82 protein-coding genes, 2 tRNA genes and 1 pseudogene are annotated in these 89,894 nt (G+C 69.1%); 53 read left to right on the top strand and 32 right to left on the bottom strand.

Translation table 11 applies throughout. The features are described 5' to 3' along the window. The coding region (locus QM591_RS06155; protein WP_415130651.1) for an ATP-binding cassette domain-containing protein at positions 1 to 304 on the bottom strand (304 nt) is incomplete at its 3' end. Between the two features lie 269 nt (positions 305 to 573). Here QM591_RS06155 and QM591_RS06150 point away from each other — a divergent pair. Continuing rightward, positions 574 to 1,581 carry a thioredoxin domain-containing protein gene (locus QM591_RS06150; protein ID WP_415130649.1) on the top strand — a complete coding sequence of 336 codons (1,008 nt, stop codon included), beginning with the start codon at positions 574 to 576 and terminating at the stop codon, positions 1,579 to 1,581. A gap of 33 nt (positions 1,582 to 1,614) precedes the next feature. Beyond that, positions 1,615 to 1,687: transfer RNA gene (locus tag QM591_RS06145), tRNA-Thr, on the top strand. 249 nt (positions 1,688 to 1,936) lie between these two features. On the opposite strand, the gene QM591_RS06140 is transcribed toward QM591_RS06145, so the two are convergent. Both QM591_RS06140 and QM591_RS06135 read right to left on the bottom strand, forming a co-directional pair. After that, positions 1,937 to 2,167: a hypothetical protein gene (locus QM591_RS06140; protein WP_415130647.1), complete on the bottom strand. Its 231-nt coding sequence runs from the start codon at positions 2,165 to 2,167 to the stop codon at positions 1,937 to 1,939. A gap of 140 nt (positions 2,168 to 2,307) precedes the next feature. Next, positions 2,308 to 3,516 (bottom strand): CHAP domain-containing protein, encoded by a 1,209-nt coding sequence (locus QM591_RS06135; RefSeq protein WP_415130655.1) that lies wholly within the window; start codon positions 3,514 to 3,516, stop codon positions 2,308 to 2,310. Positions 3,517 to 3,714: 198 nt separating this feature from the next. On the opposite strand from QM591_RS06135, the gene QM591_RS06130 reads away from it, so the two are divergent. The 6 genes from QM591_RS06130 to QM591_RS06105 all read left to right on the top strand — a co-directional run bounded on the left by QM591_RS06130 (position 3,715) and on the right by QM591_RS06105 (position 10,066). Then, complete coding sequence (locus QM591_RS06130) at positions 3,715 to 4,152, top strand: hypothetical protein (RefSeq protein WP_415130645.1); 438 nt, start codon at positions 3,715 to 3,717, stop codon at positions 4,150 to 4,152. A 49-nt stretch (positions 4,153 to 4,201) separates the two neighbouring features. Further along, the gene (locus QM591_RS06125) at positions 4,202 to 4,354 is read left to right on the top strand and encodes a hypothetical protein (RefSeq protein WP_415130643.1); all 153 of its coding nucleotides are present in this window, start codon (positions 4,202 to 4,204) and stop codon (positions 4,352 to 4,354) included. 132 nt (positions 4,355 to 4,486) lie between these two features. After that, entirely contained in the window at positions 4,487 to 8,467 is a 3,981-nt protein-coding gene (locus tag QM591_RS06120) for a cutinase family protein (RefSeq protein WP_415130641.1), read from the top strand. Between the two features lie 360 nt (positions 8,468 to 8,827). Next, positions 8,828 to 9,073: a hypothetical protein gene (locus QM591_RS06115; protein ID WP_415130639.1), complete on the top strand. Its 246-nt coding sequence runs from the start codon at positions 8,828 to 8,830 to the stop codon at positions 9,071 to 9,073. Beyond that, positions 9,070 to 9,699 (top strand): Clp protease N-terminal domain-containing protein, encoded by a 630-nt coding sequence (locus tag QM591_RS06110; RefSeq protein WP_415130637.1) that lies wholly within the window; start codon positions 9,070 to 9,072, stop codon positions 9,697 to 9,699. The genes QM591_RS06115 and QM591_RS06110 overlap by 4 nt, the downstream gene beginning before the upstream one ends. Continuing rightward, entirely contained in the window at positions 9,587 to 10,066 is a 480-nt protein-coding gene (locus QM591_RS06105) for an SRPBCC family protein (RefSeq protein ID WP_415130635.1), read from the top strand. Before QM591_RS06110 ends, QM591_RS06105 begins: the two co-directional genes overlap by 113 nt. Positions 10,067 to 10,088: 22 nt before the next feature. On the opposite strand, the gene QM591_RS06100 is transcribed toward QM591_RS06105, so the two are convergent. Further along, complete coding sequence (locus QM591_RS06100) at positions 10,089 to 10,790, bottom strand: TetR/AcrR family transcriptional regulator (protein WP_415130633.1); 702 nt, start codon at positions 10,788 to 10,790, stop codon at positions 10,089 to 10,091. A gap of 112 nt (positions 10,791 to 10,902) precedes the next feature. Here QM591_RS06100 and QM591_RS06095 point away from each other — a divergent pair, with 112 nt between their 5' ends. From QM591_RS06095 to QM591_RS06080, 4 genes are all read left to right on the top strand, one after another. Further along, positions 10,903 to 11,238 carry a nuclear transport factor 2 family protein gene (locus QM591_RS06095; protein WP_415130631.1) on the top strand — a complete coding sequence of 112 codons (336 nt, stop codon included), beginning with the start codon at positions 10,903 to 10,905 and terminating at the stop codon, positions 11,236 to 11,238. A gap of 51 nt (positions 11,239 to 11,289) precedes the next feature. Further along, a complete protein-coding gene (locus QM591_RS06090) occupies positions 11,290 to 12,417 on the top strand; it encodes a low temperature requirement protein A (protein ID WP_415130629.1) in 1,128 nt (375 codons plus the stop codon). A 79-nt stretch (positions 12,418 to 12,496) separates the two neighbouring features. Next, on the top strand, positions 12,497 to 13,180 hold the full coding sequence (locus tag QM591_RS06085; protein ID WP_415130628.1) for a transketolase: 684 nt from the start codon (positions 12,497 to 12,499) through the stop codon (positions 13,178 to 13,180). Further along, on the top strand, positions 13,180 to 14,049 hold the full coding sequence (locus QM591_RS06080; RefSeq protein WP_415130626.1) for a transketolase family protein: 870 nt from the start codon (positions 13,180 to 13,182) through the stop codon (positions 14,047 to 14,049). Before QM591_RS06085 ends, QM591_RS06080 begins: the two co-directional genes overlap by 1 nt. On the opposite strand, the gene soxR is transcribed toward QM591_RS06080, so the two are convergent. Continuing rightward, positions 14,044 to 14,529: a redox-sensitive transcriptional activator SoxR gene (soxR, locus tag QM591_RS06075; RefSeq protein ID WP_415130624.1), complete on the bottom strand. Its 486-nt coding sequence runs from the start codon at positions 14,527 to 14,529 to the stop codon at positions 14,044 to 14,046. The genes QM591_RS06080 and soxR overlap by 6 nt on opposite strands. 101 nt (positions 14,530 to 14,630) lie before the next feature. Between soxR and QM591_RS06070 the strand changes: the two genes are divergently transcribed. The 5 genes from QM591_RS06070 to QM591_RS06050 are packed head-to-tail and all read left to right on the top strand — an operon-like array spanning position 14,631 to position 20,312. Then, a complete protein-coding gene (locus QM591_RS06070) occupies positions 14,631 to 16,199 on the top strand; it encodes a carboxyl transferase domain-containing protein (RefSeq protein WP_415130622.1) in 1,569 nt (522 codons plus the stop codon). Between the two features lie 5 nt (positions 16,200 to 16,204). Then, the gene (locus QM591_RS06065) at positions 16,205 to 18,193 is read left to right on the top strand and encodes a biotin carboxylase N-terminal domain-containing protein (RefSeq protein WP_415130620.1); all 1,989 of its coding nucleotides are present in this window, start codon (positions 16,205 to 16,207) and stop codon (positions 18,191 to 18,193) included. Continuing rightward, entirely contained in the window at positions 18,186 to 18,704 is a 519-nt protein-coding gene (locus QM591_RS06060) for a MaoC family dehydratase (RefSeq protein ID WP_415130618.1), read from the top strand. The genes QM591_RS06065 and QM591_RS06060 overlap by 8 nt, the downstream gene beginning before the upstream one ends. Then, positions 18,701 to 19,297, top strand: coding sequence for a TetR/AcrR family transcriptional regulator (locus QM591_RS06055; RefSeq protein ID WP_415130616.1), 597 nt, complete (start codon positions 18,701 to 18,703; stop codon positions 19,295 to 19,297). Before QM591_RS06060 ends, QM591_RS06055 begins: the two co-directional genes overlap by 4 nt. 52 nt (positions 19,298 to 19,349) lie before the next feature. Further along, complete coding sequence (locus QM591_RS06050; protein WP_415130614.1) at positions 19,350 to 20,312, top strand: DMT family transporter; 963 nt, start codon at positions 19,350 to 19,352, stop codon at positions 20,310 to 20,312. A gap of 237 nt (positions 20,313 to 20,549) precedes the next feature. On the opposite strand, the pseudogene QM591_RS06045 reads toward QM591_RS06050, so the two are convergent. Together QM591_RS06045 and msrB are read right to left on the bottom strand one after the other, a co-directional pair. Further along, positions 20,550 to 21,113: pseudogene (locus QM591_RS06045) on the bottom strand (nitroreductase family protein); the annotation flags it as partial. Continuing rightward, positions 21,110 to 21,511, bottom strand: a complete 402-nt coding sequence (msrB, locus tag QM591_RS06040; RefSeq protein ID WP_067161946.1) for a peptide-methionine (R)-S-oxide reductase MsrB — start codon at positions 21,509 to 21,511, stop codon at positions 21,110 to 21,112. The gene msrB and the pseudogene QM591_RS06045, both read right to left, overlap by 4 nt. A 103-nt stretch (positions 21,512 to 21,614) precedes the next feature. Here msrB and QM591_RS06035 point away from each other — a divergent pair, with 103 nt between their 5' ends. The 5 genes from QM591_RS06035 to groL all read left to right on the top strand — a co-directional run bounded on the left by QM591_RS06035 (position 21,615) and on the right by groL (position 25,626). Continuing rightward, positions 21,615 to 21,866, top strand: coding sequence for a DUF3263 domain-containing protein (locus tag QM591_RS06035; protein WP_415130611.1), 252 nt, complete (start codon positions 21,615 to 21,617; stop codon positions 21,864 to 21,866). A gap of 9 nt (positions 21,867 to 21,875) precedes the next feature. Continuing rightward, positions 21,876 to 22,451 carry a LytR C-terminal domain-containing protein gene (locus tag QM591_RS06030; RefSeq protein ID WP_415130609.1) on the top strand — a complete coding sequence of 192 codons (576 nt, stop codon included), beginning with the start codon at positions 21,876 to 21,878 and terminating at the stop codon, positions 22,449 to 22,451. A 135-nt stretch (positions 22,452 to 22,586) separates the two neighbouring features. Next, complete coding sequence (locus QM591_RS06025) at positions 22,587 to 22,793, top strand: cold-shock protein (protein WP_415130607.1); 207 nt, start codon at positions 22,587 to 22,589, stop codon at positions 22,791 to 22,793. Between the two features lie 28 nt (positions 22,794 to 22,821). Beyond that, complete coding sequence (locus QM591_RS06020; protein ID WP_415130605.1) at positions 22,822 to 23,865, top strand: DUF3048 domain-containing protein; 1,044 nt, start codon at positions 22,822 to 22,824, stop codon at positions 23,863 to 23,865. Between the two features lie 141 nt (positions 23,866 to 24,006). Continuing rightward, positions 24,007 to 25,626 (top strand): chaperonin GroEL, encoded by a 1,620-nt coding sequence (gene groL, locus QM591_RS06015; protein ID WP_415130603.1) that lies wholly within the window; start codon positions 24,007 to 24,009, stop codon positions 25,624 to 25,626. An 87-nt stretch (positions 25,627 to 25,713) separates the two neighbouring features. Here the strand turns inward: groL and QM591_RS06010 are convergent, their stop codons facing one another. The 6 genes from QM591_RS06010 to QM591_RS05985 all read right to left on the bottom strand — a co-directional run bounded on the left by QM591_RS06010 (position 25,714) and on the right by QM591_RS05985 (position 32,361). After that, positions 25,714 to 26,001, bottom strand: coding sequence for a WXG100 family type VII secretion target (locus QM591_RS06010; RefSeq protein WP_415130601.1), 288 nt, complete (start codon positions 25,999 to 26,001; stop codon positions 25,714 to 25,716). Positions 26,002 to 26,122: 121 nt separating this feature from the next. Further along, the gene (locus tag QM591_RS06005) at positions 26,123 to 27,721 is read right to left on the bottom strand and encodes a sensor histidine kinase (protein WP_415130599.1); all 1,599 of its coding nucleotides are present in this window, start codon (positions 27,719 to 27,721) and stop codon (positions 26,123 to 26,125) included. A gap of 156 nt (positions 27,722 to 27,877) precedes the next feature. Beyond that, the gene (locus QM591_RS06000) at positions 27,878 to 28,570 is read right to left on the bottom strand and encodes a response regulator transcription factor (protein WP_415130597.1); all 693 of its coding nucleotides are present in this window, start codon (positions 28,568 to 28,570) and stop codon (positions 27,878 to 27,880) included. A 76-nt stretch (positions 28,571 to 28,646) separates the two neighbouring features. Further along, positions 28,647 to 30,290 (bottom strand): DNA repair helicase XPB, encoded by a 1,644-nt coding sequence (locus QM591_RS05995; RefSeq protein ID WP_415130595.1) that lies wholly within the window; start codon positions 30,288 to 30,290, stop codon positions 28,647 to 28,649. A 66-nt stretch (positions 30,291 to 30,356) separates the two neighbouring features. Next, complete coding sequence (locus QM591_RS05990) at positions 30,357 to 32,078, bottom strand: helicase-associated domain-containing protein (protein ID WP_415130593.1); 1,722 nt, start codon at positions 32,076 to 32,078, stop codon at positions 30,357 to 30,359. 1 nt (position 32,079) lies between these two features. Then, positions 32,080 to 32,361 carry a multidrug ABC transporter ATPase gene (locus QM591_RS05985; RefSeq protein WP_415130591.1) on the bottom strand — a complete coding sequence of 94 codons (282 nt, stop codon included), beginning with the start codon at positions 32,359 to 32,361 and terminating at the stop codon, positions 32,080 to 32,082. Between the two features lie 121 nt (positions 32,362 to 32,482). On the opposite strand from QM591_RS05985, the gene QM591_RS05980 reads away from it, so the two are divergent. Further along, positions 32,483 to 32,866: a cold-shock protein gene (locus QM591_RS05980; RefSeq protein WP_067161903.1), complete on the top strand. Its 384-nt coding sequence runs from the start codon at positions 32,483 to 32,485 to the stop codon at positions 32,864 to 32,866. After that, a complete protein-coding gene (locus tag QM591_RS05975; RefSeq protein WP_415130588.1) occupies positions 32,850 to 33,485 on the top strand; it encodes a DUF3027 domain-containing protein in 636 nt (211 codons plus the stop codon). The genes QM591_RS05980 and QM591_RS05975 overlap by 17 nt, the downstream gene beginning before the upstream one ends. Before the next feature lie 78 nt (positions 33,486 to 33,563). On the opposite strand, the gene QM591_RS05970 is transcribed toward QM591_RS05975, so the two are convergent. The 6 genes from QM591_RS05970 to QM591_RS05945 all read right to left on the bottom strand — a co-directional run bounded on the left by QM591_RS05970 (position 33,564) and on the right by QM591_RS05945 (position 41,415). Beyond that, a complete protein-coding gene (locus QM591_RS05970) occupies positions 33,564 to 35,855 on the bottom strand; it encodes a glycoside hydrolase family 3 N-terminal domain-containing protein (protein ID WP_415130586.1) in 2,292 nt (763 codons plus the stop codon). Then, a complete protein-coding gene (locus QM591_RS05965) occupies positions 35,852 to 36,865 on the bottom strand; it encodes an ABC transporter permease (protein WP_415130584.1) in 1,014 nt (337 codons plus the stop codon). The genes QM591_RS05970 and QM591_RS05965 overlap by 4 nt, the downstream gene beginning before the upstream one ends. 3 nt (positions 36,866 to 36,868) lie before the next feature. Beyond that, complete coding sequence (locus QM591_RS05960) at positions 36,869 to 37,963, bottom strand: ABC transporter permease (protein ID WP_415130582.1); 1,095 nt, start codon at positions 37,961 to 37,963, stop codon at positions 36,869 to 36,871. Then, a complete protein-coding gene (locus QM591_RS05955) occupies positions 37,960 to 38,787 on the bottom strand; it encodes an ABC transporter ATP-binding protein (RefSeq protein WP_415130580.1) in 828 nt (275 codons plus the stop codon). The genes QM591_RS05960 and QM591_RS05955 overlap by 4 nt, the downstream gene beginning before the upstream one ends. Continuing rightward, the gene (locus QM591_RS05950; protein WP_415130578.1) at positions 38,784 to 39,608 is read right to left on the bottom strand and encodes an ABC transporter ATP-binding protein; all 825 of its coding nucleotides are present in this window, start codon (positions 39,606 to 39,608) and stop codon (positions 38,784 to 38,786) included. Before QM591_RS05950 ends, QM591_RS05955 begins: the two co-directional genes overlap by 4 nt. Before the next feature lie 142 nt (positions 39,609 to 39,750). Continuing rightward, on the bottom strand, positions 39,751 to 41,415 hold the full coding sequence (locus QM591_RS05945; RefSeq protein ID WP_415130576.1) for an ABC transporter substrate-binding protein: 1,665 nt from the start codon (positions 41,413 to 41,415) through the stop codon (positions 39,751 to 39,753). A gap of 185 nt (positions 41,416 to 41,600) precedes the next feature. Between QM591_RS05945 and QM591_RS05940 the strand changes: the two genes are divergently transcribed. Further along, positions 41,601 to 42,233, top strand: a complete 633-nt coding sequence (locus QM591_RS05940) for a TetR/AcrR family transcriptional regulator (RefSeq protein ID WP_415130574.1) — start codon at positions 41,601 to 41,603, stop codon at positions 42,231 to 42,233. A gap of 169 nt (positions 42,234 to 42,402) precedes the next feature. Here QM591_RS05940 and serC read toward each other — a convergent pair whose 3' ends face one another. Then, positions 42,403 to 43,521 (bottom strand): phosphoserine transaminase, encoded by a 1,119-nt coding sequence (gene serC, locus QM591_RS05935; protein ID WP_415130572.1) that lies wholly within the window; start codon positions 43,519 to 43,521, stop codon positions 42,403 to 42,405. Between the two features lie 99 nt (positions 43,522 to 43,620). Here serC and QM591_RS05930 point away from each other — a divergent pair, with 99 nt between their 5' ends. The 6 genes from QM591_RS05930 (at position 43,621) to QM591_RS05905 (ending at position 52,318) form a co-directional block, all read left to right on the top strand. Then, positions 43,621 to 44,328, top strand: coding sequence for a metal-dependent transcriptional regulator (locus tag QM591_RS05930; RefSeq protein ID WP_415130570.1), 708 nt, complete (start codon positions 43,621 to 43,623; stop codon positions 44,326 to 44,328). A 451-nt stretch (positions 44,329 to 44,779) separates the two neighbouring features. Then, positions 44,780 to 45,496, top strand: a complete 717-nt coding sequence (locus QM591_RS05925; RefSeq protein WP_415130568.1) for a M23 family metallopeptidase — start codon at positions 44,780 to 44,782, stop codon at positions 45,494 to 45,496. 440 nt (positions 45,497 to 45,936) lie between these two features. Further along, positions 45,937 to 46,434 (top strand): HNH endonuclease, encoded by a 498-nt coding sequence (locus QM591_RS05920; protein ID WP_415130566.1) that lies wholly within the window; start codon positions 45,937 to 45,939, stop codon positions 46,432 to 46,434. A 135-nt stretch (positions 46,435 to 46,569) separates the two neighbouring features. Next, entirely contained in the window at positions 46,570 to 47,274 is a 705-nt protein-coding gene (locus QM591_RS05915; protein ID WP_415130564.1) for a hypothetical protein, read from the top strand. 1 nt (position 47,275) lies between these two features. Continuing rightward, positions 47,276 to 48,880: a DNA polymerase Y family protein gene (locus tag QM591_RS05910; RefSeq protein ID WP_415130562.1), complete on the top strand. Its 1,605-nt coding sequence runs from the start codon at positions 47,276 to 47,278 to the stop codon at positions 48,878 to 48,880. Positions 48,881 to 48,913: 33 nt separating this feature from the next. Further along, on the top strand, positions 48,914 to 52,318 hold the full coding sequence (locus tag QM591_RS05905; RefSeq protein ID WP_415130560.1) for an error-prone DNA polymerase: 3,405 nt from the start codon (positions 48,914 to 48,916) through the stop codon (positions 52,316 to 52,318). Positions 52,319 to 52,419: 101 nt separating this feature from the next. Here the strand turns inward: QM591_RS05905 and QM591_RS05900 are convergent, their stop codons facing one another. After that, positions 52,420 to 52,701: a HesB/IscA family protein gene (locus QM591_RS05900; RefSeq protein WP_415130558.1), complete on the bottom strand. Its 282-nt coding sequence runs from the start codon at positions 52,699 to 52,701 to the stop codon at positions 52,420 to 52,422. Between the two features lie 165 nt (positions 52,702 to 52,866). Between QM591_RS05900 and poxB the strand changes: the two genes are divergently transcribed. Further along, positions 52,867 to 54,597 (top strand): ubiquinone-dependent pyruvate dehydrogenase, encoded by a 1,731-nt coding sequence (poxB, locus tag QM591_RS05895; protein ID WP_415130556.1) that lies wholly within the window; start codon positions 52,867 to 52,869, stop codon positions 54,595 to 54,597. A gap of 181 nt (positions 54,598 to 54,778) precedes the next feature. Next, positions 54,779 to 55,336 (top strand): hypothetical protein, encoded by a 558-nt coding sequence (locus QM591_RS05890; protein WP_415130554.1) that lies wholly within the window; start codon positions 54,779 to 54,781, stop codon positions 55,334 to 55,336. An 88-nt stretch (positions 55,337 to 55,424) separates the two neighbouring features. Here the strand turns inward: QM591_RS05890 and QM591_RS05885 are convergent, their stop codons facing one another. Both QM591_RS05885 and QM591_RS05880 read right to left on the bottom strand, forming a co-directional pair. Continuing rightward, on the bottom strand, positions 55,425 to 56,306 hold the full coding sequence (locus tag QM591_RS05885) for an endo alpha-1,4 polygalactosaminidase (RefSeq protein ID WP_415130552.1): 882 nt from the start codon (positions 56,304 to 56,306) through the stop codon (positions 55,425 to 55,427). Continuing rightward, entirely contained in the window at positions 56,303 to 56,821 is a 519-nt protein-coding gene (locus QM591_RS05880; protein WP_415130550.1) for a DUF2087 domain-containing protein, read from the bottom strand. Before QM591_RS05880 ends, QM591_RS05885 begins: the two co-directional genes overlap by 4 nt. A 162-nt stretch (positions 56,822 to 56,983) precedes the next feature. Here QM591_RS05880 and QM591_RS05875 point away from each other — a divergent pair, with 162 nt between their 5' ends. From QM591_RS05875 to QM591_RS05865, 3 genes are all read left to right on the top strand, one after another. After that, on the top strand, positions 56,984 to 57,838 hold the full coding sequence (locus QM591_RS05875; RefSeq protein ID WP_415130548.1) for a hypothetical protein: 855 nt from the start codon (positions 56,984 to 56,986) through the stop codon (positions 57,836 to 57,838). A 23-nt stretch (positions 57,839 to 57,861) separates the two neighbouring features. Continuing rightward, positions 57,862 to 57,936 (top strand) — tRNA-Arg (locus QM591_RS05870). A 145-nt stretch (positions 57,937 to 58,081) separates the two neighbouring features. After that, positions 58,082 to 59,008: a DUF1990 family protein gene (locus QM591_RS05865; protein WP_415130546.1), complete on the top strand. Its 927-nt coding sequence runs from the start codon at positions 58,082 to 58,084 to the stop codon at positions 59,006 to 59,008. 227 nt (positions 59,009 to 59,235) lie between these two features. Here the strand turns inward: QM591_RS05865 and QM591_RS05860 are convergent, their stop codons facing one another. The 4 genes from QM591_RS05860 to QM591_RS05845 form a co-directional block, all read right to left on the bottom strand. Then, positions 59,236 to 60,648: an aldehyde dehydrogenase family protein gene (locus QM591_RS05860; protein ID WP_415130544.1), complete on the bottom strand. Its 1,413-nt coding sequence runs from the start codon at positions 60,646 to 60,648 to the stop codon at positions 59,236 to 59,238. After that, positions 60,645 to 61,523 (bottom strand): SDR family NAD(P)-dependent oxidoreductase, encoded by an 879-nt coding sequence (locus tag QM591_RS05855; RefSeq protein ID WP_415130542.1) that lies wholly within the window; start codon positions 61,521 to 61,523, stop codon positions 60,645 to 60,647. Before QM591_RS05855 ends, QM591_RS05860 begins: the two co-directional genes overlap by 4 nt. After that, positions 61,520 to 62,908, bottom strand: a complete 1,389-nt coding sequence (locus tag QM591_RS05850; RefSeq protein WP_415130540.1) for a flavin-containing monooxygenase — start codon at positions 62,906 to 62,908, stop codon at positions 61,520 to 61,522. The genes QM591_RS05855 and QM591_RS05850 overlap by 4 nt, the downstream gene beginning before the upstream one ends. Before the next feature lie 137 nt (positions 62,909 to 63,045). Further along, positions 63,046 to 64,077 (bottom strand): AraC family transcriptional regulator ligand-binding domain-containing protein, encoded by a 1,032-nt coding sequence (locus tag QM591_RS05845; protein ID WP_415130538.1) that lies wholly within the window; start codon positions 64,075 to 64,077, stop codon positions 63,046 to 63,048. A 148-nt stretch (positions 64,078 to 64,225) separates the two neighbouring features. On the opposite strand from QM591_RS05845, the gene QM591_RS05840 reads away from it, so the two are divergent. The 3 genes from QM591_RS05840 to QM591_RS05830 all read left to right on the top strand — a co-directional run bounded on the left by QM591_RS05840 (position 64,226) and on the right by QM591_RS05830 (position 66,554). Beyond that, positions 64,226 to 65,278: an alpha/beta hydrolase gene (locus QM591_RS05840; protein WP_415130536.1), complete on the top strand. Its 1,053-nt coding sequence runs from the start codon at positions 64,226 to 64,228 to the stop codon at positions 65,276 to 65,278. Between the two features lie 166 nt (positions 65,279 to 65,444). Then, the gene (locus QM591_RS05835) at positions 65,445 to 65,735 is read left to right on the top strand and encodes a DUF6412 domain-containing protein (protein WP_415130534.1); all 291 of its coding nucleotides are present in this window, start codon (positions 65,445 to 65,447) and stop codon (positions 65,733 to 65,735) included. Positions 65,736 to 65,810: 75 nt separating this feature from the next. After that, positions 65,811 to 66,554 carry a YidC/Oxa1 family membrane protein insertase gene (locus QM591_RS05830; RefSeq protein WP_415130653.1) on the top strand — a complete coding sequence of 248 codons (744 nt, stop codon included), beginning with the start codon at positions 65,811 to 65,813 and terminating at the stop codon, positions 66,552 to 66,554. An 18-nt stretch (positions 66,555 to 66,572) separates the two neighbouring features. Here the strand turns inward: QM591_RS05830 and QM591_RS05825 are convergent, their stop codons facing one another. Continuing rightward, positions 66,573 to 67,469: a LysR family transcriptional regulator gene (locus QM591_RS05825; RefSeq protein WP_415130532.1), complete on the bottom strand. Its 897-nt coding sequence runs from the start codon at positions 67,467 to 67,469 to the stop codon at positions 66,573 to 66,575. Positions 67,470 to 67,578: 109 nt separating this feature from the next. Here QM591_RS05825 and QM591_RS05820 point away from each other — a divergent pair, with 109 nt between their 5' ends. From QM591_RS05820 to QM591_RS05795, 6 genes are all read left to right on the top strand, one after another. Then, positions 67,579 to 69,180 (top strand): ABC transporter substrate-binding protein, encoded by a 1,602-nt coding sequence (locus tag QM591_RS05820; RefSeq protein ID WP_415130530.1) that lies wholly within the window; start codon positions 67,579 to 67,581, stop codon positions 69,178 to 69,180. Positions 69,181 to 69,253: 73 nt separating this feature from the next. Then, complete coding sequence (locus tag QM591_RS05815; protein WP_415130528.1) at positions 69,254 to 70,324, top strand: ABC transporter permease; 1,071 nt, start codon at positions 69,254 to 69,256, stop codon at positions 70,322 to 70,324. Beyond that, complete coding sequence (locus QM591_RS05810) at positions 70,321 to 71,226, top strand: ABC transporter permease (protein ID WP_415130526.1); 906 nt, start codon at positions 70,321 to 70,323, stop codon at positions 71,224 to 71,226. Before QM591_RS05815 ends, QM591_RS05810 begins: the two co-directional genes overlap by 4 nt. Further along, positions 71,223 to 72,227, top strand: coding sequence for an ABC transporter ATP-binding protein (locus tag QM591_RS05805; RefSeq protein ID WP_415130524.1), 1,005 nt, complete (start codon positions 71,223 to 71,225; stop codon positions 72,225 to 72,227). Before QM591_RS05810 ends, QM591_RS05805 begins: the two co-directional genes overlap by 4 nt. Then, positions 72,224 to 73,060: an ABC transporter ATP-binding protein gene (locus QM591_RS05800; protein WP_415130522.1), complete on the top strand. Its 837-nt coding sequence runs from the start codon at positions 72,224 to 72,226 to the stop codon at positions 73,058 to 73,060. Before QM591_RS05805 ends, QM591_RS05800 begins: the two co-directional genes overlap by 4 nt. Beyond that, positions 73,057 to 74,250 carry a serine hydrolase domain-containing protein gene (locus QM591_RS05795; RefSeq protein WP_415130520.1) on the top strand — a complete coding sequence of 398 codons (1,194 nt, stop codon included), beginning with the start codon at positions 73,057 to 73,059 and terminating at the stop codon, positions 74,248 to 74,250. Before QM591_RS05800 ends, QM591_RS05795 begins: the two co-directional genes overlap by 4 nt. Before the next feature lie 82 nt (positions 74,251 to 74,332). On the opposite strand, the gene QM591_RS05790 is transcribed toward QM591_RS05795, so the two are convergent. After that, entirely contained in the window at positions 74,333 to 76,234 is a 1,902-nt protein-coding gene (locus QM591_RS05790) for a hypothetical protein (protein ID WP_415130518.1), read from the bottom strand. Positions 76,235 to 76,333: 99 nt separating this feature from the next. Next, positions 76,334 to 76,939 carry a flavodoxin family protein gene (locus QM591_RS05785; RefSeq protein WP_415130516.1) on the bottom strand — a complete coding sequence of 202 codons (606 nt, stop codon included), beginning with the start codon at positions 76,937 to 76,939 and terminating at the stop codon, positions 76,334 to 76,336. Positions 76,940 to 77,150: 211 nt separating this feature from the next. Between QM591_RS05785 and QM591_RS05780 the strand changes: the two genes are divergently transcribed. From QM591_RS05780 to QM591_RS05770, 3 genes are all read left to right on the top strand, one after another. Then, positions 77,151 to 78,473 (top strand): ABC transporter substrate-binding protein, encoded by a 1,323-nt coding sequence (locus tag QM591_RS05780; protein ID WP_415130514.1) that lies wholly within the window; start codon positions 77,151 to 77,153, stop codon positions 78,471 to 78,473. A 73-nt stretch (positions 78,474 to 78,546) separates the two neighbouring features. Then, positions 78,547 to 79,461 carry a carbohydrate ABC transporter permease gene (locus tag QM591_RS05775; RefSeq protein ID WP_415130512.1) on the top strand — a complete coding sequence of 305 codons (915 nt, stop codon included), beginning with the start codon at positions 78,547 to 78,549 and terminating at the stop codon, positions 79,459 to 79,461. Beyond that, entirely contained in the window at positions 79,455 to 80,342 is an 888-nt protein-coding gene (locus QM591_RS05770; protein WP_415130510.1) for a carbohydrate ABC transporter permease, read from the top strand. Before QM591_RS05775 ends, QM591_RS05770 begins: the two co-directional genes overlap by 7 nt. A 10-nt stretch (positions 80,343 to 80,352) precedes the next feature. Here QM591_RS05770 and QM591_RS05765 read toward each other — a convergent pair whose 3' ends face one another. Continuing rightward, positions 80,353 to 81,216 (bottom strand): helix-turn-helix domain-containing protein, encoded by an 864-nt coding sequence (locus QM591_RS05765; protein ID WP_415130508.1) that lies wholly within the window; start codon positions 81,214 to 81,216, stop codon positions 80,353 to 80,355. A gap of 95 nt (positions 81,217 to 81,311) precedes the next feature. Between QM591_RS05765 and QM591_RS05760 the strand changes: the two genes are divergently transcribed. The 3 genes from QM591_RS05760 to QM591_RS05750 are packed head-to-tail and all read left to right on the top strand — an operon-like array spanning position 81,312 to position 86,807. After that, positions 81,312 to 84,581, top strand: coding sequence for a DUF5107 domain-containing protein (locus QM591_RS05760; RefSeq protein ID WP_415130506.1), 3,270 nt, complete (start codon positions 81,312 to 81,314; stop codon positions 84,579 to 84,581). Continuing rightward, a complete protein-coding gene (locus QM591_RS05755) occupies positions 84,574 to 85,899 on the top strand; it encodes a cellulase-like family protein (protein WP_415130504.1) in 1,326 nt (441 codons plus the stop codon). Before QM591_RS05760 ends, QM591_RS05755 begins: the two co-directional genes overlap by 8 nt. Positions 85,900 to 85,937: 38 nt before the next feature. Next, positions 85,938 to 86,807 carry a hypothetical protein gene (locus QM591_RS05750; RefSeq protein WP_415130502.1) on the top strand — a complete coding sequence of 290 codons (870 nt, stop codon included), beginning with the start codon at positions 85,938 to 85,940 and terminating at the stop codon, positions 86,805 to 86,807. 7 nt (positions 86,808 to 86,814) lie between these two features. Here the strand turns inward: QM591_RS05750 and QM591_RS05745 are convergent, their stop codons facing one another. Then, positions 86,815 to 87,666: a LuxR C-terminal-related transcriptional regulator gene (locus QM591_RS05745; protein WP_415130500.1), complete on the bottom strand. Its 852-nt coding sequence runs from the start codon at positions 87,664 to 87,666 to the stop codon at positions 86,815 to 86,817. A gap of 131 nt (positions 87,667 to 87,797) precedes the next feature. Between QM591_RS05745 and QM591_RS05740 the strand changes: the two genes are divergently transcribed. Continuing rightward, the gene (locus tag QM591_RS05740; protein ID WP_415130498.1) at positions 87,798 to 88,148 is read left to right on the top strand and encodes a DUF485 domain-containing protein; all 351 of its coding nucleotides are present in this window, start codon (positions 87,798 to 87,800) and stop codon (positions 88,146 to 88,148) included. Next, entirely contained in the window at positions 88,145 to 89,782 is a 1,638-nt protein-coding gene (locus tag QM591_RS05735) for a cation acetate symporter (RefSeq protein ID WP_415130496.1), read from the top strand. The genes QM591_RS05740 and QM591_RS05735 overlap by 4 nt, the downstream gene beginning before the upstream one ends. Positions 89,783 to 89,894 lie beyond the last annotated feature (112 nt).

Genomic DNA, 89,894 nt, shown 5'->3' with positions numbered 1-89,894 from the left:
GGGCGAAGCCCATGTTCTCGGCGACCGTCATGTGCGGGTACAGCGCGTAGTTCTGGAACACCATCGCGATGTCGCGGTCCTTCGGCGGGATGTCGGTGACATCGCGGTCGCCGATGAGGATGCGGCCCGAGTTGACCTCTTCGAGGCCGGCCAGCATGCGCAGCGAGGTGGACTTACCGCAACCGGAGGGTCCGACGAGAACCAGGAACTCGCCGTCGGCGATCTCGAGGTTCAGCTTGTCGACCGCGGGGCGGGTTCCGCCGGGGTAGAGGCGGGTTGCGTTGTCAAAGGTGACGGACGCCATTTGTTCTTCTCCTTCACCGGCAGGTACGTGCCGGACGATCCGTAGTGAATGGAATGAGCGGGGGCTTGGCCCGCGCGTCCCGGGAGGACGCTCGACCAGTATGGCACGCCGGGGCCTCGCCGCGGAGGTCCCAGACCAGGGAAATCATGGTCCCGGTCCGGTTCCGTGTCTGGGCTTTTCCCAGGGTGTCTGACTACCATCGATCTGTTCGCAAACCCGTGCGGGCAGCCGGAGGCCGATCCGGCACATTCGTTTTCGCAAGAGGTTCCATGTCCATCGACGGCCCCACCCCCGAACCGTCCGCGAGCGACCGTCGCGAAGCGGTGCGCGAGAAGGCCCAGCAGGTTCGCGTGCAGCAGTCGCGTGCCCGTCTGGTGCGCCGCGCGGCGCTCGTCGCCGGAGCTGTCTTCGCGGGCGCTGCCGTGACGGTCGTCGTCGCGTGGGCCGTTGCCGCCACCGCGAGCCGGCCGCAGCTGGAGCCGCGCAACGCGTCGGCCGACGGGTTCGCCATCTCGTCGATCACCGGTGTCGTCGGGGGCGAAACCAACGCAGAGGTCGCCGCCACCCCGAGCGCCACCGCGCAGGCCGACGCCAAGACGCCGACACCTTCGCCGACCGTGAGCGAGAGCGTCGCGGCCTCTGCTGCACCCCCGGTCGAGATCCGCGTCTACGTCGACTACCTCTCGCCCGGCGCCAGGGAGTGGCAGCTGGCGAACCTGCAGCAGCTGACCTCTTGGGTCAACCAGGGAGCGGCGACGCTCACGTATCACCCGGTGTCGATGCTGGCCGCCAAGTCCAACGGCACGAAGTACTCGCTGCGCGCAGCCGGAGCCGCTGCCTGCATGGCGACGTACTCTCCCGACGACTTCTTCAACTTCAACAACGAGCTGCTGTCGCGTCAGCCCGCGGTCGACTCCGACGGCTACTCCGACGATGAGCTTGCCAACCTGGCGATCGCCTCCGGTGCCGACGACCCCAAAGAGGTGCGCACCTGCATCGAGACGGGCGCCTTCTCCTCTTGGGTGAAGGAAGCGACCGAGCGTGCCGTGGCCGAGATCCCCGACACCGACGGCCTCGCGCTCACGAGCATTCCGATGGTCGTCGTCAATGGACAGGCGTACGTGGGGGCGCTCGGCGACCCCGCGGAGTTCTCGCAGTTCGTCATGACCAGCGCCAGCGACGCGTTCTACAAGTCGCAGGAGACGGCGACGCCCACCCCCACGCCGACCTCCTCGCCGTCGCCCAAGGCATCGAAGGCGCCGAAGGACAAGCCGTAGGTGGCTCTGGCGCCCGGCTAGACTGGGCGTTCTGCCGGCTTGGCGCAATTGGTAGCGCACCGTACTTGTAATACGGGGGTTGCAGGTTCAAGTCCTGTAGCCGGCACTGTCTCGTGGGGGTGTGCGGGCGAGAGCGCAGCCAATGCAGGCTGGCGCTCTCCTACGCGGCCGCGCGGATCGGTCAGCCGTCTGCGGCCGAGCAGCGACCGACCCGGTGCCCCGCTGCGCCTTCGCGATCTCCGCCCGAGACGGGCGCGCTGGCGCACCCTCGACCCGCTCAGAAACACGCCGCGGCATGCGACACAGTCGTGATGGCCAGTGGCGTCGCAGTCCCGCGCGTCGGTGCGCGTTAAACTCATCCGCTGATCGTGATGTCCCGGCGGTCTTGTTTGATCTCGTCGCGAATCTTCTGAGCGATCTGGCTCGCTTCGACGCTCGAAGAGTCGACGTCACTCGCCCTCTTGATGAGGTCGGCCTGCGTTCGAATATCCGTCGCGGTGACAACAGCGGCTGCTCCGGCGGCGAAGATGAGGGTTTGGGCTGCGAGAGCGATCTTCTCTTTCAAGGTGGCCATGTTGGTTCCCATCGGGTCGAGTGTCGGAGGGGAGGGTGACATCAGTCGCCGCCGAGGAAAGGGTTGACTACTTGCAACACCAGAGCCTTTGATCGGCAGCGCGGTAGGTTGCGATTTTCGGGCGCTCCAACAATCGGTGTTCGCCGCTCGGATCATTTGGCGTGGAGCCAGTTGATTGCGCCGGCGATCTTCCAGTTGGACACGCTGTAGAGCGACTTTCCGAGCTTTCCGCCGCTCCGATCCGAGTTTTGCTCTAGTACTTCAACGTTGCCGTTGCCGTTACCGTCGATGGAGACGCTATACACGATTCCGACGTGACCGGCGGCAGCTGAAGTGTTGAAGCTCATCACGTCACCTTTGGCGGGCCGATTCGTCTTGGCATTGCTGTATTTGACGAACTTCGCGGGGAACGCCGCCGCGTAGGAGTTGACGACGTCGCGGCCGTTGCCCCCGGTGTAGTTGCCCGCGGAGTTCGCGAGCTTTGCTCCGTGGACATACCAGAGCCAGCGTGCGGAGAGTTCGGTGCACTGGTAGCCATCCAGGTCGTTTACGTTTGGCGTGCCGCCGTAAGGGTTGACGCCCCGGCCGGTCAGACCCACTGAACCTCCGTCGAAGTTCGGCCTTGGCCCGCACACTGCGATCTTCCAGTTGTTGAGTGTGTAGGAGCCCAGAACCTTCCCCGCGCCGACACTCTTGATGTAGTTGCTGCCGCTCTTGGCGTAGTCGCAGGAGCCGCTCCCCACGTTCTTGACGGTGCTGACTGCTTTCGTGGTGGCGACCACGTACGCCGACCACTTCGTGCCCTTGTTGTTGGACGCACCGACTTGGAAGGTGTACTTCGTCGATCCAGCGAGTGAGCCGATGGTGATGCTGGTGGTGTTCGCCCCGGAGCTCGGTCCTGCCTTCCAGGTCTTGCCGCCGTTCGTGGAGTACTGCGTCTTGAACGATGTCTCGTTGTTCGACTTGTCCAGCCAGAAGAGTTTCACAGTCGAAGACGTCACCGAACCGGCGGCAGGGCTGCCGGGTTCAGATGGCATCGAACAGTAGGTGAGCCCCAGCGCTGTGGCAGCTTTGGAAGTGTAAAGGTCGGAGTCGCTGACATACCCGGTTTTTCCTGAGTATGTGGTCTTGTAGTAGTAGGGGTTCGCTGACGCGACCGCGCCCCAAGCCTTCTCTCCGACAGCCAGGCACTGCAAAGTCAGGTTGGTGTTCGCGGGAACCCATGCCAGCGGCGCGACGCCCGTGATCTTCGCCTGCGGCTGCAGCCGAGTCCGAACTGCGGACTTCCCGGTAGCCGTCGCGGCGACAGCGGCTTGCTCGGCTCCCGCGAACATCGTGCCGGCCATCAGCACAATGATCATGCCCACGGTCACTCGTTTGATACGCATTCTGACCCCCATCATTAGCGATGGCTCATCGTAGCGTCGCCCTTCCCATCAGCGCACGAGAAATACCTTATGGACCGTACGTCCTTGAGCACATCGGCGCTGTTCCCGCGCCGCCCTTCGGCACGGAGCGAGCGTCAACTGCAGGGAGCCCGACGGGCTATCGTCGGAATCATGACCCCTGAGCCGCCCACGCCATACATTCCCCCGAGGCGCCGCCGCACGAGTCTCTGGGTCTCTCTGGTCCTTGCTGCTGCGCTCGTGTTCGGCTTCGGCGGCTATGCGGCGCTGGACTACCTCTGGGGAAGGCCCACCTGGGAGGTCCAGGGGCTCGGCGTGATCGTCAAGGGCTGGGCCCCCGAGGTCGAGAGCGTCGAGGATACCGAGGCTCTGTGTGCCACCTTGTTCTGCGAGGAGGGATGGCGTACCAACGTCGGCAACTACCTGCTCTTCGGCACTGAGGCTGAAGCGGAGTACGCGCAGATGATCGTGGGCGGCGACTCGGTGAGAAATGGCCGCCTGATTCTCGACCGGAACGGAGTCGATAACGATGAGAAGCTCCGTCGGCTCAGCGTCGAGATCCTGGCTCCGTCGCAAGACTGGTGGGGTTGATAGTGGGTGCTTGCCGCGCGAGGCGATCAAGAGGGTGTGAGGGCAACGTATGAAAACTCTCGACCGCCGGGATCGAGCCACTGGTCTGCCACGCTCGGCCAAGCTCACTCTGTGGATGGTGGCGTCGGTCGTCCTTCTCGCTGCAGCCGCTTTCGCGTGGTGGTGGTTCACGACCGGTTCCGCCACTCTGTCCGTGAACTGAAGAGGGGGACGCAGCCTCTGATTGCAGGTCCGACGGGCGCTCCAGTATGGTGCGATAGGGGCGTCGTGGGGAGCCCCATCGACTTCTGCTCGCTCAGCTTCTGGGGGCGTGCCGGATCTGGGGAGGTCCGTCGTGTCTCATGTGATTGACGTGGCGCCGTCGCGACGCACTGCGCGGTTGCGTCTGGTCGCCCTCGCGGTCGCTGCGGCGATCATGCTGACAGCTTTCATCGTCTCGCCAGCGGAGGCAGCGGGGAAGGCGTTTCGCGCGGCACCCAAGCCCACCGTCTCGGGGACGGCAATGGTCGGCCACAGCCTCTCCGTGAAGCCGGGCACGTGGTCGCCCAAGGCGGATCTTCGCTATCAGTGGCTGCGCAACGGCAAACCCATCTCCGGCGCCAAATCGAAGTCGTACAAAATCGTCGCAGCGGATGCCGGCAAGAATGTCGCGGTGACCGTCACGGGCAGTCGATCCGGATACGTCAAGACGTCTCGGACCAGTTCCGCGAAGACCGTCAAGAAAGCGGCGTTCTCGTCGGCCCCCACGCCCGTGATCTCTGGCCAGCCCGTTTTCGGGGCGCGGCTGACGGCACAGCCGGGAGTGTGGTCTCCGAAACCGAGCTTTTCTTACCAGTGGAAGCGCAACGGAAAGGCGATCCCGGGGGCGAAATCCAGCACGTACACGGTGGTGTCGGCGGACGTGGGTGACCACATCGCGGTCACCGTCACGGGCTCTCGGGCGGGTTACGTGACGACCTCGAAGACCAGCGGCTCGAAGCTCGGCGGGAGCGCCGCTTTCACCACCGTGCCGACGCCGAAAGTGACAGGTTCACCCGTCATGGGTGCCGTGCTCTCTGCTGACCCGGGAGCTTGGGCACCAGCGGCGGCCTTTTCGTACCAGTGGAAACGTAATGGAGCGGCCATCCTCGGAGCGGTGCAGCGCACATACGCGCTCGCGGTGGCCGACGTGGGCAAGAGCATCTCCGTCACCGTGGCGGGGTCGCGCGCCGGATACGCCACCACGTCGAGGACCAGCGCAACCCAGATCGTGAAGGCCGCGGCCTTCCGCACGGCCCCCACGCCCACGATCACCGGAACCGCCGCCGTCGGCGACGCGCTCAGCGTGGACGCGGGCGCGTGGTCGCCGACCGCGACGCTGACCTACCAGTGGAGACGGAACGGCATCGATATCCCGGGGGCGACGGCTGCGCGGCTCACACTTGGCCCCTCGGATTCCGATGCGCTCATCTCGGTCGCTGTGACCGGCACCAGGGAGGGCTATGCCCCGGCGGCCCGCGTGAGCCCTGCGGTTCGCGTGGCGAAGATGCCGGAGAGCCCGGTCACGACGGTGACCCGTGTCTCGGGAGAGATCACCCAGAACACGTCATGGACACCCACGGTGCCCACGACGTACATCCTCGACGGTGACGTGACCGTCGTCAGTGGCGCCACACTCGACATCGGGCCCCACGCCACGATCGCCTCCCTCGGTGGCAGCTTGAGAGTGGAAGGCGCGCTGACCGCGATCGGCACGGCGCAGGACGCCGTCACGTTCACCTCGACGTTCGACCCACGAGCCGGAGTGCTCCCGACCGGGCGCACCGCGCCACCGGCGGCCGGTGACTGGGCCGGTCTCCGGGTCGCCCCCGGTGGCTCCTTCACCGCCTCCCACGTGGACGTGCGTTTTGCCACGACGGGAATCAAAGCAGAGCAGCCCCGGGTGCTCGACCTCTCGGACGCGAACGTGGCGGACGTGAGCGGATCGGGGGTGGACCTCGCTCCGCACACCGAACCCGGAAAGACCACAGCAGTGCGCATCGAGGGCGTGAGCGTCGACCGCTGCGGCGACGCCGGGATCTGGCTCCACGCCTACGGCGAGTACTACGAGCAGGACCCCACCTACTCGCCTGTGGTGCGAGACAACAGCGTCGTCGGCTGTGAGAACGAGGCGATCGTCGTCGCCAACGACGAGCTGCGAGGCGGCGACCTCACCGGGAACACGGGGCACGGCAATGGGCTGGATCTCATCGCCCTGTCTGGCACCCTGGTCAGCGACACCGTCTTTCCGCTGGGCCCACTCCCGGTAGGGGTGTACGCCAAGGGCGTCGAGTCCGCCGGACTCGGTGTGGATCGTGGCGTGACACTGGACATCACGCCGGGAACGACGGTGCGGGCGCTGAACGCGCAGATTTCTGTCGACGGTGAGTTGTGGGCGGTAGCGCCTCCGGATCGACCGATCACGTTCACCTCCCTTCGAGATGGCGCATCCGTCCCGGGCGAAGCGGACGTGGCGCCCGGGGCTTCGGACTGGTGGGGTGTGACGGCGGCGGATGGAGCGGTCCTCGTGATGGATGGGGTCCGGGTGCGCTTCGCGCGTATGGGGATCGCGTCGGGGTGGGCGGAGCGCTTCGACGTGCGTCGTTCCTCGATATCCGATGCACAGTGGACGGGCATCGCCGTCGATTCCGCCGCATACAACGAGGACGCGACCATCGTTATCGAGGACAACGTCGTCCAGCGAGTCGGCGGCGTGGGCATCGCCGTGGGCAATCTGTACGACGAGGCCGGCGGGCCGTCCGCGGACTACACGACTCCGACCGTCCGTGGAAACCGCGTCACCGACTCCTTCCGCGCCATGCAGATCTTCGGGTACAACCTGGACGGCGCGAAGCTCGTCGACAACGTCGGGACGAACAACGAGATCAACCTCATGTCCATCGCGGGACGCCTCGAGGGCGACACGACGTTCCCGTTGGGCCCGCTCGATGTGAGCCTCGGCGCAATCCCCGATCACGGCCGGAGCCTGGAGGTAAGGCCAGGCGTCACGCTGACCATCCGCGAGGGCACGGTGATCCCGTCGATCAACGGAGGTTTGGCGGTACAAGGCACCCTCCTCATCGAGGGCACTTCCGACGAACCGGTGTTCTTCACGTCTCTGTACGACCAGGATGCGGGCCATTACGTCGATACCGAAGGAAACTGGCGCGATCCCGCGGCCGGCGACTGGAACGGGATCGGCGTGGATCGAGGCGGGGTGCTGGAGGCGTCGCATCTGAAGATGAAGTACGCCGCTTTGGGAGCGACGGAGCCGCAGTGGTTCCAGGTCTCCGACTCTCGGATCGAGCTCGACGCCGCGCGTTGTGTACGGGTGGAGGACGCTCCGGCCGACGCCTTCTTCTCGGGGGCCGTGACGGGGTGCGACATCGGCGTCGAGTCGATCCGCACGCGGACGTCGGGCACGTTTGATGCCAGGGGAGTCCAGTGGGGTGGCAATCTGCCACCGGGCGTGCGCGGCAATCCTCGCGTCGTGGGCGATGTCGATTACTTGCCGTGGGTAGGGACACGCTACGAGCCGGGTGTCGAGGGGAGCGATGTGCGTCCGGTGCCGGCGCCCGGAAGTTGCGCCGATTACGTGTTCATCGGAGTGCGCGGATCGGGTGAGCCAGCGGGCCTCGGCCTGATCCAGCACGTCGTCTTGGGCTTCGCGGAGAGACTTGCAACGGCAGAGCCAACCAGCACGATCGATGTGATCGCGCTGAGCTACCCAGCCCATCCCGTGCCGTTCAACAATCCTGATGCCGACAGCGTCGGGGACGTGGCCGTCGACATCCTGCGGTATGTGCCCGGGGCCGAGGTGGGCGTGACGGTGCTCAACGCACAGATCGGCAGGGTGCTCGATGAATGCGGCGCGGATCAGAAGATCGTGGTGGCCGGCTACTCGCAGGGGGCATGGGTGATCCACGCCACCCTCTCCGTCCTCACCGTGCTCTCCTCGACCGCTGTCGACAACATTCGCGGAGTGGCTTACCTCGCCGACCCGCTTCGCAGGGCCGACCTCGACATCCCCGACGTCCTCGCGGACCAAGAGGGGAACGGTGTCGCCGCGACCGTCATCGGACAGGAGTTGCTGGAAGACAGCATCATGGCGAACTGGTCGCTGTCTTCCGGATTGATCGACCGGTCGGTTCAGCACTGCGCCTTCGGGGATCTAGTCTGCGCGCCGCAGTTGTCCGTCCATCCCTGGGGAGAGGCAGCCGCGATACACACAGGGTATCCGATCGGAGACCGACGCCTCCTCGGCCGGGAACTCGCCGAGGTCGTGGTTTCTCACTGATTCGTCGTCTCGCGCGACGCGGAATCGAGCGACGTCGGCGGCATGGCATCCGGTGATCGACGTGCCGACCACACGGTCCGCACAGGCGCGGTCGCCGTGGGAGCAGTTCGCCTCTTCGCGAGCTGATCGGCCTGTGAGGCTTCGGCGTCAGTCGCGCCAGGAATCGAGGTCCTGCCCCAGGCGCAGCACTTCCTCCTTCGGGCCGTATTGGTTGAGCTTTCGTCGGCGGATCGCGGCAGCGGGATCATCCGGAGACATGGTGCGCATGGTAACGACACGTATTCCTCTCCTGTGTCCGTCCCTCACAGGGGTGAGCAACCTGAGTTGACAGACGCTCGGGGAGCAACGTAGGTTGACAGCATGGAGTTTTCACGAGTGGCAGCCGTGGCTGCCGACACGAGTGACCCGAAGGCGGGGCTGCGCGCCGTGGCGTCGTTGCGCGTCCTGGCGGACGCGTGGGAGCTCCGACAGGTCGAGGCGGCTTTGCGGTCGGGAATGACCTGGCAGGAGATCGCCGACGCCCTCGGAGTGACCCGGCAAGCCGCTCACAAGAAGCACGCCAAACGCGTCGACCCCACGATCCTCAACCCCAGGAGAACCACATGAGCAAGTTCGTTCGCGCGGCCCAGACCAGTCAGTCCTTGTCGCTGGTGGCCATGGAGGAAGCTTCCCGCCTGGGAGTGCGCGAGGCCGACATCGAGCACCTCTTGCTCGCGCTGGTCCTGAATGATCAGAACGCCGGACGGGCGCTTCGGAGCCTGGGTGTCGACATCGAGGCCGCGCGGCAGGCGGTGGCCGAGCAGCACGACACGCACCTCGCGTCGCTCGGCATCGACGCCGAGTTCCCCGCCCCGGGGCGCATCGTGTTCCACGAGACCGACGGCTATCAGTGGCGCAAGCGTGCATCAGATCTGCTCGCGCGCTCAGCCGGCAAGGGCCGTGATGGCGACGCGGGTGCAGTGCTGCGAGAGCTCCTCATCGAGCCCAGTGGACTCATCGTCGACATTCTGGAGCGGCTCGGCGTGACACCCCAGCGGGTTCGCGAAGAGCTCGACCGTCGACCGTCTCGACGCGTCTCCGGCGGCCGGCGGAGCGCGCGAGGAGGTCGGCCGGGGGAGGGTGTCGGGGTCGACGGAGACGTTCGTGCCGGCGCCGGTCGCCGCGGTGTGGGAGTTCCTCACCGATGTCACCCGCGTTCCGGAGTGGGAGGTGAGTGTGGGGTCGATCGATGACGTTGACGGCGAGGGACGTCCCGGCCGTGTCTGGGAGGGCAGGGCACCCGAGAAGCGCCCGGATGGCCGGCCGCTCACGCTCAAGCCGCAGTACCGCCGTCGCGTCGTGGAGCTCATGGAGGCCGAGGAGCCAGGCCGCGTCACCTGGCGGTCCAGCTATCCCGACGTCGCCCACCGCGGCCCGACGCAGACGACGTTCGTCCTGGCCCCCACGACCGGCGGAACTCAGATCACGGTCACGACGTCGTGGGCCCGGTCTCGCGGATGGAGGCGCATCGTCGGATTGCCATTCCGCCCGCTCGTGAAGTTCATCGTCTGGCTCTCCCTGTTCCAGACCGGCGGCGCCATCAGTCGCGCGTTCCGCTGATCGCGGCCTCGGTCGCGCGCGGCTACTGCCCTGGCTCGGCGGCCGACGTCAGCCGCTGGAGCCAGGTCGACAACAGCGCCGTCTCGGCTGTGCCCAGGACGTCTGGATGCGCAGTGGCGTACTCGAGGGCGCGGTGGATGTGATCACCGGTCGAGCGCGCGGCGGCGGCGCTGCCCGTGATGGCCGCGATGGCACCTTCCCGCACGGCGATCGAGAGAGCGCGGTCCTCGCTGGCGAGGATGATCTGCCGCAGCGTGACGCCGATGTTGGTCACGAGGATATGTGCCGCCGCCTGCGCGGGATCCACGGCGAGGCGCCCCTGGGCGGCGGCGCGCCGGGTAAGGCCCCGGAGCAGCTCGCTCGGGCGGGCCTGCGGTGCAGGGGAGTGTCCCGGTTGCACCGCGCCGTACATCAGCGTGTAGAAGCCGGGGTTCGCGAGACCGAACGCGACGTGGGCATCCCATCCCGCGCGTATGTCCTGAATGGGATCGCCGGTGCTCTCGACCGACGACTTCTCCGCCAAGTAGAGGTCGAACCCGCGTTCGATGACGGCGTCGATCAGTCCCTGCTTGTTGCCGAAGAAATGGTACAGCGTGGGCATCTTCACCCCGACGGCGGCGCAGATCGCCCGGAGCGAGACGTCCTCGCCCGGTGCCGCCGCGATCATGTCGGCGGCCGCTTCCAGGAGGCGGGCGCGGGTATCGCCTCGCGCCTCGTCTGTCATATCGCTATATTAATCCGTATCGCCGATATGTGCCGGCATACTGCTGGCATACGCGGGCACGCGTCGGCCAGGATGGATCCACCACGCGGGGGCGTGGGGAGGGGGGCAGGGCATGAGTGAACTCGTCGATGTACCGGCGCCGGTCACGGCGTTCGTTGAGGCCATCAACGCCGCCGACACGGAAGCGTTCGTCCGGGTGTTCGCGCCCGAGGGCTTCGTAAACGACTGGGGTACGCAGTATGCCGGTCACGAGGGGGTGCGTCGCTGGGCCGGCTCCGACGCGATCGGGGCGGGAGCCCGCATGACTCTTCTCTCTGCCAGCACCGACGGAGACACCACGACGGTGCGCTTCGACTGGAGGAGCCGAGTGTTCAACGGAGAGTCCACCGGGATCTTCGTCTCCCGGGACGGACGCCTCGCGAGCTTCACCATCCCGCCCGAGCACTGACCCGTGGCCATGCATTCTGCGCCTGCCCCTGTCTCCCGCGCCATTCGGCGCATGACCGGACGCGACCCGCACGAGAGCGGTCGCGCCGCCAGTCCGCTCGAGCTCTTCTTCGACCTCGTCTTCGTCGTCGCGGTCTCCTTCTCGTCGGTGCAGTTGCATCACATGGAAGCCGACGGGCACCTCGGCGCCGGCGTTCTCGGATACCTCATGGTGTTCTTCGCGGTCTGGTGGTCGTGGATGAACTTCACGTGGTTCGCGACCTCGTTCGACACCGACGACGTTCCCTATCGCCTGCTCACGTTCGTACAGATGGCCGGGGTGCTGGTCGTCGCCTCCGGCGCCGCCGACGCGATGGAGCACCACGACTTCACCGTCATCACTATCGGCTACGTCATCATGCGGCTCGCCATGGTCACCCAGTGGCTGCGCGTCGCCGTCACCACGCCGCGATTCCGGGTGACCGCGCTGCGCTACGCCGGCGGGATCCTGGTCGTCCAGATCGCGTGGGTCCTCCGGCTCTTTCTCCCCGAGACGATCGGGTTCATCGGTTTCTTCGTCCTCGTCGCCGCCGAGATCGCCGTTCCGGTCTGGGCGGAGTCGCACACATCGACGCCGTGGAACCCGCACCACATCACCGAGCGATACGGCCTGTTCACCCTCATCCTGCTCGGGGAGTCGATCCTCGCATCGGCGAACGCCGTGGTCGAGGCACTCAAGGCCGGAGAGGCGGTGTCCGAACTGCTCACGATCTCGGCCGCCGGACTCGTCATCGCCGCAGGAATGTGGTGGATCTACTTCTCCCGCGAACACCACCACCACATCACATCGCTGCGATCATCCCTCGTCTACGGGTACTCCCATTACTTCATCTTCGCGGCTGCCGGAGCCTTTTCCGCCGGGATCGAGGTGATCATCGACATCAGCACGCACCACGCTGAGACGGCGCCCCTGACGGCGGGGGCGACGCTGACCATTCCCGTCGCGATCTTCATCCTCGGCATCTGGGCGCTGACCATCCGGCGCACCCTCACGCCGGCCGGGAACGCGGGCGTCCTGATTGCTGTCGTCGTCATCGTCGCGGCGACGTTCCTGCCGGGAGTGTGGGTCGTGGTCGCTGCCGCTGCCGGAACCGTGATCGCGGTGGTCGCGAGTCGGCGCCCCGTTTCCGAACTCCCCTGACGGCGCACGAGCGAGCCGGCACGGGGCCGTCACCGGTCGATTTGACCTCAACTTCAGTTGAGGTTTTAGCGTCGGGAGCATGCCTTCGACACTCCTGACATCACGTGATCCACGACTTCCCGATGCACTCCTGGAGAGACTCCGCCGCGTCACGGGCGACGAGAAGCACGACTCCGCCGCGCACTCGACCCTCGACGTCCTGTGGGTGCTGCACGACCGCGTCCTCGACTCTCCGGGCGGCGACCGCTTCCTCCTCTCCAAGGGGCACGGCCCGGCCTCCTACTACGCGGTGCTGGCCACCCTCGGCCTCATCCCCGATGCCTGGCTCGACGACCTCGGCGGCGTCGACTCGCCGCTCGGACATCACCCTGACCGCCTCCTGATCCCGCCGGTGGAGATATCGAGCGGTTCCCTCGGCCACGGCCTGCCGATCGCCGTCGGGCTGGCGCGGGGGCTCGAGATCGCCGGTGAAACGGGCCGGATCTTCGTGCTCGTCGGCGACGCCGAACTCGACGAGGGCAGCAATCACGAGGCGATCGCCGTCGCAGCGCGGTGGTCGCTGGGGCGGCTGCACTGCATCGTCGTCGACAACGCGTCTGCCTCCTTGGGATGGGCGGGTGGCATCGCCTCCCGCTTCGCCGTCGAAGGATGGGTCACGGCCGACGTCGACACCGCCGATCACGACGGGCTCGCGGCGGCGCTCTCGGCGCGAGGCCCCGAGCCGCGCGTCACGGTCGTCCACACCGCAGCCAAGGGGGCCTGATGCGCACCCGGTTCTACGACGTCATGTCCGATCTGCTCGTCTATGATCCTCAGGCCGCTCTCGTGCTCGCCGATATCGGCCCGACTCGGCTCCTCGCCGGCACGTCGGCGGGTGACCGCGTGGTGAACGTCGGGATCCGCGAGCAGGCGATGATCGGAGTGGCGGCAGGCCTCGCCCTCGCCGGGCTCCGCCCCGTCGTCCACAGTTACGCCCCTTTCCTCGTGGAGCGTCCGTTCGAGCAGGTCAAGCTCGACCTGTCGCACCAGGACCTCGGCGCCGTCCTGGTTTCCATCGGCGCCAGCTATGACGCCTCCGTCGAGGGAAGGACGCATCAGAGTCCGGGAGATGTCGCCCTGCTGTCCACGCTGCCCGACTGGCGTGTGCACACCCCCGGTCACCCCGACGAGGTCGAGGCGGTCACCCGTCGTGCCGTCGCCGCCCGCGACCGGCAGTACATCCGCCTGTCCACCCAGCAGAATCCGGATCCGTTCCCCGCCGACGGGTCGGTGCACGCCGTGCGGCAGGGCAAGGGAACCCTCCTGCTCGCGGTCGGTCCGATGCTCGCTCCGGCGCTGGCGGCCACAAGCGACCTCGATGTCGGCGTCGCCTACACCTCCACCCCGCTTCCGCTCGACGGTGCCGCGCTTCGCCGCCTCGCCGACGGGTACGATCGCCTCCTCGTCCTCGAGCCGTTCCTGGAGGGAACGCTGGCCTACGCGGTGTCGACGGCGCTCCGGGGTCGCCCCGTCCGGATCGAGCACCTGGGGGTCGGGCATGCCGAGCGGCGCCATTACGGTACGCCGGCCGATCACGCCCGATTGCACGGCCTCGACGCCGCGGGCATCAGGCGGCGCCTGCGCTCCTCATGAGGGTTCGGCCTGCGCCGGGTCGTGCTCCGTCTCCACGACGGCTTGGATACGGCGCGGGCCGCTGCCCTCGGCGGCCAGTGCGTCGCCGGGGTTGAGCAGGTCGCAGGAGCGCATCGACAGGCAGCCGCACCCGATGCACCCCACCAGTTCCCGTTCGAGCGCTTCGATGGCCGCGCGGCGCTCCTCCAGCCGGATCTTCCACACGCGTGACACGCGCCGCCAGTCGTTGCGGGTGGGCTCGGCCTCCGCGGGCAACGCACGAAAGACCTCTGCGACCTCGCTGAGGGGGATGCCGAGCCGCTTCGCGACCAGGATCAACGAGATCCGGCGCAGCATGTGTCGGGTGAAGCGTCGTTGATTGCTCGCCGTCCGGGTGGAGGAGATCAGCCCTTCGCGCTCGTAGAAGTGCAGCGCCGAGACGGCGACTCCCGTGCGTGCGCTCACTTCACCCACGGTCAGGAGGTCGTCGGAGCGTGGCACGCAGCCACTCTAGGTGGTCTGGTGACAGCGTGATGGACAACCCGGTGAGCGGTCGGTAACGTGAGTTCGGTTACCGAACGATAACCCGATGGAGAGTTGTCATGCCTGTTGTCGAGCGAGCGCAGAGATACCGGGAGCTCGTCGATGAGCTGCGTGAACGGCGCGGCCGCATCGCCCGGGGTGGCCCCGCGGCGGCGCGCGAACGCCATACGGCGCGGGGCAAGCTCCTCGCCCGCGATCGGATCGACACCCTCCTCGACCGGGGGAGCCCCTTCCTGGAGATCGCTCCGCTCGCCGGCTACGACCTCTACGGCGGGGAGTGCCCGTCGGGCGGTGTCGTCGCCGGCATCGGGCTGGTGCACGGCAGGCACGTGCTCGTGGTCGCCAACGACGCCACGGTCAAGGGCGGGAGCTACTACCCGATCACGGTGAAGAAGCACCTGCGCGCACAGGAGATCGCGGCCGAGAATCGCCTTCCGTGCATCTACCTGGTCGACTCGGGAGGGGCGTTCCTGCCGATGCAGGACGAGGTCTTCCCCGACAGAGACCACTTCGGCCGCATCTTCTACAACCAGGCACGGATGTCGCGCGACGGCATCCCGCAGATCGCCGCCGTCCTCGGGTCCTCGACGGCCGGCGGTGCCTACGTCCCGGCGATGAGCGACGAGACGGTGATCGTCCGCAATCAGGGCACGATCTTCCTCGGGGGCCCGCCCCTCGTGAAGGCGGCCACGGGCGAGGAGGTCTCCGCAGAGGACCTCGGCGGCGGACTCGTCCATACCCGCGTCTCGGGCGTGGCCGACCATCTCGCCGACGACGACGAGCACGCCCTCGAGATCGTGCGGGAGATCGTGGCGACTCTTCCGCCTCCGGCGCACCCCGCACGGGACGCGCCCACCGTCGACCCGGAGCTGCCGTCCGACGACCTCCTCGACATCGTGCCGGTCGAACTCACGGTGCCGTACGACGTGCGCGAGGTGATCCGGCGGATCGTGGATGCCGAGAGCCTCCACGAGTTCAAGGCGGAGTACGGCTCGACACTCGTCACCGCGTTCGCCCGCCTCGATGGGCACCGTGTCGGGATCGTCGCGAACAATGGCGTGCTCTTCGGCGAATCGGCGCTCAAGGGCGCCCACTTCGTGCAGCTGTGCGACCAGCGCGGCATCCCCCTCGTGTTCCTGCAGAACATCACCGGCTTCATGGTCGGGCGCGAGTACGAGGCGGGAGGCATTGCGAAACACGGCGCCAAGATGGTCAACGCCGTGGCCTGCGCCTCGGTGCCCAAGCTCACTGTCGTCATCGGCGGCTCGTTCGGCGCCGGCACGTACTCGATGTGCGGGCGGGCCTACTCGCCCCGGTTCCTCTGGCTCTGGCCCGGGGCGCGCGTGTCAGTGATGGGCGGGCCTCAGGCGGCCGCCGTCCTCTCGACGGTGCGCCGCGACCAGCTGGAAGGGTCCGGGGCGTCGTGGAGCGCCGAGGAACAGGAGGCCTTCGAAGCCCCGATCCGGGCGGTCTACGAAGAGCAGGGCAACCCCTATTACTCGACGGCGCGCTTGTGGGACGACGGGATCATCGAGCCCGGACAGACTCGCGATGTCCTCGCCCTCGCCCTCGACGTCGTCCTGCGCCGTCCCGACGAGACGCCCGGCTACGGCGTCTTCCGGATGTGACGGCGATGTTCGACACGATCCTGATCGCCAATCGGGGCGAGATCGCCTGCCGGATCATCCGCACGCTCGGCGCGATGGGCATCCGCTCCGTCGCCGTCTACAGCGATGCCGACGCCGGGGCGCGCCACGTTGGTCTCGCAGACGTGGCCGTGCGGATCGGTCCGGCACCGGCCGCTCAGAGCTACCTCGACATCGATGCCGTGATCCGCGCCGCGCAGCAGACAGGCGCCGCCGCGATCCACCCCGGCTACGGATTTCTCTCCGAGAACGCGGCCTTCGCCCGGGCGTGTGCGGAGGCGGGCATCGTGTTCATCGGTCCCGGGGTCGAGGCGCTGGAGACGATGGGCGACAAGATCACCGCCAAGGCTGCCGTCGCCGAGCGCGGCGTCCCCACGGTTCCCGGAGTCGCCGCACGCGGGTTGACCGACGCCGACCTCGTCGCGGCAGCCCCGGAGGTGGGATACCCGCTGCTCATCAAGCCGTCGGCGGGGGGTGGAGGAAAGGGCATGCACGTCGTCGAGGAGCCCGCGGAGCTTCCCGCTGCGCTGGCCGCTGCACGTCGCGAGGCGGCAGCGAGCTTCGGCGACGACACGCTGTTCCTCGAGCGGTATCTGCGCACCCCGCGTCACATCGAGGTGCAGGTCCTCGCCGACGACCACGGCGCGGTGATCCACCTGGGCGAGCGCGAGTGCTCCTTGCAGCGGCGTCATCAGAAGGTCATCGAGGAGGCGCCGTCGCCGCTCCTCGACGACGCGACACGCGAGCGGATCGGGCGTGCTGCCTGTGAGACGGCCCGGACCGTGGGGTATCGCGGTGCGGGCACGGTGGAGTTCATCGTGTCGGCCGAGGCGCCGGGCGAGTTCTTCTTCATGGAGATGAACACGCGGCTGCAGGTCGAGCACCCCGTCACGGAAGAGGTCACCGGCATCGATCTCGTCGAGCAGCAGGTGCGGATCGCCGCGGGGGAGCCGCTGGCTGTCACGCAGGACGACGTCGTGATCCGGGGACACAGCATCGAGGCGCGCGTGTATGCCGAGGATCCGGCCACGGGGTTTCTTCCCACGGGCGGACGCGTCCTGGCCGTACGGCATCCGTCGGGGCCGGGGATCCGGGTCGACACCGCTTTGGAGGACGGGCTCGAGGTCTCGGTCGACTACGACCCGATGCTCGCGAAAGTGATCGCCCGGGGAGCTGATCGCGCCGAAGCGCGCTCGCGTCTGGTCGCCGCGCTGGCCGAGACGGCGGTGTTCGGATTCGCGACGAACGTCGAGTTCCTGCGGCTGCTTCTGGAGCGCCCCGATGTGGTGGCGGGAGACCTCGACACGGGGCTGATCGCTCGCGCGCTCCCGAACCTCTCCTTCGCATCGCCGGACGATCGGGTCTTCGCGGAGGCGGCGCTCCTGCTCGATGCGCATCGCGCGCGAGGCGACGGCAGTCCCTGGCAGCGCGCCGATGGTTGGAGGCTAGGCGCATTCGCGCCACGGCGCTATTCCCTCCGTGCCGGTGACCTGCGCCGGGTGGTCTCGCTCTCCGGACCGGACGACGACCTGCGGGTGGACGCGGCTCCTGGCCGCGTTCGGCCCCGGCCAGGCCCCGACGGATCGTTCGCGGTCGAGATCGACGGGTCTGCGCGCGCGCTCGCGGCGCGCGTCGATCCGCACGGCGTCTGGATCGCCGTCGAGGGCTCCGTCGTCCGGGTGGATCTCGCTCCCCGCGAGCGTGCTGCGCAGGGCGAGGATGCCGCCGACCCGCTCCTCGTGTCGCCCATGCCGGGCACGATCGTGCTGCTCCCCGTCGAAGCGGGCAGCCGCGTGAAGGCCGGGGACCCCGTCGTCGTGGTCGAAGCCATGAAGATGGAACACGTCGTCCGTGCAGGCACCGCCGGCATCGTCTCCCTGGAGGTGGCGGTGGGCGATGTCGTCTCCCGCGGCCAGACCCTTGCCCGCGTGCGGCCCGACGACGGCGACACCCCCCGAGGAGAGTGGAATGAGTGACCAAGACGGCGGCAACGGCCCGCGTATCGTGCAGCGCGGCCTGTATTTCGAGGAGCTGATCGACGGTGCGGTCTACGTGCACGCCCCCGGGCGCACGGTGACGGAAGCCGACAACGTGCTGTTCACGACGCTGACGATGAACACCCAGTCGCTGCACCTGGATGCCGCGTGGGCAGCGGAGACCGAGTTCGGGGAGCGCCTCGTGAACAGCATGTTCACCCTCTCGACGCTCGTCGGCCTCTCGGTGGCGCAGCTGACGCAGGGCACGATCGTGGCCAACCTCGGTTTTCGCGAGGTGCGTTTTCCCGCCCCCGTGCGGGTGGGCGACACGCTCCGCGCCGAGACGCGCGTCGCGAGCAAGCGCCTGTCGAAATCACGGCCGGACCAGGGCATCGTCGAGTTCGCACACACCATGCGCAACCAGTCCGGAGCCGTGGTCGCCGAGGCGATCCGGTCGGTGCTCATGCAACGGGAGCCGGGCGCCGGCCGGGACTCGGAGCGTCCGCGGTGATCGCGCCGGCCGGGCGTGCGCAGCAGAAGGCGAGCACGCGGCAATCGCTCATGCGGGCGGCCGCGCGGCTGTTCGCAGATCGGGGCTACGCCGCCGTCACGACGGTCGAGCTGGGCGATGCCGCCGGAGTGAGCGGCCCGGCGCTCTACAAGCACTTCTCCAGCAAGGAGGCCCTGCTGGTCGCCGTGCTCCTCGACGCCAGTGAGCGCCTCCTCGACGGTGGTCGCCTCATCGTCCGACAGGTCATGGCTCCGCCGGACATGCTGCGGCAGTTGATCGCCTTCCATCTGGACTTCGCCACGAGCGAGCCCGACGTCATCCGTCTGCAGGATCGCGAACTTGCCCTCCTCCCCGCCGACGCGCGTCACACGGTGCGGCGTCTGCAACGGGAGTACGTGCAGGAGTGGGATCGGGTGCTCACCGCCCTGCGACCCGAGATGAGCGAGGCCGAACGGCAGACGCGCCTGCTCGCCACCTTCGGACTCCTCAACTCCACCCCGCACAGCGCGGTGCCCACGGGGGATCGGGCCGGCGTGATCCTCGCCGAGATGGCCGAGCACGCCCTGCTCGGGGTGGCGCCTGCCACGGCGTGAACCCGGCGCCGGTCTCGGCGCCACGGGAGCGGCGAGGTCCTAGGCTCGACGGGTGAGCTCTGCGTCCCCCTCGCCCCGTCTTCCCGCAGCCGTCGCGCTGTCCGGAGCCGTGCTGGTGGGGATGATGACGGCGATCCAGGCGCGGATCAACGGCGAACTCGGACTCCGCCTCGATGACGGACTCGTCGCCGCCGCCATCTCGTTCGGCTCGGGCCTCCTGCTCCTGATCGTGCTCTCTGGCGTCCTCCCCGCCGGGCGCCGGGGATTTCGCGCCCTGGTCTCGGGGGTGCGGCAGCGCACGATCCCGTGGTGGATGCTCGCGGGAGGTGCCGCAGGTGCTCTCACGGTCGCGACGCAGGGGCTCGCGGTCGCCGTCATCGGCGTCTCACTGTTCACCGTCGGGGTCGTCGCCGGCCAGACCGTCAACGGCCTCGTGCTCGACCGTGCCGGGTACGGGCCGGCGGGGGTCGTGGCCGTGACCGTGCCGCGGCTGATCGGAGGCGCGCTCGCGCTCGTCGCCGTCGGAGTGTCCCTCCAGGGCGATGTGCTCCAGCGGATCCCGCTGTGGATGCTCCTGCTGCCGCTCGTGGCCGGTGTCGGCATCGCGTGGCAACAGGCGACCAACGGACGTCTGCGTCAGCGCGTGGGCACCCCGCTCACCGCGACGCTCGTCAACTTCATCGGGGGAACGGTCCTCCTGCTCGCCGCCGCCGTCGTCAGCGTTCTGTGGCGGGGAGCGCCGGACGCCGTCCCCGCGGAGCCCTGGCTCTACGTCGGCGGGGCGATCGGCGTGTTCTACATCTTCCTGTCGGCCGCGCTCGTCGTCCACACGGGTGTGCTGCTCCTGGGGCTCGGAACGGTCGCCGGTCAGCTGTTGACGGCGCTGGTGATCGACGTCGTCTGGCCGGCCAGCTCCGGCCCGGGATGGGCCGTGGAACTCCTGATGGTCACCGTCGCCCTCGCCTCGGTGGTGGTCGCCGCAGCGCCGTGGCGGGCGCGCCGAGGCCGCGACTGAGCGGAGGCGTCACCCCGTCGGCGATGCGCCGGCGCCCTTCCCGCGGGTCTTCTTCGCCTTCTTGGCGTTCTTCGCCTTCTTCTTTCCGGCGGACTTCTTCGCCTTCTTGTCCTTCGTCTTCTTGTCCTTCGACGTCTTGCCCTTCGACGTCTTGCCCTTCGACGTCTTGCCCTTCGACGTCTTCGTGGCGTTCGAGGCGCCGGGGTCGGCGGAGTCGTCGAGCGGGGAAGGCCGGTCGGGCATGCGGGTGAGGAGGGCTCGGGCATCGACGGGCTTCCGCCGCCCGGGGCGTGCGTTCGCAGGCTTGCCGCCGACGTACAGCCATCCCAGGAGCTCTTCCTCCGAAGACAGCCCGTGGGCCTCGGCGACGGCGCGGTCGCGCGTGTAGTGGCCGGTGCGCCAGATGACCCCCCAGCCGGCCTCGTCGAGGAGGAGACTCAGCACGTGTGCGACGCCGGACGCCACGGCCTCCTGCTCCCAGCGCGGCACCTTCTCGCTCGGGCGATAGCTGGCCACCACCGCGATCAGCAGGGGAGCGCGCAGCGGCTTGGTGGAGGGGCGGTCGTCTCCCTGGGCGGCCGCGATCGCGGCACCGAGTCGATCCCGGTCGGCGCCACGAAGCTCGATGAGCCGCCATGGGCGCAGCGACGAGTGGTCGGCGACACGACCGGCGGCCGACACGAGCGAGACGAGCTCCGTCCGGGTCGGCGCGGCATCGGTCACCTTCGACCACGAGCGGCGCGCGCGAACCGCGGACAGCGCGCCGCGCTCGGTCGTCTCTGCCAACGAGCCGGCCGTCATGACTCGGGGCTGAACGACAGCGACAGCGAGTTCATGCAGTAGCGGTCGCCGGTGGGTGTTCCGAATCCGTCCGGGAAGACATGCCCGAGGTGCGAGCCGCAGGCGGCGCAACGCACTTCGGTGCGCACCATGCCGTGGCTGCGGTCTTCGATCAGCTCGACGGCGTCGGGGCGGATCGACTCGTAGAAGCTCGGCCATCCGCAGTGCGAGTCGAACTTCGTTCCGCTCTTGAAGAGCTCGGCTCCGCAGGCGGCACAGGTGTAGAGGCCCGCGCGGCTCTCGTCGAGGAGCTCGCCGGTCCACGCCCGCTCGGTGCCGGCCTGCCGCAGGACGGCGTACTGCTCGGGGGTCAGCTCCTCGCGCCACTGCTCGTCGGTCTTGGTCACGCGATAGTTCATGTCGACTCCTTAGGTCCACTCCATTCAACCTGACCAGGCCCCGACATGTTCCTGCCCGGGTGTGGCTCCGCGCACGGCGCCGCGCGACGCTTAGCCTGAAGGCATGGCGTTGTCCGACCGTGATCGATCGATCCTCGACTTCGAGGCGCGATGGCCGCGTCATTCGGCGTCCAAGGAAGAGGCGATCCGGTTGGAGCTCACGATGGCTCCCGCCCGCTACTACCAACTGCTGGGTCGGCTCGTCGACGATCGCGACGCCCTCGCCCACGATCCGCTTCTCCTGCACCGCTTGCGTCGCCAACGCGACGGTCGCGTTCGGACGACTGCGGCGGAGGCGCTCAGCGCCGGCCGATAGCATTCTCTCGTGCAGACTCATCCGACCGACCGATTCGACGAGCTGCCTCCCGCTTCTTCTCGCGACGCCCGTCGTGTGGGTGCGCATCGGGCGGAGCAGCCGCGCATCCGCCGGGGACGCGTGTGGCTGTGGGCGGCGATCGCCACGGTGGTACTCGTCGCCGTCGGCATCGCGGGCACGCTGTGGGCCGGGGGAACATTCGGCCCGGGGCCGGCGGCGTCCACGGCAGCGGCGCCGCGGGAGACGGCCGAGCCGACCCTCGACACGTCGTACACCGTCCTCATCCTCAACGCCACTCCTCAGGAGGGATTGGGGAGCACGCTCAGCGCCGACGTGGTCGCCGCGGGGTGGAAGGCCGCCGATGTGAGCGTGGGCGACGCGGGCGAGCACGACTTCGCCAAGACCACCGTGTTCTACGCCCGCGAAGACGACGAAGGCCCCGCCCGGGGGCTGGCGGAGGCCATCGGCAATGCCGAGGTGGAGTTCAGTCAGGCCTATCAGGACGGCGACGATACGACCCTGCGACAGCTGGTCATCGTGATCGGCATGGACCGGGCCGACGGCACGGAGAGCTCCACTCCCTGAGGCCGCGGACGCACTCGTGTTTCGCGCGTGTGAAGACTTCGATGCGCCGGTGTCAACAGTTGCCGGAACGGCCTGATCGGGCGTTGGGGCGTCGTTAGCATTGCGACGTCCCACCGCAGCATCAGGAGCAAGATCATGACCCAGGGAACCGTCAAGTGGTTCAATGCCGAGAAGGGCTTCGGCTTCATCACCGTCGCCGGAGACCAGGACGTCTTCGTCCACTATTCGAACATCGAGATGTCCGGATTCCGCGTGCTGGAGGAGGGGCAGACCGTCGAGTTCACCGTCGGCACCGGGCAGAAGGGTCCGCAGGCCGAGTCCGTCCGCGTGGTCACGGGCTGATCGGCACGCCCTCGGCTATCCTGCCCAGGTGAGCCTTCCCCTGCGCGCCGTCTCAGCGCTGACCGTCCTGGCCGTCTCCTCGGCACTGTTGGTCGGATGCGGTCCCGAACCCGAGACGGTCGCATCCCCGACCGCCGCGCCGAGCACGGCGTCGGCCACTCCGACACCGACTCCGACGCCGACACCCACCACCGGGGTGTCGCCGCTGCGGGGAACGATCGTTCCGCTCGATGAGATCAAGGGTCCGGCACTCGCCGCCAAGATCGACAACCACTGGGACGCGCGCCCACAGTGGGGCCTGGAGCGCACGGACATCGTCTTCGAAGAGCTCGTCGAAGGCGGCATCACCCGTTACGTGGCGGTGTGGTTCTCCGACGTGCCGAAGGAGATCGGTCCGATCCGCAGCATCCGGCCCATGGATCCCGAGATCATCGGTCCGTTCAAGGGGATCATCGCCTTCTCCGGCGGCAAGCGGCCCTTCATCGAGATGATCTGGGCCACCGACGTCCACGCCGCGATCCACGGGGGCAAGGACGGCGTGCACATGTTCCGCTCCAGCCAGAAGCGGGCCCCGCACAACGTCGTCGTCAAGGCGCAGGAGCTGCGCAAGGCCTACAAGAAGCTCGCCCCTCCCGCTCAGCAGTTCGACTACGCCACCGCCGCGGCGCAGGCCTCGGCCGCAGCAGACGGTGCCAGCGCCAAGGGACTCGATCTGGTGTTCTCGAGCGAGTCGCATCGAGCGTGGCGCTGGAGCGAGAAGGCGGGCGCCTACCTGCGGTCGCAGAGCGGCCGCAAGGACGTCGATTCCCACGGCACACAGCTGCGGGCGACCAACGTCGTCACCCTGACCGTCAAGGTCGAGTACGGCACGGTGCCGCGTACGCGTCTGGTGGGCAAGGGATCGGGAACGGTCTCGACCGGCGGGAAGACGCTGAAGGTGAAGTGGTCGAAGAAGGACCGCGATTCCCGCATCGTCCTCACCGACTCCGACGGCGAGCCCGTCACGCTGGCCGCCGGCAACACATGGGTCGAGCTCGTCCCCGAGCGCGGATCGGTCACGATCGTCAAGTGACCTCCTGACGCCGCGTCGCTTCGTCCGCGGCACGCCTCCCACGCGGCTTGCACTCGGCATGGTCGAGTGCCAGAATGATTTAGCACTCGCTATCAGTGAGTGCTAAAGACATCGCCTACGTCCGGGAGGGACGACACACACATGGCAAAGATCATCGCTTTCGACGAGGAGGCCCGTCGTGGCCTCGAGCGCGGCCTCAACATCCTGGCCGACGCCGTCAAGGTGACGCTCGGCCCCCGCGGCCGCAACGTCGTGCTCGAGAAGAAGTGGGGCGCCCCCACGATCACGAACGACGGCGTCTCGATCGCCAAGGAGATCGAACTCGACGACCCGTACGAGAAGATCGGTGCGGAGCTCGTCAAGGAGGTCGCCAAGAAGACCGACGACGTCGCCGGTGACGGAACCACCACCGCGACCGTGCTCGCTCAGGCTCTCGTGCGCGAAGGCCTGCGCAACGTCGCGGCCGGTGCCGACCCCATCTCGCTCAAGAAGGGCATCGAGAAGGCTGTCAAGGCTCTCTCCGACGAGCTGCTCGCTTCCGCCAAGGAGGTCGAGACCAAGGAGGAGATCGCCGCGACCGCGTCCATCTCCGCTGCTGACCCCGAGATCGGCGAGCTGATCGCCGAGGCGATCGACAAGGTCGGCAAGGAGGGCGTCGTCACCGTCGAGGAGTCGCAGACCTTCGGCACCGAGCTCGAGCTCACCGAGGGCATGCGGTTCGACAAGGGCTACATCAACCCCTACTTCGTCACGGACCCCGACCGTCAGGAGGCCGTGTTCGAGGACCCGTACATCCTGATCGCGAACCAGAAGATCTCCAACATCAAGGACCTTCTGCCGATCGTCGACAAGGTGATCCAGGACGGCAAGGAGCTCGTCATCATCGCCGAGGACGTCGAGGGCGAGGCCCTCGCGACGCTCGTGCTCAACAAGATCCGCGGCATCTTCAAGTCGGTCGCCGTCAAGGCGCCGGGCTTCGGCGACCGCCGCAAGGCGCAGCTGCAGGACATCGCGATCCTCACCGGTGGCCAGGTCATCACCGAAGAGGTGGGCCTCAAGCTCGAGAACGCGACGCTGGACCTCCTCGGCCGTGCCCGCAAGGTCATCGTCACCAAGGACGAGACCACGATCGTCGAGGGTGCCGGCGACTCGGCGCAGATCGAGGGTCGCGTGACCCAGATCAAGCGCGAGATCGACAACACCGACAGCGACTACGACCGCGAGAAGCTCCAGGAGCGCCTCGCCAAGCTCGCCGGTGGCGTCGCCGTCATCAAGGCGGGTGCGGCCACCGAGGTCGAGCTCAAGGAGCGCAAGCACCGCATCGAGGACGCCGTCCGCAACGCCAAGGCGGCCGTCGAGGAGGGCATCGTTCCCGGTGGTGGCGTGGCGCTCATCCAGGCCGGCAAGAAGGCGTTCGACTCGCTCGAGCTCGTCGGTGACGAGGCGACCGGTGCGAACATCGTCAAGGTCGCCATCGAGGCTCCGCTCAAGCAGATCGCCCTCAACGCGGGTCTCGAGCCCGGCGTCGTGGCCAACAAGGTGGGCGAGCTGCCCGTCGGCCAGGGCCTGAACGCGGCCACCGGCGAGTACGTCGACATGTTCGCGGCGGGCATCATCGACCCGGCCAAGGTCACGCGTTCCGCGCTGCAGAACGCGGCGTCGATCGCCGGTCTGTTCCTCACCACCGAGGCCGTCGTGGCGGACAAGCCCGAGAAGGTCGCGGCCCCGGCCGGCGACCCGACCGGCGGCATGGACTTCTGATCCCACGCGACAACACGACAGCGGGGCCTCTCCTTCGGGAGGGGCCCCGCTGCCGTGTTCCCGATGTGTCGATCGACCCCGGTGCGTTCAGCGGAACACGCCGGTCGCCGCCGTCTCGGTCTGTGCGTACTGGTCGCCGACACGCCCGAGCGCGATGCTGATGTCGGCCAGGGCGCTCTCGACCTCGCGCTGCGCCGCCCGCCACCGCTCGATCACTCCCTGGAAGGCGGTGGCGGCCGACCCCGTCCACGAGCCTTGCAACTGGGTGAGCTGCCCCATCATCGCCGAGGTGTCGGCCTGCAGCCGATCCGCGGTCGCCCGCACCGACGTCGTCGCGGCGAGCATCGCCTCGCTGTCGACGCTGAACACTGCCATCGTTTCCCCTTTCGTCCGGATGCGGCCACGCTAGACGGGCCGTCATCGCACTCCGGAGATCCCTGTCCACGCCCGGTCGATGCTCGGCGGAATCAGGCCGTGGGGAGGAGGGGGTGGGTGATCAGCTCTCGCGGAAGCGAGGGAGGGGCTGCGTCTCGATGAGCAGGTGCTCCTCGACGGGGCGCGCCTGGGCGAGGGGGAAGGAGACCCGGAAGGTCGCGCCGCCGCCCGGGGTCTCCACGACATCGATCGCGCCGTGCAGAGCCTCGACGATCGATGCGACGATCGACAGGCCCAGACCCGATCCGCCCGTCTCCCGCGTGCGCGAGGTGTCGGCGCGCCAGAACCGCTGGAAGATCTTGTCGCGGATCATCTCGGGAATGCCGTCGCCATGGTCGATCACGGCGATCCAGCCCATTCCGGCCCGTTCGTCCACGCCCACCGCGATCTCGATCGGCGAATCGTCGGGGGTGTAGCGGCGGGCGTTGGTGAGGAGGTTCGTGACCACCTGCCGGATGCGGTTCTCGTCGCCCAGCACGATCGGGGGTGCGAGTGGCCGAGGGACGGGCGCGGGCGCCTCGGCCGTCTCTTCCGTGCCGCGTGCTCCCGGTGTCGGGCGGGGTCGCCGGCGAAGGATCGACCGCGTGGCATCGGCGAGCGTCGCCGATCGTCTGCCGCGGGCGGACGTGTCCTTGTTCTGAGCGGGCTCCTCCGCACTGCTCTTCTCTGTCAGCGGGGGCAGCACGAGGGTCTCGTCCACCATCGTCACGGTGCGTCCCGGGGCGGTCACCCGCGTGTCCAGCACCGCGTCGCGAGCGATGGGGCGCAGATCGACGTCGACGATGATGATGTCACGTCGCTCGTCGAGGCGGGCGAGGGCGAGCAGGTCCTCGACGAGGGCACCCATCCGCACGGCCTCCTTCTCGATACGTTCCATCGACTGCGCGATCTGCTCATCGCCGGAGATCGCGCCCATGCGATAGAGCTCCGCGTATCCGCGGACGGTCACGAGCGGAGTGCGCAGTTCGTGGCTCGCGTCGCCGATGAACCGGCGCATCTGCCGCACCGAGGCATCGCGCTGACCGAGCGCGTGGTCGATGCGGTCGAGCATCGCGTTGATCGCGGTCTTGAGGCGCCCCACCTCGGTGCGCGTCGAGCTGTCGCCCATCCGCTGGCTGAAGTTGCCCGCAGCGATCGACATCGCCGTCTCTTCCACTTCGCCCAGGCTCCGGAAGGCGAGCGTGACGAGCCAGCGGGTCAGCAGCGCCCCCGCCACCATCGTGAGCACGACGAAGATCGTATAGATCCCCACGTAGTTGGCCACCGTCTGATTGACGCTCGACAGCGGGAGCGCCACGAGCTGGGTGTAGCTGTCGCGCACGCCGGGGATGGGGGGAAGGATGTCGACGGCGGCGTGGAACTTCGTGCCGCCGTTGACGGCCGACAGCTCGAACGGCTCCGTCCCCACGAGCACCGTCTTCTCGAGGGAGAACACCTCGGGCACAGCGGGGCGCTGCGTCCCGCCGCCGCCCGAGACGACGAGCTCACCGTCGGGCCCGTAGACGGCGACGTAGAACTGGGTCGCCGTAGTCTGGTTCCGCGTGAAGGTCGGAGTCTCATCGACCACGTCGATGTCGAACAGCGTGCTGGTGACATCCGTGGGCGCGAGCTGACGGAGGTTCTGGTCGAGCGCCGCGATCTGCACGTTCCGCAGCAACACGCCGGTGCCGACGCCGGCGGCGATCAGGCCGATCGCGAGGACGGCGACCGTGACTCCGGTGACCTTGGCGCGCAGGCTCGTGCCGCGCCACCACGAGGTGACCCGGTCGGTCTTCGCGCTGCTGCCGGTCAGAGCCGTCCCTTCCGGTGGGGGTCGCTACGCGGACTTGCCGGTCTTCAGCATGTAGCCGAAGCCGCGCTTGGTCTGGATGAGCGGCTCGGACGAGTACGGATCGATCTTGCGCCGCAGGTAGGAGATGTAGCTCTCGACGATGCCCGCGTCGCCGTTGAAGTCGTACTCCCACACGTGGTCGAGGATCTGCGCCTTGCTCAGCACCCGGTTGGGGTTGAGCATGAGGTAGCGCAGCAGCTTGAACTCGGTGGGGGAGAGGTCGATCGACACGTCGCCCACCAGCACGTCGTGGGTGTCCTGGTCCATCGTCAGCTCGCCGGCCTTGATCGTGGACTCCTCGTCCGCCTGCATCGTGCGGCGGAGGATCGCCTGGATGCGGGCGACGATCTCGTCGAGACTGAAGGGCTTCGTGACGTAGTCGTCGCCGCCGGCGTTGAGACCCTCGATCTTGTCCTCGGTCTCGTCCTTCGCGGTGAGGAAGAGGATCGGCGCCGTGTACCCCGCACCGCGCAGACGCTTGGTCACGCTGAACCCGTTCATGTCGGGCAGCATCACATCGAGCACGATGAGGTCGGGTTCTTCTTCGAGGACGGCCGAGATGGTCTGTGCGCCGTTGGCGACGGCACGTACCTGGAAGCCGGCGAAACGCAGGCTCGTGACCAGCAGGTCCCGGATGTTCGGTTCGTCGTCGACGACGAGGATGCGCGGAGCGGTCATAGCCCCATCTTGGCACCGGAAACCATGCGCACGCTGGATATCCCGCGGCGCGCGGTGGAGGCCCCGAACCCGGTCGTCACGCCGCGGCGAGGTCGTCGGCGTCGAGGATCGTGTAGCTGTAGCCCTGCTCGGCGAGGAAGCGCTGGCGGTTCTGCGCGAAGTCCTGGTCGACCGTGTCGCGGGCGATGAGAGTGTAGAAGCTCGCCGTGTGGCCGCTCGTCTTGGGTCGCAGGAGTCGTCCCAGGCGCTGGGCTTCCTCCTGGCGCGACCCGAACGACCCCGACACCTGGATCGCGACCGACGCCTCCGGGAGATCGATGGAGAAGTTCGCGACCTTGGAGACGACGAGCACCGGGATCCTGCCCTCTCGGAAGCCTCCGTAGAGCTGCTCGCGCTCGTCCACCGGCGTCGATCCCGTGATCTGCGGCGCGTCGAGTGCCTCCGCCAGGATGTCGATCTGGTCGAGGTACTGGCCGATCACGAGGATCTGCTCGCCGCGGTGCTTCGCGACGAGGTCGCGCACCACGCCGATCTTCGCGTGGGCCGTCGCGGCGATCCGGTAACGCTCGTCGTCGGCCGCCGCCGCGTACTCCAGGCGATCGGAAGCGGGCAGGTCCACGCGCACTTCGTAGCAGATGGCCGGGGAGATGAACCCCTGTGCTTCGATCTCCTTCCACGGAGCGTCGAAGCGCTTGGGGCCGATGAGACTGAAGACGTCGCCCTCACGGCCGTCTTCGCGGACGAGCGTGGCGGTGAGTCCCAGTCGGCGCCGTGCCTGCAGATCGGCGGTGAGCTTGAAGACCGGGGCGGGGAGCAGATGCACCTCGTCGTACACGATGAGCCCCCAATCGAGGGCGTCGAGCAGGGCCAAGTGGGCGTACTCGCCCTTCCTCTTGGCCGTGAGGATCTGATACGTCGCGATCGTGACGGGCTTGACCTCTTTGGCCTGCCCGGAGTACTCGCCGATCTCCTCCGGGGTCAGGCTCGTCCGCTTGAGCAGCTCGTCGCGCCACTGTCGAGCGCTCACCGTGTTGGTGACGAGGATGAGCGTCGTCGTCTTGGTGTCGGCCATCGCGGCCGCTCCCACGAGCGTCTTCCCGGCGCCACAGGGCAGGACGACCACGCCGGATCCGCCCTCGCTGAAGATGTCGACGGCCTTGCGCTGGTACGGACGCAACGTCCACCCGTCCTCGTGCAGCTCGATCTCGTGCGGGGTGCCCGGGGTGTAGCCTGCGTGATCCTCCGCGGGCCAGCCGATCTTCAGCAGCTCCTGCTTGATGTGGCCGCGCGCCCACGCGTCGATGACGAAGAGGTGGGGGGCGGGGTGGGCGATCAGCAGCGGCTGGATCCGCTTGTTGCGCGAGACCTCGGCGAGCACCGCCGTGTCGGTGGAGCGCAGGATGAGCTGGCCTTCGTCGTCGCGCTCGATCACGAGGCGGCCGTAGCGTCCCACCGTCTCCCGGATGTCGAGCGAGACCGACGGCGGCACCGGGAAGCGCGACCACCGGTCGAGGGTCGCGAGCATGTCGTCGGCATCGTGTCCGGCCGCGCGGGCATTCCACAGGCCCAGACGCGTGATCCGGTAGGTGTGGATGTGCTCGGGAGCCCGCTCGAGCTCGGCGAAGATCGCGAGCTCGTGGCGCGCGTTCTCGGCGTCGGGGTGGGCGACTTCGAGCAGGACGGTGCGGTCGCTTTGCACGATGAGGGGGCCATCAGCCATAACGTGCCAGTCTACCGGCCGGGGCGCTGCGGGGGCGCAGGAGAGCACGGAACGTCGCGGGCGGCCTCACGCCGTGGCCGGACGGATGCTCACGATGCTCGACACCGGGAGCGTGCGCTCCACGTCGGCGACGCGGTCACGGCCGCGCAGGCGTCCGCCGCCGAGGCCGGTCGCCTCCATCGTGATCTCCCGGTTGCTGCCGTCGGGAAGGCGCACGACGATCACGAGGACCGCGTGGGCCCGAACGGCCTGGTCCAGTTCGCGCCCGAGCCAGGCGGAGTCGGCATCGGTGTCGTGGGCCTCCCGGAGTCGCGCGAGCAACGCGGCGTACACCTCGGTGGCGGGGCGGAGGGGCGCTTCCGCGGCCACGCGATGACGGTCCAGCATGCGGGGACGGCCCTCGACGTCGACCGCCGTCACGGGGTAGCGCGCGTCGGCGAGCATCCAGAACGTCGTCTCCGGAGTGGACCGGGTGAGCAGGCCATCGGCGTCCATCACCAACCCGAGCGGGCGCAGGGCCTGATCGACCGCGAGGGCCTGGAGGAGCGATCGGTCATCGGCCGTCACACGCGTGTTGCCGATTCCATCGGGACCGACCTGCACGTTGCCGTGCCGCCGGGCATTGCGCTCGATCTCGTACGCCAGGGGCTGCGGAAGACCGGTCAACGACAGGGACGAGAGGAACTCGCGCAACGACTCCGCGGTCTCGCCGGCGGTGAGCGCGGCGCTGAGGCTCTCGGCGGTGAATCGATAGGTGGAGGCCTGCGCGCGGGTCTCCCGGTGAGCCATCGACCGCAGCCTCATGTCCAGGGCCGGTTCGAGCGGACCGGGAGCGATCGCGGTGAGGTCGTTCTGCAGGAAGACCCGGTCGACCTCGGTGGGGAGGAGTGCCTGGAGCGTTGCCTCGTCGGCGTCCTCGCCCTCGGCGAGCGCGGCGGCCCACGGTGGCACGGCCCCGCGCGGGCTGATCAGGGCCCACCGCATGAAGAGCACGCGCCAGCGCTCGGCGCGCTCCGGCCACGAGGGATCGAAGGGATACGCATCCGGCCACTGCGGGACCGGGATCCACCCTTCGCCGCTCCGGCGTAGCCCCGCCGGAAGGGCGTCGCGGACGCGGCGGGCGACCTCGTGCCAGCGCGAGACAGTGCGCAGCGTGAGCCACTCGACGCCCCGGGACGTGACGAGCCAGTGGCGGTCGGTCCCCGCGACCAGTCCGGCTGCTGCGGCGATCGCCAGCAGCTCATCGGCCGCGTCCGCGGTCTCCACCGCATGCGCATCGACGAGGCGACGGCGATCGGACGCTCCGAGCGCGCCCGATCCGATCCGGGTCAGCGGGAGGGCGAGCGCCGACTGCAGGACATCGGCGAGCGAGGTGGCCGAAGCGAACGCGCGCTCGGCGGCCTGCGCCGCGTCCTGCTCCGTCACCGTCTCTGCGGAACGGGGAAGGTCGGATGCGGGCGGCAGGGGCGGGCACGCCGAGGCCACGGCGCGGTATGGCTCGCCGTCGGGAGTCACGAGCGCGCTCCGGACGAGCCGATCGCGAGCAGAGCCCGGGGCCACCGCCTGGGATCGGGCGACGGCCGTACTCAGCGCTTCGGCGGGCTCCCGCGAGAGGCTCGCCAGTCCGCGCCCGACCGACGCCGGGTCGAGCAAGGCATCCGCGGCGTCGAAGTAGTCGTCCCATCCCACCGACGGAGGGATCCGGCGCTCGTCGAGGAGAGCAGCCAGTGACGCGTCATCCAGTGTGGCCAGGAGGGTGGCCAGGGTGCGCGCGTCGGGGGCGGCCACGTCAGCCGTCCTTGCCAGCCCGTGCCCTCCGGATGAAGGTCATGATGAGCACCGCCAGCAGCAGCGCGAAGGCCAAGATAGGCGCGATGTAGACGAGCAGCCCCACCGTCTGCCAGATCGGCGTTCCGAAGTCGGCCTTGAGGCCGGAACCGATCATGATGGCGGCGAAGCACGCCAGCGACAGGACCAGCAGGCCGAGCGACATGAACGCGAGGACGCGATCGATCCGTCGAACGGGAAGGTCGCCCCCCGACGAAGGGGAGGGGGATTTCGAAGTGGCCATCGGGCTCAGCCTAGCGGTTCGCCGCCGTGGCGTAGGCTTGTCGCGGGGCCTGGAACGGCTCCGGTTCCGTCATGCCCGCGCGCCGTCCGCGCGCGGCCCAGCAGCACGCAGCGAGGTTGAGATGCCCACCGGCAAGGTCAGGTTCTACGACGAGGAGAAGGGGTTCGGCTTCATCACGACAGATGATGGCCAGGACGTCTTCTTGCACGCGACGGCGCTTCCCGCCGGAACGGACTCGCTCAAGGCGGGGACGCGGCTGGACTTCGGCGTGGCCGACGGACGCAAGGGACTCCAAGCGCTCGCGGTGCGGGTGCTCGATGCCCCGGTCAGCCTCTCCAAGCGCAACCGCATGAAGGCGGACGACATGGCGATCGTCGTCGAAGACCTCGTGAAGGTGCTCGACACGATCGGTGGCGACCTGCGCCACGGCCGTTACCCCAGCAACGCGCAGGGCAAGAAGGTCGCGGCCATTCTCCGCAAGGTGGCTGATGACCTCGACGCCTGATCCGACGGAGGGGGCCCGGCCTGCGCAGGCGACGGCTCCGGTCGACGAGCGGCTGCTGGCCGCTCACGACCTCGCACGCGCCGCGCTGACCGAGGTGACCCCCGCCGAGACGATCGGCGACCCCGCCGGGTACACCGTCGAGGACGGTGGTGTGGTGTCGCTGCGCTTCGCCACACGCCTGGCGGGCTACCCGCAGTGGTTCTGGACCGTGAGCGTCGCGGTCGTCGAGGGGGCCGATCCCACGGTGCTCGAGGTCGAGCTCCTTCCCGGTGAGGGGGCGCTCCTCGCGCCCGAATGGGTGCCCTGGGCTGAACGGCTGGCCGAGTACCAGGCCGCTCAGGCGGCGTTGGCCGAGGCAGAGGGAGGCGACGATCCGCTCGACGACGCCGATCAGGACGACGACGAGGATGCGGACGAGGATCTGTCCGATCTCGACGATCTCGACACCGCGGACTTCGACGAGGACGGATCGCCGCTGCTTCACTCCGGCGACGTCGACGGGGTCGACATCGATGAACTCGACGAGGACTCCTCCGAAGACGAGGACTCCCTCGAAGACGAGGACTCCTCCGACGACGAGGACTCCATCGAAGACGAGGACTCCTCCGAAGAGGACTGACGCTTCGCCGCTCGACGACCCGGGGTGTCGTCCCGGCCGTCGCGCGGCGAAGTCAGTCGCCGCGCGACCGCGCGAACGTCAGACGATCTCGAACGCCACCGCGTGGAGGTCCGCGTCCCGCGAGGAGGGCCCGATCAGCAGCTCGAACGCCCCGGGCTCCACGATCCTGTTCCCGGCCGCGTCGACGATCGTGCAGTCCGCGGCCGGCACCGACACCTCGACGACCGTGGCTGCGCCCGGCTGCAACGAGACGCGCCGGTAGGCCTTGAGCTCCTTGTCGGCCCAGCTCACCGACGTCACGCTGTCGCGCACGTAGACCTGCACGAGCTCCTCGACCGGGCGCTGCCCGGTGTTGTGGACGCGGATGCGGGCGCGCACCTCGTCGCCCGGTGACACGAGGGGGGTGAGGATCTCAGCCCCCTCGTACTCGACGGTCGTGTACGACAGTCCCTCGCCGAAGGCGTACGCGGGGCTCTGGGTGAGGTCTGCGTAGCGGTCGCCGTGCTGGCCCCGGATCTGGTTGTAGTACGTGGGCTGCTGGCCCACGTGACGGGCGAAGGAGATCGGCAGCCGGCCGACGGGCTCCACGAGCCCCCACAGGAGTTCCGCGACGGCGCGCCCACCCTGCATGCCCGGATTGGCGGCCCACACGAGCGACGCGTCGCGGACCGACTCGGGAAGGACGAGCGGCTTGGAGGCGAGGAGCACGATCACCAACGGCGTGCCCGTCTCGGCGAGCGCGTCGAGCAGCGCGCGCTGCGCTCCGATGAGCTCGAGTGTCGCCGTCGAGCGTCCCTCGCCGACCAGCTCGATCCGGTCGCCCACGACCGCGACCACCACGTCGGAGCGCCTCGCCGCGTCGACGGCCGCGGCGATCTGCGCGGCATCGGGCTCGGACGGCACGACGATCGGGGGACGGGGCTGGCCGTCGGGGAACAGCGGTCCGAGCGGATCCTCGGCGAGGGTGAGGATCGATGCCCCTTCGGCGTGCTCCACCACCACGTCGTCCGGGACGAGGGCGCGAAGGCCGTCGAGCACCGTGGTGATCTGCTCGCGAGGATGGCCGTCGGCGAGCCAGTCGACCTGGCCGGACGATCCCGCCCAGTCGCCCAGCTGGGTCTGCGCGTCGTCGGCGAGGGGACCGACCACCGCGATCCGTCGCGGACCGCTGCCCGGGAGCGCGCGTCCGGACTCATCGGTCGAGCGTCCTGACGCGAGCGGCAGCGTGCCGTCGTTGCGGAGGAGAACGAGCGAGCGACGCGCCACCTCGAGGTTGAGCTTCGTGTGCTCTGGCGAGCCGATGACCCTCCCGATCCTTTGCGGGTCGGGGTGACGGGGGTTCTCGAACAGTCCGAACCGGAACTTCAGACTCAGGATCCGCGCGACCGCCCGGTCGATGTCGGCTTCGTCGAGCATGCCGCGTTCCACGGCGTCGAGAGCTCCCTCGAAGAACCGCGGGGTGGTCATGACCATGTCGTTTCCGGCCTTCACGGCCGCAGCGGCGGCGTGCGTGTAGTCGGGCTGTACCTTCTGCTCCCACACCATGCGACCGATGTTGTCCCAGTCGGTGACGAGGGTGCCGGTGTAGCCCCATTCTCCGCGGAGCACGTCGCTGAGCAGCCAGTCGTTGACCGTGATCGGCACGCCGTCGGTCGTCTGATAGCCGAGCATGAACGTGCGGCAGCCCTCCCGGGCGACGCGCTCGAACGGGGGCAGGAACCACGACCGCAGCTTGCGGCGAGAGATGTCCGCCTCGCTCGCATCGCGGCCGCCCTGCGTCTCCGAGTAGCCCGCGAAGTGCTTCGCGGTCGCCAGGATCGCGGCGGGATCGTCCAGTCCGCCGCCCTGATAGCCGCGGACCATCGCCGAGGCGAGCTCGCCGATCAGGAAGGGGTCTTCTCCGAAGGTCTCGTTGACGCGCCCCCACCGCAGGTCACGGGCGATGCAGAGCACCGGTGAGAAGGTCCAATGGATGCCGGTGGCGGCCACCTCCGCCGCCGTGACCCGGGCGACCTGCTCCACGAGGTCGGGGTCCCAGGTGGCTGCCATCCCGAGCTGGGTGGGGAAGATGGTCGCTCCGCGCCAGAACGAATGGCCGTGGATGCAGTCCTCGGCCACCAGCAGCGGGATGCGCAGCCGGGTGCGCGCGGTCAGCTCCGCCGCCTGCATCACCTTCTCGGGGGAGGTGTGCAGGATCGATCCCGCATGACGGCCGTGGACGATCTCGTCGAGGTCTTCCCGCGCGTCGAGCTGGAGCATCTGGCCGACCTTCTCGGGAAGCGTCATCCGCCCGAGGAGGTCGGCGACGCGTTCCTCGATCGGCAGCGAGGCGTCGAGGTAGGGCGCGTGGGTGAGGTCGACGGTCGTCATGAGGCGGTCTCCTTGGTCGGCTGAGGGGAGGTCGGTCGGACGGCCGTGACGGCGTCGTTGACGTTCAGGCCCTTCTTCTTCATGGCGCGTGCGCGCTCGCCGGCGGAGCGCAATCGCGGGTTGACGTATTCGTCGATGCCGAAATTGATGAGCGAGAGCGCGACGCCGATGGCAGCGATGCACAGGCCGGGCGGGAGGTACCACCACCATTGATTCTGGCGGAACGCGCCTTGTGCGCCGGCCCAGTTGAGGATGGTGCCCCAGTTGTACGTCGTCACCGGGATCACGCCGATGTACGACAGGGTCGTCAAGCCCAGGATCGCGGCGGTGACCGTGCCGACGAAGCTCGCCGCGATCAGCGCCATGAGGTTGGGGAGCATCTCCACCGTGATGATGCGCCGCAGCGGCTCGCCGTTGGCCCGTGCCGCCTGGATGAAGTCGCGATTGCGCAGCGACATCGTCTGGGCCCGCAGCACGCGGGCGCCCCACGCCCAGCCGATGAGTCCCAGCACCCCGGCGATGAGCAGGAGCGGAGGGTCTTCGAAGACGGAGGCCACGATGATGATCAGCGGAAGCCCCGGGATCACGAGGAAGACGTTCGTGAGGGCCGACAGGCTCTCGCTTCGCCATCCCGTGAGGTACCCCGAGACGACGCCGACGACGATCGCGATGAGGGTCGCGATGATCGCGGCGAGGAATCCGACGACGATCACCCCGCGCGTGCCGTGGATCACCTGGCTGAGGACGTCCTCACCGATGTGGGTCGTGCCCAGCCAGTGCTGGGTCGACGGCGGCTGGAACCGCGCGGTGTGGTCGACCTTGGTCGGTGAATAGGGTGCGAGCACGTCGGCGAAGATCGCGACCAGCACGAAGAACCCGAGGATCGAGAGCCCCGCGATCGACTTGGGGTTGCGGAACATCGCGAACGCGGAGCCGAGGCGTGATCGCCACGTGCCGGACGTGCGGGGTGCGCCGGAGGTGGTCGGCGTGGTGGAGGTGGTGGGGGTCATGGGTCAGGCCTCCGATTGACGGGTGCGCGGATCGAGGAAGGCGTAGGCGATGTCGGCGAGGACGTTGGCCACGAGCACCGAGAGGGTGATGACGAGAAAGACCCCCTGCATGAGGGCGTAGTCCTTCGCGTTGGTGGCGTCCAGCAGCAGCTTGCCGACTCCCGGATAGCTGAAGACCATCTCCATCACGATGGTCCCGCCGACGATGAACCCGATCGACAGGGCGAAGCTCTGGATCTGGGGCAGCACCGCATTGCGGGCGGCGTAGCGCCACAGCACGCGCCGGTTGGGCATGCCCTTGGCCTGGGCCACGGTGATGTAGTCCTCGTCGAGCACCGTGAGCATCATGTTGCGCATGCCCAGCATCCACCCGCCGAGCGAGGCGACGATGATCGTCAGCGCCGGGAGGGTGCCGTGATGGATGACCTCGCCGATGAACTCGGCCGACCATTCCGGTTTCACACCGACGCCGTAGGCCTTGCCGATCGGGAACCAGCCGAGGTTGACCGAGAACAGGGCGATGGCCAGCAGTCCGAGCCAGAAGTACGGGATCGTGCTGAGGAACGTCGTGATCGGGATGAAGACGTCGAGCTTGCTTCCGCGTCGCCAGCCGACGATCGCTCCGCCGATGGTGCCGATCGCGAACGACATGATCGTCGCGAAGCCGACCAGCCCGATCGTCCACGGAAGTGCTTGGCTGATCACCTCCGTGACCGGACGGAGGCCGTGGAGCAGGGAGACGCCGAGGTCGCCTCGCAGCAGCAGCGCCCAATAGTCGACGTACTGCTGCAGGAGCGATTTGTCGGTGTCGAGGCCGAGGAGGGCACGCAGCGCTTCGGCGGCCTCGGGGCTCACGTTGCGGTTGCGCGCCAGGTACTGGTCCACCGCGTCGCCCTTCATCAGGCGCGGAAGGAAGAAGTTGATCGTGATCGCGGCCCAGAGCGTGAACAGATAGAAGGCCGCCCGGCCGCCGAGGAAGCGCCAGGGGATGCGGGAGCGACCCTTCACCGCGGCCGTCGCGGTGGTGCCGAGCTCGAGCGGGTCGGCCGCGGAGGGGGCGAGCTCCTCCGGTGGCAGCTGGGGTTCGACGGCGGTCACAGGTCACCTCCGAGGGTGTCGCGGTGTTCGGGGCTTCCCGTCGCCGTGGCGAAGTGGCGTTCGGGATCGGGGGAGGCGGCGCGCAGCTCGCGCGTATAGGGGTCCTGCGGACGCAGGATCACGTCGTCGGCGGGACCGCGTTCGACCACGCGTCCCTGATTGAGCACCATGATCTCGTCACTGAAATGGCGCGCAGTCGCGAGGTCGTGCGTGATGTAGAGCACGCCCAGCCCCTCCTCGCGCTGGAGATCGGCGAGCAGATTGAGCACGCCGAGGCGGATGGAGACGTCGAGCATCGACACCGGTTCGTCGGCCACGAGCAGACGCGGCCGGGAGGCGAGGGCGCGGGCGATGGCCACCCGCTGACGCTGTCCGCCCGAGAGCTCGTGCGGACGGCGGTCGATGACGGCGTCGGGGGAGAGCCGGACCCGCTCCAGGAGACGCCGCACCTCGTCTTCGAGCTCGGCCTTGGGTACCACCGCATCCAGGCGCAGGGGGCGCTCGATGTGGTAGCGGATGGAATGGTACGGGTTCAGTGAGGCGAACGGGTCTTGGAACACCATGCGCAGCTGCTGGCGATATCGCCGAAGTCCCGCTCCGCGGCGTGGGATGGGTGCCCCGTCGAGGCGCACCTCGCCGCTCGTGGGCACCTCCAGCTGCGTGAGGATCTTGGCGATGGTCGACTTGCCGCTTCCGGATTGGCCGACGAGGCCTATCGTCCGCCCGGATTCGAGCGTGAAGCTCACGTGATCCAAGGCGCGGATCTGACCGGCCCCGCGCACCGAGTAGATCTTGGTGACGTCGTCGAACTCGAGGAGGGTCATCGCACCACCACCCCCTTCTCTCCGGTCAGGCGGGGGAAGGACGAGAGCAGCGTCTTGGTGTACTCGTTCTGCGGATCGGTCCAGATCCGCTCCGCCGTGTCGAGCTCCACGATCTCCCCGTCCCGCATGATCGCGATGCGGTCGCTGATCTCCAGCAGAAGCGGGAGGTCATGGGTGATGAAGATCACCGAGAAGCCGAACTCGCGGCGGAGCTGGGATATCTGGCGCAGGATCTCGCGTTGGACGAGCACGTCCAGCGCCGTGGTCGGCTCGTCCATCACCATGAGCTGCGGGCGCAGGGCCAGCGCCATGGCGATCATCACGCGCTGACGCATGCCACCCGACAGCTCGTGCGGGTACGAACGGATGCGTTGACCGCCCACCTTGACGATCTCCAGCAGCTCGACGACGGCCGCCCGTCGCTCTGAGGACGACATCGAGGGCCGGTGCACCTCGAACACGTCGGCGAGCTGGGATCCGATCGTCGCGACGGGGTTCAGCGCGTTCATCGCGCCCTGGAACACCATCGAGATCTTGTCCCAGCGGAACCGCAGCATCTGCTCGGGATCCAGGGCGTTCACGTCGATCGTCTCGCCCGAGGCGTCGTGGAACAGGACCGACCCGCTCGTGATCACGGCCGGCGCCTTGAGCAGGCGCTGCACGCCGTAGGCGAGGGTGGTCTTTCCGCAGCCGCTCTCGCCGGCGAGACCGAGGATCTCGCCGCGCTGCAGTTCGAGGGTGACGTCGTTGACCGCACGAACCGGCGGATCGACGTCGTAGGCGACCGAGAAGTCGCGGATGGACAGCAAGGTGTCGCTCATCGTGGGGCGTACTCGCTTTCGTGGTGACGAGGAAGACGGGGCGCGCGGGCAGGGGAGCGCGCGCGGGCAGGGGAGCGCGCGCGGGCTCGAGGAGATGCGCGCGGCGGGGTGGACGCGATCGCGCCCACCCCGCCGGTGCGGCTTACTCGGCCGGCTTCAGCTTCGTCAGAACCTGGACGATGCCCGGCTGGGTCGGGTCGGCGGAGGCGTACTGATCGTCCTCCGACGGCCATCCCACGTAGTTGCGGGTGTTGAACTCGCCCAGCAGCGGGTGGGACCCGAGCGGGATCGCGGGGACGGTGTCCACGAACGCTTTCTGCATCACGGCGAGCGCGGCCTGGCGCTCATCGTCGGACGATGCGTTCGCGTAGGTGTTCAGCGCCTCGGTCACCTTCGGGTCGTCGAAGCGACCGAAGTTGAACTGCGCCTTGTCGTCGACGATCCACTTCGGGTCCATCGTGGAGGTGTACATGCCGTACGCGTTCCCGGTGTCCTCCAGCCAGTGGATGATCGCCTGGAACGTGCCCTCCTGGCGAGCGGCGTCCCAGCCGCCCCAGTCGGGCTGGTCGACCTTGACCTCGATGCCGAGGGCCTCGTCGAGCTCTTCGGCGATCAGCGCCTGCTCCGTGTTCCAGTCGCTCCATCCGGCCGGCACCGAGATCGAGAACGAGACGGCCTCGCCGTCGGGGTCGATGAGCTTCTCGTCCTTCCACGTGTAGCCGGCGTCGGTGAGGATCTGCTTGGCCTTGTCGACGTCGACGGAGTAGTTCTGTCCCTGGTACTCGGGAAGGATCTCGCTGCTGAGCACGTCGCCGAGGCCGGTGACGCTCCAGACCGGGGCGCTCGCGCCTTCGCGAGCGATGTCGACGTAGGCCTGACGGTCGATCGTCCACGCCAGTGCCTGGCGCAGGGCGACGTTGTTGAAGGGTTTGGTCTGCAGGTTCATGAACAGTGTCCCCGCGCCTGCCGTCGGCGAGACGAGGAACTGGTTGTCCTCGTCGGCCGAGAGGTAGCTCGACTCGATCTGCGGGATGAAGGCCTGCGCCCAGTCGGCGTCGCCGGAGACGAGAGCGGTCGTCAGTGCGGCGTTGTCGCCGTAGGAGACGTAGTGAAGCTCCGGGACCGCGAGCTCGCCGCCCCAGTAGTCGGGGTTGGCTGTGAGGGTCACCGATTCGGTGGTCCAGCTGTCCAGGACATAGGGGCCGGTTCCCACCGCGAGCCCGTCGCCGGTGAGCGGGTCGGTGTTGGGGTCGTCGATGTTCTCCCAGATGTGCTTGGGCACGATCGGGGTGTGCAGGACCCGGGCCTGGGCCGTGTACTTCGAGTTCTTGAACGACAGCGTGATCTTGTCGCCGTCGACCGTCGCGCCCGTGTAGTTGAGGGCGCCGGTGTCGGCGAGCGTGCCGTTGAGGTACTGGTCGAAGGTGAAGACGATGTCCTCGCCGGTGAAGTCGGTGCCGTCGCTCCACTTCACGCCGCTGCGGGGGACGACCGTGAGCTGCGTGTAGTCGTCGTTCCATTCCACCGACTCGGCCAGCCACGGGGTGGTACCGAGGTCGCCGGTGGGGTTGACGAGGGCCAGCGGCTCGAAGATGACCTTCGCGTAGCCGTACTTCGAGGCCGACGAGTCGCCGAGGTAGGGGTTGTGGGACTCGGTCGTGATCGCGCCGTCGGGCTTGGCGATCGTGAGGGCGGCGCCGGGCTGGCCGGAGTCGCCGGTGTTCTGGTCGCCGCCGCCGGCGGCGCATCCAGACAGGACGAGAGCCGCGGCAAGGCCGGCGGCGGCGAGGGAGGTTCTGAGCCTCATTGCATCTCCTTCATACGTGGGGTCCCGGCGCCGGGTGGCCCTCGAGAGGAGTGCAGACTCGGCGCTGAGTGTGATTGCGTAGTTAACTTACAATCAAGTAAGTAAGTACACAACACCCCCATGCGAAACCAGGCCGGGGGCACTGCGTAGACTCTGATCCGACAACTCGAGAGGGGGATCCAGGCATGGTCGATCACCGCCGTCAGCCGCGTTCGCGGCCGGAGACGATCGCGCGACGCCGGGAGATCCTCGACGCCGCCGTCGACATCTTCGGTGCCAAGGGATTCGCGGGTGGGACGCTGCAGGACATCGCCGATCAGGTCGGGATGACCCACGCCGGGATCCTGCACCACTTCGGGTCGAAGGATCAGCTCCTGCTGGAGGTCTTGGTCCATCGCGACCAGACCGATGTCGCCGACCTCGAGGGGCAGCACATCCCCGACGGCATGGACCTCTTCCGCCATCTCGTCAAGACCGCGCTGGACAACTCCCAGCGTGCCGGGATCGTGCAGGCCTATGCCGTGCTGTCCGCCGAATCGGTCACCGACGACCATCCCGGGCGCGCCTACTTCGAGGGGCGCTACCGGACGCTCCGTGCCGAGGTCGACGCCGCCTTCCGGCGCGTGTGCGCCGAGCGCGGGATCGAGGCGCCGGCCGTCATCGACGATGCGGCGGCGAGCATCCTGGCCGTCATGGACGGACTCCAGGTGCAGTGGCTCCTCGAGCCGGCGGCGGTCGACCTGGCCCGTGCATCGGAGTTCGCGATCGAGTCAATCGTCTCGGCCGTCCTCGACCCCCGGCCCTCGCCCCTGGTCTGAGCCTCCCGCGGGGTGCTCCGGGACCCGGGCTCACGCGGGTCACAACGGCGGACACGCCCCCTGACACGCCGTCATCCCCTGCCGACACGCCGCCCGAGAGCCGTCATCCCCGCCGTTGTGCACGACGGGGATGACGAAGGGAAAGACCTGCGGGAACGGCCGTGACGGTTCAGCCGTTGAGGCGCTCCACCGTGTACTGGATGCACTTGATGAGCTGGCGCACGTCGTCGGGCTCGATCGAGACGAACGTCGCGATGCGCAGCTGGTTGCGGCCGAGCTTGCGGTACGGCTCGGTGTCGACGACGCCGTTGCTGCGCAGGCTCGCGGCGACGGCCGCGGCGTCGACCGTGTCGTCGAAGTCGATCGTCGCCACGACGGGGGAGCGGTCGGCGGGATCGGCGACGAACGGGCTCGTGTATGCCGTCTCCTCCGCCCAGGCGTACAGCGCGTTGGACGACTCCGCCGTGCGGGCGGACGCCCAGCCGAGTCCGCCGTTGCCGTTGATCCACTCCAGCTGCTTGTCGAGCAGGTGGAGGGTCGCCACGGCGGGCGTATTGAGCGTCTGGTTGAGGCGGGAGTTGTCGAGCGCGTTCTTCAGGCTGAGGAACTCGGGGATGTAGCGTCCGGAGGCCGCCACCCGCTCGATCCGCTCGATCGCGGCGGGGGACACGGCGGCGAACCACAGGCCGCCGTCGGAGCCGAGGTTTTTCTGCGGGGCGAAGTAGTAGACGTCGCTCTCCGAGACGGAGAAGTTGATGCCTCCGGCCGCGCTGGTCGCGTCGATGACGGTCAGCGCCCCCCCGTCGCCCGTCACGCGCCTGATCGCCGTGGCGACTCCCGTGGAGGTCTCGTTGTGCGGCCAGGCGTAGACGTCCACGCCCTCGACGGGCTCGGCGGCGACACTGGTTCCCGGCTCGGCCTTGCGGACGTCCGGGCTCTGCAGCCACGGGGCGCCGGCGGCGGCGGCGAACTTGCCGCCGAACTCACCGAACACCAGGTTCTGAGCGCGGTTCTCGATGAGTCCGAACGCCGCGGCGTCCCAGAAGGCGGTCGATCCTCCGTTGCCGAGGATGATCTCGTAGCCGTCGGGGAGGCGAAGGAGGTCGGACAGTCCCATGCGCACCTGGCCGACCAGGTTCTTGACCGGGGCCTGACGGTGCGAGGTGCCCAGCAGGACCGAGCCGGGGCCGGCGAGCGAGGCGATCTGCTCGGCGCGGATCTTGGACGGGCCGCAGCCGAAGCGACCGTCGGAGGGCAGGATCTCGCGGGGGAGGGTGACGTGGGTCATGGACCGATTCTAGGGTTGGCCGCCGGGGCCGCGCGGCCAGAGGCCGTCACAAACGGATAGGCTGGAACCGCACCCCAGAACCGCGCGACGAGGCCTGCCATGACCGATCTGATCGACACCACCGAGATGTACCTGCGCACCATCCTCGAGCTCGAGGAAGAGGGCATCGTTCCTCTGCGCGCCCGCATCTCGGAGCGTCTCGGGCACTCCGGCCCGACCGTCTCACAGACCGTCGGCCGGATGGAGCGCGACGGTCTGGTCGTCGTCTCTGACGATCGGTCGCTGGAACTGACCGATGCGGGCCGCCAGAAGGCGGTGGACGTGATGCGCAAGCACCGTCTCGCGGAGCGGCTCCTCAGCGACGTCATCGGGCTCGACTGGGCCTACGTCCACGAAGAGGCCTGCCGCTGGGAGCACGTCATGAGCGAGCTCGTCGAGCGGCGCCTCATCGAGCTGCTCGGCCACCCGACCGAATCGCCGTACGGCAATCCCATCCCGGGGCTCGACCAGTTGGGCGACCTTCCTGCCCGGACCTTCCACGACGGGGTCGTGGGACTGGTCCGCGCCCTGCAGACCGAGGACGGTCCGATCGAGGGAACCGTCCGCCGCCTCGCCGAGCCCGTACAGGTTGACCCCGAACTGCTCGAGCAGTTGCGCGCCGCAGGCGTGCTGCCCGGTGCGAGCGGTCGGTTCCGGTTCAACGAGGGCTACGTCCTCGTGCAGATGGACGGCCGGGAAGACGGTTTGGAGCTGCCCGTCGAGGTGGCCTCGCACATCTTCCTCACCGAGGTCGCGGCCACCGTCTGAGTGTTCTCTCGGACGTCCGCGTCCCTGGGTATCGGCGCAGAACGCCGGTCTTCGAGTGTCTGATGCGTGACATATTCGTTACCTTCCGGTAGCCTCGGTACGTCCGACGGCGAGAAGCCCGCCACAGGACCTCCGCACGGAAAGCCTTGATGGTCCGTCGTTCGTGCGGTGAAGCCCGTACATCTGTGCCCGACACAGTACGACGAACACTGCCGACGGACCCGCCTCACCCGGCCTCGGGGGATGCGAAGGCCGGGAGGAAAGTTTGGCCGAACAGTTCGATTCGTCAAAGGAACGACCCGAGTCCGAGACGACACCTGCCGAGACCACCCCTGCTCCGCGTGGGCGCGGTCGCCGCCTCATCCGATCACGGGCCGTCGCCACGACGTCGGCCACCGGAGCGAATGTACCCGCCCGTCGTCGTCCGACGCCGGCACGCACGGCCCATCCGGTGCGCACGTTCCTGACGGTCACCGCCGTCGCCGGGATGGTCGCCACCGTCGCGATCCCCGCCTTCGCCGCTGCCCGGGGCGAGAACGCGGACGCCGTGACGTTGCAGCAGGTCGCCGCCGAGAACGCGCAGTCGCTCGTCATCGGCTCCGAGGCCACGCCCGAGGCCCTCGACCGTGGCGGATACTCGGCCACGACGCCCGAGGAGATCGAGAAGAAGAAGCAGGAAGAGGCGGCCAAGGCCGCCCTCGCCGCGCGCGTCGCGTCGCAGTCGCGCGCCTCTTCGTCCTCCTCGGTCAGCATGTCGGTTCCCGAGACGATCGCCGCGGCGGGAGACGTCGTGCGTCCTCTCACGTCTTTCAACAACTTCGGAACCCCCTACGCCGGTCACAAGGGCACCGACTACATGGTCGGGCGGGGAACGCCCATCTACGCGATCGCCGACGGTGTGGTCGTCGCCTCCAGCGAGAGCGGCCCCGGGTGGGGTGTGTACGTGAAGATCGCCCACAACATCGGGGGCAAGAGCGTCACGTCGCTCTACGCGCACATGCTCTACGGCAGCCGCCGCGTCTCGGTCGGTCAGACCGTGTCGGCGGGTCAGCTCATTGGCCAGGTCAGCGACACGGGACGCGCGTTCGGCACGCACCTCCACCTGGAGATCCGGCTCAACGGCGGGTACGTCAACGCCGAGTCCTGGCTGCGCGCCAACGTCGGCTGACGTCGTTCGCGCCCTCGACGGCGCCGACAGCGGTTCTCGTGTGCCAAAAGCAGGGTGAACCGCCGGCGGGGCTCACGGAACGCCGTTCTCGACCGGTTTGGCCTGCTTTTGGCCCGGACTCGGATGTGTCGGACGACCGACACGCGACGTCCGATCCTCGCGCGATGGGCCGGACCGGTCCCGCTGTGCATTAGCCTGATCCCGACGCCCGCGCGAGCGGAGGGGGAGCAGATGGACGCAGTACCCCGCATTCGAACCGTGAATGCGCTCGGTCGCTATGTCCTTCGGCATCGTGTGCACGACTGCCGCGACATTCGTCGCGGATCCAAGGCGCTGTCTTTTTGACGGCGCCTTTTTTCGTGCCCGCACCACTCCGATCGCGCAAACGTCGCACACCGAACAACCGCTGAAGCCGTCACGGCAGTTCGAGAGGACACCGAATGCGCACTCTGGTGCTGAACGCAGGATACGAACCCCTAGCCGTCGTCTCGTTCAAGCGAGCGCTCGTGCTCGTCATGAACGACAAAGCCACCGTCATCGAACGTGTCGACGGAGATCCGGTGTGGGGAACGCGGGGCGCCTTCGACCGCCCCGCTGTGATCCTCCTGACCCGATACGTCCGGGTCCCGGGTGCGCGTCGCGTGCCCGTCACGCGCCGCGGAGTGCTCCGGCGTGACGGGCATCGGTGCGCTTACTGCAGCAAGGGTGCCTCGACCATCGACCACGTCCTGCCGCGGTCCCGCGGCGGAGCGGATTCGTGGGAGAACCTGGTCGCCTGCTGCCTGCGGTGCAACAACGTGAAGGGTGACCGGACGCCGCAGGAGATGGGGTGGGAGCTGCGCTGGGTGCCGCAGCCGCCGCGGGGAACGCAGTGGACGGTGCGTGGCACGGAGCGCAGCGACCCGGCGTGGGAGCCCTACCTGGCGCTGGCCGCCTAGCTCCTCCTCGGCGGGAATCCCTCACTCCGACGCAGTGTCGGTGGTCGTCCTTATCTTCGAATCCATCATCTTGAGTCGTTAGAACAAAAGTTCTAACCTGTCGTGGTGGGGGCGAGAGTGCAGAGTGTTGCGGCCGTGACGGGCGACGTCGATACGTCGCTCGACACGGTCCGCGCGCTGCGAGCCAAGGTCGAACAGCTGCAGGGGCGCTCGATCGACGCGCCGGTGCTGCCCACTCATCCCGCGCTCGCTGCTCTCCTGCCCGGGCGGGGGCTCCGGGTCGGCGCCTCGTATGCGCTGGGAGCGTCCATGTCGCTCTTGTCGGCCCTCCTGGCTGCGCCGTCCCAAGAAGGATCATGGTGCGCCGTCGTGGGGATGCCCGAGTTCGGTGTGGAGGCGGCGGCGCACGGAGGAGTAGACCTCTCTCGCCTGGTGCTGGTTCCCGATCCCGGCCCGCGGTGGCTCGCGATCACCTCGGCGATCGCCGAAGTGATCCCGGTCGTCGCCCTCCGCCCTCCCGGCCGCGCGCGCGATGCGGAGGTCGCGCGGCTCTCCGCCCGCATGCGCGATCGCGGCACCGTTCTGCTGGTCCAAGGGCCCTGGCCGCAGACCGAGGCGATGATCGCCGTGGACGAGGGGCAGTGGTCGGGGCTCGGGGAGGGGCACGGACTGCTCGCCGCGCGGGAGCTCACGGTGACGGTGAGCAGTCGCCGGTTCCCCGTTCCCCGGCAGGAGCGCATGCTGCTGCCGTCGCCCGACGGGCGGCTGGCCCCGGTCGCCGAGGGGCAGAGCCGCATCCGTCCCGCGCAGGATCTCGCTCCCCTCCGATCGGCGGTGTGAGATGGAACCGTTCCCCGCCGATACCGCGCCCGTACGCAGCCTGGTCCTCTGGGTGCCGGATTGGCCCGTCGTCGCGACGACTCGCGACGGAGAGTCTCCGCTGGATGCGGCGGCTCCGATCGCGGTGATCCACAAGGGGGCCGTCCTGGCCTGCTCGGCGGCGGCCCGTGCCGAAGGGGTGCGGCGAGGGCAGCGTCGTCGCGATGCGCAGGCGCGATGCCCCGAGCTGCTCGTCGTCGATGCCGACCCGGTGCGGGACCAGCGGGTGTTCGCGCCGTTGGTCTCCCGAGTGGAAGACCTCGCTCCGGGAGTGCAGTTGCTCGCCCCGGGGCTGTGCGCGCTGCGGGCCCGGGGGCCGGCACGGTATTACGGGGGAGAAGCGGCGGCGGCGACCGCGCTGGCGGGCGCACTCATCGAAGAAGGCCTCGTCGATGTGCGTGCGGGGGTGGCCGACGGCCCCTTCACCGCCGAGCAGGCGGCCCGTGCCGCCACCCGCCCGAGCGAGCCGGTGCGGATCGTGCCGGCCGGTGAGGCGGCGGCGTTCCTCTCTCGGCTCCCGATCTCCCAGCTCGACGACGAGGACATCGTCGACCTCCTGGCGCGTCTGGGAGTGCAGACTCTCGGGCAGTTCGCCGCCCTCCCGCCGGAGCGGCTCGTGGAGAGGTTCGGCCCGCGCGGCGCGCGCCTGCACTCCCTGGCGGCGGGGGTCGACTCCCGTGCCGTCACGCCGCGGACGCCCCCGCCCGAGCTCCACCGGGAGGTGGGCTTCGAACCTCCGCTCGACCTGGCCGAGCAGGTGGCGTTCGGCACGCGTATGGCGGCCGACGCGTTCATCACCGGACTGGGGGCGGTCGACCTGGTCTGCACCGAGCTGCGGATCGTCGTGACGGGCGAGCGCGGCGAACGCAGTTCACGGGTCTGGCTCCACCCCGGCGCCTTCGACGCCGCGGGGGTCGTCGACCGCGTGCGTTGGCAGCTGGCGGAGCAGGCTCTGCGCAGCGCCGTCGCACACGTCCGCCTCGAGCCCGAGCGGGTGGAGGCGGCCGCCCATCACGTTCGTGGTCTCTTCGGATCAGGGCCCGAAGAACGGGTGCACCACGCGTTGTCCCGGGTGCAGGCCATGATCGGGCACCGCGGCGTGCTCACCCCCGCGCTCGGCGGCGGCCGGTGGCTGCGCGAGCGGCAGGTGCTCGTTCCCTGGGGCGACCGGATCGAGCAGGGCGGCGCGGCCTCCGGCGCGACCTCCGGCGCGGGGGCGAGGCGTCCGGGCTCCACTCCGGCGAGGCCGTGGCCTGGGAGTCTTCCCGATCCGCTGCCGTCGACGGTGTTCGTCGAGCCGGCCCCGGTCGATGTGGTCGATGCCGAGGGCGACATGGTAGCCGTCGACGCGCGAGGCGAGCTCACCGCCGAACCCGCTGCTCTGGTGGTCGAGGGGAGGCGGCGGGAGATCGGCACGTGGGCCGGTCCGTGGCCGATCGTCGAGCGGGGATGGGACCCCACTCGCGCCCGTCACGCACACCGGTTCCAGGTCGTCGATGTCGTCCAGACCGCGTGGCTCCTGGTGTGCGAGGCGGGGGTCTGGCATGCGGAGGGCCGCTATGACTGAGCGACGTCCTCGGCAGAGGGCGGGGAGCGCCTGATGGGCTTCAACAATCCGGCGGTCTCCTGGGCGGAGATGGAACGGGTGCTCTCGGGGCGTCCCGCCCTCGACGGCGGAGACGGCCCAGCTTTCTCGCGCAAACGACAGAAGTACCAGGCTCCGCCGATCGTCCGGCCCTCTGACGCCGTTCCCTACGCCGAGCTGCACGCCCACTCGTCGTACTCGTTCCTCGACGGAGCCTCCTCGCCCGAGGAGCTCGCCGAGGAGGCGGAGCGGCTGGGGCTGTACGGGCTGGCGGTGACCGACCACGACGGCTTCTACGGGATCGTGCGGTTCGCGGAGGCGGCGGAGCAGCTGCAGGTGAAGACCGTGTTCGGAGCGGAGCTCTCCCTGGGACTGTCGCACGTGCCGCAGGGGGAGCCGGATCCCGAAGGAACCCATCTTTTGGTACTCGCGCGCGGTGAGGAGGGATACCACCGTCTCGCCTCCGCGATCACCCACGCCCAGCTGGCCGGAGGGGAGAAGGGGCGGCCGGTCTACGACCTCGCCGATCTCGCCGCCCGGGCGGAGGGCACCTGGACGATCCTCACGGGATGCCGGAAGGGCTCCGTTCGCGGCGCGCTCGCGGTCAGCGCGGCGGCGGCGGCCGACGAGGTCGATCGGTTGGTCGGGCTCTTCGGGCGCGATGCGGTGTCGATCGAGCTCATCGACCACGGCGCCCCGACCGATACGCGGGACAACGACGTGCTCTTCGGGATCGCCCGCGAACGTGGGCTGTCGGTCGTGGCGACGAACAACGTCCACTACGCCGTCCCCGACCGGGTGCATCTCGCGGCGGCGATCGCCGCGGTCCGGGCCCGGCGGGGGATGGACGAGCTCGACGGATGGCTGCCCGCGCACGCCAGCGCCCATCTGCGGTCGGGAGCGGAGATGGCGCGTCGATTCCGGCGGTATCCCGGAGCAGTGGAGCGGACCGTGACTCTGACCGACGAGCTCGCCTTTCCCCTCCGGCGTGCCAAGCCGGCCCTTCCGAAGCTCACCGTCCCCGAAGGGCACACGCCGATGTCGTGGCTGCGGCACCTCGTGGAGGAAGCGGTGCCCCGGAAGTACCCCGATGCGTCCGAGGCGGATCGGGCTCGCATCCAGCGGGAGCTGGCGGTCATCGAGCAGAAGGACTTTCCCGGATACTTCCTCATCGTGTACGGGATCGTCCAGGAGGCCAGGCGTCGCGGCATCCTGTGTCAGGGGCGCGGATCGGCGGCCAGCAGCGCCGTCTGCTATCTGCTCGACATCACTGCGGTCGACGCCATCGCCTACAACCTGCCCTTCGAGCGGTTCCTCTCCGCGCTGCGCGACGAGGAACCCGACATCGACGTCGATTTCGACTCGGACCGGCGGGAGGAGATCATCCAGTGGGTGTACGAGGAGTACGGCCGTGACCGCGCCGCGCAGGTGGCCAACGTCATCCAGTACCGCCCGAAGAACGCGGTGCGCGATATGGCGCGCGCTCTCGGGCATTCCCCCGGTCAGCAGGACGCCTGGTCGAAGCAGGTGGAGAGGTGGGACGGGACCTTCGAGACCGCCGACCACGACATCCCCGAACGGGTGCTCCAGTACGCGGGCGAACTACTGAAGGCTCCTCGCCATCTGGGCATCCATTCGGGCGGCATGGTGCTCACCGATCGCCCGGTGGGGGAGGTGGTGCCCATCGAGCACGCCCGCATGGAGAACCGGACCGTCATCCAGTGGGACAAGGACGACGCCGCGTGGATGGGACTCGTGAAGTTCGATCTGTTGGGGCTCGGGATGCTCGCGGCGCTGCAGTACTGCTTCGACATGATCCACGAGTCCACGGGGGAGGAGTGGGAGCTGTCGACCATCCCGAAGGAGGAGCAGGGGGTCTACGACATGCTGTGCCGAGCGGACTCGATCGGGGTGTTCCAGGTCGAGTCACGCGCGCAGATGGGGCTCTTGCCCCGGCTGCAGCCACGACGGTTCTACGATCTCGTGATCGAGATCGCCCTGATCCGGCCGGGGCCCATCCAGGGCGGCGCGGTGCACCCCTATGTCCGCCGGAAGCTCGGGCGTGAGAAGGTCACCTACGCGCACGAGAAGTTGATCCCGGTGCTCGAACGCACCCTCGGAATCCCCGTCTTCCAGGAGCAGCTCATGCAGATGGGCATGGCGGTGGGGGATCTCAGCGGCGAGGATGCTGACCTCCTTCGCCGGGCGATGGGCTCCAAGCGCGGTGTCGAGAGGATCGATTCGCTCAAGAAGAAGCTCTATGCCGGCATGGAACGACACGGCTTGGTCGGGCAGGCCGCCGACGACATCTACGCCAAAGTGCAGGCGTTCGCGAACTTCGGTTTCGCCGAGAGCCACTCCTTGTCGTTCGGTCTCCTCGTCTACGCGTCGTCATGGCTCAAGCTCCACTACCCGGCCGCGTTTCTGGCCGCGCTGCTGCGAGCGCAGCCGATGGGCTTCTATTCGCCGTCCTCGCTGGTATCCGATGCGCGCCGGCACGGGGTGACGGTGCGGCGCCCGGACCTGCATGCCTCGGGAGTGAATGCGGGGATGGAGCCCCTCGACGGGGAGTCTCGGGAGGGCGGGCGAGCGTCGCCGGGCGAGGTGCGACGCCCGACGGGGAGGGAGTCGTGCATCGCACGTCGACAGCCCCCCGTGCCCCCCTTCGACGCGGATGCTCCCGATGAGAGCGCCGAGCATCGCCGCGACGGTGCGTTCGCGGTGCGGCTGGGGCTCACCTCGGTCTCGGGGATCAGTGTGGCGCTGGCCGAGCGCATCGTGCGTGCCCGCACCGAGGAGGGGTCCTTCCGCGACCTGCGCGACCTCGTCAGACGTACCGGCGCGACGACCCCCCAGCTCGAGGCGCTCGCGACGGCGGGGGCGTTCGAGTCTCTCGGCATCTCGCGACGGGAAGGCATCTGGCTCGCCGGCGATGCCGCGCAGAACCGCGCGGAGTTCCTCGAAGGAACCCTCGTCGCCGTCCAGCCGCCGCTCTTCGGAGACCAGAGCAGCTACGACATCCTCGCTGCCGATCTCTGGGCGACGGGGATCTCCACAGACGACCACCCGCTCACTCACTACCGCTCGCAGCTGGATGCGCGCGGAGTGCTCACCTCGGCGGGCCTGCGCACACACGAAGTGGGCAGGAGAGTCGAGGTGGCCGGGCTCGTGACGCATCGGCAACGACCGGCGACTGCCTCCGGGATCACCTTCCTCAACCTCGAAGACGAGCACGGCCTCGTCAACATCGTGTGCTCGGCCGGCGTCTGGGGGAGGTTCCGGCGGGTGCTGCGTGACTCTCCCGCCCTCATCGCGCGGGGCATCCTGGAGCGTTCGCCCGAGGGGGTCACCAATCTCGTCGCCGACGCTTTCGAGGATCTGAGGGTGGGGGTGTCCCACCGCTCGCGGGACTTCCGGTGAGGTTCCGGCGGCGCGTGCCTCCGACCGGTCGGCAGCCGTCCTTCCCACGCACAAGAACGCCCCGGGTGTGGACCGGGGCGTTCCTGAAATGCGGGACGCTGTCAGCGCTGCTGCGCGAGTGCGAAGCCGACCGAGCCGTCGTCCGACACGCGCGCGTCCAGGACGCGGTCGTCGAGGGCGATGCTGGCGGCGCGGTCGACGAAGACCCGGGCACCCGCGCTCTCGACGACGGTGTCGTCGGGCTCGGGGGCTCCCGCGATCGTGAGGGCGTAGCCCGTCTCGGGGGCGACCGCCTCGCTGATACGGAGTCCGCCGGTGTCGGTGGAGACCTGCTCCGTGAGCGACTTGACGGCGATCGTGGCGTTCTCGGTGAGTGTGAGCATGGTGCTCTCCTTCCGTGGATTGCTGCGGAGTCGGCCACGATTCCGAGAATCCGGAGGACATGCAACCTCTGACACGCGGTGGGCGGTGACTCACACGGGATACGGAGGTTCGCGGATCCGTCAAGGGCGGTCCCACCCCTGCGGGTGAGGCGTAACGTCGGCTGCATGTCGAACGTCGCCTCCTTCTTCGTCGAGACCCTGATCCGCGCCGGAGTCACCCAGGTCTGGGGACTTCCCGGCGACTCCCTCAATGCCTTCACCGATGCCCTCCGCAGAGACGGTCGCATCGACTGGCTGCACGCGAGGCACGAAGAGGCCGCCGCCTTCGCGGCCGGTGCCGCCGCCGAGCTGACCGGCGAACTGGCCGTCGTCGCCGGCTCGTGCGGTCCGGGCAACCTGCACTTCATCAACGGACTCTTCGACGCCAATCGCAACCGGGTGCCGGTGCTCGCCATCGCCTCGCACATCCCTTCCGAGGAGATCGGCAGCGGCTACTTCCAAGAGACGCACCCGCAAGAGCTCTTCCGCGAGTGCAGTGTGTACGTCGAACTGGTCGCCGACCCCGCGCAGCTGCCGTGGGTGCTGGAGATCGCCATGCGCGCCGCGGTGGAGAAGCGCGGCGTGGCGGTCGTGGTGGTGCCCGGTGACGTGTTCTTCGCCGATGCGCCCGACCGGCGTCCCTCGGCTCCGATCCGCGCCTCCTCCTCACAGGTGGTGCCCGCGCCCGAGGCGGTGCGCGCGGCGGCTGACCTCCTGAACTCCTCCGAGAAGGTGACGATCCTCGCCGGAGCCGGCGTCGCGGGGGCGCGGGCGGAGGTGCTCGCGCTCGCCGAGGCTCTGCAGGCGCCGATCGTGCACGCTCTGCGCGGCAAGGAGCACATCGAGGCGGACAATCCGTTCGATGTCGGGATGACCGGCCTCCTCGGGTTCGCCTCGGGGTATCGCGCGATGGAGCACTGCGACACGCTCCTCATGCTCGGAACCGACTTCCCGTATCGGCAGTTCTATCCCTCGAAGGCGAAGGTCATCCAGGTCGACATCCGCGGTGAGCAGTTGGGGCGTCGTACCCCGATCGACGTCGGTCTCGTCGGCGGTGTGAAGGAGACCGCCGCCGCTCTTCGCGCGCAGATCGAACCGGGGCGGAAGGACAAGCACCTCTCCGATTCCGTCGCGCACTACGCCAAGACCCGCGCGCAGCTCGACGATCTCGCGGTGGACGACGGCAAGGAACCGATCCATCCGCAGTACGTCGCGCGACTGATCGACGAGCTGGCTGCCCCCGACGCCGTGTTCACCGCGGACGTGGGAAGCCCCGTCATCTGGGCCTCGCGATACCTGCACCTGACCGGCGGCAGGCGACTGCTGGGGTCGTTCCTCCACGGCTCGATGGCCAACGCCATGCCGCAGGCGCTCGGAGCACAAGCGGTCGACCGTGATCGTCAAGTGGTCGCGCTGTCGGGTGACGGGGGACTGGCGATGCTCCTGGGCGACCTCCTGTCGATCCGTCAGAACGAGCTCCCCGTGAAGATCGTGGTCTTCAACAACTCCTCCCTGGGCTTCGTGGAACTGGAGATGAAGGCCGCGGGAATCGTCACCTATGGCACGGATCTGCAGAACCCGAACTTCGCCGATGTCGCAGAGTCGGTGGGGATCACCGGCATCCGCGTGGAGAAGGCGGCGGACCTCCGAGGGGCCCTTCAGCGCGCGTTCGCCGAAGAGGGACCCGTGCTCCTGGACGTCGTCACCGCGCGAGAGGAACTGTCGATGCCGCCGGCCATCACGGCGTCGCAAGCCAAGGGCTTCACGCTGTGGGCGTTGCGCACCGTGCTGTCGGGCCGGGGAGACGAGCTCATCGATCTCGCCGACACGAACGTCTGGCGTCGTTTGTTCCACTGAGGGCGGACGGGAGAAATCGCCCGTTTGTAGATCGTCCACACAAACTCACTCCTTGTGGTCAGACCACATGGAGGCTGCGCACCGAGTTTTCCCAGGGAGCTCTCAGTCGGGCAGAGACTTGTCTCATCAACCCGCACCGGACACTGCTCCGGAGCACCGAATGAATGAGAAAGGTCCGATCATGGCCGCCCCCACCGTCACACCCGCACCGTCCGGCTCCGCCGTCGACGCCCCGGTGGCGACACACTCCGCTCTGCCGATCGCCATCGCGGTCACGCGCATCCTGATGGGGTTCTACTTCCTGTGGGCCTTCCTCGACAAGGTGTTCGGGCTCGGATACGTCACGCCGGGAGAGCGGGCGTGGATCAACGGCGGAAGCCCGACCACCGGATTCCTGAGCAACGCGACAGCGGAGAGCCCGTTCGCCGACGTGTTCGCCGCCCTCGCCGGAAACGCCCTCGTCGACTGGCTGTTCATGCTCGGACTGCTGGCCGTCGGTGTGACCCTCATGACCGGGATCGGCGTCCGCCTCGGTGCGATCGCCGGCGCGGCGATGCTGCTCCTGATGTACCTGGCCGAGTTCCCCCTGACTCTCACCGGAGCCACCAATCCGCTCGTCGACAGCCACATCATCGACATGGGTGTCATGGCCATCGCCTTCTTCGCGGTTCCCACGCAGCGGCTGAGCCTCGCGAAGACCTGGCGCGCGATCGTCGGAGACCGTACCTGGCTCTGGTGATCCCCCTCAGATCGTGGCCCCACACGATCTGCCCGGGTCGTCCCCCGCGATCCGATCGAAACGCCCCCGCTCCCCCCGCGGGGGCGTTTCAGCGTGCGTCTGTGCAGGCGACGAAGACGTAGTCGTCGCTTTCGGGACTGGTGAGATCGCGATCGCGGAGGATGAGGGACCGCGGGGCTTCGGCGGATGCACACACCACCGCAAAAGACTCCGTCAGCGCGTCGGGGTACTCGATCGCGATCACGTGGTCGCCGTACACCGCGGCGTACGTGCCGCACTCGTCGTAGACCGAGCACTCCTCCACCACCGCGAAGTCGAACCCGGCGGTCGTTCGAAGCATCGGCGCGTCTTCGGCGGCGTTCTTCTGCCCGGCCGCAAGCCCCGCGGAGTGCGCCGCCTGCACGAGCAGCCGCGCCACCTCGACGTTGTCCTCGCGAGTGAGGGCGCCGCCTGTGCGGGTGTAGGTGTCGAGGTTGTCGAACTCCACGGCGTCGAAGCCGGACGCCGCGCATCCCTCGATCCAGGGCGCCACGAACCGGGCGACGGCTCGGGGGTCGCGGGTGTCGATGATCGCCTCGTCGGGCCAGTCCGGGTCGAACACCACGTCACCGCTCTCCTCGCGGAGAAGGAGATCGACCGGCCAGTCGGAGATCTCGCCGGGCTGGGTCTGGAAGGCGTTGACGTAACAGATCGAGTAGATCCCCGCGGCCGGGCGCTCGGTGCGGTCGCGGACGACGACCCCCACCCCGTCCGGCGGGTCGTACGCTCCACCGAGCTGATAGTCCGGCAGAGCGCCGACCGGCGGAAGGGTCACCGGCGCAGCGGTGCCGGGCGAAACCGCGGGAGGGGCCGTTCCGGTCGGCGTCGCGGTCGTCGTCGTGGCGGTGCTGTCGGTGCATCCGGCGAGAACGAGGGCCGCGGCGGTGAGGGTGGCGGTCAGGAGCGGCTTCCGCCGGTGCGGCGTCCTCACGATGACTGCTCCGTAGCGCCGGTGAACGCATACTCCGAGCCGTCGCGACGGCGCTCGAGAAGTCCACTGTCCACGAGGTAGCGGCGCAAGAGGGCGGTGTCGTCATGGAAGGCGCTCAGGCGCTCGTTGACGGCGGGTTCATCCAAGGTCTCGTGGGGCCGGAAGGCGCGCCGCGCCACCTCGGCGAGCACCGCGTCGCGGTCCTCCGGACGCGCGGGGAGCTGTTCCAGGCGTCCGTCGCGGAAGAAGCGCTCGACTCCCTGGGGCCGCACGGTCGCGGCACCCCGGAGCGCTGCCGCGAACACCGACCCGTCGAAGACGAGTGTTCCCTCGTCCTCGCGCAGGAAACCGACGACCTGGAGGCGCTCGAGGAGGTGGCGCCGCCGCGACGGAGGCAGGGGCGACAGCTCATCGTCGAGGCGTGCGCCCAGCATGAGGGCGGCGATCACTCGCCCCGAGTCGGGATGGGCGAGCGCGGCGAGGATGGGGCGCCAATCAGGGACGGAGGCGGTCACTACGGGTCTCCAGTGCGTTCCGGGTGTCGTGAACCCCAGCCTCTCACGGCGCGCGATCCGGAGGAGGTGTCCGGCGTCGGCGCGGGCCTTGCCGCGCGAGGCGGGCGATGGCATCGTGTGGCGGGTCGGGGCGTGGACGACGAGGCCGGGACGGAGCACACAATGGCGGGGACCTTCCTCTATCTGCACGGCACAGGGGCGGCGTCGCCGGAGGTCGACCGCGCCCGCATCGAGCGCCACCTCCGAGACGACCTGGGGATGACGGGTGCACACGTCGTCTGCCCGCCGTGGGGTGCCGAGGTCGGTCCGCCCGATCTCGACATCCTGCCGGCGCTCCCCCTCTCGTCTGCCGATGCCCGTCGTCCGGGGATCGATGAGGAGAGCGCAGTGCCTGCGGCGGCGGTGGATTTCCACGCCGCTTCCCTCGCCACGGTCGGCTCGGGCTCCACCGACGTCGCGGCCCTCCCGCCGGCGCTCGAGGCCGTCGGGCTCCGGATCCTCACCGACGTCCTCGCCCGTCACCGGGTGAGCCTGACCAACGGCGTCGTCGACTTCATGCGGAACGTGCTCTTCTTCCTCCGTGAGAGCGATCGCGTCCGTGCCTATGTGGACGAGGCCATCGATGAGGCGCGAGGTCGTCATCGGGGCGGCCCCTTCGTGGTCGCGGGGCACAGTCTCGGGGGAGTGATCGCCCTCGAAAGCCTCACGGCACGGCCGGTGGACATCGACCTCCTGGTCACGGCCGGCAGTCAGGCGCCTCTCCTGTGGCTCATGGGCGTCATGCCCGGCATCGGCGCCGACGCTCCGGCACGGCACCCCTTCGCGCCGTGGCTCAACGTGCTCAACCCGCGCGACCCGCTTGCCTTCCGTGCGGCGGAGGTGTTCGCCTGGGCCGAGGCTCCGCCCACGGACGAGACGATCGAGGAGCCCCGCGATCTGCTCGCGGCGCACACGGGCTACATGGACGAGCCGGAGGTGTACCGGATCATCGGCCGGAGGCTCGGGATCGTTCGCTGAGCCCGGGTAGACTCGGGGAGCCAGCCTCTGTAGCTCAATGGAAGAGCAGTTCCGTCCTAAGGAAACGGTTGGGGGTTCGAGTCCCTCCAGGGGCACCACCGGTGCGGCTCCCGCCGTTCGAGACGCACGCTGACCCCGACGACGAGCGCACGAGGGGATCGGCGGAGAGTAAGCGGGAGCGGCTGCGCGAGTGTCGTCGGCGCGGACGTACCGGGCGGCGTTCCGTTCCGGCAGGATCGAAGTGTGCCGCGAACCTTCGAACTCGTCACCGTCACGCCGGTGTGGCCGGAAGAGCTGTTCGATCTGTCCCTCGACATCGACGCGCACATCGCCTCGATGGCTGGCTCGGGGGAGCGTGCGATCGGCGGAGTCGCGGCGGGGCGGATCGGTCTGGGCGAGACCGTGACCTGGCGCGCGCGGCACTTCGGCGTGTGGTTCACGATGACGGTGCGGATCACGGCACTCGACCGGCCGCGACGCTTCGTCGATGAGCAGGTGCGCGGACCCTTCCGTCTGTTCCGTCACGAGCACCGGTTCGACGTCGTCGACGGACAGACAAGGATGACCGACATCATCACCGTCGGTTCGCCGGTGTTCGGAAGGCTCGCGGAGCGCGTGGTGCTCGTTCCCTACCTCCGTCGGCTGATCAGCGCGCGCAACCGGTACCTCGTGACCGCGGCGGGAGCGGCGCCCTCGACGAGTCCCGCGAGCGAGGAGTGGGAGCCGGGGGATGCGGCGCCGTACCGTGCCGCGCAGTCGACCACCTCGGTGGGAACCGGCGACGATGTCTGGCGACGGGCGTCGGCGGATGTCCTGCGCTGGGCGGTGAAGACGCGGAGCGGGTTCGCGGTTCCCGGCGCCGGTGAGGTGAGCCCGGGCGAGCGGAAGGTGATCACGGCGGGGTGGGGGCCGGTCCGCGTGAGCGAGCCGGTGGAGGTGGCCGAGGTGGTCCGCGCGCCCGACCGGGTGGGCTTCTCCTACCGCACGCTGCCCGGGCACCCGGTCTCGGGCGAGGAGGCGTTCATCGTGCACCGCCACGGCGACGGCGTGTTCCTCACCCTCCGCTCGCTGACTGCGCCCGGTGACCGGTGGGGCTGGCGGATGCTCCATCCCTTGCTTCGGGTCGCTCAGCTCGTCGCGCGTCGTCGTTATCGCCGCGCGCTGCGCTGACCCGGCGACGGCGCCGCGGTGTTCTCGCCGCGTGCGGACACCACGGCGGACGGGGCTCGCGACACGCCGAGGGCGGATGTGCGCTCCGCGGCGTGGCGTGCCGGAGATCCGCCGTTGTGCTCGGAGGCCCGTGCTCGATGACAGGAGCTGTGCTCGATGACAGGAGTTGTGCTCGATGACAGGAGTTGTGATCGAGGACGGAAGGGGAGGGGGAGAACGGGCGCAGGTCAGTGCCGCAGGGCGATCCAGACCGTCTTCTCCCGGGTCCACTGCTCGAAAGCGCGGAACGATTTCTCGACGCCGCCGAATCCGGACTGCTTCCATCCGCCGAAGGGCACCGTGAGGTCGCCCTCGCTGTAGGCGCCCACGGAGACCAGGCCCGCTTCCACGCCGCGGGCGAGCGCCAGCGCGTCGTCGAGTCGTGTGGTCCAGACCGACGCGGCCAGCCCGTACTCGGTGTCGTTGGCGAGGGCGATCGCCTCGTCGCGCGTACGGAACGACTGGACCGTGACCACCGGGCCGAACAACTCGCGTCGAGTGATGTCGGATCCCGGGGCGACGTGGGTGAGCACCGTCGGAGCGAGGTAGCGACCGCCCGGCACGACGTCCACCTCCCCGCCTCCCGTGACGAGCGTGGCTCCCTCGCGGACCGCGGTGTCGACCGCCGCCAGGATGCGATCGGCGGCCCGATCATCGATCACGGGGCCCAGCTGCGTGGCCGGGTCGGCGGGGTGCCCCACGCGGAGCGCGGCGGCGGCGCCGGTCAACCGCGCCACCACCTCGTCGTGGATGGACTCGTGCACGAGCACCCGGGAACCCGCGGTGCAGTTCTGTCCCGAGGTGAGGAAAGCCGACTCGATCATTCCCTCGATGAGGGCGTCTCCGAACTCCCGTGCGTCGTCGAGGAGGATCTGGGGGCTCTTTCCCCCCATCTCCAGGCTCACTCGCTTGAGATTGCTCGCTGCGGCAGCGGCGAGGATCCCGCGACCGGTGGTCGTCGAGCCGGTGAAGGAGAGGGCGCCGATGATCGGATCGTCGGCCAACGCCGCGCCGGTGGTCGGCCCATCGCCCGTGACGACCTGGAGGACGTCCGCCGGGATTCCGGCCTCGCGTGCCAACTCCGCCACGTGGAGCACCGATCGTGGGGTGGCATCGGCGGGCTTGAGCAGCAGTGCGTTCCCGGCGGCCAGGGCAGGACCGATCTTCCACGCCGCCATCGCGAGCGGATAGTTCCACGGCAGGATCGCCGCGACGACGCCGAAGGGCTCCCGCTCCGTGAATGCCACGACATCGCGGCCGGCGGGAGTGGTGGTGCCGTGGCCCTTGTCGGTCGCTTCGGCGAACCACCGGATCGACTCGATCGCCGAAGGCACGTCGTTCTCCCGGCACTCGGTGATCGGCTTTCCCGCGTCCTCGCTGTCCAGGCGTGCCAAGGTCTCGGCGTCGCGCTGCATGAGGTCGGCGAGCCCGTGTAGCCGTTCGGCGCGCGCCCGCGGGGCCTGCGCAGACCACGTGCCGGAGCGGAACGCCGCCTGGGCGCGTGTGACGGCCGCGCGCACCTGCTCGCGCGACGTGAGGGGAACTTCGCCGAGCACGGAGCCGTCGGCGGGGGCACGCAGCGTCAGGGTCGGGCCGGTCATGCGTTCTCCTCCGCGAGTACGAGCTCGCCGTCGCGACGGACGATGTGTCCCTCGCGCTGCAGCTTCTCCAGGTAGCGGGCCATCCCGCGATCGCCGCGCCGCCGGAACAGGCGCATGAGACGCGGGAGGGCGTTCGGCACGAGCATGGCGACGCGGATGAGCACTGACTCCGACGGCTTCGGGTAGACCTCCAGCCGCGGTCTGTCGAGCAGGCGCATCATCGCCCGCGCGACATCGGCGGGCTGCTGGGGCGGATCCTGGAACTGCAGCGCGTTGCCGCCGTCGAGGGCTTCCTGCCGGAGCATGCGGGTGTCGGTCGCCGACGGCAGGACCGAGCCCGCGCGGACACCGATCCTTCGCAGGTCGAGACCGATCGAGAGCATCGCGCCCCGCAGCCCGAACTTCGACGCGGTGTAGATGGGCGTCTCGCCCAGCGGGAAGATCCCGCCGAGCGACACCGTCGTGACGATCCGCGGGTCGGTCGAGCGCTGCAGGAGGGGCAACGCGAGGCGGGTGAGCACGAGCGGGGAGAGCATGTTCACCTCGGTCTCCAGGCGGATGCTGGCCACCGATCTCGCGTCGAAACGCTCCGAGCTGGTCATCCCGACGTTGTTGACCAGCACGTCGATGCGTCCGTAGGCGGCGGAGATCTCCTCCAGGATCCGTTCCACCTGCGTGTCGTCGGTGAGGTCTCCCGCGAACCCGAGATGCCCTCCTCCCGGAAGCGCGGAAGCCGCGGCGTCGGCGGCCTCGGCGCGGATGTCGACGAGCGCGAGCCGGGCCCCGCGTGCGGCGGCGGGCGCAGCGAAAGCCCGGGCGATCCCTCCCGCGCCACCGGTGACGACGATCACCTTGTCCCGGTAGTCGTACGTCACGCCGCCGCCTCCAGCCGGTCGCGCGTACGCCGGGGCTCCGGGCCCTGTGCCTCGAGGGGCCACCCGAGTCGACGCGACAGTTTGGTGACGTACTTCACGTAGGCGTCGGCGTCGACATACCCACGGTGTCGGGGAGACGCGTCGAAGTGCAATCCGCCCGAGAGGTCGGGCTGGTCTGCCCGGCGGAGCCGTTCCAACTCCGTCGCAGACTCCGTGCCGCCGCGAGAGCCCGCGATGAAGGCCGCGATCAGATGGGCCTGCCGGTCGAACAGGTGGTAGGCGCCGCTGTTGGTCTCGATGAACCCCACGCCGAAGAGTCCCTCGTGCTCGCGGGAGATGCAGTTGAGGTAGAGGTCGGGGTGTTGTTCGTCGCCGAAGTACTCCTGGGCGATGGGGACGCGGTGTCGGTACCCGGTGGCCATCAAGACGAGGTCGAACTCTTCGCTCGTGCCGTCGGTGAACTCGATCTCGAGTCCGTCTGCCCGGCGGATGCCGGGACGAGCGGTGATGTCGCCGTGCTGCAGATGGTGGAACAGCATGGAGTTGACCACGGGATGGGTCTCGAAGAGCTTGTGGTCGGGCTTTTGCAGGCCGAGTCGGGTCGGGTCGCCCGTCAACAGCCGCAGCATGGGCTGCAGGATCGCGCGTTCGAGCGGCTTCGGGAGGAACGAGCCCTTGCCGCCGACGATGTCCGACGGCACGCCGAACACGTGCTTCGGGATGAACCAGTAGCCGCGCCGGAGGCTGATGACCGCCCGGTCGGCGGTGCGCGCCGCATCGCAGGCGATGTCGCATCCCGAGTTGCCTCCGCCGACGACAAGGACGCGCTTGCCGGCGAAGAGGGAGGGTGATCGGTACTCCAGGCTGTGACGGATCTCGCCGGTGTAGCTTCCCGGGATCTCCGGGACGAAGGGATGCCACTGGCTGCCGGTGCACACGATCACCTGGCCGTGACGACTGTGAGATCCATCGGCGAGCGTGACGCGCCAGGCGTCGCCGTCGCGGCTGACGGCGGAAACCGCGGTGTCGAAGCGGATCCGAGAGGTGAGCCCGTAGGCGTCGGCGAAGTTCTGGAGGTAGGAGAGGATCTGGTCGTGCCGCGGATAGTCGGGATAGTCCTCCGGCATCGGGTAGCCCGAGAAGCCCGACACGGTGCGGCTGGAGATGAAGTGCGCCGACTCGTACATCGGCGTCCCCGGGTTATCGATGTCCCACAGCCCGCCGACGCGGGAGTGCCGCTCGAGGTGCACGTAGTCCACACCTTGCGCGCGGAGTGCACGCGCGACAGCAAGGCCGGCGGCACCCGCGCCGATGACACAGGCGGGCAGCCGCTCAGCGGTGACGCCAGCCGCAGCCGGCGAGGAAATCGGGGTCGGAGAAGTCATGTGCACTCCCTCGGGCAGGTCGGACGGACTCGGACGATGAGCCCTCACGGTACGGCGGTCGCGTCGCCGCGCGGCGGACGCATATGACCCAACCCGCGGACATGAGCGGCCACGATTGCTGTCCTGATACGTCCTCTTCAGGCGCGCGCCGCCATGTCGTGCAGGGCGGCGGGCGATGCGCCGAACCACCGCAGCGTGCTTCGGCGCAGTGACCGCTCGTCTTCGTATCCCAGCCGATAGGAGATCTCGGCCGTGCTGAGCCCGGGGGTGGCGAACAGTTCCGCCGCCACCCGCTTTCGCACGTCGTCGAGCACGCGGGAGTAACTGGAGCCCACTTCGATCAGGCGGCGGCGGAGGGTGCGCTCGCTGGTCGCGAGAAGGCGCGCGTAGTCGGCGAGCGGCCGGATGACAGGGAGCGCGTCTTCGACGTGCGCCGCGAGCACGGCCACCAGTTCCTGTCGCTCCACGACGCTCCGCGTCTCGGCTTCCAGCGCGGCGACCATGGCGGCGAGGGTCCACGGCTCGGCCGTGGGCAGCGGCTCGCGGGCGGTGCTCAGCGGAAGATGCCACGCGTTGCGCCCGGCGGAGAAGGCGATCGCGCAATCGAAGAAGTCCGCATAGCTTCGGGCGTGTCCGTCGGGGGCGAAGGCGAGCTCCACGTGGCGGGGGGACCGGATCCCGGCGACGTCCCTGGCCATCCGTGTGATGTTGGCGAAGCCTTCCTCCACGAGGAACCTGCTCACCGGGCTCTCGCTGTCGGGCACGGTAGCGGTCACCACGACAGAGCCTCCTTCGATCACCGAGTGCCACCGCACCATGGACCCGGCGAGATTCTGGAACCGCATCCCCAGCTCGACGGCGTCGAGGAGGGTCGCGCTCGACATCATCGCGAGTCCCAGCACGCCCGACGCGGTGATGGGCTGGCGCTGTCCGACCTCCAGCCCGAGCGCGGGGATCGGCAGCGAGTCCAGAGCCTTCTCGATGATGAGGCGCCCCTGCCGGTACGACACCCGCAGTGCGGGCGAGTCGATGCTCTCGCGGGTGAGCGAGGCGGCCCGCAGTGCCCGGTCGAGGGAGACGCCGTGGTCGTCGGCCACACGCAGCAAGTGGCGGATGATGTTCGGCGTGATGATCGCCGAGGAAGGCGTCAGGAAGGGGCCGTCGCTCATCTGGTCAGTGTATTTGGCCGATCATGTCCGCGGGCTGGCAGGGTCGTCCTGTCGGTCGGCTCGCGTGAGGTCTACGGTCGTCGCAGACGCCGCACCCGAGCGGTGGTTCGTGCCCCATCGTCGATGACGCCGATTCCGAGGAGCCGCCATGTCCGACCGAGCCACCGCCTCCGAGCGCGTGACGCGCGCCGTCATCCGGGCCCTGGGCGCCCTTCCCGAGCCCGCACAGCGCCTGATCGCCGGCAAACCCGTCGTCGTGGACGGGCAGAAGCTCTACACCGAAGTGCAGATGGCGCTCAGGCTGCTGAACGCCCTGCCCGGGTCTGACTTCTCCGAGCTCCCCCTCGATCGCGCTCGCGCCCAGATCGACGCCGAGGCACGGATCTTCGGCAGCCGCGACGCTGTCGCCCACGTCGACGAGCTGGTCCTCCCCACCCGCGCGGGAACTGTGCCCGCGCGCCGCTACTGTGCCGTCGAGCCGCAGCAGGCGGAGGGGGTCGTGGTCTACTTCCACGGCGGCGGTTGGGTGGTCGGCAGCCTCGACTCCGCCGACTCGGTGTGCCGGTTCATCGCGGCGAGCTCTCGACTCGAGGTGATCTCGGTCGACTACCGCCTGGCGCCCGAGCACCCGTATCCCGCCGCGGTGGAGGATGCCGTGGACGCCTACCTGTGGGTGAGGCGCGAGCGTCCGGGCGCGCGCGTGGCGGTCGCGGGCGACAGCGCTGGGGGGAACTTGAGCACGGCGGTGTGCCTGGCCACGGTCGACGAGCCGCTGGGGCAGCCGGACTATCAGCTGCTCTTCTTCCCGGTCACCGACCTCGCCGCCAAGAGCCGGTCGTACGAGCTCTTCGCCGAGGGCTACTTCCTGACGCAGAAGCAGATGGACTGGTACCGCGGACACTACCTGGCCGACCCGGCGCACGCGCGGGACCCCTTGGTCTCGCCGCTGCGGGCCGACGACGCGGCCCTCGCGGCACTTCCGCCCGCTCACGTTGCCGTCTCCGGCTTCGACGTGCTCCGCGACGAGGGCATCGCGTATGCCGACAGGCTCCGCGCGTGCGGCGTGGAGGTCACCTCGCAGCTGGTGGAAGGGCACATCCACGCCTTCGTCAACGCCACTGGCGTGGGGCGGCTCAGTCGCCGCGCGCTGGCGGACGCCGTGGACCACTTGGTGCGAGGGCTCGTCCCGGCATCGGTGTGAGGACACAGCGGCGGAGGCGCCGGACGACACGCCGAGGGAATGGCCTCCCCGCGTGGTGTGTCGGCTCGGGGATCCGCTGTTGTGCAGCGCGGGCGGGGACAAGGGCCCACCGGGTGCAGGGCCGCGGGATAGAGTGGGCCCACCGCCCGAGCGAGAGGAGAGCACCGTGATCGATGCCCTCTCGTCGTTCGTGCGGCTGTTCGTCTCGACCCTCGGACTCGTCGCGCTTCCCGATGCCGCGGCCCTCGGCGTCGCCGGCGCGGTGGCCCTCGTCGTCGTGTCGGTGGTGGCCCTCGTCATCGCGACGATCGGCGCCGTCGTGCCCGGCGCCGCGGGCACACCACGGCGACACCCCACCCGCGAGAGCGAGCTGACCGCCCCGCTCACCCAGAGTGATCCCGACGCCGCCGGTCATGTGCGTCGACGCGGTCCCGGAGCGGTGCTGCCGGCCGCCTAGCGATCGTCCCGGACCCCGTCTCCGGCATCCTTCGCGGCCGATCAGCCCTCTGATCGCTCCGACGAACGGATGACCGTGGACCTCTTCTCCTTCGCGCCGCTGGCGGCGCTGCTCGACCTCACCTCCTCCGGCCTCATGGCCCTGACCTCCCTCCTCACCCCACTCGCGGGACCGTCGGCGGCCGCTGCCGCGGTTGTCCTCGTCACGCTCCTCGTCCGCGCTGTGCTCATCCCGGCCGGGATCGCCCAGGCTCGCGCCGAGCAGACGCGCGCCCGGCTCGCCCCGCGGCTCCGCGAGATCCAGAAGCGACATCGTTCTGACCCCGAGCGGCTGCAGCGGGAGACGATGCGCCTCTACCGCGAGGAGGGCGCGTCGCCCTTCGCGGGGTGTCTGCCGTTGTTGGCCCAGGCTCCCGTTGTCGGGCTGATCTACGCGGTGTTCCTTCACCCCACGATCGGCGGGCAGCCCAACGCCTTGCTCGCCGAGGTCCTTGCGGGTGTCCCGTTGGGGCAGAGCCTGGTCCGTGCCGTGACGGAGGGGGCCGCCGACGGTGCCACCTGGCTCGTCTTCGGCGTCGTGGTGATCGCGATCGCCGCGGTGGGCGAACTGACACGCCGGCTTCTGCGTCCCGCGCCCCTCGGTCCGGACGCATCCGGGCCGGGGATCGCAGCGGGGCTCCTCGGCGTGCTGCACTACGCCACGGCCGTGGTGGCCGTGTTCGTCCCCCTGGCCGCGGCGCTGTACCTGCTCGTCACGGTCGCCTGGACGCTCGGTCAGCGCCTCGTGCTGCGGAGGTTCTTTCCGCTGCCGGCGTCGTGAGGGGGCGGGTGCCTTCTCTCACGCGGTCGGAACGTTGATCGCGGGGTAGCTGGCGGAGTTGAAGCGCGAGAGGTCGCCGAGCACGCGCTGAATCGCGCGTGCCGCGTAGTGGCTGCGGTCCCATACGCCGTAGAGGGTGATGGCGAGCGTCTCCTCGTCCACGGTGATCGGCACGGTCGTCAACCCGAAGATGGGATCGTCGGAGAGGATCGCCACCCCTCTGCCTGCGGCCGCGAGTCCACGGGCGAGGGCGGTCACCGACGTCTCCTCGGCCATCGTGTAGCTCAAGCCGGCCCGTGCCACCGCCCCGTCGAGGATCTGGCGCGCGCGATGGGTGCGGTCCATCACGATCAGAGGCTCGGCCACGAGATCGGCGATCGACACGCTCGACCGGGTGGCCAGGGGGTGACCCGTCGGAACCATCGCCCAGACGTAGGCCCGGCCGAGGATCATCCATTCGTACTCTTCGGGTGGCGCGAGCGTGCCGATCGCGAAGTCTGCCTCGCCGCGCAGAAGCCGGCCGTAGACGTGTTCGGGCAGTGCTTCGATGGCGTTTCCGATCGCGCCGGCCGGTCCGGCCGCGGCGACGAAGGGGGCAACGACGTCGGCCACGGTCGTCGATGCCGCCACCACGGTGAGGTCGGTCACCGCGCCGCGGGCGATCGTGCGCGCGGCCGCGTCGGCACGGTCGGCCCGCACGAGCAGATCCTCCGCGACCGGAAGGAAGGCCCGCCCCGCCGCCGTCAGCGCCAACCCGCGCGGCGTGCGGTCGAACAGGGCGAATCCGAGCTGCGCTTCGAGCGTGCGGATCTGGCGACTGAGCGACGGTTGAGCGACGTGCACGGCCGCCGAGGCGGCGTGCAGGGAGCCGTGCGTCGAGACGGCGACGAAGTAGCGCAGAAGTCGAAGCTCCAATGATGCCTCCGAGGCATCACTTTACTGAGATTCTGGTATTTGTCGAGAAGTCCCGCGCTTTCTAGGGTTTAGGTGAGCCGCGAGTGGCGGACGACCTGGGAGGGTATCGATGGGATCTGAGCAAAGACGTTCCCGGCGCACCGTACGCGCCGTCGCGGCGGTCGTCGGCAGTGCGCTGCTGATGACCGGCTGCACCGTGCAGAAGCGGGGTGCCGAGCCGACGGAAGGGCCGAAGCTGCTCTCTGTGGCGGCATCGGCGGCAGTGACGACATGGGATCCCGTCCGGTCGTTCTCCACCGAGGCGCTCTACCTCGGCAACGTGTACGAGACGCTGCTCAAGAAGAACCCGGAAGGGGCAGCCGAGGACTTCACCCCCGTGCTGGCCGAATCGTGGGAGACGAGTGCCGACGGCAAGACCTGGACGTTCCATCTGCGCGACGGCGCCACCTTCCACGACGGCTCGGATGTCGACGCCGACGCGGTGAAGCAGAGCATCGAGGCGGCCAAGGAGTACGGCGGTGCCTCCTTCATCTGGGCGCCGCTGGAGTCGATCGACACGCCCGACGATCGCACCGTGGTCATGACGCTGTCCTACTCCGCGCCGATGGACCTCATCGCCGCATCCACGTATGGGGCCTGGATCGTCGAGCCGTCAGCGCTGGCGGCCTCGAAGGACGACGAGGACTACTTCGCCGAAGGCACCGATGCCGGCACCGGCCCCTACACGGTGGACAGCTATACGCCGGGCAAAGAGGTCGTGCTCGACGCCTACGACGGCTACTGGAACACCGACGCTGCGCCGTACTACACGACGGTGAACGTCGCGATCACCCCGGACGCGGTCACGGCGCAGCAGATGCTGACGGCGGGGGAGATCGACCTCGCCACCGCCCTGCCGATGGAGAACATCACCGCCATCGCCGAGCAGACCGGAGGCGAGGTCCGCACCGCGAACTCGCCCTTCAACTTCCTGGCGTACTTCAACACGACCCGTCCGCCGCTGGACGACCCGAAGGTGCGTCAGGCACTCAGCTACGCGATCCCGTATCAGGACGTCATCGACGTCGGCGCCTACGGATACGGCACCCAATCGCATGGCCCCGTGCCCAAGGGGATCTTCCCCTACTCGGACTCGGTGCCCCAGTACAGCTACGACCTCGAGAAGGCCAAGGCGCTCCTGGCCGAGGCCGGCCACGCCGACGGTTTCGAGTTGACGTTGACCTATGCCTCCGAGAACTCCTCCGAAGCGCGTTTCGTGCCGCTCATCAAAGACGCGTACGCCAAGATCGGCGTCACCGTGAACGTGCGCGCCGAACTGTTCAACCAGCAGTGGGAGCAGGCCAAGGCCGACCCCGAGACGGCGCAGGACATCTTCGTCGTGTACTACTGGCCGACCTACAGCGACGCGGGCGTGGATAACCTCAGCAGCCTCTTCGGTTCCAGCGAGAAGCCGTTCTTCAACCTCTCCTACTGGAAGAACGACACGTACGACTCGCTGCTCGCGGAGGCGGGAAAGCTCACCGGCAGCGACCGCGCCGCCGCCCAGGCGACCTACGAAGAGGCCATGAACCTCCTCGTCGACCAGGCGCCCGGTGCGTTCCTCTACGACCCGCAGGCCGTCATGGTGGTGCCGAAGGGCCTCGAGATCGGCGACTTCAACGAGAACTACCCGTTCACCACGTTCTTCGCCTCCATCCGTCCCCGGGCCTGACGCGCGGGTTCGTTACCAGACCGGCGGCCGGGATCCCCTCGCCCGGCCGCCGGTCCTCACCTGAGGAGAAGCCATGTGGCGGTTCTTCGTCTCTCGCCTGGGGAGCGCGCTTCTGGTGCTGCTGGTGCTCACCGTCGTGGTGTTCACGCTGACGCGGATCATCCCCTCCGATCCCGCCGTCGTGTACGCCGGTCCGAAGGCGCCACCGGAGGAGCTGGAGCGCATCCGTGAGCGACTCGGTTTCGATCGCCCCCTCCCCGTGCAGTACCTGAGCTATCTCGGCGGCCTGCTCACGGGCGACTGGGGCGACTCGCTGTCCACGCGCCGCCCCGTGCTCACCGAGTTCGCCGTTCGTCTCCCGGCCACCCTGGAACTGCTCGCAGCGGCCATGTCGCTCGCGCTCCTCCTCGGCGTCGTCCTGGGGGTGATCGCGGCGCGGCGCCCCGGCGGAGTGACCGACGGCGTGATCCGCTTCCTCGCGATCGGTGGCATCTCGATGCCCGCGTTCTGGCTCGGCCTCCTCCTCCAGGTCGTGTTCGTGGGGTGGCTCGGCCTCCTTCCCGCCACGGGGCAGTTCAGCAAGGAGCTGGCCTACATCAGCCCGGTCACCCCGGTGACCGGCTTCGCTCTGTTCGACGCGCTGATCACGGGGAACGTGGTGGCTTTCTCCGATGGGATGGCCCACCTGCTCCTTCCGGCGATCACGCTGGCCGCCTACCCGGCCGGCCTCATCGCCCGAATGACCCGCGCCTCGATGCTGGAGGTGCAGTCGCAGGACTACATCTTCACCGCGCAGGCCTACGGGCTGCGGCAACGCCTGATTCGCTGGCGCCTCGCTCTGCGTAACGCACTGCCGCCCACGCTGACCGTCACCGGCCTGTCGGCGGCCTATGCCCTGACGGGCACCTTCTTCGTCGAGGTGGTTTTCAACTGGCCCGGCATCGGGCAGTTCGCCGTGAACGCGATGCTGTCCGTGGACTACCCGTCGATCCTCGCCATCACGATGCTCGGCGCCGTCGGGTATCTCCTCGCCAATCTGCTCGTCGACCTCGCGCAGGCGCGGATCGATCCCCGCATCCGGATCTCCGCGTCGCGTCCGCGACGAACGCGCGTGCGCACACCGGAAGGGAGTCAGACGAGATGAGCAGAGCGCTGACGACGTCGACACAGCTGCCCGACTATGCGGTGGAGCGCCAGAGCACAGGGGCCCGCGCGCTGCGGGTGCTGCGCAAGGACCGCCTCGCGCTCTTCGGCGCGCTCCTGATCGTGCTGGTGCTGGTGGCTGCGATCTTCGGCCCGTGGATCGCTCCGTTTCCCGACCAGGGAGCGGGGGTCACCGATGCGGCCCGACGCAATCTCGCCCCGGGCGGGGTGAACCTCCTCGGCACCGATCAGCTCGGTCGCGACGTGCTCAGCCGGATCCTCTTCGGCGCGAGGCCGGCGGTGACGATCGCCTTCGCGGTGGTCGCGCTGGCGGCGCTGATCGGTGTGCCGCTGGGGGCCATCGCGGGATACCGCGGGGGATGGCTGGACAACGTCCTCATGCGCATCACCGAGATCTTCCAGGCCTTCCCGCCGCTTCTCCTGGCGATGGTGGTGGTCGCCCTCCTCGGCCCCAGCCTCGTGAACGCGGGGATCGCCCTGGCGATCTCGTGGTGGCCCTGGTACGCGCGTCTCGTGCGCGCAGAGGCTGCCGCCCTGCGTGATCGGCCGTACGTGGAGGCGGCCAGATCGATCGGCGTGCCGGCGTGGATCATCGTTCCCCGCCACGTGCTGCGCAACTGCCTGACGCCGATCCTGGTGCAAGCCACCGTCGACATCGGAACGGTGGTGCTTGCTGCCGGCTCCCTGGCGTTCATCGGATTGGGAGCTCAGCCGCCCGAGCCCGATTGGGGCCTGATGGTCGCCGAGGGGCGTGGGGCGATCTTCACGCATTGGTGGATCTCGACCTTCCCCGGCGTCGCGATCTTCATCACGGTGCTCGGGTTCAACCTCCTGGGCGACTCCTTGCGCGACTTCCTCGATCCCCGGCAGGTGAAACGATGATCGACACGACGATGTCTGCGCCGCCCGTGCTCGTCATCGACGACCTGCGGGTGGAGTTCCGCGAACGCGGCGAGATCACCAACACGCCGCTGCGCGGTATCGACCTCCGGATCGATCGGGGAGAGATCCTCGGGATCGTCGGTGAGACCGGATGCGGCAAGAGCCTCACCGGACTCGCCGTGCTGGGGCTGCTTCCCCGGGGAGCCACGCCCCACGGGCGGATCGCCGTCGACGGCCAGGAACTGGACATGAGCCGCCCGTCACCGCTGCGCGGCGACGTCATCTCGCTCGTGTTCCAGAACCCCGGGACGGCCTTCAACCCGGTCTTCGCCATCGGGCGACAGATCGATGCGGTCCTCGCCCGTCACCGTCCGGCGCCGCGTCGAACCCGTCGAGCGCAGATCCTCGGGGCGCTGACCGACGTCGGGCTTCCCGACCCGGAGCGGGTCTTCCGCAGCTACCCGCACGAGCTGTCCGGCGGGATGCTGCAGCGGGCGATGATCGCGATGGCGCTGGTCTGTCAGCCGAAGCTCCTCATCCTCGACGAGCCCACGACCGCCCTCGATGTGACCGTCGCCAAGCAGATCCTGGACCTCGTCCTCTCGTTGCGAGAGCGATTCGACTTCGCGGTCATGCTCATCACCCACAACCTCGGCGTCGTGAGCGAGATCTGCGATCGCGTCGCCGTCCTCTATGCCGGCCGCGTCGTGGAGACCGGCCGTACCGACGAGGTCCTCGGTGCGCCGGCACACCCCTACACTCGTGGTCTGCTGGGCGCTCTCCCGGCGCGCCACGTTCCGGGAGAGCCGCTCGAGGCGATCCGAGGCTCGGTGCCCGCCCGGCTCACACAGGTCTCGGGGTGCGTCTTCGCGCCGCGATGCCCCCGCGCCGACGCGGAGTGCCTGGCGACCGATCCGGAGCTGGTCGCGGTACCCGGAGCGATCGTCCGCGACCGCGGCGAGCATCGCGGCGCCTGCCTGCGGATGGAGGCCACCCGATGAGCGGGATCTTGGACATCGAGTCGATCACGAAAGTGTTCGCCAGCCGGGGGAGTGTCTTCACGGCGGTCGACGACGTGAGCTTTTCGGTGCCGGCGGGATCGACCTTCGGCCTGGTCGGCGAGTCGGGGTCGGGCAAGTCCACGGTTGCGCGGTGCGCCCTACGGTTGATCGAGCCGACCTCGGGAACCAGCCGCGTCGGGGGAGAGGACCTCGCCCGGATGGGGGGTAGCCGGCTGCGGTCGTTGCGAGCGACGGCGGGGATGGTGTTCCAGAACCCGGTCGCCGCGCTCAATCCGCGGATGACGGTTCGCGACTGCATCGCCGAGCCCCTGCGCACCCACCGTCGCGCGTCGCCGCAGGAGCGCGCACGGCGAGTCGATGAGCTCCTGGACGAGGTCGGCCTGGGGCGCGTGCACGCCGATCGCTATCCGCATCAGCTCTCCGGCGGGCAGTGCCAGCGCGTGGGGATCGCCCGGGCGATCGCGATGCGGCCACGGCTGCTCATCCTCGACGAGCCCACCAGTGCCTTGGACGTGTCGGTGCAGGCGCAGGTACTCAACCTGCTGGCCGACCTCAAGCGCGATCACGGCTTGAGCTACCTCCTCATCTCCCACGATCTCGACGTCGTCCGTCACATGAGCGATGTCGTCGCCGTGATGCGACGCGGACGCATCATCGAGAGCGGACCGGCCGCGCAGGTGCTCGTGACCCCGCAGGAGGAGTACACGGCGCGGCTCCTCGCCTCGATGCCCCCTACCCCCGGAGCGCGGGCAAGCACCGCCGGAGCGCCGCCGCTGCACCACCACTTGACGAACGGGGAGAGAACCCGATGATCGACCACAGCGCGTCCCTCCGGGACTCCCTCACTGGTGACACCGTGACGGCGAACGCTCGCGCACGGGTCGGCGTGCACGCCCACCCGACGCTCGACTCGTGGCAGAGCGGGCCCGACAACCGCTGGGTGTTCCGGCACATCGAAGAGCTGCTCCCCTCGGCGGCGGTGTCGCGGCAACCCGCGACGCGCACGTCGATCGATCCGGGCGTCCTGCAGGACGTCCCCGCCTTCGCCGCACGGCTGGACGAGCTGTACACCGATGCGATCCTCGTGGAGCGGGGCGGCCGTATCGTCGGGGAGTGGTACGCGGAGGGCTTCGGCCCCGACCGGACACACCTGCTCATGAGCGTGTCGAAGTCGCTGTGCGGCATCGTCGTGGGAGCCCTCGCCGACGACGGGCTCATCGACACCTCGGCCACGGCCGCGCGTTACGTGCCGGCCCTTGCGGGATCGGCCTACGGCGACGCCACGGTGCAGCAGCTGATGGACATGGTGGCTGCCGCCGACTACAGCGAAGACTACACCGACCCCGCAGCGGAGGTGCAGGCACACGACCGTGCCGCGCGATGGCGGACACCCCGTGACGGCGATGCCGACGACACGTTCGCGTTCCTGGCGCGGTTGACGCGCAGCCGCGATCACGGGCTGCGGTTCCAGTACTGCTCCGCCGTCACCGACACCCTCGGGTGGATCATCGAGGCGGTCACCGGCCAGCGCTACGCCGACGTGTTGTCCGAGCGGCTGTGGTCGCGCCTGGGCGCCGAGCACGATGCCCGCGTCTCGGTGGACCGCGGCGGGTGCGCCCTCGCCAACGGTGGAGTGTCGTGCACCCTGCGCGATCTGGCCCGCGTCGGGCGCCTGATGCTGGGCGGCGGCGAGATCGACGGACGGCGCATCGTGTCCGCGGAATGGGTGCGCCAGACGCTCGCCGGCGGTGATCCCGCCCTGGCGGCCGACTCGCCCAACCGCGCCGTGTTCCCCGAGATGTCCTATCGGAACCAATGGTGGGCCACCGGCAACCAGCGCGGCAACGTGTACGCGATCGGCATCCACGGTCAGTACCTGTGGCTGGACCCTCTGACCGACACGCTGGTGGCCAAGTTCTCCACGCAGCCCGCCCCCGTGGGCACCGCATCGCTGCGGGCGCACGCCGAGCTGTTCGCCGACGTGGTGGCTGCCGCCGGTTGACGGCTCCTGCGTGGCAGTGGCGACCGACTCCACGCCGAAGCGGCCCGACCCCGTCGGGGATCGGGCCGCTTGGCGTGGCGGGTCAGCTACATCCGGCGGTCATGGCGTGGAGCTTGTTCGACTCGCGCACCACGGCCTTCCAGGAGTACTCCTGCGCGTCGTTGACCATGTAGAACGCCGAGCAGTTGGGCATGAGCGCGACCGTGATACCGCCGTACCCCGACATGAACGGCACCGAGAACGGCGTCGTGTAGGCGGCGTCGTCGGCGCTCGTGAACGGGCGTGCCCAGAATCCCTCGTTGTAGAGGAACGGCTGGTCGGCGGTGGGCAGTCCCGGGTCGGACGGATCGCGCTGCAGAGCGTCATCGACCATGCTGGCCGACAAAAGCTGGACACCACCGTGCGATCCGTCACCGCCGGCGAAGAACTCGCCGACGCGGGCCAGGCCGTCCCGGCTCCAGAACAGTCCGTAGCCGCCCCACGGCGTCTTGCTGGCATCCGTGGTGCGCGCCGAGGCCGCCGAGTCGGGGGAGACGCCGATGGGAGCGAGCACCTCGCCATAGGTCATGTTCCAGATATCGGCCGAGGCGCCCTCCTTCGACTTCAGGTAGGCGTTCATCGCGGCCGACAGAAGGAAGCTGTCGGACGTGTGATACACCCACTTCGTGCCCGGGGCGACCTTGGCGGGGAACGAGGTGGCAGCGCTCATCTTCGCCGAGCGCGTCGAGTTGGACAGCGCGAAGAAGCTCGCCATCGTCGTGCCCGCCTCGTCCACCTCGTATCCGTCGCTCGTGTAGTGGCCGGTGGCCATGTCGACCAGCTGACCGAAGGTCACCGTGTTCCAGGTCGCGTCGGATGCCAGCTCGGGAACCCAGTCCTTGACGAGCTCGCTGCGCACCCCGGTGCCGTACTTCTGGGCCAGTCGCATGAGTGCCGTGCCCATGAAGGCGGACTTCGCGGTCGAGTAGGACGGCAGGATCACCTGCTCGCAGTAAGGGTGAAGTCCCGTTGCATCGGTGGCGGAGTTGCTGCGCCGGGTGACGCAGCCGCTGACGTAGTTCGTGCCGTTGTACACGAAACCGTACGAGGTGATGTGCGCGGCGGTGATGCCCGAGGTGAACGCACTCGTGTCGATGCCGGCAGCGGGGTAGTCGGTGGCAAGCGACGAGATCGGCTTCGTCGGCATCCGCGACGAGACCTCGGCCGCGTAGGCGTTTCGGAGCGCCTCCGCCCCCGCCACGGTGGCAGCCGTGTAGGTTCCGCTGAGGTTTCCCCACAGGTTGCCCTTGTAGTACGCGCAGGTCTCGCTGGAGACCTGATAGCGCACCCGACTCATCGCCGTGTCGGTGAACAGGAAGGTCAGCAGCCCCGAGAAGGAGCAGTTCTCCTCTTTGAACACGAGGGTGAACGGGATCGCGGCACGCGTGTACTGCACGCCGCCGATCACGTCGCCCGACTCGTCCCAGGCCCGTCCCGGGCTCCAGAGGATGTTGTAGTTGAGGCTCGAGATGACCTGCAGCCCTCGCACGGTGGGGATGAGGTGGCTGCCGTTCTGCACGAACTGCTGCTGCAGCGCGTAGTTGGACCCGATGACGGTGTTGTAGGGCAGATAGCGGTACCAGGTGCTGGCGGTTCCGAAGTAGTCGTAGCCTCCGGCAGGGGCGTACACCTTGGCGTATCCGGTCGTGGCGGCGGTGTTGACGTTGTTGACCCGGAGCGTTCCCTGGAAGCTGTGCGACGGTGCGGCCGCCCCGGCGGGAATCCCGAAGCCCGCCGTGCTGTCGACCACACCGCCGGGATTGGTCGTGGACTGGAGCTGTGCGCGGGTGACGACCGTGCGGCTGACCGAGCCCGTGCCGGTGAGGGGGTCTCCCGGGACGGGGGTCGCCGCGAACGCCGCGGGCGCGGTGAGTACCCCGGCGGCCAGGGTCCCCACGATGAGTGTCGCGAATCCCGCGACGCGGAGCCTTCTTCTGGTGTGCATGATGATCCTCCTCCGATCACGACACACCGTAGGGAGCCTGCGGGGTGGGCGTCCAAGACCCGTCCGACATCTGAGCGATGCCCGAGGGGCATTCGTCGCTCAGGAGGCCGGGTACCCGCCCTCTCCGAGGAGGCGCGCCAGGTGAGCGGCGTTGCGGGCGAGCGTGCGGGTCGCCGCGGCGACCTCCTCCGGCGTCTCGTCGAGGTCCTTGTAGTCGGTCGTGTGCATCGCCTCGCCGTTCCAGTAGGTCGCCGCCTGGGCGGGAATGGTGAATCCGACATCGTTGAGGCCCTGGAAGAGCTCGGCCGTGGCGTGGTGCGCGCCGTCCTCGTTGCCGACGACGGCGACCGCGGCGACCGTGTCGAAGAGGATCGGGCGGCCCGCGTCGTCGGTCTCCGACAGCTCGGCGTCGAGTCGCTCGAGCAGGCGCTGCGCGAGGCTCGACATATGTCCCATCCAGATCGGGGTTCCGACGATCACGATGTCGGCGGCGAGAACCCGTTCCCGGATGATCGGCCATTCGTCGCCGTCGCCCATGTCCTTCTCCACGCCGGGGCGCACGTCGAAGTCGACGAGGCGCACCGTGCTGCCGGTCACCTCGTGCTCGCCGAGGGCGGTCATCACCTGGGACAGCAGCAGCTCGGTGCTCGACGCGTCGGGGGAGGGGGTCAGGGTGCAGTTGATCGCGAGCGCGGTGAGAGTCATGGTCGGACGCTACGGGCGTGGGCAACGTGAGGGCAGGGGCTTGACACCGCCGACCGGGGTGGCGCGGTCTAGACTGAGGACACCCGACCCTCCGTCGAATCGTCCAGGTGTACCCGTTTTTCGGCTATGTTCCCGACGGCCTCGACCCCCGTAGTGTCAGTGCGCACCATCCAGCCGAGGCACTGTCAGCCTGCATTGCAAGGGAGCATGTATGTCCATATCCGCCCGTCGTCACACCCGAATGGCGACCGCTGCGATCGCCGGCGCCGCCGTCGCGCTCGCACTCACCGGCTGCGCCGGCCCGGCCGAGAAGCCCGCCGACGGCGAGCCGGTCGAGATCACCTTCCAGTCGTGGGTGCCCAACATCGACCGCGCGGTCGACGCCTTCAACGCGGCACACGACGACATCCACGTCACCCTCGAGACGATCACCGCCGGACCCGACGGCGGGTACGCGACCATGCTCTCGGCCGTCCAGGCGGGAAACCCCGCCGACGTCGTCCAGCTGGGCTACGACGCGATCCCCGACTTCCTCATCAACGACGCCCTGGAGGACATCACCCCGTACGTCTCCGACGCCAAGGACCTCTTCGTGCCGTGGCAGTGGCAGACCGGTGTCTTCGGCGACAAGGTCTACGCCATCCCGCAGGCGTCGGGGCCGCTCGGCCAGTTCTACCGTGCCGACATCTTCGAGGAGCTCGGCATCGACTACCCGAAGACGTGGGACGAGTTCTACGAGGCCGCCAAGGTGGTCCGCGCCTCCGACCCCGACCGCTACATCGCCGCGTTCGCCTTCAACCAGGCGCCGTGGATGATCGGGCTGGCCCAGCAGGGCGGCGCGAACTGGTTCGTTCCGGAGAACGACTCCTGGAAGGTGTCGATCGATGGCCCCGAGACCGCCAAGGTCGCTGAGTTCTGGCAGAAGCTGATCGATGAGGACCTCGTGAAGATCGAGGCCGACTTCTCCAGCGAATGGAACGCGGACATCCAGAACGGCGACGTCGTGACGTGGATCTCCGGCTCGTGGGCCGACGCCATCCTGCGCGGCACCGCTCCCGAGACCTCGGGCAAGTGGGCCGTCGGCGCGATGCCGCAGTGGAACGCGGGCGAGAACGTCTCTGCCACCTGGGCGGGCGGCTCGGCCAACGCTGTGCTCAAGGGCTCGAAGCACCCGGAGCAGGCCGCGGAGTTCGCTGTGTGGCTCAACTCCAACACCGACAGCGTCAGCATCCTCACCGAGATCGGCGCCGGATGGCCCTCGATCGTCGACACCGCCGCGATCGCGTCGCTCCAGGACGCGCCCGAGGTGTTCGAGTTCTACGGCGGCCAGGACATCTGGGACGTCTTCGCCGAGTCGGACAAGGCCGTGGACACCTCGTGGTCGTGGCCGCCGCTGTCCTCGACGCTGTTCGCGAGTCTCACCGACAACGTGAAGGCAGCCGTCGATGCGGGCACACCGCTCGTCGACGCCTACGCGAAGACCCAGGCCGACATGGTCGCGGCGCTCACCGAGCGCGGCATCTCGGTCGACTGACACCGGCGACGGGGTGGGTCTCGGCGGTCACCCGCCGGAGCCCACCCCGTCCATGGCCCTCTGGAGAGGATCCGTGAGCTCCCTACCCGACACCCGCCCTCGGCGGCGCCTTCCCGGTGCCGTCTGGGTGCTGATCCTGCCCTTCGTGATCATGTTCACGGCGTTCTTCGTCGCCCCGATCGCCTACGCGCTCGTGCAGAGCATGTTCGCCACCCGGAGCTCGGGACTGGGGTTCGGTGCCCCCGAGACCACGTTCGTCTTCGTCGACAACTACGCCCGAGCGCTGTCCGACCCCACGTTCGTGGAGAGCCTCGGGCGCCTCGTCACCTTCTCGGCCATCCTCGTGCCGCTGATGGTGCTCACCGCCCTCGCCCTGGCCCTCCTACTCGACTCCGGTCGCGCCCTCGCGCCGCGCTTCTTCCGCGTCGTCTTCTTCTCCCCGTACGGCGTGCCGGGCGTCGTGGCGACTCTCCTCTGGGGATTCCTCTACGTCCCGGCCACGAGCCCCGTGCTCCAGGTGCTGTCGTCGATGGGGCTTCGCGTCGATCCGCTCTCCAGCGGGAGCGTGCTGTTCTCCATCGCCAACATCGCCCTGTGGGGGTTCGCGGGATACAACATGGTGATCCTCATGGCCGCCCTCAACGCCATCCCGTCCGAGCTCTACGAAGCGGCCCGGGTCGACGGCGCGTCGGCGTGGTCGACCATCTGGCACATCAAGCTGCCGCTCGTTCGCCCCTCGATCATCCTCGTGACGGTGTTCACGATCATCGGAACCCTCCAGCTATTCGTGGAGCCCCTCGTCCTCAAGCCCTTGACGACCGCGATCAGCTCCACCTACACCCCCAACCTCGCCGCCTACAACCAGGCCTTCGCGCAAGGGAATCCGAACCTCGCGGCCGCGATGGCCGTGATCGTGGCGGTCCTCGGCTTCGTCTTCTCGTTCGGGTTCCTCCGCCTCGTCAATCGGAAGGACAGCCGCGCATGGTGAGCTCCCGTTCGGCCTCGCGCCCCGCGGGTGCCCCGACGGCTCGGGGTGCCCTGAGCACGACCGCCGTCAACATCGCCCTCGGCGTCGCGGCGATCTACTTCCTCCTGCCGTTGATCTGGGTGCTCGTGGCGGCCACCAAGTCTCCGGGCGACCTGTTCGGCACCTTCGGTCTCTGGTTCTCCGACAGCCCGCGGGCGTGGGAGAACCTCGTCGCCCTGTTCACGCAGGACGGCGGGGCGTTCACGCGGTGGGTCCTCAACAGCGTCCTGTACTCGGGCGTGGGCGCCTTCGTCGCGATGGTCATCTCCGCGGCGTGCGGCTACGCGATCGCCAAGTTCCCGTTCCGCGGCCGCGAGATGCTCTTCTCCGTCATCCTCGGCGGCGTGCTCGTTCCCGCGACCGTGATCGCGCTGCCGCTGTACTTCCTGCTCAACACCGTCGGGCTCACCGGCACGTACTGGGCCGTGCTCCTTCCGAGCATGGTGAGCCCCTTCGGGGTCTACCTCGCCCGCATCCATGCCACGGCGAGCGTGCCCGACGAGGTCGTGGAGGCGGCCCGGCTCGACGGGGCGGGAGACCTGCGGATCTTCGGTTCCATCGCGGCGCGGATGATGACCCCGGCGCTCGTGACGATCTTCCTCTTCCAGTTCGTGACGATCTGGAACAACTACCTGCTGCCCCTCGTGATGCTCAACGACACCTCCACGTTCCCGGTCACCCTCGGACTGACCCTGTGGAACGGGCAGACGCAGCGTGATCCGATGTTCTACTCGCTCGTGGTGGCAGGTTCCGCCGTCTCGGCGCTGCTGCTGGTCGCCCTCATGACCGGGCTGCAGCGGTTCTGGCGCGCCGACCTCACCGCGGGGGCGACCAAGGGGTGACCCGCAGAGGTCAGCCCTTGCGCGTCTCGCGATAGGCGCGGGGGCTCATGCCGTGGGTGCGGCGGAACTGCCGCGAGAAGTAGAAGGGGTCTTCCCAGCCGATCCGCCGGCCGATTTCGGCGACCGACAGCGCCGTGGTGTCCAGCAGCTCCCGCGCTTTGGCCATCTTCAGCGCATTGTGGTGGGCCAGCACGCCACCACCGGTCGCGTCGCGGAACAGCGCCGCGAGATGGGAGGGGGACACCCCGACCATCGCCGCGAGCTCGGGAACGTGGATGCGCCCGTCGATCCGCTCCTCCAGGTAGCGCATGGCCCGCTCGATCGGGGCGCCCTCCCCGGGGGTCACCCGGTCCACCGCCAGCTGCGTGAGCAGCCGCCACGCCATGCCCGAGGTCGCAGTCAGCCGCGCCGGAGTGCTGTCGCGGGCCATCGCCACCGAGATCTCGTCGAGGAGGGAGGTTACCCGCTCCACGGCGCGGAGGGAGAGGGTGACCCGCTCGGAGGTGATGCCCGACGCGTCGAGCAGCTCGGGGACGTCGGTGCCGCGCACGTGGCACCACCAGATCGTCCAGGGATCGTCGGGCGACGCGCCGTAGGAGTGCCCCGTGCCGCCCGGGATCACGATCGCCGTCGCGGAGCCGACGGTCGTCCGCGAGGTGGCCGTCTCCACCCATCCGGTGCCGGCGACGCAGACGATGATGATCGTCTCCGGAACCCCCTCGGACCGGTGCCTGCCGTGGTGTTCCGCGCGGGGGAAGTACCCCGCGTCGGTCACGAGGATGCGACGGGTCACCGGGCGGGCGAGGGCCGCGTCGACGAGCGGTCTCGGCACGACGCTGAGCCGCTGCCGTTCGAAGCCGTCGGCGCGTTCCATGATCGCATTCTGTCACACGCGTCATCGTCGAATCATCCAGGTGCAGAGCGGGTTTGACCATTCCTTGTGTCTCGCCGTCGCCTTAGTTTTGCCAGGTGACCCGAGATGACCCCGCCCCGAGCCGCATCGTTCTCCCCGATCCTCCAGCCGACCAGGCTGCCGTGCTGGCGGAGGGAGGCGTCGCGTGCTGGAGCGAGCCGCTGTCGATTGACACGTACGCGCCGGGGGAGCCCGATCCCTACCCGCTCTTCCTCGACCGCCGCGTCTATCAGGGCTCGAGCGGGAAGCTCTACCCGCTGCCGATGACCGACCGCATCTCGCACGAGAAGGAGCCGCGGCTGTGGCAGGCGATCCACCTCGAGAACGCGTACGTGCGTCTGGTGTTGCTCCCCGAGATCGGGGGCCGCATCCACATCGGCTACGACAAGGTGGCCGGGTACGACTTCTTCTACCGCAACAACGTCATCAAGCCGGCCCTCGTGGGGCTCGCCGGTCCCTGGATGTCCGGCGGAGTCGAGTTCAACTGGCCCCAGCATCACCGCCCCGCGACGTTTCTGCCGGTCCAGTGGCGGATCGAGCGCGAGCCCGACGGTGCCGCGGTCGTGTGGCACAGCGACCTCGATCCCTTGCAGCGCATGCGTGGCCTGCACGGCGTGCGGCTACGTCCGGGGTCGTCGCTCATCGAGCTGGACGCCGAGCTCCACAACCGCACCGACGTGCCGCAGACCTTCCTGTGGTGGGCGAACGTGGCCGCGCGCTCGCACGACCGGTATCAGTCGTTCTTCCCCGATGATGTGGCGTACGTCGCCGACCACGCCCGCCGCGCCATCACCGCGTTCCCCCGAGCCGACCGCTCGTACTACGGCGTGGACTACCCGGCCCTGGCCGCCGAGCGCGCGGACGCGGACCGCATCGACTTCTACAGCAACATCCCGGTGCCGTCGTCGTACATGATCACCGACACGGAAGACGAGTTCTTCGGGGGCTACGACCACGCCGCCGATGCCGGCTTCGTCCATTGGGCCGACCGTGCCGTCTCGCCCGGCAAGAAGCAGTGGACATGGGGCGACGGGGCGATCGGCCGCGCCTGGGACGACCAGCTCACCGACGACGACGGCCCCTACGTCGAGTTGATGGCCGGCGTCTACACCGACAACCAGCCCGACTTCAGCTGGCTTCTCCCGGGAGAGACCAAGCGCTTCCAGCAGTACTGGTATCCCGTGCACGCCACCGGTCCCGCCCGCCAGGCGACCACCGAGGCGGCGATCGGCGTGAGAGCGGAGGGCGACGCGACGCGCGTGACGGCGCTCACGACGCGGCTGCGCGAGGGCGCCGTCGTCGTCGTGCGGCGTGACGGCGTCGAGATCGCCCGCTGGGAGGCTGATCTCGCCCCCGACCGGCCTTTCGCGCGACGCGTCGAGGTGGCAGCCGACACTCCGGGTCTTGCAGTGGAGGTCACCCACGCAAGGGAGACGCTGGTGGCATGGCGCTTCCGGGTCGGCGAGCCCACGGTCGACGAGCCCTGGCTGGCGACGGCCCCCGACTCCCCGGCCGACATCCCTTCGAACGACGAGCTCTACGTCACGGCGGTGCACCTGCTGCAGTACCGGCATCCCTCGCGCTCCGCTCTGCCGTACCTGGAAGAGGCGCTCCGGCGAGATCCCGGCGATGCGCGGGTGGCCACCGCGCTCGGTGCGTGGCATTTGACGCGCGGGCAGTATGCGTCGGCGCGCGAGGCCCTCCTTTCGGCGCAACACCGACAGACCCGACGCAACCTCAACCCGCGTGACGGAGAGGCGGCCTATCTGCTCGGGCTCGTCGAGGAGCGTCTCGGCAACGACGAGGCCGCCGATCGCGCGTGGGCGAAGGCGGCGTGGAACGCGGCGTTCGACGCCCCGGCCACTCTCGCCCGCGCCCGACTAGCGCTGCGGCGCGGGTGCCCCGAGCGCGTCCTCGCCCTGCTCCCGGAGACGACCTCGATCCCCGAGGCGCAGCGGGTGCGCGCACACGCCCTCGCCGATCGGGACGCCGACGCGGCACGTTCCCTGCTCGCCCGTCTCGCCGACCTCGACCCCCTCGATTCCGCCACTCGTGCGCTGCGCGGCGATCCGCAGTGGATCGACGCACGCACTCCGCTGGACGTGGGGGCGGAGTTCGCTCGCGCCGGACGGTACGACGACGCGCTCGCAGCGACCGCGACGCCGGTCGAGCGCACCCCCGCCGCCGGCGCGGCGGGGCCGGTGCGTCATTACCTCCGCGCGCACTGGTGCGAGTGTGCCGGCCGCGCGGATGAGGCGCGGCGGGAGCGGCGAGCCGCGCGCGAGATGCTGAGCGACCTCGCCTTTCCGGCGGGCCTCGATCAGTACGATGCCCTGCAGGCGGCCGTCGTCGCCGACCCGAGCGATGCGGTGGCGGCGGGCCTGCTCGGCATGTGGCTGCTGGATGCCGGACGTCACGAGGAGGCGCTGCTCGAGTTGCGACGCGCGACCGGCGCGGGATCGGTCGACCCCGTGGTCTGGCGGAACCTGGCGATCGCCGAGGTCTCGGTCACGGGAGACGAGGACGCGGCCGAGCGTGCTCTGGCCCACGCCCTCCAGCTGCGCGCCGACCCGCGCCTGGTCGTCGAGCGCGATCTCCTGGCGGTTCGCCGGGGGCTCGCTCCCGCCGACCGCCTCGCACTCCTGGAGCAGCACGCCGGCCTCGTGGCAGACCGCGACGATCTCGCCGTCCGGTACGCGACTCTGCTGTTGGACGTCGGTCGCCTCGACGAGGCCTGGGATCTCCTCACGACGCGCCGCTTCCGTCCCTTCGAGGGGGGTGAGGGTGCCGTCATCGCCGCGTACGACCGTGCTGCGTGCCTGCGGGCCGAGCGCCTGCTGGGTGTCGACCCGGCGGCGGCCGTCGACCTGCTCGTCTCCGGGATGGAGCCGCCCCGCTCGCTCGGCGAAGGGCGCCATCCCGCCGACCGGCCGGTGCGCCGGTGGGTCCTCCGCGGCGACGCCCACGCTCGCTGCGGCGATCATGAGGCCGCAGTCGCGGCGTGGCGCGCGGCCGTGGCCCCCACCCCTCTCGCCGTGGACCCCCGCCCCGCGGACGAGTCGGTGTACTGGGCGGGCGTGGCCCACCTCCGGCTCGGGGACACGGCAGCGGCGGAACGATCGTGGGACGCGCTGGATGCACGCGCTGCCGAACTGCGAGCCGCCCGCGACGACGTCGACTACTTCGCGACGTCGGTTCCCGAGCTCACTGCGTTCGACGTCAGCACGAGCCGCGTCCGGGCAGAGCAGGCGGACCGGCTGCAGCGACTGGCCGCCGAGGGACGCGCCCTGTCGGCGTCGGGCGCGGGAGGATGGACCCGTGACTGAGCGGTACCTCGGCTCCGGGACCATCGGCGCCGACGAGCGTCCCCTCACCGCTGAGGTGCCCGCGCATCTTCCCCCGCGGCTCACGATCACCTTGTGGGACTTCTCCTGGTACACCCAGGCCGGACCGGAGCAGCCGTACGCCGACCTCGACGCCGCCGTCGCCGACGCGGCGGCGCTCGGGTACAACGCCATCCGTATCTGCGCCGCGCCGCTGCTCCTCGCGGGGGGTCTCGGGCTCGACGACCTCGCCGAATCGCTCGAGATCGAGGGTCTCGGCCCGTCGCCGGCGGGAGGGTACTTCGGGCAGTGCACGCGCTGGTATGACACTCCCGGCGGCTTCCGCGTGGACCTGTGGCGCCGGCTGCTGGCCCTCTTCGAGGCCGCGGAGCGCCACGGCATGGTGCTGATCCTCGCGAGCTGGGAGTACCAGCAGTCGACCGCCTTCGCGGCCTCGCCGCGGTGGTTCCACGCGATCGACGCCGTCCCGCTCCCAGGTCGCTACGCCCTGCTCGGGCGGGCGTGGGACGCCCTGATCGGCCGCCTCACCGAGGCCGGCCACCGCGACCGCATCGCCCTCGTCGAGCTCCACAACGAAGTCGACTTCTCGATCCTTCCGGCGTTGGCGGACGGGGGAGCGGCCGAGATCGTCGCGTTGCGGGCTCGGCACCCCGACCTCCTCTTCACGGCGAGCTACGGCAAGCCGCCGCACCTGGACATGCACAGCCTTCCGAGCGGCCTGGGCGCTGCGCAGTTCCACGTCTACAGCTACGGTGTGCTCGATGCGCTGCAGCAGCGGATCGACATCCGCTCGGAAGGCACCGCCGGATTCCCCAACCCGCAGTTGCGGGAGCTCCTCCGGGCCGACGCGCCGTCGGTGGCGGACTACGGCCGCGCCGCGGACTGGAAGTTCGAGGCGACCGTCGTGACCGACCAGATGGTCTACGGCTACGACTGGATCGACCCGCAGGCGTGGGACTCCTGGCTCGAGGATCACTACCCGCCCTACGAGCACGTGATGCGTCGCGAGATCGCCGCACGGACGATCGCGATCTCGCGGTGGGCGCGCTGGCAGGGGGTGCCCGCGATCATCGGGGAGGGATGGGTCGGCTACACGCCGCTCCACGGCACCTTCGAGGAGGGGCCCATCGGTCGCGCGCTGGCCGAGCACGGAGTGCGCACGGCCCTCGACCATGGCGTCTGGGGCGTCGTCCTGTGCTCGAACGCCGCTCCGCACCACCCGATGTGGCAGTTGCGGGAGTGGCAGCACGCCCTCAACGCCGAGGTGCTCGCCGCACCCGCTCCGCCTCGCTCCTCCTGACGGATCGTCGGCGGCGCCTCCCGTGCCAGAGTGGGGGCATGGCCGAGTCTTCCGACGACGAACTGTCCCGACTACGGGCCCGCGCCTACGGAGCGAACGCCGACATCGCCGATGACCGCGCCGCGCTCGAACGGCTCCGAATCCTCGAGGCTCGCGTGCGCGAAGAGGCCCGACGGGCCGCTTCCCCCCGGGAGGCGGCCGCGGGCGCGGTGCGCACGGCCACCGTTCCTGTTCCGGAGATGTCCGCGAGCGACGCGGCGCTGCGGCGGAGGGTCGCGGAGCCCTCGGCACCGGAGCGCTCCGATCCCGCCGTCGTCGACTCTTCCGTTTCCTCGTCAGGTCCCGCGGTGGCGTCTCCGCCCGCCCCGGTGACTTCCGCCCCGATGACCTCCGCCCCGCAGCGCTCGGCGCCCGGGCGCGTGCGCTCCCGGTTCGGTCTCCTGCTCGCCGTGGCTGCCGTCTCGGCCGCGGTGACCGCCGCCATCGCCGTACCGCTCACGATGGCCGCGACATCGTCGACACCACGCCCCTACGCGGTGCTGGCGCCGACCGGGGGACTCGTCGAGGACGATGAGTTCTCCCTCGACGGCGGGGCCCAGCGCTACGAGGACTTCCTCGGCGTATGGGTGATCAGCGGCAGGGTGGATGCCGTCAGCGGCACCTGCCTCATCATCCGCTACGACTCGGGCTCGGGAAGCCTCGGCTCCGGTTCCCCGACCGGCGGGAGCCGGGGCGGATGCGGCGCGCCCGGCTTCGGACCCGTCGTCGACATCGCTGCACGCGAGCTCGCCGGCAACATCGTCGATGAGGAGGCGCTGCAGGACGCGGAGGGCTTCCGGTTCGCGCTGGAGGACGGCGAGGTGCGGGTCTACGTGTCGATCGCCGAGCCCGACACTTCGGAGAGCTGAGCGGCGCTCAGGGGAGGATGCCTGCGCGGCGGGCCTTGGCGACGGCCGCGTGCCGAGTGGAGGCCTCCAGCTTCGCCATCGCCGACTGCAGGTACGACTTCACCGTCCCTTCGCGCAGTTGCAGCGTTACGGCGATCTCTGCGTTGGTCGAGCCGAGCGCGGCGCACGCGAGCACGTCGGTCTCCCGCGGCGAGAGTCTGACATCCAGTGCCTCGTGGTGATCGGCGCCTTCGCGAGAGAGCGTCGCGAGTCGGTGCTCGAGCGCCGCGAGTCGCTCCCGCAACGCTCGGTCGGTGACGTCGGCAGAGATGGAGCGCAACTCCGCGTAGGTCTGACGCAACTGCTCGCGTGCGGCGGCGGTGATGCTGTCGGCGGCGTCGGGGGCCGCTTGTGACAGGCGCCGCTGCACCTCGTCGCGCACGCGCAGCTCCGTGGCGAGGTCTTGCGCGACCGACACCGCGTGTCGGGCGACGTTCTCCCCGAAGGGTGACGGATGGAACGAGCCGCAGTACAGCACACCGCGCGTCACGCCGCTGACCAGTACCGGCACGGCGAACAGTGTGGAGATCCCTTCGCCGAGGATCACGCGGTCGTAGTCGTGCGTGATGTGGCGCGAGGTCTTGTAGTCCAGCGCCAGCCGGGGCCGCCGCTCCACCATCGCGCGACCGCCCAGTCCGCGGCTCGCGCGCACCACGAGTCCGGCCAGATGCGCCGTGCGGTTTCCGATCACGGCGCTGACCTCGACGGCGTCACTGCGCTCGTAGCCGCCGAACGCGACCGGCAGTGCGGTGCGCTGCGCGAGCTCGGTGACGGCGTGAGCCATCAGATCGGCGTCGGAGGCGAGGCTGGGGAGTGCCATCGCGTTACCTACTTCCGGGGGTGACGGCTGCGTCATCCGCTTTCGTATCGTCGACGATACCACCGCGGCGGTCATCGGGGACCGTCGAAGCAGCCGTCGACGACGACGGCTCGACAGGTAAGGAGACTGCCATGTCCGCATCATCCGCACCATCCGCTCCGCCGGGAGGCATCGACTACGTCGCGGTCGAGAACTCCCCGCCGTTCCGGGAACTCAAACGGCGCCATCGCCGCTTCGTCTGGCCGCTCACGGCGGTGTTCCTCCTCTGGTACTTCGCCTACGTCCTGCTGTCCTCGTTCGCCACGGAGTTCATGGCCACCCCCGTGTCGGGCGCGATCACCGTCGGGCTCCTCTTGGGCCTCGGACAGTTCGTCACGACGTTCGCGATCACCATGTGGTACGTGTGGTACGCCAACCACCGTCTCGACCCGGTGTCCGCGGAGATCCGCAGCGACCTCGAGAAGCAGGAGGCGGGCGCGTGAACGAGATCTTCGCGAACATCAACGTCGCGCTCGCCGCCGCGACCACGACGGTGGAGAACAACCCCGTCCTGAACATCTCCATCTTCGGCGCGTTCGTCGCGGTGACGTTGTTCATCGTCATCCGGGCCAGCCGCAACAACAAGACGGCAGCCGACTACTACGCGGCCGGCCGCTCGTTCACAGGCCCGCAGAACGGTTTCGCGATCGCGGGGGACTACCTCTCGGCGGCGTCGTTCCTTGGCATCTGCGGGGCCATCGCCATCAACGGCTACGACGGCTTCCTCTATTCGATCGGGTTCCTCGTCGCGTGGCTGGTCGCGCTGCTGCTCGTGGCGGAGCTGATGCGCAACACCGGCAAGTTCACGATGGCCGACGTCCTCTCCTTCCGGCTCAAGCAGGGCCCGGTGCGGATGGCGGCGGCGATCACGACGCTCGCGGTGTGCTTCTTCTACCTGCTCGCGCAGATGGCCGGTGCCGGCGGCCTCGTCTCCCTCCTGCTCGGGATCACCGAGCAGCTGGGGCAGTCGATCGTCGTGGCCGTCGTGGGCGTGCTGATGATCGTCTACGTCCTCGTGGGCGGGATGAAGGGCACCACCTGGGTGCAGATCGTGAAGGCCTTCCTCCTCATCGGCGGCGCGATCGTGATGACCATCTGGGTGCTCGCGATTAACGGGTTCAACCTGAACACGCTGCTGGAGGGCGCGGTCGCGGCCTCCACGACCGACCCGAAGGACGCGATCCTCGGGCCCGGCCTGCAATACGGCAAGAACCCGTGGGACTTCATCTCGCTCGCCCTCGCGCTGGTGCTCGGCACCGCGGGGCTCCCGCACGTGCTGATGCGGTTCTACACGGTGCCGACGGCCAAGGAGGCCCGTCGCTCGGTGGTCTGGGCGATCTGGCTGATCGGCCTCTTCTACCTCCTCACCCTCGTCCTCGGCTACGGGGCGGGGGCGCTGGTCGGGCCGGCGGAGATCGCGGCGGCCCCCGGCGGCGTCAACTCCGCGGCGCCGTTGCTCGCCCTCCACCTCGGTGGGCCGATCCTCCTCGGGTTCATCTCGGCGGTCGCCTTCGCGACGATCCTCGCCGTCGTCGCCGGGCTCACCATCACGGCGGCCGCGTCGTTCGCGCACGACATCTACGCCAACGTCGTCAAGAAGGGCAAGGTCGCCGCCGACGGTGAGGTCAAGGTCGCGCGACGCACCGTCGTGGTGATCGGGGTGCTGGCGATCCTCGGCGGGATCGGTGTGCAGGGGCAGAACGTCGCCTTCCTGGTTGCGTTGGCCTTCGCCGTGGCCGCGTCCGCCAACCTGCCGACGATCATCTACTCGCTCTTCTGGCGCCGCTTCACCACGCGAGGCGCGGTCTGGAGCATGTACGGGGGACTGGCGGCAGCGCTCATCCTCATCGTGCTGTCGCCCGTGTTCTGGGGCACCGAGACGAGCGTCTTCAAGAACACCGGCACAGCGATCTGGCCGCTCAACAACCCGGGCATCGTCTCGATCCCGTTGGGGTTCTTCCTCGGCTGGCTCGGCTCAGTGACCTCCCGTCGCGGATCGGAAGACCCGGTCAAGGCGGCGGAGATGGATGTCCGCTCGCTCACGGGACACGGCGCAGAGAAGGCGGTCGACCACTGACGTCGGGTTCACCGGCACCGACGGCCCCGCGCACGAACGTCTGCGCGGGGCCGTCGGTCGTCCGACGCGCGGCCTACTCGCTCGCGGACGAGCCCGCCGCCGCGCGCGCCTG

Origin of the sequence: Microbacterium sp. (genome assembly GCF_047607225.1) — a bacterium.
In the GTDB taxonomy this organism is placed as follows: domain Bacteria; phylum Actinomycetota; class Actinomycetes; order Actinomycetales; family Microbacteriaceae; genus Microbacterium.
This window is presented reverse-complemented; position numbering and strand designations above follow the sequence as displayed.

What these genes read in the sequence shown, in the direction of transcription:
- QM591_RS05970 (WP_415130586.1), bottom strand. Translation starts at nt 35,855, where the DNA reads ATGACGACCGTCGACCTCACCCACGCGCCCTACCTCGACGCCTCGCTG.
- QM591_RS05790 (WP_415130518.1), bottom strand. Translation starts at nt 76,234, where the DNA reads ATGCACACCAGAAGAAGGCTCCGCGTCGCGGGATTCGCGACACTCATC.
- QM591_RS05780 (WP_415130514.1), top strand. Translation starts at nt 77,151, where the DNA reads ATGTCCATATCCGCCCGTCGTCACACCCGAATGGCGACCGCTGCGATC.
- QM591_RS06025 (WP_415130607.1), top strand. Translation starts at nt 22,587, where the DNA reads ATGACCCAGGGAACCGTCAAGTGGTTCAATGCCGAGAAGGGCTTCGGC.
- QM591_RS06150 (WP_415130649.1), top strand. Translation starts at nt 574, where the DNA reads ATGTCCATCGACGGCCCCACCCCCGAACCGTCCGCGAGCGACCGTCGC.
- QM591_RS05945 (WP_415130576.1), bottom strand. Translation starts at nt 41,415, where the DNA reads ATGAGGCTCAGAACCTCCCTCGCCGCCGCCGGCCTTGCCGCGGCTCTC.
- QM591_RS05940 (WP_415130574.1), top strand. Translation starts at nt 41,601, where the DNA reads ATGGTCGATCACCGCCGTCAGCCGCGTTCGCGGCCGGAGACGATCGCG.
- QM591_RS05810 (WP_415130526.1), top strand. Translation starts at nt 70,321, where the DNA reads ATGAGCAGAGCGCTGACGACGTCGACACAGCTGCCCGACTATGCGGTG.
- QM591_RS05965 (WP_415130584.1), bottom strand. Translation starts at nt 36,865, where the DNA reads ATGACCCCCACCACCTCCACCACGCCGACCACCTCCGGCGCACCCCGC.
- QM591_RS06060 (WP_415130618.1), top strand. Translation starts at nt 18,186, where the DNA reads ATGAGTGACCAAGACGGCGGCAACGGCCCGCGTATCGTGCAGCGCGGC.
- QM591_RS06010 (WP_415130601.1), bottom strand. Translation starts at nt 26,001, where the DNA reads ATGGCAGTGTTCAGCGTCGACAGCGAGGCGATGCTCGCCGCGACGACG.
- QM591_RS05815 (WP_415130528.1), top strand. Translation starts at nt 69,254, where the DNA reads ATGTGGCGGTTCTTCGTCTCTCGCCTGGGGAGCGCGCTTCTGGTGCTG.
- QM591_RS06000 (WP_415130597.1), bottom strand. Translation starts at nt 28,570, where the DNA reads ATGACCGCTCCGCGCATCCTCGTCGTCGACGACGAACCGAACATCCGG.
- QM591_RS05745 (WP_415130500.1), bottom strand. Translation starts at nt 87,666, where the DNA reads ATGGCACTCCCCAGCCTCGCCTCCGACGCCGATCTGATGGCTCACGCC.
- QM591_RS05920 (WP_415130566.1), top strand. Translation starts at nt 45,937, where the DNA reads ATGCGCACTCTGGTGCTGAACGCAGGATACGAACCCCTAGCCGTCGTC.
- QM591_RS05765 (WP_415130508.1), bottom strand. Translation starts at nt 81,216, where the DNA reads ATGGAACGCGCCGACGGCTTCGAACGGCAGCGGCTCAGCGTCGTGCCG.
- QM591_RS06095 (WP_415130631.1), top strand. Translation starts at nt 10,903, where the DNA reads ATGAGTGAACTCGTCGATGTACCGGCGCCGGTCACGGCGTTCGTTGAG.
- QM591_RS06100 (WP_415130633.1), bottom strand. Translation starts at nt 10,790, where the DNA reads ATGACAGACGAGGCGCGAGGCGATACCCGCGCCCGCCTCCTGGAAGCG.
- serC (WP_415130572.1), bottom strand. Translation starts at nt 43,521, where the DNA reads ATGACCCACGTCACCCTCCCCCGCGAGATCCTGCCCTCCGACGGTCGC.
- QM591_RS06090 (WP_415130629.1), top strand. Translation starts at nt 11,290, where the DNA reads ATGACCGGACGCGACCCGCACGAGAGCGGTCGCGCCGCCAGTCCGCTC.
- QM591_RS06085 (WP_415130628.1), top strand. Translation starts at nt 12,497, where the DNA reads ATGCCTTCGACACTCCTGACATCACGTGATCCACGACTTCCCGATGCA.
- QM591_RS06125 (WP_415130643.1), top strand. Translation starts at nt 4,202, where the DNA reads ATGAAAACTCTCGACCGCCGGGATCGAGCCACTGGTCTGCCACGCTCG.
- QM591_RS05740 (WP_415130498.1), top strand. Translation starts at nt 87,798, where the DNA reads ATGTCCGCATCATCCGCACCATCCGCTCCGCCGGGAGGCATCGACTAC.
- QM591_RS05800 (WP_415130522.1), top strand. Translation starts at nt 72,224, where the DNA reads ATGAGCGGGATCTTGGACATCGAGTCGATCACGAAAGTGTTCGCCAGC.
- poxB (WP_415130556.1), top strand. Translation starts at nt 52,867, where the DNA reads ATGTCGAACGTCGCCTCCTTCTTCGTCGAGACCCTGATCCGCGCCGGA.
- QM591_RS05850 (WP_415130540.1), bottom strand. Translation starts at nt 62,908, where the DNA reads ATGACTTCTCCGACCCCGATTTCCTCGCCGGCTGCGGCTGGCGTCACC.
- QM591_RS05785 (WP_415130516.1), bottom strand. Translation starts at nt 76,939, where the DNA reads ATGACTCTCACCGCGCTCGCGATCAACTGCACCCTGACCCCCTCCCCC.
- QM591_RS05980 (WP_067161903.1), top strand. Translation starts at nt 32,483, where the DNA reads ATGCCCACCGGCAAGGTCAGGTTCTACGACGAGGAGAAGGGGTTCGGC.
- QM591_RS05995 (WP_415130595.1), bottom strand. Translation starts at nt 30,290, where the DNA reads ATGGCTGATGGCCCCCTCATCGTGCAAAGCGACCGCACCGTCCTGCTC.
- QM591_RS06115 (WP_415130639.1), top strand. Translation starts at nt 8,828, where the DNA reads ATGGAGTTTTCACGAGTGGCAGCCGTGGCTGCCGACACGAGTGACCCG.
- QM591_RS05750 (WP_415130502.1), top strand. Translation starts at nt 85,938, where the DNA reads ATGGCCGAGTCTTCCGACGACGAACTGTCCCGACTACGGGCCCGCGCC.
- QM591_RS06130 (WP_415130645.1), top strand. Translation starts at nt 3,715, where the DNA reads ATGACCCCTGAGCCGCCCACGCCATACATTCCCCCGAGGCGCCGCCGC.
- QM591_RS05890 (WP_415130554.1), top strand. Translation starts at nt 54,779, where the DNA reads ATGGCCGCCCCCACCGTCACACCCGCACCGTCCGGCTCCGCCGTCGAC.
- QM591_RS06140 (WP_415130647.1), bottom strand. Translation starts at nt 2,167, where the DNA reads ATGGGAACCAACATGGCCACCTTGAAAGAGAAGATCGCTCTCGCAGCC.
- QM591_RS05955 (WP_415130580.1), bottom strand. Translation starts at nt 38,787, where the DNA reads ATGACCCTCCTCGAGTTCGACGACGTCACCAAGATCTACTCGGTGCGC.
- QM591_RS05985 (WP_415130591.1), bottom strand. Translation starts at nt 32,361, where the DNA reads ATGGCCACTTCGAAATCCCCCTCCCCTTCGTCGGGGGGCGACCTTCCC.
- QM591_RS05770 (WP_415130510.1), top strand. Translation starts at nt 79,455, where the DNA reads ATGGTGAGCTCCCGTTCGGCCTCGCGCCCCGCGGGTGCCCCGACGGCT.
- QM591_RS06070 (WP_415130622.1), top strand. Translation starts at nt 14,631, where the DNA reads ATGCCTGTTGTCGAGCGAGCGCAGAGATACCGGGAGCTCGTCGATGAG.
- QM591_RS05840 (WP_415130536.1), top strand. Translation starts at nt 64,226, where the DNA reads ATGTCCGACCGAGCCACCGCCTCCGAGCGCGTGACGCGCGCCGTCATC.
- QM591_RS05845 (WP_415130538.1), bottom strand. Translation starts at nt 64,077, where the DNA reads ATGAGCGACGGCCCCTTCCTGACGCCTTCCTCGGCGATCATCACGCCG.
- QM591_RS06110 (WP_415130637.1), top strand. Translation starts at nt 9,070, where the DNA reads ATGAGCAAGTTCGTTCGCGCGGCCCAGACCAGTCAGTCCTTGTCGCTG.
- QM591_RS06080 (WP_415130626.1), top strand. Translation starts at nt 13,180, where the DNA reads ATGCGCACCCGGTTCTACGACGTCATGTCCGATCTGCTCGTCTATGAT.
- QM591_RS06035 (WP_415130611.1), top strand. Translation starts at nt 21,615, where the DNA reads ATGGCGTTGTCCGACCGTGATCGATCGATCCTCGACTTCGAGGCGCGA.
- QM591_RS05910 (WP_415130562.1), top strand. Translation starts at nt 47,276, where the DNA reads ATGGAACCGTTCCCCGCCGATACCGCGCCCGTACGCAGCCTGGTCCTC.
- QM591_RS06135 (WP_415130655.1), bottom strand. Translation starts at nt 3,516, where the DNA reads ATGATCATTGTGCTGATGGCCGGCACGATGTTCGCGGGAGCCGAGCAA.
- QM591_RS05950 (WP_415130578.1), bottom strand. Translation starts at nt 39,608, where the DNA reads ATGAGCGACACCTTGCTGTCCATCCGCGACTTCTCGGTCGCCTACGAC.
- QM591_RS05900 (WP_415130558.1), bottom strand. Translation starts at nt 52,701, where the DNA reads ATGCTCACACTCACCGAGAACGCCACGATCGCCGTCAAGTCGCTCACG.
- QM591_RS06065 (WP_415130620.1), top strand. Translation starts at nt 16,205, where the DNA reads ATGTTCGACACGATCCTGATCGCCAATCGGGGCGAGATCGCCTGCCGG.
- QM591_RS05795 (WP_415130520.1), top strand. Translation starts at nt 73,057, where the DNA reads ATGATCGACCACAGCGCGTCCCTCCGGGACTCCCTCACTGGTGACACC.
- QM591_RS05820 (WP_415130530.1), top strand. Translation starts at nt 67,579, where the DNA reads ATGGGATCTGAGCAAAGACGTTCCCGGCGCACCGTACGCGCCGTCGCG.
- QM591_RS05860 (WP_415130544.1), bottom strand. Translation starts at nt 60,648, where the DNA reads ATGACCGGCCCGACCCTGACGCTGCGTGCCCCCGCCGACGGCTCCGTG.
- QM591_RS05975 (WP_415130588.1), top strand. Translation starts at nt 32,850, where the DNA reads ATGACCTCGACGCCTGATCCGACGGAGGGGGCCCGGCCTGCGCAGGCG.
- QM591_RS05930 (WP_415130570.1), top strand. Translation starts at nt 43,621, where the DNA reads ATGACCGATCTGATCGACACCACCGAGATGTACCTGCGCACCATCCTC.
- QM591_RS05875 (WP_415130548.1), top strand. Translation starts at nt 56,984, where the DNA reads ATGGCGGGGACCTTCCTCTATCTGCACGGCACAGGGGCGGCGTCGCCG.
- groL (WP_415130603.1), top strand. Translation starts at nt 24,007, where the DNA reads ATGGCAAAGATCATCGCTTTCGACGAGGAGGCCCGTCGTGGCCTCGAG.
- QM591_RS05905 (WP_415130560.1), top strand. Translation starts at nt 48,914, where the DNA reads ATGGGCTTCAACAATCCGGCGGTCTCCTGGGCGGAGATGGAACGGGTG.
- QM591_RS05805 (WP_415130524.1), top strand. Translation starts at nt 71,223, where the DNA reads ATGATCGACACGACGATGTCTGCGCCGCCCGTGCTCGTCATCGACGAC.
- msrB (WP_067161946.1), bottom strand. Translation starts at nt 21,511, where the DNA reads ATGAACTATCGCGTGACCAAGACCGACGAGCAGTGGCGCGAGGAGCTG.